General features: G+C 46.9%; 107 protein-coding genes, 4 tRNA genes, 1 other RNA gene, 6 pseudogenes and 1 other annotated feature (2 of these 119 only partly in view). Of the genes and pseudogenes, 16 read left to right on the top strand and 102 right to left on the bottom strand.

Going from position 1 to position 115,343, the window contains the following annotated elements; translation table 11 throughout:
* Positions 1-1,616, bottom strand: the 5' portion of a protein-coding gene (gene acsA / locus PAV_RS16505) for an acetate--CoA ligase (protein ID WP_005548185.1). The gene continues 109 nt to the left of window position 1, outside the view; only the first 1,616 of its 1,725 coding nucleotides appear in the window; it begins with the start codon at positions 1,614-1,616; the stop codon falls past the left edge of the window.
* Between the two features lie 249 nt (positions 1,617-1,865).
* Here acsA and PAV_RS16500 point away from each other — a divergent pair, with 249 nt between their 5' ends.
* Both PAV_RS16500 and PAV_RS16495 read left to right on the top strand, forming a co-directional pair.
* Positions 1,866-2,498 (top strand): GNAT family N-acetyltransferase, encoded by a 633-nt coding sequence (locus PAV_RS16500; protein WP_005548183.1) that lies wholly within the window; start codon positions 1,866-1,868, stop codon positions 2,496-2,498.
* A 25-nt stretch (positions 2,499-2,523) separates the two neighbouring features.
* On the top strand, positions 2,524-3,699 hold the full coding sequence (locus PAV_RS16495; protein ID WP_005548181.1) for an acetoin utilization protein AcuC: 1,176 nt from the start codon (positions 2,524-2,526) through the stop codon (positions 3,697-3,699).
* A 100-nt stretch (positions 3,700-3,799) separates the two neighbouring features.
* Here PAV_RS16495 and PAV_RS16490 read toward each other — a convergent pair whose 3' ends face one another.
* The 4 genes from PAV_RS16490 to PAV_RS16475 all read right to left on the bottom strand — a co-directional run bounded on the left by PAV_RS16490 (position 3,800) and on the right by PAV_RS16475 (position 6,651).
* The gene (locus PAV_RS16490) at positions 3,800-4,519 is read right to left on the bottom strand and encodes a 5'-methylthioadenosine/adenosylhomocysteine nucleosidase (RefSeq protein WP_005548179.1); all 720 of its coding nucleotides are present in this window, start codon (positions 4,517-4,519) and stop codon (positions 3,800-3,802) included.
* Between the two features lie 118 nt (positions 4,520-4,637).
* Positions 4,638-5,642: a catabolite control protein A gene (ccpA, locus tag PAV_RS16485; RefSeq protein WP_005548177.1), complete on the bottom strand. Its 1,005-nt coding sequence runs from the start codon at positions 5,640-5,642 to the stop codon at positions 4,638-4,640.
* Between the two features lie 123 nt (positions 5,643-5,765).
* Positions 5,766-6,101, bottom strand: coding sequence for a bacillithiol system redox-active protein YtxJ (gene ytxJ, locus PAV_RS16480; RefSeq protein ID WP_005548175.1), 336 nt, complete (start codon positions 6,099-6,101; stop codon positions 5,766-5,768).
* An 88-nt stretch (positions 6,102-6,189) separates the two neighbouring features.
* Positions 6,190-6,651, bottom strand: a complete 462-nt coding sequence (locus tag PAV_RS16475) for a hypothetical protein (RefSeq protein WP_005548173.1) — start codon at positions 6,649-6,651, stop codon at positions 6,190-6,192.
* 472 nt (positions 6,652-7,123) lie between these two features.
* On the opposite strand from PAV_RS16475, the gene PAV_RS16470 reads away from it, so the two are divergent.
* Positions 7,124-7,648, top strand: a complete 525-nt coding sequence (locus tag PAV_RS16470; RefSeq protein ID WP_005548171.1) for a type 1 glutamine amidotransferase domain-containing protein — start codon at positions 7,124-7,126, stop codon at positions 7,646-7,648.
* 90 nt (positions 7,649-7,738) lie between these two features.
* Here PAV_RS16470 and ptsP read toward each other — a convergent pair whose 3' ends face one another.
* The 4 genes from ptsP to aroA all read right to left on the bottom strand — a co-directional run bounded on the left by ptsP (position 7,739) and on the right by aroA (position 13,311).
* Entirely contained in the window at positions 7,739-9,463 is a 1,725-nt protein-coding gene (gene ptsP, locus PAV_RS16465; protein WP_005548169.1) for a phosphoenolpyruvate--protein phosphotransferase, read from the bottom strand.
* A complete protein-coding gene (locus PAV_RS16460; protein ID WP_005548168.1) occupies positions 9,460-11,340 on the bottom strand; it encodes a glucose PTS transporter subunit IIA in 1,881 nt (626 codons plus the stop codon). Before PAV_RS16460 ends, ptsP begins: the two co-directional genes overlap by 4 nt.
* A gap of 166 nt (positions 11,341-11,506) precedes the next feature.
* Complete coding sequence (locus PAV_RS16455; protein ID WP_005548166.1) at positions 11,507-11,950, bottom strand: CoA-binding protein; 444 nt, start codon at positions 11,948-11,950, stop codon at positions 11,507-11,509.
* 59 nt (positions 11,951-12,009) lie between these two features.
* Positions 12,010-13,311, bottom strand: coding sequence for a 3-phosphoshikimate 1-carboxyvinyltransferase (aroA, locus tag PAV_RS16450; RefSeq protein ID WP_005548164.1), 1,302 nt, complete (start codon positions 13,309-13,311; stop codon positions 12,010-12,012).
* Between the two features lie 81 nt (positions 13,312-13,392).
* On the opposite strand from aroA, the gene PAV_RS16445 reads away from it, so the two are divergent.
* Positions 13,393-13,710, top strand: coding sequence for a rhodanese-like domain-containing protein (locus PAV_RS16445; protein ID WP_005548162.1), 318 nt, complete (start codon positions 13,393-13,395; stop codon positions 13,708-13,710).
* 36 nt (positions 13,711-13,746) lie between these two features.
* Here PAV_RS16445 and PAV_RS16440 read toward each other — a convergent pair whose 3' ends face one another.
* Positions 13,747-14,259 carry a shikimate kinase gene (locus PAV_RS16440; protein WP_005548160.1) on the bottom strand — a complete coding sequence of 171 codons (513 nt, stop codon included), beginning with the start codon at positions 14,257-14,259 and terminating at the stop codon, positions 13,747-13,749.
* Positions 14,260-14,486: 227 nt separating this feature from the next.
* Here PAV_RS16440 and PAV_RS16435 point away from each other — a divergent pair, with 227 nt between their 5' ends.
* On the top strand, positions 14,487-14,804 hold the full coding sequence (locus PAV_RS16435) for a hypothetical protein (RefSeq protein ID WP_005548157.1): 318 nt from the start codon (positions 14,487-14,489) through the stop codon (positions 14,802-14,804).
* Between the two features lie 70 nt (positions 14,805-14,874).
* Here PAV_RS16435 and gndA read toward each other — a convergent pair whose 3' ends face one another.
* Positions 14,875-16,284 carry an NADP-dependent phosphogluconate dehydrogenase gene (gene gndA, locus PAV_RS16430; protein ID WP_005548155.1) on the bottom strand — a complete coding sequence of 470 codons (1,410 nt, stop codon included), beginning with the start codon at positions 16,282-16,284 and terminating at the stop codon, positions 14,875-14,877.
* A 148-nt stretch (positions 16,285-16,432) separates the two neighbouring features.
* Positions 16,433-17,029 (bottom strand): hypothetical protein, encoded by a 597-nt coding sequence (locus PAV_RS16425; protein WP_005548153.1) that lies wholly within the window; start codon positions 17,027-17,029, stop codon positions 16,433-16,435.
* Positions 17,030-17,320: 291 nt separating this feature from the next.
* On the opposite strand from PAV_RS16425, the gene PAV_RS16420 reads away from it, so the two are divergent.
* Positions 17,321-17,950: a YktB family protein gene (locus tag PAV_RS16420; RefSeq protein WP_005548152.1), complete on the top strand. Its 630-nt coding sequence runs from the start codon at positions 17,321-17,323 to the stop codon at positions 17,948-17,950.
* An 85-nt stretch (positions 17,951-18,035) separates the two neighbouring features.
* Here the strand turns inward: PAV_RS16420 and PAV_RS16415 are convergent, their stop codons facing one another.
* Positions 18,036-19,214: a tetracycline resistance MFS efflux pump gene (locus tag PAV_RS16415; RefSeq protein ID WP_005548150.1), complete on the bottom strand. Its 1,179-nt coding sequence runs from the start codon at positions 19,212-19,214 to the stop codon at positions 18,036-18,038.
* 207 nt (positions 19,215-19,421) lie between these two features.
* On the opposite strand from PAV_RS16415, the pseudogene PAV_RS16410 reads away from it, so the two are divergent.
* Positions 19,422-20,896, top strand: a pseudogene (locus PAV_RS16410) (aminotransferase class I/II-fold pyridoxal phosphate-dependent enzyme).
* 59 nt (positions 20,897-20,955) lie between these two features.
* Here the strand turns inward: PAV_RS16410 and PAV_RS16405 are convergent.
* Positions 20,956-21,243 carry a DUF3055 domain-containing protein gene (locus PAV_RS16405; RefSeq protein ID WP_005548148.1) on the bottom strand — a complete coding sequence of 96 codons (288 nt, stop codon included), beginning with the start codon at positions 21,241-21,243 and terminating at the stop codon, positions 20,956-20,958.
* Positions 21,244-21,444: 201 nt separating this feature from the next.
* Between PAV_RS16405 and PAV_RS16400 the strand changes: the two genes are divergently transcribed.
* On the top strand, positions 21,445-21,855 hold the full coding sequence (locus tag PAV_RS16400; protein ID WP_005548146.1) for a DUF1885 family protein: 411 nt from the start codon (positions 21,445-21,447) through the stop codon (positions 21,853-21,855).
* 109 nt (positions 21,856-21,964) lie between these two features.
* On the opposite strand, the gene PAV_RS16395 is transcribed toward PAV_RS16400, so the two are convergent.
* The 4 genes from PAV_RS16395 to PAV_RS33510 all read right to left on the bottom strand — a co-directional run bounded on the left by PAV_RS16395 (position 21,965) and on the right by PAV_RS33510 (position 24,111).
* Positions 21,965-22,270 carry a DUF1292 domain-containing protein gene (locus tag PAV_RS16395; RefSeq protein WP_005548145.1) on the bottom strand — a complete coding sequence of 102 codons (306 nt, stop codon included), beginning with the start codon at positions 22,268-22,270 and terminating at the stop codon, positions 21,965-21,967.
* Between the two features lie 120 nt (positions 22,271-22,390).
* Complete coding sequence (locus PAV_RS16390) at positions 22,391-22,978, bottom strand: stalk domain-containing protein (RefSeq protein WP_005548143.1); 588 nt, start codon at positions 22,976-22,978, stop codon at positions 22,391-22,393.
* Positions 22,979-23,207: 229 nt separating this feature from the next.
* Complete coding sequence (locus tag PAV_RS16385) at positions 23,208-23,753, bottom strand: N-acetylmuramoyl-L-alanine amidase (protein WP_005548141.1); 546 nt, start codon at positions 23,751-23,753, stop codon at positions 23,208-23,210.
* 136 nt (positions 23,754-23,889) lie between these two features.
* Positions 23,890-24,111 carry a hypothetical protein gene (locus PAV_RS33510; protein ID WP_372515480.1) on the bottom strand — a complete coding sequence of 74 codons (222 nt, stop codon included), beginning with the start codon at positions 24,109-24,111 and terminating at the stop codon, positions 23,890-23,892.
* Positions 24,112-24,257: 146 nt separating this feature from the next.
* On the opposite strand from PAV_RS33510, the gene PAV_RS16380 reads away from it, so the two are divergent.
* Positions 24,258-24,995, top strand: a complete 738-nt coding sequence (locus PAV_RS16380) for an MBL fold metallo-hydrolase (RefSeq protein WP_005548139.1) — start codon at positions 24,258-24,260, stop codon at positions 24,993-24,995.
* A gap of 68 nt (positions 24,996-25,063) precedes the next feature.
* On the opposite strand, the gene PAV_RS16375 is transcribed toward PAV_RS16380, so the two are convergent.
* A complete protein-coding gene (locus tag PAV_RS16375) occupies positions 25,064-25,297 on the bottom strand; it encodes a DUF3892 domain-containing protein (protein ID WP_005548137.1) in 234 nt (77 codons plus the stop codon).
* Between the two features lie 102 nt (positions 25,298-25,399).
* Positions 25,400-25,846 (bottom strand): GNAT family N-acetyltransferase, encoded by a 447-nt coding sequence (locus tag PAV_RS16370; RefSeq protein ID WP_005548135.1) that lies wholly within the window; start codon positions 25,844-25,846, stop codon positions 25,400-25,402.
* A gap of 225 nt (positions 25,847-26,071) precedes the next feature.
* Between PAV_RS16370 and PAV_RS16365 the strand changes: the two genes are divergently transcribed.
* Positions 26,072-27,226, top strand: a complete 1,155-nt coding sequence (locus PAV_RS16365; RefSeq protein ID WP_005543483.1) for an IS4 family transposase — start codon at positions 26,072-26,074, stop codon at positions 27,224-27,226.
* 251 nt (positions 27,227-27,477) lie between these two features.
* Positions 27,478-27,648 carry a hypothetical protein gene (locus PAV_RS34725; RefSeq protein ID WP_005548133.1) on the top strand — a complete coding sequence of 57 codons (171 nt, stop codon included), beginning with the start codon at positions 27,478-27,480 and terminating at the stop codon, positions 27,646-27,648.
* Positions 27,649-27,746: 98 nt separating this feature from the next.
* Here the strand turns inward: PAV_RS34725 and PAV_RS16360 are convergent, their stop codons facing one another.
* From PAV_RS16360 to lspA, 23 genes are all read right to left on the bottom strand, one after another.
* Positions 27,747-27,941, bottom strand: a complete 195-nt coding sequence (locus tag PAV_RS16360) for a hypothetical protein (RefSeq protein ID WP_005548130.1) — start codon at positions 27,939-27,941, stop codon at positions 27,747-27,749.
* Between the two features lie 81 nt (positions 27,942-28,022).
* A complete protein-coding gene (locus PAV_RS34720) occupies positions 28,023-28,196 on the bottom strand; it encodes a hypothetical protein (RefSeq protein ID WP_005548128.1) in 174 nt (57 codons plus the stop codon).
* 348 nt (positions 28,197-28,544) lie between these two features.
* Positions 28,545-28,620, bottom strand: a tRNA-Val gene (locus tag PAV_RS16355).
* A 151-nt stretch (positions 28,621-28,771) separates the two neighbouring features.
* On the bottom strand, positions 28,772-29,443 hold the full coding sequence (locus PAV_RS16350; protein WP_187698589.1) for a uracil-DNA glycosylase: 672 nt from the start codon (positions 29,441-29,443) through the stop codon (positions 28,772-28,774).
* Positions 29,444-29,603: 160 nt separating this feature from the next.
* Positions 29,604-29,692: transfer RNA gene (locus tag PAV_RS16345), tRNA-Leu, on the bottom strand.
* A 711-nt stretch (positions 29,693-30,403) separates the two neighbouring features.
* Positions 30,404-30,480 (bottom strand) — tRNA-Ile (locus PAV_RS16340).
* 24 nt (positions 30,481-30,504) lie between these two features.
* Positions 30,505-30,581: transfer RNA gene (locus tag PAV_RS16335), tRNA-Met, on the bottom strand.
* Between the two features lie 111 nt (positions 30,582-30,692).
* A complete protein-coding gene (locus PAV_RS35320; RefSeq protein WP_167549035.1) occupies positions 30,693-30,857 on the bottom strand; it encodes a hypothetical protein in 165 nt (54 codons plus the stop codon).
* A gap of 125 nt (positions 30,858-30,982) precedes the next feature.
* Positions 30,983-32,410 (bottom strand): ABC transporter substrate-binding protein, encoded by a 1,428-nt coding sequence (locus PAV_RS16330; RefSeq protein ID WP_005548124.1) that lies wholly within the window; start codon positions 32,408-32,410, stop codon positions 30,983-30,985.
* A gap of 48 nt (positions 32,411-32,458) precedes the next feature.
* Positions 32,459-33,331 (bottom strand): ABC transporter ATP-binding protein, encoded by an 873-nt coding sequence (locus tag PAV_RS16325; RefSeq protein WP_005548123.1) that lies wholly within the window; start codon positions 33,329-33,331, stop codon positions 32,459-32,461.
* A 3-nt stretch (positions 33,332-33,334) separates the two neighbouring features.
* Positions 33,335-36,196, bottom strand: coding sequence for an ABC transporter permease (locus PAV_RS16320; RefSeq protein ID WP_005548121.1), 2,862 nt, complete (start codon positions 36,194-36,196; stop codon positions 33,335-33,337).
* The gene (locus PAV_RS16315; protein ID WP_005548118.1) at positions 36,196-37,308 is read right to left on the bottom strand and encodes an efflux RND transporter periplasmic adaptor subunit; all 1,113 of its coding nucleotides are present in this window, start codon (positions 37,306-37,308) and stop codon (positions 36,196-36,198) included. The genes PAV_RS16320 and PAV_RS16315 overlap by 1 nt, the downstream gene beginning before the upstream one ends.
* Positions 37,271-38,005, bottom strand: a complete 735-nt coding sequence (locus PAV_RS16310; RefSeq protein ID WP_081505759.1) for an ABC transporter ATP-binding protein — start codon at positions 38,003-38,005, stop codon at positions 37,271-37,273. The genes PAV_RS16315 and PAV_RS16310 overlap by 38 nt, the downstream gene beginning before the upstream one ends.
* Before the next feature lie 361 nt (positions 38,006-38,366).
* Positions 38,367-39,005 (bottom strand): orotate phosphoribosyltransferase, encoded by a 639-nt coding sequence (gene pyrE / locus PAV_RS16300; protein ID WP_005548113.1) that lies wholly within the window; start codon positions 39,003-39,005, stop codon positions 38,367-38,369.
* A complete protein-coding gene (gene pyrF, locus PAV_RS16295) occupies positions 39,005-39,745 on the bottom strand; it encodes an orotidine-5'-phosphate decarboxylase (RefSeq protein WP_005548111.1) in 741 nt (246 codons plus the stop codon). Before pyrF ends, pyrE begins: the two co-directional genes overlap by 1 nt.
* 183 nt (positions 39,746-39,928) lie before the next feature.
* A complete protein-coding gene (gene carB / locus PAV_RS16290; protein ID WP_005548109.1) occupies positions 39,929-43,147 on the bottom strand; it encodes a carbamoyl-phosphate synthase large subunit in 3,219 nt (1,072 codons plus the stop codon).
* Between the two features lies 1 nt (position 43,148).
* Positions 43,149-44,279 (bottom strand): carbamoyl phosphate synthase small subunit, encoded by a 1,131-nt coding sequence (locus tag PAV_RS16285; RefSeq protein WP_005548108.1) that lies wholly within the window; start codon positions 44,277-44,279, stop codon positions 43,149-43,151.
* Between the two features lie 81 nt (positions 44,280-44,360).
* Complete coding sequence (locus PAV_RS16280; protein WP_005548106.1) at positions 44,361-45,635, bottom strand: dihydroorotase; 1,275 nt, start codon at positions 45,633-45,635, stop codon at positions 44,361-44,363.
* 97 nt (positions 45,636-45,732) lie between these two features.
* Positions 45,733-46,641 (bottom strand): aspartate carbamoyltransferase catalytic subunit, encoded by a 909-nt coding sequence (locus PAV_RS16275; RefSeq protein ID WP_005548104.1) that lies wholly within the window; start codon positions 46,639-46,641, stop codon positions 45,733-45,735.
* Positions 46,642-46,646: 5 nt separating this feature from the next.
* On the bottom strand, positions 46,647-47,189 hold the full coding sequence (gene pyrR, locus PAV_RS16270; RefSeq protein WP_005548102.1) for a bifunctional pyr operon transcriptional regulator/uracil phosphoribosyltransferase PyrR: 543 nt from the start codon (positions 47,187-47,189) through the stop codon (positions 46,647-46,649).
* Positions 47,190-47,547: 358 nt separating this feature from the next.
* The gene (locus PAV_RS16260; RefSeq protein WP_005548098.1) at positions 47,548-48,801 is read right to left on the bottom strand and encodes an LL-diaminopimelate aminotransferase; all 1,254 of its coding nucleotides are present in this window, start codon (positions 48,799-48,801) and stop codon (positions 47,548-47,550) included.
* Between the two features lie 183 nt (positions 48,802-48,984).
* Positions 48,985-49,890, bottom strand: a complete 906-nt coding sequence (locus PAV_RS16255; protein WP_051135142.1) for an RluA family pseudouridine synthase — start codon at positions 49,888-49,890, stop codon at positions 48,985-48,987.
* A gap of 83 nt (positions 49,891-49,973) precedes the next feature.
* Positions 49,974-50,480, bottom strand: coding sequence for a signal peptidase II (gene lspA, locus PAV_RS16250; RefSeq protein WP_005548094.1), 507 nt, complete (start codon positions 50,478-50,480; stop codon positions 49,974-49,976).
* 180 nt (positions 50,481-50,660) lie between these two features.
* Here lspA and PAV_RS16245 point away from each other — a divergent pair, with 180 nt between their 5' ends.
* Entirely contained in the window at positions 50,661-51,407 is a 747-nt protein-coding gene (locus tag PAV_RS16245) for a TraR/DksA C4-type zinc finger protein (protein WP_005548093.1), read from the top strand.
* Here PAV_RS16245 and PAV_RS16240 read toward each other — a convergent pair.
* The 35 genes and pseudogenes from PAV_RS16240 to PAV_RS16070 all read right to left on the bottom strand — a co-directional run bounded on the left by PAV_RS16240 (position 51,401) and on the right by PAV_RS16070 (position 88,670).
* Positions 51,401-51,688, bottom strand: a complete 288-nt coding sequence (locus tag PAV_RS16240) for a DUF5665 domain-containing protein (protein ID WP_005548091.1) — start codon at positions 51,686-51,688, stop codon at positions 51,401-51,403. The genes PAV_RS16245 and PAV_RS16240 overlap by 7 nt on opposite strands.
* Positions 51,685-51,867, bottom strand: a complete 183-nt coding sequence (locus PAV_RS37305) for a hypothetical protein (protein WP_005548090.1) — start codon at positions 51,865-51,867, stop codon at positions 51,685-51,687. The genes PAV_RS16240 and PAV_RS37305 overlap by 4 nt, the downstream gene beginning before the upstream one ends.
* A gap of 175 nt (positions 51,868-52,042) precedes the next feature.
* Positions 52,043-55,135 (bottom strand): isoleucine--tRNA ligase, encoded by a 3,093-nt coding sequence (ileS, locus tag PAV_RS16230; protein ID WP_040736086.1) that lies wholly within the window; start codon positions 55,133-55,135, stop codon positions 52,043-52,045.
* A 53-nt stretch (positions 55,136-55,188) separates the two neighbouring features.
* Positions 55,189-55,493 (bottom strand) — a binding site (T-box leader).
* Between the two features lie 63 nt (positions 55,494-55,556).
* Positions 55,557-56,048, bottom strand: coding sequence for a DivIVA domain-containing protein (locus PAV_RS16225; RefSeq protein ID WP_005548085.1), 492 nt, complete (start codon positions 56,046-56,048; stop codon positions 55,557-55,559).
* Positions 56,049-56,133: 85 nt separating this feature from the next.
* Positions 56,134-56,925: a YlmH family RNA-binding protein gene (locus tag PAV_RS16220; protein ID WP_005548083.1), complete on the bottom strand. Its 792-nt coding sequence runs from the start codon at positions 56,923-56,925 to the stop codon at positions 56,134-56,136.
* A gap of 19 nt (positions 56,926-56,944) precedes the next feature.
* A complete protein-coding gene (locus PAV_RS16215; RefSeq protein WP_005548081.1) occupies positions 56,945-57,217 on the bottom strand; it encodes a YggT family protein in 273 nt (90 codons plus the stop codon).
* Positions 57,218-57,219: 2 nt separating this feature from the next.
* On the bottom strand, positions 57,220-57,672 hold the full coding sequence (locus PAV_RS16210; protein ID WP_005548079.1) for a cell division protein SepF: 453 nt from the start codon (positions 57,670-57,672) through the stop codon (positions 57,220-57,222).
* Positions 57,672-58,001, bottom strand: a pseudogene (locus PAV_RS16205) (alanine racemase); the annotation flags it as partial. The pseudogene PAV_RS16205 and the gene PAV_RS16210, both read right to left, overlap by 1 nt.
* 53 nt (positions 58,002-58,054) lie before the next feature.
* Entirely contained in the window at positions 58,055-58,906 is an 852-nt protein-coding gene (pgeF, locus tag PAV_RS16200) for a peptidoglycan editing factor PgeF (RefSeq protein WP_040736009.1), read from the bottom strand.
* Positions 58,907-58,955: 49 nt separating this feature from the next.
* Positions 58,956-59,243: a YlmC/YmxH family sporulation protein gene (locus tag PAV_RS16195; protein ID WP_040736008.1), complete on the bottom strand. Its 288-nt coding sequence runs from the start codon at positions 59,241-59,243 to the stop codon at positions 58,956-58,958.
* A 138-nt stretch (positions 59,244-59,381) separates the two neighbouring features.
* A complete protein-coding gene (gene sigG / locus PAV_RS16190) occupies positions 59,382-60,164 on the bottom strand; it encodes an RNA polymerase sporulation sigma factor SigG (protein ID WP_005548072.1) in 783 nt (260 codons plus the stop codon).
* Between the two features lie 131 nt (positions 60,165-60,295).
* Positions 60,296-61,017, bottom strand: a pseudogene (gene sigE, locus PAV_RS16185) (RNA polymerase sporulation sigma factor SigE).
* A gap of 98 nt (positions 61,018-61,115) precedes the next feature.
* A complete protein-coding gene (gene spoIIGA, locus PAV_RS16180; RefSeq protein ID WP_005548069.1) occupies positions 61,116-62,108 on the bottom strand; it encodes a sigma-E processing peptidase SpoIIGA in 993 nt (330 codons plus the stop codon).
* A 239-nt stretch (positions 62,109-62,347) separates the two neighbouring features.
* A complete protein-coding gene (ftsZ, locus tag PAV_RS16175) occupies positions 62,348-63,475 on the bottom strand; it encodes a cell division protein FtsZ (RefSeq protein WP_005548067.1) in 1,128 nt (375 codons plus the stop codon).
* 52 nt (positions 63,476-63,527) lie between these two features.
* Positions 63,528-64,772 carry a cell division protein FtsA gene (ftsA, locus tag PAV_RS16170; RefSeq protein WP_005548065.1) on the bottom strand — a complete coding sequence of 415 codons (1,245 nt, stop codon included), beginning with the start codon at positions 64,770-64,772 and terminating at the stop codon, positions 63,528-63,530.
* Positions 64,773-65,051: 279 nt separating this feature from the next.
* Positions 65,052-65,984, bottom strand: a complete 933-nt coding sequence (locus PAV_RS16165) for a cell division protein FtsQ/DivIB (RefSeq protein ID WP_238555841.1) — start codon at positions 65,982-65,984, stop codon at positions 65,052-65,054.
* 112 nt (positions 65,985-66,096) lie between these two features.
* Positions 66,097-67,380, bottom strand: coding sequence for a UDP-N-acetylglucosamine 1-carboxyvinyltransferase (gene murA / locus PAV_RS16160; protein WP_005548061.1), 1,284 nt, complete (start codon positions 67,378-67,380; stop codon positions 66,097-66,099).
* 30 nt (positions 67,381-67,410) lie between these two features.
* On the bottom strand, positions 67,411-67,575 hold the full coding sequence (locus PAV_RS37665; protein WP_081505758.1) for a hypothetical protein: 165 nt from the start codon (positions 67,573-67,575) through the stop codon (positions 67,411-67,413).
* 710 nt (positions 67,576-68,285) lie between these two features.
* Positions 68,286-69,392: an undecaprenyldiphospho-muramoylpentapeptide beta-N-acetylglucosaminyltransferase gene (gene murG / locus PAV_RS16150; RefSeq protein ID WP_005548058.1), complete on the bottom strand. Its 1,107-nt coding sequence runs from the start codon at positions 69,390-69,392 to the stop codon at positions 68,286-68,288.
* A gap of 5 nt (positions 69,393-69,397) precedes the next feature.
* Positions 69,398-70,495, bottom strand: a complete 1,098-nt coding sequence (gene spoVE, locus PAV_RS16145) for a stage V sporulation protein E (protein WP_005548056.1) — start codon at positions 70,493-70,495, stop codon at positions 69,398-69,400.
* A gap of 47 nt (positions 70,496-70,542) precedes the next feature.
* Entirely contained in the window at positions 70,543-71,961 is a 1,419-nt protein-coding gene (gene murD / locus PAV_RS16140; RefSeq protein ID WP_005548054.1) for a UDP-N-acetylmuramoyl-L-alanine--D-glutamate ligase, read from the bottom strand.
* Positions 71,962-71,964: 3 nt separating this feature from the next.
* Positions 71,965-72,927, bottom strand: a complete 963-nt coding sequence (gene mraY / locus PAV_RS16135; protein ID WP_005548053.1) for a phospho-N-acetylmuramoyl-pentapeptide-transferase — start codon at positions 72,925-72,927, stop codon at positions 71,965-71,967.
* Positions 72,928-72,954: 27 nt separating this feature from the next.
* Entirely contained in the window at positions 72,955-74,361 is a 1,407-nt protein-coding gene (locus PAV_RS16130; RefSeq protein WP_005548052.1) for a UDP-N-acetylmuramoyl-tripeptide--D-alanyl-D-alanine ligase, read from the bottom strand.
* Positions 74,358-75,845: a UDP-N-acetylmuramoyl-L-alanyl-D-glutamate--2,6-diaminopimelate ligase gene (locus PAV_RS16125; protein ID WP_262867022.1), complete on the bottom strand. Its 1,488-nt coding sequence runs from the start codon at positions 75,843-75,845 to the stop codon at positions 74,358-74,360. The genes PAV_RS16130 and PAV_RS16125 overlap by 4 nt, the downstream gene beginning before the upstream one ends.
* Before the next feature lie 12 nt (positions 75,846-75,857).
* Positions 75,858-77,786, bottom strand: coding sequence for a stage V sporulation protein D (locus PAV_RS16120; protein WP_005548050.1), 1,929 nt, complete (start codon positions 77,784-77,786; stop codon positions 75,858-75,860).
* Positions 77,787-77,907: 121 nt separating this feature from the next.
* Entirely contained in the window at positions 77,908-80,094 is a 2,187-nt protein-coding gene (locus PAV_RS16115; protein WP_005548049.1) for a penicillin-binding transpeptidase domain-containing protein, read from the bottom strand.
* A gap of 13 nt (positions 80,095-80,107) precedes the next feature.
* Positions 80,108-80,497: a cell division protein FtsL gene (gene ftsL2 / locus PAV_RS16110; RefSeq protein WP_005548048.1), complete on the bottom strand. Its 390-nt coding sequence runs from the start codon at positions 80,495-80,497 to the stop codon at positions 80,108-80,110.
* Positions 80,498-80,511: 14 nt separating this feature from the next.
* Positions 80,512-81,465 carry a 16S rRNA (cytosine(1402)-N(4))-methyltransferase RsmH gene (rsmH, locus tag PAV_RS16105; protein ID WP_005548047.1) on the bottom strand — a complete coding sequence of 318 codons (954 nt, stop codon included), beginning with the start codon at positions 81,463-81,465 and terminating at the stop codon, positions 80,512-80,514.
* A 64-nt stretch (positions 81,466-81,529) separates the two neighbouring features.
* A pseudogene (gene mraZ / locus PAV_RS16100) lies at positions 81,530-81,960 on the bottom strand (division/cell wall cluster transcriptional repressor MraZ).
* A gap of 239 nt (positions 81,961-82,199) precedes the next feature.
* Positions 82,200-83,108, bottom strand: a complete 909-nt coding sequence (locus PAV_RS16095; RefSeq protein WP_005548045.1) for a DUF4349 domain-containing protein — start codon at positions 83,106-83,108, stop codon at positions 82,200-82,202.
* 186 nt (positions 83,109-83,294) lie between these two features.
* The gene (locus PAV_RS16090) at positions 83,295-84,587 is read right to left on the bottom strand and encodes an adenosylhomocysteinase (RefSeq protein WP_005548044.1); all 1,293 of its coding nucleotides are present in this window, start codon (positions 84,585-84,587) and stop codon (positions 83,295-83,297) included.
* Between the two features lie 91 nt (positions 84,588-84,678).
* The gene (gene bshC, locus PAV_RS16085; RefSeq protein WP_005548043.1) at positions 84,679-86,310 is read right to left on the bottom strand and encodes a bacillithiol biosynthesis cysteine-adding enzyme BshC; all 1,632 of its coding nucleotides are present in this window, start codon (positions 86,308-86,310) and stop codon (positions 84,679-84,681) included.
* A gap of 233 nt (positions 86,311-86,543) precedes the next feature.
* Complete coding sequence (locus PAV_RS16080) at positions 86,544-86,870, bottom strand: DUF3397 domain-containing protein (RefSeq protein WP_005548042.1); 327 nt, start codon at positions 86,868-86,870, stop codon at positions 86,544-86,546.
* A gap of 47 nt (positions 86,871-86,917) precedes the next feature.
* Entirely contained in the window at positions 86,918-87,907 is a 990-nt protein-coding gene (locus tag PAV_RS16075; protein WP_005548041.1) for a ketopantoate reductase family protein, read from the bottom strand.
* A 118-nt stretch (positions 87,908-88,025) separates the two neighbouring features.
* On the bottom strand, positions 88,026-88,670 hold the full coding sequence (locus PAV_RS16070; RefSeq protein WP_005548040.1) for an RsfA family transcriptional regulator: 645 nt from the start codon (positions 88,668-88,670) through the stop codon (positions 88,026-88,028).
* A gap of 336 nt (positions 88,671-89,006) precedes the next feature.
* Here PAV_RS16070 and PAV_RS16065 point away from each other — a divergent pair, with 336 nt between their 5' ends.
* Entirely contained in the window at positions 89,007-89,243 is a 237-nt protein-coding gene (locus tag PAV_RS16065) for a DUF2626 domain-containing protein (RefSeq protein ID WP_005548039.1), read from the top strand.
* Positions 89,244-89,375: 132 nt separating this feature from the next.
* Here PAV_RS16065 and PAV_RS16060 read toward each other — a convergent pair whose 3' ends face one another.
* Positions 89,376-90,497: a class I SAM-dependent methyltransferase gene (locus PAV_RS16060; protein WP_005548037.1), complete on the bottom strand. Its 1,122-nt coding sequence runs from the start codon at positions 90,495-90,497 to the stop codon at positions 89,376-89,378.
* 162 nt (positions 90,498-90,659) lie between these two features.
* Here PAV_RS16060 and PAV_RS16055 point away from each other — a divergent pair, with 162 nt between their 5' ends.
* Entirely contained in the window at positions 90,660-91,772 is a 1,113-nt protein-coding gene (locus PAV_RS16055; protein WP_005548036.1) for a hypothetical protein, read from the top strand.
* Between the two features lie 68 nt (positions 91,773-91,840).
* On the opposite strand, the gene PAV_RS16050 is transcribed toward PAV_RS16055, so the two are convergent.
* Positions 91,841-93,220, bottom strand: a complete 1,380-nt coding sequence (locus tag PAV_RS16050; RefSeq protein ID WP_005548035.1) for an extracellular solute-binding protein — start codon at positions 93,218-93,220, stop codon at positions 91,841-91,843.
* Between the two features lie 136 nt (positions 93,221-93,356).
* Positions 93,357-94,691, bottom strand: coding sequence for a PhoH family protein (locus PAV_RS16045; RefSeq protein WP_005548034.1), 1,335 nt, complete (start codon positions 94,689-94,691; stop codon positions 93,357-93,359).
* Positions 94,692-94,846: 155 nt separating this feature from the next.
* On the opposite strand from PAV_RS16045, the gene PAV_RS16040 reads away from it, so the two are divergent.
* The gene (locus PAV_RS16040) at positions 94,847-95,380 is read left to right on the top strand and encodes a YhcN/YlaJ family sporulation lipoprotein (RefSeq protein ID WP_005548033.1); all 534 of its coding nucleotides are present in this window, start codon (positions 94,847-94,849) and stop codon (positions 95,378-95,380) included.
* Between the two features lie 296 nt (positions 95,381-95,676).
* On the opposite strand, the gene PAV_RS16035 is transcribed toward PAV_RS16040, so the two are convergent.
* From PAV_RS16035 to PAV_RS35315, 12 genes and pseudogenes are all read right to left on the bottom strand, one after another.
* Positions 95,677-96,822 carry an LCP family protein gene (locus PAV_RS16035; RefSeq protein WP_005548031.1) on the bottom strand — a complete coding sequence of 382 codons (1,146 nt, stop codon included), beginning with the start codon at positions 96,820-96,822 and terminating at the stop codon, positions 95,677-95,679.
* Positions 96,823-96,834: 12 nt separating this feature from the next.
* Positions 96,835-97,113, bottom strand: coding sequence for a hypothetical protein (locus PAV_RS16030; protein WP_005548030.1), 279 nt, complete (start codon positions 97,111-97,113; stop codon positions 96,835-96,837).
* A gap of 59 nt (positions 97,114-97,172) precedes the next feature.
* Entirely contained in the window at positions 97,173-97,457 is a 285-nt protein-coding gene (locus PAV_RS16025) for a YlaH-like family protein (RefSeq protein ID WP_005548028.1), read from the bottom strand.
* 40 nt (positions 97,458-97,497) lie between these two features.
* Positions 97,498-99,344, bottom strand: a pseudogene (gene typA / locus PAV_RS16020) (translational GTPase TypA).
* 166 nt (positions 99,345-99,510) lie between these two features.
* Complete coding sequence (locus PAV_RS16015) at positions 99,511-99,999, bottom strand: hypothetical protein (protein WP_005548024.1); 489 nt, start codon at positions 99,997-99,999, stop codon at positions 99,511-99,513.
* A gap of 255 nt (positions 100,000-100,254) precedes the next feature.
* A complete protein-coding gene (locus tag PAV_RS16010) occupies positions 100,255-100,914 on the bottom strand; it encodes a TerC family protein (protein WP_005548023.1) in 660 nt (219 codons plus the stop codon).
* A 93-nt stretch (positions 100,915-101,007) separates the two neighbouring features.
* The gene (thiI, locus tag PAV_RS16005) at positions 101,008-102,321 is read right to left on the bottom strand and encodes a tRNA uracil 4-sulfurtransferase ThiI (protein ID WP_005548021.1); all 1,314 of its coding nucleotides are present in this window, start codon (positions 102,319-102,321) and stop codon (positions 101,008-101,010) included.
* A gap of 46 nt (positions 102,322-102,367) precedes the next feature.
* Entirely contained in the window at positions 102,368-103,534 is a 1,167-nt protein-coding gene (locus tag PAV_RS16000; RefSeq protein WP_005548019.1) for a cysteine desulfurase family protein, read from the bottom strand.
* 238 nt (positions 103,535-103,772) lie between these two features.
* Positions 103,773-104,141, bottom strand: a complete 369-nt coding sequence (locus PAV_RS32445) for a hypothetical protein (protein ID WP_005548018.1) — start codon at positions 104,139-104,141, stop codon at positions 103,773-103,775.
* A 30-nt stretch (positions 104,142-104,171) separates the two neighbouring features.
* Complete coding sequence (locus PAV_RS15990; RefSeq protein ID WP_005548016.1) at positions 104,172-104,384, bottom strand: DUF1540 domain-containing protein; 213 nt, start codon at positions 104,382-104,384, stop codon at positions 104,172-104,174.
* 155 nt (positions 104,385-104,539) lie between these two features.
* Positions 104,540-105,040: a YpuI family protein gene (locus tag PAV_RS15985; protein WP_005548015.1), complete on the bottom strand. Its 501-nt coding sequence runs from the start codon at positions 105,038-105,040 to the stop codon at positions 104,540-104,542.
* A gap of 174 nt (positions 105,041-105,214) precedes the next feature.
* A complete protein-coding gene (locus PAV_RS35315) occupies positions 105,215-105,361 on the bottom strand; it encodes a hypothetical protein (RefSeq protein ID WP_167549032.1) in 147 nt (48 codons plus the stop codon).
* A 205-nt stretch (positions 105,362-105,566) separates the two neighbouring features.
* Between PAV_RS35315 and PAV_RS15980 the strand changes: the two genes are divergently transcribed.
* Positions 105,567-107,255 (top strand): S8 family peptidase, encoded by a 1,689-nt coding sequence (locus PAV_RS15980; RefSeq protein WP_005548011.1) that lies wholly within the window; start codon positions 105,567-105,569, stop codon positions 107,253-107,255.
* 215 nt (positions 107,256-107,470) lie between these two features.
* On the opposite strand, the gene rnpB is transcribed toward PAV_RS15980, so the two are convergent.
* The 9 genes and pseudogenes from rnpB to glyS form a co-directional block, all read right to left on the bottom strand.
* An RNA gene (gene rnpB / locus PAV_RS32455) (RNase P RNA component class A) lies at positions 107,471-107,868 on the bottom strand.
* Positions 107,869-107,922: 54 nt separating this feature from the next.
* On the bottom strand, positions 107,923-109,038 hold the full coding sequence (locus PAV_RS15975; RefSeq protein ID WP_005548009.1) for a Nif3-like dinuclear metal center hexameric protein: 1,116 nt from the start codon (positions 109,036-109,038) through the stop codon (positions 107,923-107,925).
* Positions 109,014-109,787, bottom strand: coding sequence for a tRNA (adenine(22)-N(1))-methyltransferase (locus PAV_RS15970; RefSeq protein WP_040736004.1), 774 nt, complete (start codon positions 109,785-109,787; stop codon positions 109,014-109,016). Before PAV_RS15970 ends, PAV_RS15975 begins: the two co-directional genes overlap by 25 nt.
* Positions 109,735-110,193 (bottom strand): hypothetical protein, encoded by a 459-nt coding sequence (locus PAV_RS15965; protein ID WP_157266883.1) that lies wholly within the window; start codon positions 110,191-110,193, stop codon positions 109,735-109,737. The genes PAV_RS15970 and PAV_RS15965 overlap by 53 nt, the downstream gene beginning before the upstream one ends.
* 170 nt (positions 110,194-110,363) lie before the next feature.
* A complete protein-coding gene (locus tag PAV_RS15960) occupies positions 110,364-110,687 on the bottom strand; it encodes a hypothetical protein (RefSeq protein ID WP_040736002.1) in 324 nt (107 codons plus the stop codon).
* Positions 110,688-110,743: 56 nt separating this feature from the next.
* Positions 110,744-111,874 carry an RNA polymerase sigma factor RpoD gene (gene rpoD, locus PAV_RS15955; RefSeq protein WP_005548004.1) on the bottom strand — a complete coding sequence of 377 codons (1,131 nt, stop codon included), beginning with the start codon at positions 111,872-111,874 and terminating at the stop codon, positions 110,744-110,746.
* A gap of 35 nt (positions 111,875-111,909) precedes the next feature.
* Positions 111,910-113,756 (bottom strand): annotated as a pseudogene (dnaG, locus tag PAV_RS15950) (DNA primase).
* A 39-nt stretch (positions 113,757-113,795) separates the two neighbouring features.
* Positions 113,796-114,287, bottom strand: a complete 492-nt coding sequence (locus PAV_RS15945) for a YaiI/YqxD family protein (protein WP_005547998.1) — start codon at positions 114,285-114,287, stop codon at positions 113,796-113,798.
* A gap of 230 nt (positions 114,288-114,517) precedes the next feature.
* A protein-coding gene (glyS, locus tag PAV_RS15940) for a glycine--tRNA ligase subunit beta (protein WP_005547996.1) crosses the window boundary here: on the bottom strand, positions 114,518-115,343 show its end. 1,244 nt of this gene lie beyond the right edge of the window; 826 of the gene's 2,070 nt are visible here — the last part of the coding sequence; its start codon lies off the right edge, out of view; its stop codon occupies positions 114,518-114,520.

Raw genomic sequence — 115,343 nt, 5'->3', positions numbered from 1 at the left:
TCAATCTCCCTAGGCGATGCATGTGCGGACAGCCCTTCCTTGACGAACTTCGCAATATCCGCTTTTAACTCTTCGGACGGCGTATAGCCCTCGCGCAAAGAAATAAATGCCTTAATAATTTCGCCACGCATTGGATCAGGCTTCCCGATTACGCCTGCTTCCGCGACTGCCGGATGCTCGACAAGCTTGCTCTCTACCTCGAAGGGGCCAACTCGTTCGCCCGATGTATTAATAACATCGTCAATTCGGCCTTGGAACCAGAAGTAGCCCTCATCATCCATGTAGGCAGAATCACCCGATACATACCATCCTGTAAGGCGGAAGTATTCTTCATACTTAGCCGGATTGTTCCATACCTTTCGCATCATCGACGGCCATGGTGTACGAATGGCCAGGTTCCCCATTCGAAATGGAGGAAGCTCATTGCCTTGATCATCAATAATCGCGGCTTCAATACCTGGGACAGGACGTCCCATGGAGCCAGGCTTGATGGCCATTGCCGGATAGTTGCAAATCAACTGTCCACCCGTTTCCGTCATCCACCATGTATCATGAATCCGATGATTGTAAACTTTCATTCCCCAACGAACAACCTCCGGATTAAGCGGTTCGCCTACAGACAGGATATGACGTAAGCTTGATAAGTTAAAGCTCGAAATTACATCATCCCCGGCACCCATCAGCATACGGAATGCGGTCGGAGCACTGTACCATACGGATACTTTATATTTCTCAATGGTTGAGTACCAGTCCTGCGGACTGAACCGTCCGCCACGAACCACGTTCGTCGCTCCGTTCAGCCACGGTGCGAATATCCCGTATGACGTTCCAGTAACCCAACCTGGATCTGCTGTACACCAATAAATGTCGTCTTCCTTTAAATCCAATACAACATTTCCGGTATGATAATGCTGAATCATTGCGTTTTGTACGTGATATACGCCCTTAGGCTTGCCTGTCGAGCCGGATGTATAGTGAATAATGAGCCCGTCTTCCCGCTGCAGCCATTCCACTTCGGCTTCTTCGGAGGCGGTAGACATTTCCGCGTGGAAATCAACAATTCCATCCTCAACCTCTATTTCGTCACCTACAAGAATCACATGCTTCAAGGCAGGCAGCTCAGAACGGGGCACACGATGAACGAGCGCTGGAGTTGTCACAATCGCTACTGCCGCGCTGTCCTCTAACCGATCCTTAACCGCAGTCTCCATAAACGCTTCGAATAGTGGACCGACAACAGCCCCAATCTTCAGCGAGCCAAGTAAGCTGATATACAGTTCAGGTGTGCGCGGCATGAAAATGAAGATGCGTTCTCCCTTTTGAATTCCGAGGTCGCGCAGCACGTTCGCGAACTGATTCGTCTTGCGGCTCAACTCAGTATAGGTATACGCTTCATCACGAACAGCATCACTGTAATAGAGCGCCACCTTATCTCCGCGACCATTCGCAACATGCCGATCAATCGCCTCGTAAGCCATATTTACTTTTCCAGTCTCATACCAAGAAAATTGCTTCTCTACCTCTTCCCACCTGAAATCGGCCGACCATTTTCCATAGTCACTCATGTTTGGATTGCTTGCAATCGCAGCAATAATTTCTCCCTGCACGTTACCCATATTGTTCCATCCTCCTATGTCTTTTACATCATTATTCATGCTCCACGAATCACAAATTCGTGTAATAAATCGCTTTCATGAAGAAATGCACTAAAGGACGATGATGCAGTTCGTGGTGTCAAGGGAAAAATCATGAACTTTAAGGCAAAATCATTATAGCATACGATTTGTTTTTCGCCTATTCTTTCCTTTTCAAATCATTCTATTTTTGCTATAACGGAATGGAAGAGATGAAAGGAGCTGCTTGGTGTGGAACATCCGAAGAGATACTACGCTCATATTATTCCTCATACGGAACGAGTTGTTGTTGTCGAAGGCCCCGTACGTTCCGATATTCTTCGCACCTTGACTATGCACACCGATTTGAAGGCGTTTCGCCGGCCAACTGATCAACACCAAGCGCTTGTGGAGATCGCAGATTTACCCGAAGGACGCATTATTATTGCGAGAGAAGGCTCTACTATCGTCGGTTACGTCACCTTCCATTATCCCGATGAGCTGGAGCGCTGGTCAGATGGACAAATGGATGATTTAATTGAGCTTGGCGCCATTGAGGTCGCCAAGGATTACCGCTCACTTGGTTTGGGCAGAAGCATGATTTCGACAGCGTTTGAAGATGAACAGATGGAGCGCTATATTGTATTTACGACTGAATATTATTGGCATTGGGATTTGGATGGCACCCGAATGAACGTATGGGACTATCGGAAGATGATGGAGAAGTTGATGGAATCCGTAGGCATGATCTGGTATGCGACAGATGATCCTGAAATTTGTTCCCACCCTGCCAACTGCCTTATGGTTCGTATCGGCAAGAACGTTCCATTATCGTCAGAGGAGCAGTTCGACCGCGTCCGATTCCGTCAGCGGTTCATGTATTAGTATTGTTAGGAGAGGGATGTTGGACATGTCAGGTAAGGCACTATACTTCATGCATGAGGAAGCCCTCCGCTATCGCTTTAATGCCGATCACCCATTCGATCAGCAGCGGCTTGCTATGACGCATGATCTGCTAGAATACGCTAAAGCCATAGATGAAGGCGCTATCACACGTCTTCAGACGGAAGCCGCAGATATCGAACGTTTGCTGCCTCTCATTCATCGCGCCGACTATATCGAAGCTGTAAAGAAGCTTAGCGAACCGAATCCAACTGCCGAGTGGGCCGTTAAAGCAGCACAATACGGCTTGCATACGGAAGACACTCCTTACTTTCCAGGGATGCATACAGCGGCTTGCGCGATAGTTGCCGGTTCCATTGCTGCTTGTGAGGCGGTCATGTCTGGAAGATCTGAACACGCTCTGCATTTGGGCGGTGGACTTCATCATGCCTTTGGCGATAAAGGTGCAGGCTTCTGCGTATATAATGATGCTGCGGTCGCAATCGCCTGGCTTCGGCATACGTACTGTGCAAGAGTGCTGTATATCGACACAGATGTCCACCATGGAGATGGTGTACAGTGGTGCTTTTATACGGATCCAGATGTATTTACTTACTCCATTCACGAGACTGGGAAGTTTCTGTTCCCGGGTACAGGATTCGTGCATGAACGCGGCGGTGGAGAGGGTTTTGGCGCTTGCGTCAATGTACCGCTGGAACCGTATACGGAGGATGACTCGTGGCTGGAATGCTTCACAGAGACCGTACAATGTGCAGCAGCAGCATTCAAGCCGGACATTATAATTAGCCAGCATGGCTGTGATGCTCATGCAATGGATCCGTTGTCTCACTTGCATTGCAGCACGCGTATCTATAGTGAGATCCCGCGCATTATCCACCGTCTTGCACATCAATACGCCAATGGCAAATGGGTCGCCATTGGCGGAGGTGGCTATGATATATGGCGGGTCGTGCCGCGCGCTTGGAGCATGCTATGGCTGGAAATGAGCGAGCATCCGCTTGCACGTACATTAACGAACCACCCACAGCAGCTATTGCCGGAACAATGGTTGACGAAGTGGTCGCAGAAGTCCCCCGTACCCCTCCCCCACACTTGGCATGATGATACATCTACTTGGGCGCCGATGCCAAGACGAAGTATTATTCAAGACCGCAATGCAAGGGCTAAGGAGCTTGCAATGTAATATATTCGTTAGAATGAACAGCGGCGCAAGCAGATCCTAAGTGTAGGTCGCTTGCGCCGCTGTGCTGCCTATCATATTCATTACTTATTAACTAACGTAATTAGTTCTGTAATCCTTGCAGCATGCTGTCCACAATTTGGTGGGAGCGATGTGAGGCTTCCACCGTGAATTCAGAAAAGTTAACATGAGCTGACCCATCCGCCTTATCCGACATGGAGCGAATAACGACATACGGAATCTCATTGATGAAGCATGCTTGTGCCACTGCGGCACCTTCCATCTCTGTGCAAACTGATCCAGTGAATGTTTCATACAGCTTTCGAACTTTGTCTCGATCTGCGACAAATTGATCGCCTGACAGCACGACTCCTTTGCGATATCGGCCTGGTACGAGTCGTTCACACGCCCGTTCTGCCAATTCGATAAGACCTGCATCAGCCATAAACTGTGAGATCTCTTGGAACGGGATTACGCCTGGAGCAAACCCAAGTGCGGTTACATCCATATCATGATGCATGCAGGACGTCGAGATGACGATGTCCCCGATGTTCAGTTCTGGGTGCACTGCACCTGCTACGCCTGTGAAAATCACCTTCGTTACATGAAAACGGTCGATCAGCACCTGCGTAGTTACTGCAGCATTTACTTTCCCTACTCCAGACTTGCAAATAACGATGTTTATACCGTGGAGTGAGCCCTTGTAATAACGGAGTCCCGCGACATCCACTTGTTCTACCGGTTGAGCTGCCTGAAGCAACAATTCGATTTCCTCATCCATTGCCCCAATTACACCAATAACCGATCCATGCGCATTCGTCATCGAAACCAGCCTCCTGTACGTATATCTACTTCATAACCATACAAAAGACCCCACATACATGGGGCCTTACGTATATATCTAACCGTATTCTTATGGATTCACACGCAGCAACCGAACCTTACACTTCACTTACAGACAAGCGAAGAATCGTTTCGTGCGGCAAAATTACACGTGAATGTTCTACATTTTCCTTCTTCATCAGCTTCGTCAGCAAGCGCATCGCTACCGCACCAATGTCATACATTGGCTGAGCTACCGTCGTCAATTGCGGACGAACCATCGATGCCATGCGGATATTATCAACACTGATGACAGAGAAGTCATCTGGCACCTTCAAGCCAGCATCTTGAATGCAGTGTATTGCGCCGATAGCCATCTCATCCGTTGCAGCAAAGATTGCCGTCGGACGCTTCTTCAAGCCGAGGAAGTACTTCATCGCTTCTACGCCGGACTCATAGCGGTAGTTGCCAATTCTAACCAAGTCTTCCTTGTATTCGACGCCCGCGCCTTCCAATGCACGCTTATATCCTTGAAAACGGGCAAAGCCGTTTGCTGGATCTTGAAGTGTGCCGCTGATCATCGCAATGTCACGATGCCCATGTCGGATAAGTGTATTCACAGCATCAAAGGCTGCTGCCTCGTGATCGATATCGACCGACGGGATAATCCCATGCTCGTCTGTTGTTGCACACAGCACAATCGGCACCGAAGCAGTACGGAATGCTTGAACATGATCCTCCGTAACAACTCCGCCCATAAACAACAGTCCGTCCACCTGCTTCTCCAGCAGCGTATTAATAACCCGAATTTCTTTCTCCTTCTTCTTGTCCGCATTGCACAAAATGATATTGTAATGATACATATTGGCAATATCCTCAATACCGCGCGCTACTTCGGCAAAGATAGAATTCGAAATATCAGGAATGACAACCCCAACGGTTGTCGTCTTCTTACTCGCAAGTCCGCGTGCAACCGCATTCGGGCGATAACCTAAACGTTCAATCGCTTCGTATACTTTCTTACGCGTTTGCGGCTTCACGTTCGGGTTGTTGTTGACAACCCGGGAAACGGTGGCCATCGAGACGCCCGCTTCTCTTGCTACATCATAAATAGTTACCGTCACGATCCTTCTCTCCAATTAACGATAAATTTGTTGCGACCATTGATATTATGTTAATGATACGCTATTTTCAGAAAATTCGCAATGTCACGAGCAAATCCGCTACCATTTGTCATTATTTACCGTTCATTGCGTAAGGATGCTTTCTAAGTTGTCATATCGTATAGCATGATGCGATTCGTTCCATGCAGGCTCCCCATCACGCAATACGATGACCTGCGGGGATTCATGCTTAATGCCCAGCTTATCCGCACATGCAAGTGAGACGTCACGATTTTCGACGACCAGAATTCGGCCAATTGCAATTCCTTGCGATTCGAACTCCTCTGCCACCTTGCTCATTTCCTCATCCGCATGTGAGCTAATCGGACAACGCGTACTGTGCTTGAAAAGAACTACGGTTTGCTGCTTCGACCGTTCTATAAACGCTTCAAGTTCTTCCATCGTAGTCACTGCTTCCATTCTTACTGCCTCCTATACTTCGATTCGTTTTGCTTACATGTATAAGAATATCGATCATAATTCTTATGATGATCTATGAAAATGCTCTTTAGCTTATTTTAACCCGATATGACTCAAAACTAAAACCGGAAATCTGTTTTAATCTGCATTGCAGCTCTTTCATCCATAGTGTGTCATTGCACGTCCGTGCAAATAGATACAAGTCGAGCAATTGATTGACCCGTTCTGCAATGCGGCATTCCAACCGTGACAGCATATCATCGCATTGCTCCTCATCCAGCAAGGAGACGATAACGCTGGCCAGCTCATTCTGCTCATCAAAAGATACATGCAAAGGAGCATTTTCCAATGCCTGCGGGTTCTCAGCGATCATATCCATGCGATTGTGTATGAGAGCTATGACATCCTTTTTAATAAAGGAAAGCAGTTCCGAGCGCCCGCAATTCATACAAGTGGCAACCGGTACACGATGGATGTGAATCGTTCGTGCATGTACAACTGTGCGGACGGTTATATCCATGTATTGATCACAAATGCATCTTGTATACATATCATTCACCCCTGAACATACAACGTTGGTATTCCTACCATTTCTATAGATGATACTGAAGATGATACTGATGATTTCTTGCGGCCAATTGCTGCAGACGACTACATTTCAATTTTGGGTTATCCTAATATTCGAATATTCGACTAAGCCTTACAATCTCCTTCCGTGCACATATATGTATTTTTTTACACTTTTAGCAATTTACCTAGCGCTGCTGAGCGATTTGCAATGAGATTTCTCACCTTACGCATGCAATTTGTGCGGGCGCTGTGTACTTTTTCACGGACAATGTGGTTAAATAAATGTGGTGTATCGTACACGATTCCCTGTTGTCTATGATCGTAGGTCATATTGGAATAAGAGACAATGGACATTGTATGGGAAAACCCCCAATTCTCTGAGAGTTCTGCAAAAAATAGGCGGAATTCAAAGAAATGCTCTGCTATATCCATACGAAGGAGGGACAACATTCATGCGTTTAAGTGGCAAGCGAATTGTTGCATTTGTAGATGAAGAATTTGAAGATTTGGAACTGTGGTATCCGGTTCACCGCGTCCGTGAAGAAGGCGCCGAAGTACATCTGGTAGGTCTGGAACGCGGCAAAACCTATATCGGTAAATATGGTGTTCCTGCAACCTCAGACTATGCTTATGCTGACATTGATACATCTCAGTACGATGGCGTGCTCGTTCCTGGCGGATGGGCGCCGGATAAGATCCGCCGCTACGCTGATGCGCTCCGCATCGTGAAGGAAATGAATGCTGATGGCAAACCTGTTGGACAAATCTGTCATGCTGGCTGGGTACTCATTTCCGCTAAGATTTTGAATGGCCGTACGGTGACTTCTACTCCGGGAATTCGTGACGACATGGAAAATGCAGGTGCTAAATGGCTAGATGAGGAGGTTGTTGTAGACGGCAATCTCGTATCTGCGCGCAGACCGCCTGATCTGCCTGCATACGGCAAAGCTTTTTGCGATAAATTAGCCGAAGTATAATTACCTGCTCCATAGGAAAAAGGCATGCCCTCGTTTGAATACCAGGGCATGCCTTTTTGTACGGTGTTTCTCTGTTTCTCCTTAATATCCTTATGAACGCTGCTGCTCGAGCAAGATCTCAATTTCTTCCTTTGTTCCCGATTCGAACACACTTTGCGCGATACGTTTGCACTGCTCCACTGTTGAGCGTCGAACTGCCGCCTTCACACGCGGAATGGAACGAGAAGACATGCTTAATTTATTCACACCAAGCGCAAGCCAAATGGGCACCGCCCGTGGATCTCCAGCCATCTCGCCGCATACGCCAACCATGATCCCTGCTTGCTTCGCCGCCTGAACGGTATAACGTATCAAGCGAAGGACCGCAGGATGGAATGGATCATACATATGTGCAATTTGCTCATTCATCCGATCTACTGCAAGCGTATACTGAACCAAATCATTCGTTCCGATACTAAAGAAATCGACTTCCTTCGCAAGCTGATCGGCGATCATAGCTGCGGCTGGAACTTCTATCATAATGCCTACTGGAAGCTCTTCATTGAAGGGAAGGCCTTCTTCACGCAGCTCGGCCTTGGCATCCTCCAGAATGGACTTAGCTGCCTGCACCTCATTCACGGATGTAATCATCGGGAACATCACCATAATCGGGCCATGAGCGCTTGCACGCAAGATGGCTCGCAGTTGTGTCTTGAATAGATCCTGCCGATCGAGACAAATCCGAATTGCCCGATAACCGAGGAACGGATTATCCTCCTCAGGCAAGTTCAAATAGTCCATCGGCTTGTCGCCGCCGACATCTAATGTGCGAATAATAACCGATTTTTCCTTGCAATGTTCCGCCGCTTCCAGATACACCGTGAACTGTTCAGCTTCTGAAGGGGGATAGGAGCGATCCATATACATGAACTCCGTCCGGAATAGCCCAACACCTTCCGCCCCATTTTGATCGGCAATATTCAGTTCGCGCGTAGAGCTGATGTTCGCTCCCAACTGAACATTGAAATCATCGAGTGTAACGGCTGGTAAGGATACGATCTTCTGAAGCTCGTCAGCTTCCTGTACATATGCATCTCGCCGAACTTCATAGCAGGATATCACATCCAGCGGTGGAGCAATATGCACAATGCCATACTCACCATCAACAATAACCGTATCCCCTGTCTGGATCGGCTTCGATATTTTTCCTTCCAGTCCGAGTACAAGTGGAATGCCCAGCGCTCGAGCCATAATGGCCGAATGTGATGTTTTCCCTCCCTGTAGCATGACAATCCCCAATACATTTTTGGGATTCAAATGCACCAACTGTGACGGAGACAGCTCCTTCGCAACAAGGATATACGGCTGTGCGTCCGTCGGAAGCGTTATTTCCGGAGCTCCTAGCAAATGCTTGAGCAGTCGGTTACCTACATCCTTGATATCCAATGCCCGCTCCTTCATATACTCATCATCGAGTAGGTCGAACATCGTTACAAAATGGTCGATCGCTTCCTTTACCGCAACTTCAGCTGCCTTATACTGACGCTGAATGAGTCCTTGAATTTCATTCATGAAGATCGGATCATCCAAAATAGCCAGATGAGCGTCAAAAATACATGACTCTTCACTGCCGACCATTTCTTTAATTTCACTCTTAATAAATTCGATTTCGTGCTTCGAGGAACGGATTCCGTCATACAATCGTTCGAATTCACGCGCTAAGTCGGCTGGATCCATTTTCTCCTCAGGAACATCCCACTCCCAAGTCGGCAATACAAATGCTTTGCCTATGGCAATGCCTGCGGATGCACCGATACCTTGGACTTTCTGCGTCATCGGCTTGCACCTCCAACCGCGTGTTCATGCATGATGACTGACATGACTGAAGTCTGCCCCTTCCGTACAGGCGCAAATGGCGCTATGCTCCATGATGCTACTGCGTCTGAGTTCGTAATTACCATCGGTGTTGCAAGTGATTTACAGCGTTTTTTCACTTCAGGCAAATCAAATTTAATGAGCAGCTGTCCCGGTTTCACTTCATCACCTTCCTGTACTACTGCTTGAAAACCGGCGCCATTCAATGATGACGTCTCTATTCCAATATGTAACAATACTTCTAACCCCTCAGGCGTTTCAATGCCGATCGCATGCATCGTCGGGTAAATATGACGAATATGTCCGCGTACAGGCGATACGAGCTCTCCTTTATCCGGATAAAAAGCTACGCCCTGACCTACAAGCTTCTGAGCAAATATCTTATCCGGCACTTCTTCGATCGGAATCATCCGTCCATGCACAGGAGCAACAAGCCAGATCTGGTTCGGATCCCGCTGCAGACGCTTTGCCATTTCGTCCTTGATTAACTCCGAGTACGTGCCAAATACAACTTGAATATGACCGCCTCCAAGACGAATGACCCCTGCTGCTCCAAGTACGCGAAGCGCGTGACGGTCTACCAGCTTATCATTTTTGACTCTTAACCGCAGTCTCGTAATGCAGGCTTGCAAATCAATGATGTTATCTTTACCTCCAAGCGCGCGAATAATTAGCGGCACCCTAGGGAGCAAATCTCCCGCCATATCATCAAGCAAGGAGCCATCGACCCTGCCTGGCGTCGGGATTTGAAACCGCTGAATCGCATAGCGGAACACCACATAATAGATGAATCCAAATGCGATGCCAATCGGGATAATCCACAGCCCCTTCGTCGATTGATGGAAATTGACCACATAGTCAATTGCCCCGGCGGAGAAAGAAAACCCATGTCTAACACCAATCTCAGCAGTCAGCCACATTGCAGCTCCGGTCAACAAGGCATGGACAACAAATAGATAAGGCGCTGCGAACAAAAAGGCGAATTCAATCGGCTCGGTAATCCCCGTCAACAGGGACACACAGGCAGCCGTAAAATAGGTTTTGCGCACCTTCGGGCGTAAATCTTCCCGTGATTCATGTACAATAGCCAATGCAACGGCCGGTAGTGCGAACATCATAATCGGATACATGCCTGCCATATAAATACCTGCACTCGGATCCCCTGCGAAAAACCGCGGTAAATCCCCTGTAAAGGACATCCCTTCGCTATTCGTAAAGGTGCCAATTTGGAACCAGTACACATTATTGAGAAGATGATGCAGTCCAAATGCGACTAACACACGATGCATGACTCCATACAAAAACACCCCGAATCCGCCCATGGCAAGCAGTTCTTGGCCAAGAAACATGACGCCCTGCTGCAAAAACGGCGAGCAAAGCTTCATAAACCAAGAAAGCAAAATCGAAGCAAATATCGTAATGGCAATCACAAATCTCGGACCACCAAAGAACTGCAAATATTCTGGCATCTTTATATTTTTGAACCGTTCATGCAAAAAGCCTGCCATGACCCCAAATAAAATGCCATTCAGAATCGTCGGTTCGAATGAAGCTTGCCATTGAACAAGCAGTTGTTTGAAGATAAACATACCAAGCAGGGACGATAGTGCAGCTACACCAGCATTATTAGATAGTCCAAGTGCAACCCCAACTGCAAAAATGTAAGGAAGTACGGAAAATACGGTCTTCCCCGTTAATTCAAATAATATCGCAATATCCGACAGGCCTGCGCTGTGAAGCAAATTGCCAATGGCAATAGCAAGCGCAGCAGCGGGCAGTGCGATTAGCGGCTGCATGAGCGCACGCGATAATTGCTGCAATCGCCCTAATTGATTCAATGCACATCCTCCCTTCTACCAAGAATGGTAAGGGCATCACGCTTTGTTGTCAAAGCATTTTACAGCCGCATTCCTATCTCGCAGCACTCGTAAATAATATGGCGCGAAAAACCGGGCCCCTTCATCGCAGCAGCAACTCGGAATGCCCGGTCTTCGTCTTTTCACGTTATGAGGACGCAGACTCTCCCTTGCCCTGCGGAAGCAAAATCGAGTCTAGCACCTTAATGCACAAATCCATGACAACAGTCATTCCATGCTCCTCTGCAATTGCAGCTGCCTCTTCACTGACAACACCCTGCTGCATCCAAATTGCCCCAGCATTCACAGCCGCAGCTTCACGTGCAATGTCTGCGCAGAATTCACTGCGTCGAAACACATTGACGATATCAATATGATCCGGTACATCGCGAAGCGAAGCATAGCAAGGCTCGCCAAGTATGCGATCCGCTTTCGGATTAACAGGTATGATGCGATATCCCTTGCGCTGCATCGCCTCTGCCACCATATAGGATACGCGAGTCGGATCGTCAGATAGTCCGACAACTGCAATGTTCGTGCTGCTAAGGAGCAGCTCCTTAATTGCCTCTTGCGATGGATGCTGATAGCTCATTATTACACAACCCCCTTAAATTTGGCAGTAAGCTGCCGGATTATCGTACATTACGCGTTCTATTCTACCCATTCCACTTGTGCGCCAAGTGCACGCAGATGATCGAAGTATTGCGGATACGACTTGGCAACATGGTGAGCATCTTTAATGCGGATTTGCTGCTCTGCACGCAAGCCGACTACCGTTAATGCCATAATAACACGATGATCATAATGAGCGTTAATTTCTACACCGCCTGTCACGCCTTCTGGGCGTCCATGAACGATAATTTCTGCTTGACGCTCCTCGACATCCGCACCTGCTTTGCGGAGCTCTGTTACATAATCAGTAATTCGATCACATTCCTTGTAGCGCAAATTCTCCACATTGTAGAAACGTGAAGTGCCTTCCGCGAACACAGCAGCAGCTACCATAGCTAGAACTGCATCTGTTGCAACGTCACCGTCAACTTCAACGGCCTTCAGCCTGCGATTTCCTTGAACTCGCACAACGGAATGCTCATGCTCAAGTGGAACCTCCATCATGCGCAGCACGTCGACAATCGCTCGCTCTCCTTGCTTGCTGTCCTCTGTTAATCCGCGAATGATAACGTCAGAATCAACGACTGCCGCTGCAGCGAGAACCGCTGCAGAGCCCGGATAGTCGCCTTGAACGGTATATGTCTTTGCTTCATATTGTTGATTGCCGGCTATCTTGAAATACATTAGATCTTTTCTTGCTTCGATTCGAATTCCTGCTTCCGCAAGCACCTCAAGCGTTTGCCCAACAACTACCTTCGATTTCAAATCATCCATTACTTCAATCTCACTGTCTTCCTCAAGTAACGGTGCCAGGAACAGCAGCGAGCTTAAAAATTGCGAGCTTACATTGCCCGATACCTTAATCTTTCCTCCACGAGGCTTCCCGCCTCGAATCGTAATGGGTAGCTTGCCTTCCCGGTGATCAATGCCCACGCCCATTTGTTCAAGCGCAGTTATTAGATCATTATGAGGACGCTTGCCTAACGAATCTGGATACGTATTTACAAAATTGACTTCTTCCAGCAGAGAGGCTGTCCCCATCAAGAAGCGTAGTACAGCACCCGCATTTCCCACATTCAATTCGTGTGAGGGATTGCTCAATGTCGGTTTTTTTCCGAAGCCAATAATGACAATCTTCTCTTCATCCTCTACCAGCTGTGCACCTAAATCATGGAGGCAGCGCCGCATCGCATCGCTGTCTTCACTGTGAGCAGGATAATAAATCGTGCTCGTGCCCTCCGCTAATGCAGCTGCAAGAAGGTAGCGAGTTGTGTAGTTTTTCGAAGAGAGTGCTTGAATATCCCCTTGCAGTTTCGGTGTTGATCGAACGATTACGTCCATGCGCTTCCACTCCTTTATCTTTCAACGTATAATAACTCTTATCTCGAATGAATTCTAGATAAGAAAGGATGCCTATTTGACATGAAACCAATTGCTCAAATTGATGTGGCTGTCTTAAAACAACGCCTAGAACGCGGCGAAGCGCTAAATTTAATAGATGTGCGGGAAGAAGAGGAAGTAGCTTACGGGATGATTCCCGGCGCTAAACATATCCCCATGAACGAAATTCCCGATCGCCTTGATGAAGTTGAGCGGACGGATGAAATTATTTTCATTTGCCGCAGCGGATATCGCAGTGAACGAGTTTGCGAATATTTGCAGCATATCGGCATTGAAGGGTGTGTCAACATGGAAGGCGGCATGCTCGCCTGGAGTCAGTTAGAACACAAGTCTGTATAATCTGGAACGATGGTCGGCCCCTCATGCTAGGGGCTCTTACTTGCAGCTTCCATCCGCCAGCTTACAAATGCGAGCAGCCAATTGCACAGCGGTCTCATTATCGGTAGCTATGGTTGTATGTGCAAAGTCATACAGCCCCTCGCGCTGCTGTATCAGCTTGGATACACGTTCTTCCATGTCTCCCTGAAGCAGCGGGCGATTGCGGTCTCGCTTCACACGCGCCAAAATGGCCTCCTTGCTTGCAGCCAAATGAACGATATAGCCTCCGTCTCGCATTAACTCGCGATTGTGCTCACGAAGGACGATCCCGCCGCCAGTAGCAATTACATGCCGTGTTGAATGGTTCAGCATATCAGCTAAGGCCTGACTTTCTCGTTCTCGAAAATAAGCTTCTCCATCCGTAGCGAAGATTTCTGGGATCGAGCGGCCCTCACGTGCGACCACAGCAGCATCTAAATCTGCAAAACTGCATCCTAGCTGTCTAGCCACTTCTTGACCGACTGTCGATTTCCCGGTGCCCATGAATCCGATTAAAATAATATGCTGCATGATTTCAAGCCTCATTTCTTAATAAGTCAAGCCGCTCTGCATGAAGCATTTCAGCTGTTGGCTTGACGGTAAACTTCCCATATGATATCACACGTTTCTTTTATTCGACAATGCCGATAGGTATAAAATGAAGAAGTTCAACGTAAAGATGAATAATAGCCCTGCTGCATTGTCTATTTTATTAGGAAACCGGATAATGCCACTTTTTATGTAGGAGTGAATAAGGCATGCCAAATTTGCCTATCCCAGAACCGCACCCATCCAAATCAGCTATTCAGCGCCCCATATCCGTTCGTTTGTCTCGGATTTTGGATCCGAATCACCCACTGTGCAGGGAAGACATCGTCTGGGCGCTGGATGTGATGAAGCAGCAGCTCACAGATCATCCGGACAAATGGGCTATGCTTGCATCAGATCAGCTCGTGCGTCGCTTTCATAGTTATGCCGAAATCTCCTCCCTGCTCGTGCACAGCAGCAGCTACGGACAGGAATCTGATCGCATACGCAAATACTTGACCATTCTCGTATCCGGATTATATGAGTAGCAACCGATGAATATCCTTATGCAAAAATAACGCCGAGTCCTCCGCGGGCTCGGCGTTATTTTGATTTCTATTAAGACATCCAGTTGTAGTGGAATGTTCCTTCTTTGTCTACGCGTTTGAATGTATGCGCTCCGAAGTAATCACGCTGTGCTTGCAGCAAGTTCGCTGGCAAGCGCTCCGTGCGATAACTGTCAAAATATGCAAGTGCACTTGCGAATCCTGGAACAGGAACACCATACGCAACCGCTGTGCTAATGACTTCGCGCCATGCATCTTGATACGTCTCCACAATATTTTGGAAGTAAGGATCAAGCAGCAGGTTCTTCAGCTCTGGATCGCGGTCATAAGCTTCTTTAATGTTTTGCAAGAAGCGAGAACGGATAATGCAGCCGCCGCGGAAGATCATTGCGATCTCGCCGTAACGAAGGTTCCAGCCGAATTCTTCGGATGCCGCACGCATTTGTGCGAAGCCCTGTGCGTAGGATACGATCTTGGACGCGTACAAAGCCTTGCGGATGCTCTCGATGAAAGCTGCCTTGTCTCCAGTGAATGCAGCAGTCTTCGGCCCTTTTAACACTTTGCTTGCAACGACGCGCTCGTCCTTCAATGCGGATAAGAAACGGGAGAATACAGATTCTGTAATCATGGATAATGGAACGCCCAGGTCAAGCGCGCTTTGGCTTGTCCATTTGCCAGTACCTTTTTGACCAGCAGAGTCGAGGATAACATCAACCATCGGCTTGCCTGTTTCCTCATCGTATTTGGAGAAGATGTCCGTTGTAATTTCAATCAGGTAGCTGTCAAGCTCGCCCTTGTTCCACTCACCGAAGATGGAGTGAAGCTCTTCAGTACTTACACCAAGCACATTCGTAAGCAAATGATAAGCTTCACAGATCAATTGCATGTCGCCGTACTCAATACCGTTATGAACCATTTTCACATAATGGCCTGCACCATCTGGCCCGATATATGTGCAGCAAGGATCTCCATTTACCTTCGCGGAAATGCTTGTCAAAATCGGCTCTACTATGCGATATGCACTCTCTTGGCCGCCAGGCATAATCGCAGGCCCCTTCAATGCGCCCTCTTCACCGCCGGATACGCCAGTCCCGATGAAGCGGAAGCCCTTCTCTTCCAAGTACTTGCTGCGACGCTGCGTATCAGGGAAGTGAGCGTTACCGCCATCGATAATGATATCGCCTTGATCCAAATGCGGGATCAACTGCTCGATTGTTGCATCTGTAGCTTGTCCGGCTTGTACCATAATCAATATTTTACGAGGTGTCTCAAGCGACTGCACGAACTCCTCAATTGAATATGTACCTGTCAGATTCTTGCCTTCCGCCTCGGCAATGAGTGCATCTGTTTTCTCGCGGGAACGGTTGTATACCGATACTTTGAAGCCGCGGCTCTCGATGTTGAGCGCCAAGTTCTTACCCATTACGGCAAGGCCAATGACACCAATTTGATTGTTAGCCATTTGGTTGTTCCACCCTTTATCCATAAATTTATATATTTTGCATTACGCTTATTGTACAGCACAGCAAAACACCCTGCAACCATCTCGCCCCTAGCAGTTCATCCATACATTTTGGCGGATGGGAGGGTGATCAAAGCATGAAAATCACTTACCATTCAAGCTGAATCATTTCTGAGCGCAACTCGTTCAGCTTTTCTTTACAGCTCTCAATTACAGCTATTTTTTGCTCATTCATCGCTTCGAACAACTCGGCGAGCGCATAATCCATTTCAAGCCGAATTACCCGCATGCGCTGCTCTGCCCGATTGGATAAAAACGCCTGCATCATCTCCTCCGTTGTCACTATAGGGCGCTTCTGATAGAGCACACGCTGCTTAGGTCCAATAACCTCAACCAGCCGTATTCGCTCCCCGAACAAAATATTTTCGATAAAGATCTGTCTATCTTTGAACCGTTTGACGACCGCATGCCCGCGTGAATCGCCGATCAGTTTTTCCATGAAGTCAGCCAGCTTCTCATCCCGAATCGTATAGTCGCCGACAATTTTGTAGCGCTGCTCCACACGTTGGAACCGAAGTTTGACCAACTTCCTGCCTGTTCGGATAGATACGATGAATAGCGATTCATTTTCACTCCAATACAAGGAATAACCTTCTTGTATGAGATCACGGATGAGGTTCTGGATTTGCCGACGGTCAAAGCGTAGCTCCAAGTTGCAATACTCCACCTCGTCGCTGCGATTCACGGCAATCCCTCCTTACCTTCTCGTATACTCCATCATATGATTCATCAACTTGGATTATTGACTCGATTTCCGAACAAGAGGCTTGTTCCATCAAAATATAATAATTATAATTTGATAAACATTCTCAATGAGATGTGATATACTGAAATAGCGACTATTTACTATGAAAATGAAAAATGCAAGTATGTTATTTTGAACGAGTCCTGAGTGTAGATGTAGTAAGTTTAACTATTTCAGTTGGACTTACATCAATAATGCATAGATCACAACTTGGTAGAAAGGAAGAGATGCATGTCTTTTACTGGATTTTATCCTTCAGACTTTGAAACTTTTACGATCGAGGGGCTGGATGCTCGGATGGAGGCGATCCGCGAACGTATTCAACCCAAATTCCGTGCTATAGGCGAACAACTCATTAGCGATGTAGCTATGCATAGCGGAACTGAAATGTTCCTCCATATCGCGAAGCATGCACGCCGTACAGTCAATCCCCCAAAGGATACGTGGCTTGCCATTGGGCCAAGCAAGCGTGGATACAAGTCCCTGCCCCATTTCCAAGTTGGCCTGTTCGACGATCACCTTTTCATTTGGCTGGCTTTCATCTATGAAGTGGCGAACAAGCGTAATATTGCACAAACGATGCTCGATCACCAAAAAAAGCTGAGAAGCATCATTCCGGATGATTATGTATTGTCTATGGATCATATGAAGAAAGATGCCTTACGTATCGGTGAGTTAAATGACGCGGATATGACGGACAAGCTTACCCGCTTCCGGGATGTGAAATCAGCAGAATGGCTGGTTGGACGCCACATTGCGATGAATGATCCGCTGCTGCAAAATGGTGAGGCATTTATGGAGCTTGCCCGGCAGACGATCACAACACTAATGCCGCTATATCGGATGGCTGTCGAAGCTTAACGAGTGTAACAAGCGGAACAAAAAAATCTGCGTTCTCCCCTTGCCTGAGCAGAGGTTGAACACAGATTTTTTTGCAAATGTATTCCTATGCAGTTGTGCTCGCCGCTGTTTGCTTCCGATCCAGCAGTGCAAAACGAACAAGCAGCCAAATTGCAGCAATGCACAATACAGCTCCAATTATGTATGGCAGATTAATATTCCACCCGAACAGAGCCGTAGCCAGCAGCGGCCCCGTAATGCGTCCAAAGCTGTCCATAGATGAATTCAAACCTGAAGCAACCCCTTGGCTTACCGTCGTCTTCTGTGTAATCAACGAGGTAACACACGGGCGAATCAGGGCATTGCCGATCCCGAATACACATAAATAAATCGTCGCGTCGACAACACTTGAGGACAGCAACAGCAGCAAGAATCCCGCAGCTGATATGATCAAGCCTACGGCAATTGCCTTCTTCTCTCCTCCACTCTTAATGTAGCGTCTTACAACGCCGCCCTGAATAAGAGCTCCCGAAAGTCCGCAGAAGAAAAACATATATCCAATCTGCTCCTCTGTAATTCCGGGAATTCGTACCGCTTCAAAGTAGAGCAGCGTTGATTCTAGACCTGCCAACGTGAAGGTTACAAAGAAAGATAATACATACAAATACTTCATGCGGCCTGTAAAGGCGGTCCAGCGTGAAGGAGCTGATTCGTGGCTCGCCTTGCGCTTCTCAGGAGTGAGCGACTCCTTGAGCAATAGAAAGCCCAATACACATGTGATAAATGTCAATGCTGAAGCTGCAAAGAAAGGCGTATTATAACCATATCTGCTTAAAATACCGCCAAAGGCTGGTCCAAAAGTAAAGCCCAAGCCAATCGACATTCCGACGAATGCCATGCCCTTCGTTCGTTGTTCGGGCGTCGTGATGTCAGCGACATAAGCAACGATTACTGAAGCCACTGCACCGGAGAAGACCCCTCCCAGAGCACGGGATACATACATCATCCAAAGCTCACCATCTGCTAATCCGAACAGCAAGTAGCTAATGCTGAAACCAAGAGTCCCGATAAGAATGATCGGACGCCGGCCTACTTTCTCCGACAGCGCCCCCCATATTGGTGATACCACGAACGCAATCAGTGAATAAATCGCGAGCATTAGCCCCAAATGAAATTCATTGGCGCCCGCATTCGTTATCATTCGCGGCAGAACCGGTATTACAATTCCAAATCCAATGAACACCATCATCAGCATGAACATGACGACGGACATTTTCTTTTTCATGACACTTCCCTCCGATATGTACATCCTATCACACCATACCCTGAAACGAAAATGAATAAACTGCGAATCCTCGTTCTCTATATCACTTCGAACAGCAGGAAAAACATCTTGCATTCCGGGGCGTTTTTGTTAAACTTAACTTTGTTTGCGCAGGACACACCATGCGCAGCTCAGTAGATTGCCAACATGAAAGGTTGTGATACGGCGATGAACCATCATCGGACGCCCTTATTTACCGCACTTACGGAGCATGCCTCCCATAATCCGGTGCAGTTCCACATTCCAGGTCATAAGAAAGGCGTAGGAACAGACGCAGAATTCCGAAGTTTTATCGGAGATAACGCGCTCTCTATAGATCTGATTAATATTGCTCCGCTTGATGACTTGCACCAACCTACGAGCGTCATCGCCGAGGCGCAGCAGCTCGCTGCTGACGCATTTGGTGCCGATTATACGTTTTTCAGCGTACAAGGCACAAGCAGTGCAATCATGACGATGATTATGTCGGTATGTTCTCCGGGAGACAAGATTCTTGTTCCGCGAAATATCCATAAATCCGTCATGTCCGCCATTATTTTGCCGGAGCGAAGCCTGTATTCGTCTCACCAGCACGGGATGCGAATCTCGGAATCGATCATGGCATCACAACCAGCTCAGTGCGCAGAGCTTTGGAGAAGCATCCGGATACAAAAGCGGTGCTTGTCATCAATCCAACATACTTCGGTATTTGCGCAGATTTGAAAGAAATCGTCGATTTGGCACATTCCTACGATATTCCTGTACTTGTTGACGAGGCACACGGCGTTCTTATTCATTTCCATGAAAAGCTGCCGATGTCTGCGATGCAAGCCGGTGCTGATATGGCTGCAACAAGTGTGCATAAGCTTGGCGGTTCCATTACGCAGAGCTCTGTGCTTAATGTGAATACCAAAAATGGACTCGTTAATCCTCAGCGTGTACAAACGATATTCAGCATGCTGACTACGACATCCACTTCATATATATTGCTGGCTTCTCTCGATACATCACGCCGCAACTTGGCCCTGAATGGTCATGATATGGCGGAAACTGCGATTGAACTGGCCCAGTTTGCTCGTCAGCAAATTAACGAAATTCCTAGCCTCTATTGCTTTGGCGAAGAGATTTTAGGTGGAGAGGCTACTTACAGCTACGATCCAACTAAACTAACGATACATGTCCGTCATCTAGGAATTACTGGTTATGAAACAGAGAACTGGCTCCGCGATCATTACAATATTGAGGTCGAGCTTAGCGATATGTACAATATTTTGTGTCTCGTAACTCCGGGTGACTCCAGAGAGACGATTGACACGCTGCTTCGAGCTTTGCGTGAATTATCTGAGCTTCATCATGAGCGGAATGAAGTTCAGGAGCTTGTTGTGAAAATACCGGAGATCCCGCAGTTGTCTCTCATTCCACGAGATGCCTTCTATGCGGATACAGAGGTTATTCCATTCAAGCAATCTGCAGGTCGAATCATTGCTGAATTTATATACGTATACCCGCCAGGCATTCCGATCTTGCTGCCAGGCGAAGTCATATCGCAAGAGAACATCGATTATATCCGCGATCACGTCGACATCGGGCTCCCTGTCAAAGGGCCTGAGGACCGCAATATTGAATTCGTCAAGGTTATACGCGAGGAACGCGCAATATTTTAAGCATAATACAGGGTGCCCCATGATGTTGGGGCACCCTGTATTATTATTCCCTCTACCAGTTAGTATTGATCCTGAACCTCAAGTGAAGGTATTCGCGTACGCAGCAGCTGAGCCGCCTCATACGCTGCCTCCTTATGCGGCAAATCAAACTTCGCTTGCAGAATTTCTGAACGCAAATCGTCAGCGCATAATAAGGTTGAACGTCCTGTTTGCATGCATACGACTAATGTCTTACCATAAAAATGATCGGAATAAATGAGTGCGAAATCAAAGCGAATCTGTTCTGTGGCCCAACCGACAAAGGTTACATTTGCTTGCTCCGTTACTTCATACAAATCGTCAAACATCGCACACCTCCTCGGGATATCCTATTCCAAGAACACCAACCAATTAATGGTTTTACGTTCAAGTATAACATACCCATTTAGACACGAACAAGAATCAAACTCCACTTTCCATGTAAATATTGCCATCCGGATCAATCAGATGGTATGATGAAAGCGATTCGTGCTACAAGCAGAAGATGTCCGAAGGGGAGGATAGATTCGATGAGTCAAAGCGCATTCATTACATTTGTTGATGGTTCGGAGGTTGCATCCGTAACATTAGATGAATTAAAGAGCCAGCTTCTTCATTATCGGGAGCAAACCCAATTAACTGGAGAACAATTAAACTGGGATTATGCCGAGGCTGCCTTTCCATATACAATTGAGACAAAGCCCGACCAAGAGCAGGAATGGTTTTATTTAAAAGGTTCGGATCCATTATATCGGCACATCGTGTTCGGTGTAGGAGAAAATGAGGATTCCAGGCACTATGTACAAATGGTGCTGCCTGATGGTGCCACTCACGGAGACAAAGCCAAGGGAAATGAGTTATGTAAATACTTGGCCAAAAAGTGGAAAGCTGAGCTTACACTATTCAATGGAAGGATTATGCATTATAATCCGCGCAAATAAGAACATGCAATGTATTTATTTACGTACGCAATACGCAGCATATACAGAACAAGCTCCAGAGATCTCCGGAGCTTGTTCTGTGACGTATATATTGGTGGAGCGAGAATAATTACTCTCCTTGCTCAGCAACCAATTCATTGTATGCTTGCTGTACGCGTTCCCATTCAGCATCATCTTCGATAGGAAGCATTGCCATTTCTTCGCCTTGCTCTTCCAGACGTACGATGATTCCGTCCGCTTCTGGATCGTTTCGTTGGAGAAGAAGTGCATATAGCTGCTCGTCGACGTTGAACGTTTCGACCATTGCCATGTCGATTTCGTTGCCGTCTTCGTCTACCATTGTAATAATCAATTCATGATCGTGGTCGTGATCATGATCGTGTCCACATCCGCAGTCATGGTTATGTTCGCTCATGAGTAAATCTCCTTTATGTTCAGGTAGTGGTCATACTCACGTATCGTACCACTTTCTGCGAATGAGGTCAACGAAGGCCTAATCGCCTCAGTATGTATATCTAACCAGAAGCTTTCAGCCTTAGTTTGGCAAAACGGCTGGCAGCTTTTTCTGAGATATAAGTGTAAAATCACCATTCTTTTGTCTTAAATAGCAGGAGATCATGTAATCGCCCTTCGCCTTAAAGTCATACTTATGTTCATCGGTAGTGAACCAAAAGTTATCTTCTTTGTTTGGAACGTCCGCTTCCTGAATCATCGTTGTTTTCCCTTTGGGATCCGTTATCGTAATTTTAATCTTATCGACTGCCGATTGCAGACTATCAATTTGGACAAATACCTTAAAGGAATTTTTTCCGGTTTCAATTTTGCCAAATGTCTTATTGTCTTTAAACAGCATCAAATCCACATTAGGCTTATCTATGACTACCTTCTTATTTGCATCATCCCAGAATATGAATGCCTGAAGCGCTTCTGATAGTTGACGGACAGACAAATAAGCACGTCCATCTATCATATACCCGCCTTCACTCACGGAATTTCCATTTAGAACAACATCAATTTTCTCAGCCGCTGAAGCGGCTTGCGTAATATCTGTTTGTGCCGATGCATAAGCTCCGCCTACAATGGAACCAAGCAGTACGAAAGCTGCAAGTCTCTTGCCTTTCATCTCGTTACCCCCAAATTGCTTTGTTGTAAAGTTATACTCCAATCATACAGCAGAGTTGCGCTGGCTTCGTAAATAACCTTTCCTTCTTTGCAGCAGCAATGTATGAATGCCTTATAGAACCAGTTGTATTGTCCCTAACCTTGATCTTTGCTTTACATGCCCTTTCTTGTCGAACAATAAATGATACGCATTCTCCTAAGCTCATTATTGGTGATTTCAGCCGAAATCCTCAAGCCTGCCCGTCATGCCGCATATCCTCATATAACCGCCTCCAAGGAAAGTTTGGGCCTGGACAGTTGGCTTTTCTTCTTCCGTCTATCTGAAAATGTCCCAATACATGTTCATAATCTAATGGAATCCAATGTCCCCATTGCTCCATGACATATTGCTGAATATATCGATGCAGATTAAGGCTTGCCAAATATTGCTCCTCGGTAAGAAGCCCGTTCATCCCCTCATGTTCAATTGATACTGCATATAAATTGGGATTGATTCCTTTATCACGTACAATATAGGCAGGAGCAAGCGCTATTCGCTCTCCTTCTAGTCCTTGGGAGAATGCCATGCGTTCTAAACCTACATATTGGTAAATTAAACCGTTTTTGGAGACGATAAAATGAGCGGAAGATATTTTGTTATCCGGACATGTATACCAAGCATCCAGACGAGATATGCTCTGGGCAGAAATATGATTCACAATAATCTGGGGAATTTCACCCTTGCGATCACTTGAATTGGTATACTCATTCCCTCTCCATACAATATTCAGCTGCATCGCAATACCTCCTATTTGTTCAACAGGTACGAATATAGGCCAGCCGCATAACTTTAGAGCCATTATGACCCGGGAAATGATTTTTCCGAACCTACACAGCACAACTCCCGGCACATGACTTCCTGTAAACGAACAACTAACCGCTTATTTGGGAGCGAGTTAACACACAAGGAACACCACTGCCAACTGCACCTGACTGAGACATTCGCTCAATGTATTCCATACCACGTGCACACGGGGTTTTGCATACTTCACACCGATCTGAGGTTACTAATTTCATCGTGTACTCTTCTTGGCCCAACTGCACTGTCGTCTTCTTTTTGCCTTTACCCTTCGTCATGCCGATCACCCGCTTCATGTGCAATTCACGTGACTTGCTACTTACCAACTGAACGCTGATTATTGCATGTTATGCAGGATTTCACACCCTTGCTTGTGCATTTATCCCAGTCATGGTACAGTATAGGCGTAATTTAAGCCTTGTCAGCCAATAGGAGGATAAATATGAACCTTCGCATTCAAATGTTAGGGACAGGCAGTGCATTTGCCAAATCATACTTTAATAACAACGGATTACTCTACGCAGATGAATTCACACTGCTCATCGACTGTGGATTTACTGCACCAATGGCGCTTCACCAACTGAACAAATCGTTCTCCGACATCGATGGTATTCTCATTTCTCACATTCATGCTGATCATGTTGGAGGATTAGAGGAATTCGCCTTCCAAATGAAATTCAAATATGGTCGCAAGCCTAGCTTGTTTATTGCTGCACCGCTCGTGACTGTATTGTGGGAACATACATTACGTGGAGGACTAACCCAAGAAGGAATAACATGCTTGGAGGACGTATTCGACGTATATGCAATTGAGCCTCAGCAGCCATATAAGATTGCTGATGGTCTCATTGTTGAACTGATTGAAACTCCACATATCGAAGGCAAACATAGTTATTCCCTGCTGTTCAATCATACCTTCTTCTATAGTGCTGATATGCAGTTCCAGCCTGAGCTGCTATATAAATTGGTTGAATCACGCGGAGTAACCACTATCTATCACGATTGCCAATTAACAGGCAAGGGGGAAGTACATACGACGCTGACCGAGCTCTTGACGCTGCCTGAATCAATGCAAAGCCGCATTTCCCTAATGCATTATGGGGATGATCGACCCGAATACGAGGGGAAAACTGGTGCTATGTCATTTGTGAATCAGCACCTACTGTATACAATCGAGTAAAATGCCAAAAGAGCACTTTACAGCGACCTATTTAGGTGCTGAAAGTGCTCTTTTACATAACGTGCTTGTTATTCGAAGGACGGCAAATTATCCAAATTGTTACTAGGGTCGCCGTCGGCATCTCCACGAATATAAGTGCCGCCGTCCCTTCCCTTAAATGCATTCACACCTGCAATTTCTCCATTTTGAACGGCTTGGAGAGCTTGCTCATAATTCAATATCCGACCTGCGCTCGTTTGGAACGCCGTCAAATCGCCATCTCCATTTTTTTGAACAGCTACAAATGATTCGCGTTGTGACATTGAACATCCTCCTATCTACGGGCATCAAACTACCTTCAGATGCGATTATAGGTAGGATATCCAAAAAACTCAAAATGATGAGCCGAATTCAACCTACACCATCTATAACAGCTTTTTCTCCATCCGGACATGAGGAATGCCTGCATCTAAGAATGGCTCCTCTGATACCGTTTCATAGCCCAAAGAGTAATAAAACCCTTCCGCTTGGCATTGACCGTCCAATACACATTTCTCAACACCGTGTTTTCGTGCGATTTGTTCCAAGCCCACCATTAAGACTCGTCCAATTCCTTTTCCGCGAAACGGCTTTCTTACTGCAATGCGTTGCATTTTAGCAGTGAATTCATCCAAAAGCTTCACACGTCCTGTCGCAGCATACTGCCCATCCGACATCAGCAGAACGTGAAAGGCTGGAGCTCCCAAGATGTCGTATTCGTCACATTCTTCTTCTTCAGGTACATGTTGCTCAGCCACGAATACCTCTTTACGTATAGAAATACATTCATCCAATTGCTCCTGCGTCCTAACTTCAATGATTTCTGCAGCCACTCCCGCTCACCTCCGAATGAAATGTGCAGCAGCAAATGTATAGTCTCTGAGCTACTGCAAACGAATTTATATTATACCAATAGCGTTGCATTAAATTTCAGACCTAATTACAAATTCTAAATTGTACTAAAAATGTTAAATTATCGACGTCCATTCAAAGAAAAAATCTCCATAATTAGGGGAGCAGGTAGTCCTGTCCAAATCCCTAATCATAGGAGATCGTACATGGACAAGGATACACTACTTTCATCATTTGGTAAATGGGTCGCACCACTAAATGCACAAATCATTTCAGATTGGACGGATAAAACCGGCGAAGATAAGTACGTTAAAAAGCTGCATTCACTGGCCTATCTCTTGATCTTTATGGATGCACAGCTGCAGCAGCGAGACTGTTTACGAACTATCGTTACTGAATTGCAGTGTAACGAAGCGTTCCAGAAAGAACTTGGAATTACGTCCATAAGCACCTCACAGCTATCAAGGAAAAACAACAAGCTTTCCAGTGAGGTTTTGCAAAGCATATTTGCGGATCTGGTCTTGAAAATCAGCGAGCACAGCCGTCCTGCTTCAGGGCGAATCGGCACAGTAAAATTGCTAGATTCCACGACGATGAGCCTATGTTTAAGTAAATACAAATGGGCAACGTACCGAAAAACAAAATCCGGTGTCAAACTTCATTTGCGAGTAACCTTTTGCGATCCGGACACGGTTTATCCAGAAAAGGCAGTGCTTACACCTGCGAAGCCTGCGGATCGTACTCAAATGGATGCTCTTATTGATGAAACCGGAGCCACCTATGTGTTCGATCGCGGCTATGTCGATTACAAGAAGTATGATCATTACTGCAGGGAAGGCATTTTTTTCGTAACTCGTTTGAAGAACAACGCGGTCGTGGAGACGCTCTCCGAATTTCCAGTAGCCGAAAACTCCTTGATCCATCGGGATCAAATGGTTCGAATCGGTAAAGGAAAGAAACAGATGGAAGAGGCATTGCGACTTGTAGAAACGACCGATTTAAAGGGTAAGCTGATCCGCATCATTAGCAATCGCTTTGATTTAACAGCAGAAGAGATCAGTGAGCTGTATCGCAATCGTTGGAAGATAGAAACATTCTTCCGTTGGGTTAAACAGCATCTGAAGCTGACGCGTTTCTATGGAGAGCAAGAGAACGCGGTATGGAATCAGATCCTCATTTGTTTGATCGCATATAGCCTTCAGCTCTTGATGAAAATGGAGCTTGGTACAACGAAGAGCTTATTAGATCTACATCGACTACTTATCTCAATGCTGTATCAGCCCTGGGAAACGTTCAGAGAAGCTGTTTTTCGGAAGCCTGCTCGCACTTCCAAAGGTCGGCAGAAAGTCGTAAAGACCTAAGATTCAGGAAAATAGTTCCTTGAAATGATAGATATTACCAAATGGGCGCGGCTACTTGCTTTCATAGAACCCTTAACTTTTTGGCTTATATGAAAGCAAGAAAACTGTAAATTATTTTATCTGCAACAATATCTTTCCTTTAATATTTGCAGTGGGATTCTTTTATGCAACGCTATTGATATTATACAAAAAAATCATTTTCATGTATAGTTGCAGTAACGGATACGCTTACATTGGTAAGGAGGTACAAGATGGATCCGATTATTGCTACTGTCATCGCTGTTGTCATCATGGTTATCGGCATGGTTCTCTTACTGCTCTACGTGACGAAGAAGGCCTATGCACGCAAATGGGATGCATACGATCCTATGGACGACGCACAAAAGCAATCCAATCATTCCACAACAAGCTCTGACTCATAAAGAATTATACTATATGCTATGAACAGAAGCAGCCCCGGTCGAATCTTATAGATTCGGAAACCGGGGCTGTCAGTTACAACCTTATGTATGGCTACACTTTAAGGATCATACACTTCCTCCATAATCGGCTTGCCATACACATCCTCATAGATAGGAATCGTCCTCTCTGTAGGCTCTAGCAGAGGGTTAGAGCGACTTGCATCGACCACGCTCAACCTTACCCCAATAAGCAAGACGCCAATGATGACCCCTGTCAACATTACCACGCCCAATAAGGCCCATGGTCTTCGCATGATGAATCCCCCGCTTACATCTCATAACTTTACGTATAGCCCCTATTTTCACCGTAAAGTTATCTCCTTAAACATTTCAATTCATCGGTTTATGATTTCATTTCCATTGCTGCCGTCTTCTTCAACTGAGCGCAGCCATACGAATTGCTCATCATGCCTCGTACTATCAAATATGAGCAGACGAGACAAAAACCAGCAAACAACAGCAACCAAACCAAATACCGCTGTCAGCCATACAAATAGTTCAGCTCCCATTTTCAACCCTCCGCTTGTCCTCATTATTAACTTGGAATATCAGTTATACCTTCACTATATGAACTTCTCTGTTACTTTAGTTCTCGATAACACGAACAGACAATAAAAAAGCAACTATCATTACTTACGAATGATGGTTGCTTGATAACTTCGAGAGAAGTCTACATACTGACACAAACTGATAACCACTAAGGCAATCCTGAAATAACAATGCCGCAGCGATTTTTTACCAATTCGCTCTATTTTAGCAAATCTTATTACAGGATTATGTTTGAGAGAAAAGCGTATTGTTTCACTTCGCAAACAAAATAAACCCCCTTGCTTCCAAGGGGGTGGATTAAAATTGTATGGTGATCTGTAGTGGGCTCGAACCACTGACCCCCACCCTGTCAAGATGGTGCTCTCCCAGCTGAGCTAACAGATCATGTCAACAACAATCTTAATATAACATCAATATATTACCATGTCAATTGAGTTAGATCATTTTTCACTTCAACGGCGGACATGTGAACCCCCCTCATTCATATGCCTCTTGTGCTGGCATGACAGCAGTTCACATATCTGCCTATCTTCATTTATATATTAGGTATTTGCCAGTCGATTTCCTGTTCGCCCCATTCACGCAGCTTATTATTAATCTTCGAATATGGCTTGCTTCCAAAGAAGCCTCGGTGCGCTGAGAGTGGACTTGGATGCGGAGCTTGTACAATATAATGCTTCGACTGATCAATCATACTCGTTTTCGCTTGAGCATGACTTCCCCACAGCACGAATATGATTGGGCGCTCTCTTTCATTCAACAGCTCAATAATACGATCCGTGAATTTCTCCCACCCCTTGCCGCGGTGCGAGGCTGCTTGTCCTTGCGCTACAGTCAGCACTGTGTTCAGCATCAGTATGCCCTGATTCGCCCAATGAAGCAAGCTTCCGTTGTTCGGAATTGTCAGGCCTACATCGTCAGCTCCTTCTTTGAACATATTTTGTAGAGATGGCGGCAGCTTAACCCCTGGTTGAACAGAGAAGCTTAATCCATGTGCCTGTCCTGGCCCATGATAAGGATCTTGGCCCACGATAACGATCTTCGTATTTTCATAGGAAGTGGCATTCAACGCTGAAAATATGAGATCATATGGCGGATAAATGACGGCACGCTCGTATTCTTGGCGAAGCCAGCCCCATAGCTGCTTAAAATAGGGCTTTCTTACTTCATCATGCAGCAACGCTGCCCAATCATTCTGTACATGCATCCCCAATGTATTCCCTCCCAAGTTTGTACCAAGTTGTTTATGATAGTTTAGCATTTGAAACTCTTAGCATGCGGCATATGTGAAAACATAAGAATATAAAGCAAAAAACTCCTTACTTGTTCAAGGTCTGAACAGGAAAGGAGTTCTAATCATCAATACGTGGTGCCGAGGACGGGGGTCGAACCCGTACGATGGTCACCCATCGCAGGATTTTAAGTCCTGTGCGTCTGCCAATTCCGCCACCCCGGCACATTTTCCACATCGCAATGTGGTTCAAATATGCGGTCATTGCGCTTCACAAGCTGCTCTTCTACTTCCGATTCAGATTGTTATATATCGCAACCGACAAGATATAATATATCATACGCCTTGTTATGATGTCAACAATAAATTTAACGATGTAAATGTTCGCAAATGAGCAATAGCAACTTCATTATTTTTTCAACAGCAATCGTGTTCATATCTTACGCTACCCATTAATTTCATAGGAATCTTTCGCTTGTATAGTATAACGGAACATTTAGCATCCAGGGGAATTATGGGCTGTGAAACGACGATTATACCTGTCAGCGATGAGATTATCCAAGATAATAATCATACTCGGATCTAGGAATGAGCAGATGCCTATCCTTCAGATATGGACATCCAAATGATTAGTTCCATCATTGCATCAATTATCCGGCATGAGAGCAAGCATTATTATTATGATTACCATATATACAATTACCAAAAAAGAAAAAGCTTCGCTCTAAAAAGTTCTGGACGCCTACGACGCACTGACCAAAGATGAACAGCGTAATCAAGCAGAAGTCTGCCCGCAGATCCCCTGCTGACAGGCATCTTCATTTCTTATGCTTATCTCTCTGCAAATAAAAAACACCTATCTCATTTCTGTTAAGCAATTGCTTAATCATTATGATGAAAGATGCGTCTTAGTACTACTATGTATGAAATTATAATTGGTGGGCCCTGAGGGACTCGAACCCCCGACCAATCGGTTATGAGCCGACCGCTCTAACCAACTGAGCTAAGGGCCCTCACCATTGCAATTTCATGAAGTTTGGTTGCGGGGGCAGGATTTGAACCTACGACCTTCGGGTTATGAGCCCGACGAGCTACCAGACTGCTCCACCCCGCGATATGTTGCGACAACTGAACTTCTTCAGCAGCGACAAGTATTACTATACAATAGGTGCACGTGTTCAGTCAAGAGGAAAATAAAAAAGATTAAAATTATTATACATGATGGTCAGCGAAGAAACCTTACCCCATACTTCCCTCTTCTCGATCGAAATACTTCAATCTCTTTCAATACATCATAGCCATAAATCCATGCATCATGTTCGAGACGCTGCTGCATGCAGCGCGCTTGAAACTTAGAATCAAACAATTTGCCCCAATATACCCAATGCACATGAACACCCCTTTGTTCCAACTTTCAACACACTTTTGTCTCTTCTACTATTCCCATTTATACAAAAAAGAATCGGCGATCTCCCATTGACTGGAATATGCCGATTCTTCCTTTATCCTGCTCTCTTAATCGTGATATACGTTGCCAGGAGGGGTTCCTCCACCGTTCTTCGCCTGGAGGAGAAGCTGATTTCCTTTCGTCTCCCATTCCTTCAAGGCTTCAGATACAGATTTCTTCTTATCAATCACTTGCTTCATCAGTTCAGAGGCAATTTGATTAATCTGCCACAAGTTTCCGTCTCCCATGAGCTTATCCATATCTGTCTTTGTTGGAGGTACCGGCTTCGTTTTATAGAATGCGCTAATATTTATATTCGTACCGTCCTTTGGCTTGATGTATTGCTGACGGGACACCATTTCCCAACTGCTGCGGGAACGAAGCTTCGCCCAGTCTTCACTATTAATGAATTTGATAAATTCCCATGCATCATCTGGGTTGGCTGCTTTTTGGTTGATAGAAAAAATATTATATAACTGCGAGCCGCCAGATACGCCTGGAGCTTCGGGATGTGAAGGCAGCGTCACGACATCCCAATCAAACTTCTTGAAGCCTTTGATTTTATCTGCATTCTTCATGGCATCAGCCAATTCGGTATTAATGTAATTGTAATCGCTAATAGCCATTGCAACCTTGCCTGACAAGAAGTTATCGTGGCTGAATGGATTTTCATTCTCTGGTGCTTGACCTGTCATTTCATTATTGCTGTTGCCCGTTGGAATGGTTTTTTTGATGGCCAGATCACTCACCGTTGTCCATACTTTCTCCCACTGCGGTGTATTTACCGTCATCTTCTCTCCCTTGTCATCGAACATACGGAGATTAAGTGGGGATACATAGTAGTTCAACATGTCGTCGAACACGTCAGATCCGTTGTAACGGTTGAAGCTGAAGCCGTATTTCCGATCTGCTCCATCGCCCTTCGAAAGGTTAGCAGCAAGTGTAAACACTTGATCCCATGTCATATTATCAGTTGGAGGAGCAATGCCTGCATCACTGAACATTTTTTTGTTGAAGAACAGCGCGCTGGATGAGAAAGTAGGTGAAAGACCATATAAATTGTTGTCTCCCATCGTCTTCAGTCCGTCGATTACCGTCGGAACAAAATCGGACAAATCAATTTTATCTTTCTGTACGAGAGGATCGAGCTGCTTCAGCATTCCTTCTTCAACAAGCTTGCGGAACTGGAATGAATCCGTCACAACAATATCAACCGGGTTAGCGGAATTTAACAGCTTCTTCATGGCTTCATAGCGGTCAGGCTGTTTCTTCGGATCGCCTGAGTTATCATACCGCATATCCGATCCGTCAATGGCTGGAACAAGCTCAATGCGGATTCCTTTATGTGTAATCTCAAATGTATCGGTCCATTGCTGACGGAAATAGGTATCATCATATCCGCCGTACTGCATGCCAATACGCAATACTCGCTCTTGTCCTGGTACAACCTCATCCTTATTCGTACATGCAGCCAACATTGGAATAATCATCGTCATTGCCAATGTAACCGTTAATAATTTACGTACCCAGTTTTTTTCATCTGGTTACTCCTCCAATTCCTTAGGTGTGCGGATAATAATTTTATCTCCGTCTAATTCCATCGATGCTTTGTCATGAATATCGAGAGCTTCCAAATACTCCTTCGGCACTTGCAATCGGCCGACACGATCGACTACCACATAGGCCTCATGGTGATCCTGAAGCCCGAATCCTTCCTCACCTCCAGCGGCCAAATTCGGATTACGCTTGATGAATTCTGTGCTGGTTAAGCCATCACGTATCGCAACAACACGATCCACCTTCCCCGCAAGCGATAGGTCATGGGTAACGATTACGACTGTGACTCCTAATTCCGTGCTCATCCGCCGGAAAATATTCATGATCATATCCGAGGTCTGCGTATCCACAGATCCGGTTGGTTCGTCAGCAAGCAGCATCTGCGGACGGTTCGCAAGCGATATCGCAATTGCAACACGCTGCTGCTCGCCGCCGGACAACTGATGAAGCTTATTATTCATTCGATGACTGAGGCCAACCCATTCCAGCAGTTCCTTCGCATATTTGCGATCCATTTTGCCAGCCAGCATCATTGGCACTTCTACATTTTCCAGTGCAGTAAGGTAAGGCAGCAGGTTGCGAGCATTGTTCTGCCAGATAAATCCAACTGTGTCCCGCTTATACTCGACAAGCTCTTTATCTGTTATTTTGAGCAAATCCCACTTGCCAACCTGAACGGATCCGGCAGATGGACGATCCAGTCCGCCGAGAATGTTCAGAAGCGTTGATTTACCACTGCCGCTGTTGCCGATAATCGCCATCAGCTCACCTTGCTTTACTGATAAGTTCAATCCCTGTAGTGCAACTACTTCAATGTCATCTGTTTTGAAGATTTTGACTAGCCCTTCACAATGTATCATCGATTAACGCTCCTCTCCCATCTTCACGGCTTGATGGACGCGTAGACGACGAATATGCATAAATAACAGCGTCGCGCCAGTAAAGATCATCACGCCAACGACGATGTACAGCTGAATCGTATCTCGTGATTCAAATACAATCCGGAATGGCGGAACCTGCATCTTCGAACTTTCTGCTGTTTGCAGGAATGGCAGGAATAAGCGGCTCGCCAGCTTGCCAAGCAAAATACCGAACACGATGGACAGCCCCGCCGTAAATAGCTGTTCCAACAGAAGCATACCGGTCAGCTGTCTGCGCGACAAGCCCATTGCCCGTAAAATACCGAACTGGAGCACACGTCTCGTCAAGTTAAAGAACCAGAACAACAAATATCCAATTAAGGAGATGATGACGGAAATCAAGAAGCCCATACTCAGAATGCCAAATACTCCGCCTCTCGTCGGGTGCTTGCTCTGAGTCGCAAGCTCGCTTCGTACATCCGTCACACTGAAGATTTCAATGCCCTTCTTCTGCAATTCCGTTATAACTGGCCCTAGCTGTGCTTTGTCCTTCATTTTCAACCAAACTTCGTATGGTGTTATTGGCACTTGATCATAAATATAATCTAAGTTCGCAATAAAGAACGGCTTCTCATCGGGATACATACTTGGCCAATAAGGCAATACCCCAACAATTACGAATTCAACCATCTGCTCGCCAAATCCGATAGAGATGGTGTCGCCTTCCTTCAATTGATATTGCTTCGCTACATTGCTCGGTATAATAACAGCAGATTCCGTATATTTTCCGAGTGCATCCAAATAACGGAACGGATGGGTTGGGAACAAATCCTTGCGGAACCAAGCAACTTTGGAGAAGTCGACATTGTCGATCCCCATAATTTCACCTTGACCGATGGAGCGTCCGGAAATAATGACATTCCCCTTCGTTTTCAATACGCGTGCTGCCGCCTCAACACCCGGCATTTTTCGGAATAACTCAAACGGTGGCTCTGTATATATGGTCTTTCCTGCTTTAGGTGGCTGGTTGCCACCGCCTTGCCCTGGGTTGCCGCCTCCACCGCCGCCGTTATTCCCTTTGCCATTATTCTTATCCCGAATGATTTCCTGCTCAGAGTCCCATACAGTTTGCATAACGACATCCGTACCATACTTATACAAGGTGCGCTCTGTCGAGTTAATGTCGATGGTACGGGCAGCAGAGGCATTATATACCCCTAAGCCGAGTGTAAGAATAAGCAGAATCATCAGCGGATAATACGTCTTGGCAGAACGAGACAGCTGTGTCAGCGTCAAATACAGCGGAACTGGCAGCAGCTTCCCGCCAACCCACTGTACGATTTTAAGAATAAGCGGGAACAGACGCAAAAAGAACAGGCCGCATGCAAAAATAGCAAGTGCTGGTACAAAGAAGAGGAACGGCTGTACCTGCAATTGATCAGAGCTTATTCCAGATTGGAATGTCAGCAGCTGCCTTTCATTCAGCATGTAATAGCCATACCCAACCAAGGCCAGCAGCAGTACATCGAGGAACCAGCGCTGCCACACAGGCTTGCGGTCTGATCGTGCCATCTTCTGCTTCAAATTCACGATAGAAGAACGAGCGAAGACAACTGCTGGAATAATACTAGCGAACAAGGCAATGATTACTGCTACTGCACCGAAAATCACAGCATCTGTAGTAAATCCTACTGGAATGGACTTCCGATTTACGAACTCCAGGAAGCCGTTCGCCGAGCCAATTGACTTCGCCATGAACCAGCCGAATATCGGGGCCAGTGCCAAGGCCAGTAATCCCAGAATGATTCCTTCCAATAAATAAAGCCAAATAATTTGCCTCGTACTTGCTCCGCGGCTTCGCAGCACCGCAATATCGCTCTGCTGCTTCTCCAAGGATTGACTCGCATTCATCGCAATATAATAGAATACCATCGCGATCATGGGCGCAGCTAACGTAAACAGCATCATTTGCAGCTGCACACTTTGACTGCGGAACTCATTCAATACTTTTGCGAAGGAAATCTCTACTTGCGTCCCCTTCAACTTCTGGTACAAATCAATATTAAGGCGATCCAGCATAGAGCTCAGTGAAGATAGCTGACTTGTCTTCACCTCTCGCAAATCGAACGCATAATACCAGCTGGATACGGAAATCGGCAGCTTCTTCTGCTCCATCAATTGATCGAAGGTTGCCGGTGTGACGAGCAACGAGTTCATCATTCCTTCCAAGCCTTGGAACCAATAAGCACTCGCTTCATCCTTCGGCTTGAATGTGCCTACCAGCTTTACCTTCAACACGGTATCCGTGCCACTGACCGGATATTCAAGCTCGTCGCCGATATGGAGATCATTGCGATACATGGCTTCTTCCATCATAACTACCTGCAAAGCCCCATTCTGCTCGCCATCTCCATATTCCTTGCCGAGTGTCCATTCTACTCGATCGTTCAAATCTGTCAAAGAGCCTAATGTCATCGTCCGAACACGGCTGGCATCTACCTTGCTCGGATCAACGGGATAGACCTCTGTTCCTCGGAGTGAACGCGCGTTCACAAAGATTTGGGCTGGAAACCCAACCTGCGCCTTCACATCCTCACGTATGTATCGATCAACTTCCTTTAAGTCCTTTGGATCCGTTTTGGTTCCGCCTGTTGCTTGGTATTTGATTGACAATGAGCCGGCAGGCATGGATTCACTATTGTCCTGAAGTGTCTTAGATACGACCCGCTTCAGCGCGCCATCAGCATACATGGGAATACTGACTGTAAAAGATACAGCCACAATGAGTCCTAGCAATGTGCTGAGTGTCAGCCAGCGAGTATTCCACATTTTCCGGTATAGAAACCGCAACAAAGGAATGCCCATTAGCGACCCACTACTTTCTGTCCAGGCTCAAGTCCTTTTTTAATCTCAACTCTTGTAGCATCCTGCTCGCCTATCTCAACGTCAACCTCGCGCTTACCATTCTCATCAACGACCTGTACATAGGTTCTAGCACCAAGTGTTCGCAGCGCAGATGGCGGAATATAGACAACATTACTGCGTTTTTTCGTAATTATAGTAGCGCCAAGCATGGAGCCGCGGTTCACTGTTGAAGGAAGCTTATCTGATAGCGACACGGTTACATATTTATCAATGCGATCCTGTTCAGGCATGTTGCCTTCGCCAGGAATGTTGTTATTCCCGTTGTCCTTGTCCGATGTAGGAGCAGGCAGCGCCTTAACCTTTCCTTTTATGATTTTGCCTGTCGAATTTATGCTTAATTCAACCTCCATGCCAGGGGAAATTTTCTTCAAATCATCCTTCGGTACATCCACAGTCACAACGAGTCGAGATGTATTGGCGATGGTTGCGACAGGATCATATTTTTTTGTCATTTTCCCTTTCTTCGCAGCGACATTAACGACCGTTCCAGCAAATGGAGCTGTAACCGACCCTTTGGCAATATCGTTTTCAACTTCGGCAATCTTTTCAAGGGCCTCTTCGTATGCATTTTGCTCATCTTCGTACTGAATTGGATCCATCTCATCCTTCTGGCGTAGCGTTTCCTTCATCTTCACTTCCAGCTTGCGAAGTTCTCTCCGCTTTGCACGCAGATCCCTTTGCATTTCCTCAACATCAAGCACTGCCAGTACCTGACCAGCCTTAACGTTGTCTCCGTTCTTGACCAGTACATCCTTAATTGGCTTATTGTCCAAGGTGAAGAAGAACGTCTCTTCCTGTTCCGACATTACTTTGCCTGTAGTCTTGACATCAGAAATCCATTCACCCTTCATAACTTCATATTCTGGCTTTTTCGATATTGCTGGCGGCGTAATTGTCGGCAGCGTCTCTTCCTGTTCTTCATCAGGAAGCAAAGAACATGCGGATGTAAGCATCATAACCCCGCACATAAGGATTAGCGCCGATCGACGCCATTTCTTCCTTTTATCTGCACCATTACGAGATGAATTTTCCGTCGACCATTTCATAAACATGATCAGCTACCTCCAAAATTGTAGGATCGTGGGTTGTCATGCAGATTGCGATCTGTTCAGAGCGTATAATTTGCCGGAATACTCCCATGACCTGCGCACCCATCTGTGAATCAAGCTCTGCTGTAGGCTCATCCGCGAGCAGCAGCAGCGGCTTATGTGCAATCGATTTTGCAATCGCAACGCGCTGCTGCTCACCGCCGGACATTTCGAACGGGCGGTGCTTCATTCGTTTTCCAAGACCAACCAATTCCAAGCAATGCTGAACGCGTTCCTTCCATAAATGACGAGGAATGTTCGCCATACGAAGAGACAGTTCCACATTCTCATACGCAGATAACAATGGCATTAAAGCAAAAGCCTGAAATATGAAGCCGATATCATTGCGCCGCGTATAGGTACGCTTGTTGTCGCTCCAAGAAGAGAGCTCCTCTCCTCGGAAGTAAATCTCGCCTTTTGTAGGCAAATCCAGACCTCCGAGCATATTAAGCAGGGTCGTTTTTCCTGAACCGGATCGACCCTTCAGCATAACCAATTGCCCTGGATGTACTTCCATATTTATGCCTTTCAGGACATGCAGCTTTTGACTGCCCACTTGGAAGGATCGTTCCACATCGCGAACTTCGAGGATAGGTTCATCTGCAGCGACAGGAACCGCGCGCGCAGGCCATTCAGAAGATGTTTTTTGTCGTCTATGTATTTCGCCTCATTATTCGCAACATTCTCGTCCTGCTTATGCACTTCGAGATCTGGGGTTGCCTCATTAGCCTCGACCTGGTCTGTCTGCTTCCGTTTGCGAAGCCATTTCATCCTTATATCTGCCCCTTTCTCGGACATGACGTCAAACTCTCCTCAAGTATAAACGAAAGTTTTGCGTGAAAAGTTACAATGTTCTTAACCGTTTTTCTGCAAAAAAGATAAAATTTTTGATTCCTTTTATAAGCGCATTTTGACGATTTATGGATGCTGCTCTAAAAAAAGAAACCTTCTCACTTGGGATGGAAAGGTCTCTAAGAAATGCTGTCTTATATGCTAACAATGATATCAAACTCGTTATCTTTCTAGTTTCCCCATGTTGTTGGATCATGGCGCCATGCTTGCAGCACATCCATATCCGCGGGCTCAATAACACCTTGCTCAAGCGCTGTTTGAATAAGAGCCGAATAATTTGACAGCGTCTGCAGCGGAATTCCCGCTTTTGCGAAGGCCGATGTTGCTTTTTCCAGTTGATAGCTGAAGATAGCCAATACCGCCAAAGGTTCAGCTCCCGCTTCCTTTACTGCAAGCGCCGCCTTCAAAGAACTGCCGCCAGTGGAAATCAAGTCCTCAATGACAACAACCTTTTGACCAGGTCGGATGATCCCTTCAATTTGATTTTGCTTTCCATGACCTTTTGCTTTGTCGCGGATGTAAGCCATTGGCAAGCCAAGCTTGTCTGCCACCCATGCAGCATGGGGAATGCCTGCTGTAGCTGTACCTGCGATGACTTCTGCATCAGGAGCATATTGTTTCACCAAGGAAGCAAAGCCTTCTGCAATGGCGTTTCGAATCTCCGGATAGGACATCGTTAAGCGATTGTCGCAGTAAATCGGGGATTTAATGCCGGATGTCCACGTAAAAGGCTCATTCGGACGAAGCGCTACCGCTTGGATAGTTAACAGATGCTGTGCAATTGTGCGTTCCAGGTTCGTTGTAGTCATTAGTTTAATAGCTCCTTTATAATAGATAGAATTGCTTCGCGCGAATTCGGCGCGGCCGTAATTGGGCGACCGACCACAATATAATCCGTTCCTTGTTCAAATGCTTGTCCAGGCGTCATGACACGGGATTGATCTCCCATTGCACTGCCAGCCGGGCGAATCCCCGGCGTAATCGTTTGGAAATCTTCGCCGCAGGCTGCCTTAATCGCCGTTACCTCCTGAGGGGATGCTACAACCCCATCAAGCCCTGCTTGCTTTGTCAACTTCGCATAGCGAACAACCGTGTCGGCTACATTTCCAGCAATACCAATCTCCTCATTCATGACCTTATCGTTGGTGCTCGTCAATTGTGTAACCGCGATGACAACCGGACGCTTCAGCTCCGGATATTCAGCCAGCGCTGCCTCAACACCTTCAACAGCAGCCGACATCATAGTGGCTCCGCCTCCGGCATGGACATTGAACATATCGACGCCTAGCTTCGTAATACTGTTCGCTCCACCCTTGACCGTGTTCGGGATATCATGCATTTTCACATCGAGAAACACTTTATATCCATTATCCTTCAGTTCGCGAACAAACGCTGGGCCAGCCGCATAGAACAGCTGCATACCTACCTTCATATAACAAGGGATTCCTTGCAGCTGCTGCAGCAGTTCTTTTGCTGCGTCTGCATTCGGATAATCCAGTGCGACCATAATTTTGCCCGCCGCTTGTGCCTCGCTCCATCGCTTGTTCATCTTGACACCTCTTCGCATTTATTTCGTACTTTGGCTCCATGTTTCGTCCACTGCCTATTCATACTCCGAGGAGGCCTTGCGGCCTCCTCGAATTTGCTTCTATTGTGAGACGATACTCGTCTATTTCTTCGATGATTTCTTCGATGATTTCTTCGATGATTTCTTCGATGATTTCTTCGATGATTACTTCTGAACAACCGGCATTGCGCGGGATGAGAAGTTGATTTGCTCCAGCATGCCCAGCAGTGCGCGTACAGTATCTAGCGATGTCATGCAGACTACGCCGTTCTCTACTGCTTCGCGGCGAATGCGGAAGCCATCGCGTTCTGGTGTTTTACCCTTCGTCAAGGTGTTGACAACAAAGTGCGCTTCTCCTCCGCGGATGAGATCCAGGATGTTAGGCGAGCCTTCTGTCAGCTTCTTCACATGGGTAACGCTCAAGCCTGCATTTTCAAGTGCAACCGCTGTTCCGCCTGTTGCGATAATTTTGTAGCCAAGGCTTGCGAATCCGCGCATTAACTCTACCGCTTCTTCCTTGTCCTTGTCTGCTACCGTGCAGATGATGGCACCAGTCGAAGGAATTTTCATTCCGGAGCCGATGAGGCCTTTGTACAATGCCTTTGCATATTGCTTGTCGCGACCCATTACTTCTCCTGTTGATTTCATCTCAGGGCCAAGTGTCGGTTCAACTCGGCGCAGCTTCGCGAACGAGAACACCGGAACCTTAACCGATACATGATCATCTTCTGGCCACAAGCCCTCTTGATAACCAAGGTCATTCAGCTTCGCACCCAAGATAAGCTTTGTTGCAACATTCGCCATTGGAACGTTTGTAACTTTACTTAGGAATGGAACCGTACGCGAGGAGCGAGGATTCACTTCGATAACATATACTTGGTCGTTGAAGATAACGAACTGGATGTTAATCAAACCGACCGTCTTCAGTTCCTTCGCGATGCGAATCGTAACATCGACGATTTGCCGCTTCAGCTCTTCCGACAGATGCTGCGGCGGGTATACCGCAATCGAGTCGCCGGAGTGTACCCCTGCGCGCTCAACATGCTCCATAATACCCGGGATAAGCACTGTCTCGCCGTCGCAAATTGCATCGACTTCTACTTCCTTGCCGAGCATGTAGCGGTCAATCAGAACCGGATGCTCCGGATTGATTTTCACTGCTTGCTCCATATATGTGAGCAGCTCTTGATCGGAGTACACGATTTCCATCGCGCGTCCGCCAAGGACATATGATGGACGAACGAGCACCGGGTAGCCAAGAGTTTGTGCCGTTCCTACTGCCTCATCGACAGATGTAACCGTGCTGCCTTGCGGCTGTGCAATATGCAGGCGCGATAGCAAGGCTTCGAATTTCTTACGGTCTTCTGCTTCATCAATGCTTTCCAGACTCGAACCGAGAATTTTCACACCCGCAGCAGCAAGTGGCGCTGCAAGGTTAATCGCTGTTTGTCCACCGAACTGGACGATAACCCCTACCGGCTTCTCTTGCTCGATAACATTCATAACGTCTTCGAAGAAGAGCGGCTCGAAGTACAAGCGATCCGATGTATTGAAGTCTGTCGATACGGTTTCAGGGTTGTTATTGATGATTACTGCTTCATATCCTGCATCTTGAATTGCCCATACTGCATGTACAGTCGAGTAATCGAACTCGATACCTTGACCGATACGGATTGGACCGGAGCCGAGCACGACGATTTTTTCTTTATTGGACTCTATTACTTCATTTTCTACTTCATATGTGGAGTAGTAGTACGGTGTAGTCGCTTCGAATTCAGCGGCACATGTATCTACCATTTTATATACAGGCTTCAAGCCTTGCTGTTCCCGATATTCACGAACCTCTGCTTCCTTCGTGCAAGCTCCGCCTGGCTGGCCTTCGCTGCGCAGCTCAGCAATCGCGCGGTCTGTGAAACCCATGCGCTTCGCTTCGTACAATGTTTGCTCAGACAAAGTTTCTTCTCCGCGAATACGACCTTCGAACTTGACCATGCCCTCCAGCTTGTCAAGGAACCACCAGTCGATTTTCGTCAAATCCTGGAGCTGCTGCAGTGTGTAGCCGCGGCGGAACGCTTCTGCCAACAAGAACATGCGCTCATCATCTGGTGTTTTTAGACGATATTCCAGCGTTTCCTTATCCAGCTCTTCTGTACCTTTCAACTTCAAGCGATGCACGCCGATTTCTAGGGAACGGATTGCCTTGTGTATGGATTCTTCAAAGGTACGCCCAATTGCCATGACTTCGCCAGTTGCTTTCATTTGCGTACCGAGCTTGCGGTTCGCTTGTGTGAATTTATCGAACGGCCAGCGCGGAATCTTCGATACGATGTAATCGAGCGTAGGTTCAAAGCATGCGTATGTTTGACCCGTAACTGGGTTCACGATTTCGTCGAGTGTGTAGCCAACTGCGATTTTCGCCGCCATCTTCGCAATCGGATAACCTGTTGCTTTCGAAGCGAGCGCAGAAGAACGGCTGACACGAGGGTTTACCTCAATGACATAGTATTGATAACTGTGTGGATCCAGCGCGAACTGAACGTTACATCCACCCTCAATGTTGAGCGCACGGATGATTTTAAGTGATGCGGAGCGCAGCATTTGATACTCGCGATCCGACAGCGTTTGGCTTGGTGCAACTACGATACTGTCACCTGTATGGACGCCTACTGGGTCGAAGTTTTCCATGTTGCAGACCACGATGCAGTTGTCATTCGCGTCACGCATAACCTCGTACTCGACTTCCTTCATGCCAGCGATGCTCTTTTCAATCAAGCATTGTCCAATTGGACTGTAGCGGATGCCTGATGCTACTGTATCGCGCAGTTCCTCTTCGTTCGCGCAAATACCGCCACCCGTTCCGCCGAGCGTATAAGCAGGACGGACAATAATTGGGTATCCAATCGTGTTCGCGAAGTCAACCGCTTCCTGTACCGAATTGACGATAACACTCTCTGGCACTGGCTGCTCCAATTCGCGCATCAGGTCGCGGAACAAGTCGCGGTCTTCTGCACGCTCAATGGAATCAAGCTGTGTACCGAGAAGCTTGACGTTCTCTTGCTCAAGCACGCCGGCACGAGCAAGCTCCATTGCCATGTTCAAGCCTGTTTGCCCGCCCAAGGTTGGAAGCAACCCATCTGGGCGCTCTTGCCGAATGATTTGAGTAACGAATTCTAGTGTAATTGGCTCGATGTATACCTTATCTGCCATATTCGTGTCTGTCATAATCGTAGCAGGGTTGCTGTTAATGAGAACGACTTCCATGCCTTCTTCTTTCAAGGCTTCACATGCTTGTGTTCCTGCATAGTCGAACTCAGCTGCCTGACCGATAACAATCGGGCCTGATCCGATAACAAGGATTTTCTTGAGGTCTTTATTTTTCGGCATTTTATAGTTCCCCTTTCAGCTGTGCTACGAGTTCCGCTTGTCTCGGAACCTTAGGTTGATTGCGTTTATGCTCACGAATCATATCGATGAATTGGTCGAACAAGTAGCTGCTATCATGCGGACCAGGAGCTGCTTCTGGATGATATTGCACCGAGAAGGCCGGGTATTTCACATGCGCAAGTCCTTCAATCGTTTTATCGTTATTGTTGATATGCGTGACCTTCAACTCCGTGCCTTGCACCGAGTCTTCCAGAACCGTATATCCATGGTTTTGAGAAGTAATATAGCAGCGATTCGTTGCAAGCTCCTTAACCGGATGGTTGCCGCCGCGATGGCCAAATTTCAGCTTGCCTGTGTCTGCTCCGCAAGCGAGCGCGAACAATTGGTGTCCTAAGCAGATGCCGAAGATTGGGTACTCTCCAAGAAGCTCTTGTAGCATCTTTACAGCATGAGGGACATCCTTCGGATCCCCAGGGCCGTTGGACAATTGAATCCCGTCTGGACGCAGGCGACGAATTTCCTCTGCTGTTGTATCATGAGGAACGACAACTACATCGCATCCGCGCTTCGTCAATTCGCGCACAATACCGCTTTTCGCACCAAAGTCGACGAGAACGATTCGTTCTTTATCACCAGGGCTGGAGAAGAGCTGCTTTGTCGAAGTACGTGCTACCTGATCCCGCATCAACTCACTGACTCCGAGCATTTCCTTCAACTCTTCAATAGATTGGCTGCCTGTTGTCAGCAACCCCTTCATCGTACCGAAGTGACGAAGCTTGCGAGTCAACATGCGTGTATCAATGCCGCTGATTCCTACGATGCTGTACTCTTTCAGCAGTCGGTCTACTGAATATTCAGCGCGCCAGTTACTAGGCACTTCTTCATGTCTGCGCACGACGAACCCGTTCACATAAGGGCGAATCGATTCGAAATCATCGCGCGTAATGCCGTAGTTACCAATTAGCGGATAAGTCATCGTTACAATCTGTCCACAGTAAGATGGGTCGGACAATACCTCTTGGTATCCTGTAATCCCTGTATTAAATACAACCTCGCCTACAGACTCACCATCTGCTCCGAACCCTGTTCCTGTAAAGAGGGTACCATCTTCCAACAACAATCTTGCTTGCATGTTCGTCACTCCTCGCTCTCCATCTTATGCACTTCCCGTTGCTTGTCTTCATCTATCTATATTTTGTTACTCGTAATCTCGTTAGTTGCTCCATACGAGACGGCCATCGACGAATGTCTTCATCGGCCATCCCTTTAGGCTCCAGCCGGTAAATGGTGTATTGCGTCCCTTTGTTAAGAACTCATCCGGGTTAACCTGACGTTCAGTATCCAAATCAATAACGGTAAGGTCAGCTGGCGCACCTTCCTCAATACGCCCGGTATTCAAACCAAACGTTCTTGCCGGGTCGCTCGTCATTCGATTGACAAGCAAGGACAGCGGCCACTTTCCAGTCGCTACAAATTTCGTATAGAGAAGCGGGAATGCTGTTTCCAATCCGACAATTCCGAATGGAGCAAGCTCCATTCCTTTTGCCTTCTCTTCTTCGGTGTGCGGCGCATGGTCTGTGACGATGATATCGATTGTGCCATCCACCAGAGCTTCAATGCAGGCCTCAACATCTCGAGGCGAGCGCAGCGGAGGGTTCATCTTCCAATTCGCATCCATACCCGGAATATCTTCATCCGAGAGCAGCAGGTGGTGTGGACATACCTCGGCAGTTACCTTTACACCAATTTGCTTCGCTTGGCGGATAAGCCGTATCGACTGCTCCGTGCTGACATGGCATATGTGGTAATGAACTCCTGTTGCTTCTGCCAGAAGCACATCTCGACCTACATGAATCGCTTCAGATTCATTCGGAATTCCTTTCAATCCATGCTTGCGGGCGAAAACCCCATCCGTTACTGCTGCGCCTTTAACAAGGGAGTCGTCTTCACAATGTGCGATCACCGGCATATCCAGCTCTTTGGCCCAGTTCATCGCATCCTTCATCATTCGTGCATTTTGTACGCCGACCCCATCATCAGTGAAGCCAATAACTCCAGCGTTTTTCAAGGTTACAAAGTCTGTGAGTTCTCTTCCAAGCTCATTTTTCGTAATCGAGCCGTAAGGCAACACCTTAACCGAACCTTCCTGCTCTGCTTTATCGAGAATAAGCTGCACCGTTTCCGGCGTATCGGTTACTGGCCGCGTATTCGGCATGCATGCGATTGTTGTAAATCCGCCCTTCGCTGCGGAGCGAGTACCTGTTGCAATCGTTTCTTTATGTTCAAAGCCAGGCTCTCTCAAATGGACGTGCATATCGATGAAGCCTGCCGATACGAATTTGCCTTCAACATCTTGCACATCTGCGTCCGTAGGAACAGCTTCCTCGAGATTCGTGATTTTACGGATGATTCCGTCTTCCATCCAGATGTTAACGTCCACCAATTCGCCTTCGGTATTTAATATCTTTGCATTTTTCAACACGATCATCGGTTTCTCTCTCCTTACGATGCCATTTTGAAGCGTTACTCCGCTTAGTATGCTTGTTCTATCTATTGAAAGAAATTGTTTATGATTGGTTTACACTTTATACTAATGCTCTTTCCAATACGGCCATTCGCACCGGAACGCCGTTAGCCATCTGCTCGAAAATTCGTGCCGATTCAGCCTCGACAACCTCGTCGTCAATTTCTACATTGCGGTTGACTGGCGCCGGGTGCATAATAATCGCATGTTTCTTCATCTGTGCGACGCGTTCAAGTGTTAAGCCGTACTCTGCCCGGTACGCCTCAGTTGAGTGCATAACTTCCGATTCGTGGCGCTCAAGTTGTACGCGGAGCATCATCACAACGTCGGCTTGAAGAGCCTCACCCATCGTGACATACGGTGCATCCAAATCATGTGCGCGCATGTTGTCTGGTGCACAGAAGCTTACGTTCGCTCCGAACTTGCGCAGCGCGTATAGATTTGAACGTGCTACCCGGCTGTGCTCTATGTCTCCGACAATCGCGACATGTAAGCCATCCAGCTGTCCGAAATGCTTGCGCATCGTGTACAGGTCGAGCAGCGCTTGTGTTGGATGCTCGTTATTGCCGTCCCCTGCGTTTATAAGCGGCATCTTGACACGCTCCGCAATTTGTTCCAAGAGCCCAATCGGCTTCAAGCGGATAACACCTGCATCCATGCCCATCGATTCTAGCGTTCGAACCGTATCGTAGATGGATTCTCCCTTTTCGACACTCGATGCTGATGTTGAGAAGTTGATAACCTCAGCGCCAAGGCGCTTCTCGGCTACTTCGAACGAACAGCGGGTGCGCGTGCTGTTCTCAAAAAACATGTTGGCTACAAATTTATCCTTCAACACATTCTGAACTTTGACATGCTGTTCATCCCAATGTGCGGCACGATTCAGAATCGATTCGATTTCGAATCTGCTTAACGACTTTAAGCCGAGCAGACTGCGGTCTTTTACCGATCGTTCCATCTGAATTGACATTGTTGTTACCCCCTGTGGTGTACGATTTTCACTTCATCGACGCCGTCTAATTCCTTCAAGGCGACTTCAATTTCTTCCGTGCGCGAAGTCGGTACATTTTTGCCAACATAATCAGGTCGTATCGGCAGCTCGCGATGTCCCCGGTCTGCCAGTACCGCCAGTTGAATCATTTGCGGTCTTCCCTGATCCATGAGCGCATCCATTGCCGCACGAATCGTCCGGCCAGTGTAGAGCACATCGTCGCACAGGATAATTTTCTTATCCTGTATTGGAAATGGATCGCTAATGTCAGCCGTCTCCCGTTCATCGCGCTTGTTGTCATCTCGGTATCTCGTGATATCAAGCTCTCCAACAGGAATTGTCTCATTTTCGATCAGTTGGATTCGCTCCGCGATTCGCCTTGCGAAGAATATCCCTCTTGTCCGTATTCCGACAAGTACACAGTTGTCAATGCCTTTATTTCGCTCCAGAATCTCGTGTGCGATCCTTGTCAGTGCCCGCCGTATTGCAGCTTCATCCATAATAACGTTGAACTCGGTATTGCTCATTTCTTCATTGTCTCCTTCCGTATTTCAGCCCTTATATAAGTTAGGGCAAGACTGTATATCGATAGTGTGTGCAGATACAAAAAAACTCCTTGCCCGGAGGCAAGGAGTTGTGTGCATTCACGATATGCGCGGAAAGAATCCGCATGAAGATAGAGCGCAGAACGAAGAAGCTGTTCGCGTTCCATCATAGCTCTCGGCCTCTGACGGATACACTTCTTCCTTCCGCTCTTCACGTGTTCTTTCTCGTAAACGAGCGTTACCTTGCCAGCCTCTCGGGACTGATTTAAAGGTCTTATTTGATTAACTGGATTATCCCACTTCTCACGTTACATGTCAAGTTATTACTTGCAAACAAATACTAGAAAATATATTCTACATCCATCAGTCGACGCTTCAGTTCATTCATAACCCGCTTTTCTTCCGCTTCGCCTTGTGCTTGGAACGTTACAGAAAAACGAATAAAACGGCCTGCATCATCCCATGGGACGGTAGAGATCAATTTCTCTCGGATCAAATATTGGGAGAAATCCTCTGCTGTATGGAATTCCGGCCCGCCTTGCACCGCTTTAGGAGCCTCAACATACAAGAAGAAGGAGCCTTGTGGTTTAACAGCATGGAAGCCTGCCTCATTCAGTGCGGCAACAAGCAAATCATGACGGCGGGAATACTTGGCCCCAATTGCTTCTGTAATCTCTGGATGAGCAAGCCCGTACGCAGCAGCCTTTTGGATCGCGATGAATTGACCGGAATCATTATTATCTTTAACATCTCCGAATGCCTTCACAATCAGCGGATTACCAACAATGAATCCAATGCGCCATCCTGTCATATTGTACGACTTGGACAGGGAATGGAGCTCTACGCCTACATCTTTGGCACCCGGTACGCTCAAGAAACTAAGCGGCTTATTGCCGTCATATGTCAATGCCGCATAAGGAGCGTCATGAACGATAATAACCTGATGCTGCTTCGCCCAAGCAATGGCTTTCGTGAAAAACTCAACTGTCGCCACAGCGCCAGTTGGGTTGTTTGGATAATTCAAATATAAGAGCTTCGCTCGCTTGCATACCTCTTCCGGAATCGCATCCAAATTAGGCAGGAAATGATTGTCCGCGGTTAACGGAATGTTGTAAACCTCTCCACCCAGATATTTCGTATGTGTTCCCATTACTGGATAGCCAGGAACCGTCATGATCGTAATATCTCCTGGATTAATAAAGCAAGAAGGAAGCATGGCTAATGCAGGCTTCGTTCCGATAGAGTGAAGTATCTCTGTATCTGGATCAATTCCCTCAACATGGAACACTTCCTGCAAATATTTTGCAGCAGCGTGCTTGAATTCCGAGATACCATTATCTGCGTAGCCGCGATTTTCGGGCTTGGCTGCTTCTTCAGCCAATGTAGCTACGATTCCCGCATCTGCCATCTCATCCGGCTCGCCAACACCCATATCAATTAGTTCAACGTCAGGGTATTGCAATTTGGCAGCAATCTTGGCCCGTTTGATTTTCTCAAACTTATAAATATTTGTATCCTTTCCATAATTGGATCCGCCAATCCGGTCTGCAAATGTATGCTGAATATATGTGTTTTGATAGTATTTTGTCGTCATCCTATACAGCTCCTTCTTTTGCATCAATCTTATATCGGTTATGATGCCACTGTAATAACTATGTTCGATTTTGACGACAAAAGGAATGAATGATCTTCAATACTATTTGCACTTTTTTCACACATATATCAATAAAGGAACCGTATTTTAACCTAAAACCATGGTTTAATTTGCATAATATGATTATCTATTACGAATCGAGTGTAGCAGACTCTCCATATCCTCAGGGATCGGAGCATGGAATTCCAAGGTTTCCCCACTCGTTGGATGTACGAAGCCAAGCGTCATCGCATGCAAGGCCTGCCCATTCATTGTCAATCCACGAGTCCCCCGGCTATACATCGGATCGCCTACTAATGGGTGACCAATAAACTTCATATGCACACGTATTTGATGCGTACGCCCGGTTTCCAATTGCAATTCAACAAGCGTTGCATCTCCAAACCGTTCCAATACTTTAAAATGGGTCACTGCATGCTTGCTATTATTCTCTGTTACGGTATACATCTTGCGGTCGTGGGTATCCCGTCCAATTGGCGCATCAACCGTTCCTTGATCATGGGGCACATTTCCGTGCACAAGTGCAACATATTTACGCATAACTGAGTGTTCTTTTAGCTGCTCTGCCAAATGAACATGTGCGCGATCATGCTTGGCTGCCATTAATAAGCCCGAGGTATCCTTATCAATTCGATGGACAATTCCTGGTCGAAGCTCACCGTTAATGCCGGACAAATCACGGCAATGATGCATCAATGCATTGACGACGGTACCTGAAGTATGCCCTGGCGCTGGGTGGACAACCATTCCGCGCGGCTTATTAATGACAATAACGTCCTTGTCTTCATAATACACATCAAGAGGGATATCCTCAGCGATAATGTCAGCTGAGGCTGGCTCCGGCATCGTTAATGTAATGACATCAGCCACAGCCACCTTGTAATTCGATTTTACAGGCTGACCATTGACGAGTACATGCTCATCACGAATCCAGAGCTGTACTTGTGATCGAGAGACATCCTCTTCAATGGATTCGGTAATGAATTTATCAATCCGATCCTTCGCATGAGCAGGTTCTACCCTCCATATGTATGGCTCACGCCCTTCATCCCCCGTTTGTGGTTGTACGTTTTTTCATCTGTCATTGCTTATGTTCCTTTCTCTTCCTATCCCTATGCTTGATTCGTTGTGTTGTCATTATGTTCCGCAGATGAATCGGAATGATTCTCGCGCTTCACCGTAACGAGAGCGTCTAGTAGAACCAACCCGACACCAATACAAATCCCCATGTCTGCAACATTGAAGATCGGGAATGTATAGGAACCAAAGTTAAATTGGAGAAAATCAACAACTTCACCCGTAAGCAAACGATCGATAAAGTTGCCAATTGCACCACCCAAAATAAGGCTTAATCCAAGCGGTAGTATGATCCCGCTCTGATGTCTAATTTTTTGCATATACCATACAAGTCCGATTACAACCACTATCGTAATGACAATGAAGAACCAGCGCTGATTTTCCAAAATACTGAAGGCCGCTCCTGTATTGCGATGGGACGTGATCAAGAAGAAATTGCCTATTACTGGAATTTTCTCACCCAACTGCAAGTTCGTAGCAATCATCCATTTGCTTACTTGATCAATCAGCAATACGATAAAGGCGATAATATAGTACCACACGTGCCACAGTCACCTCATTTTAATTTTAATTATGTTATTCAATTGAAGCTTTGCTCATTGTATCACAGGAACCTAACCCAAACCAATCCATTGCCTACGCCATTTACCACGCAGGAACCCTCTCCAATTTGCACATGCTAGTTGTAAGTTACGCCAATGCGAAAGGAGCGTCCCGCACTGATGTCTCAACTTTCAACTGAGCAAATAAACAGCTTACAGCAGCAATTGCTGCAATCCAAGGCTCAAATCGAGCGGCGTCTGCATCGAGGAGATCATTATGGCTTGTCCAACTCACTCCGTGAAAATACAGGGGAGTTGTCCACATTGGATAATCACCCAGGCGACGTTGGCACTGAAATGTTCGAACGCGGCAAGGACATTGCATTGAACGAGCATGATGAGATCCTGCTGGATCGCATCGACACAGCCTTATCGCGCATGAAGAAAGGGCAATATGGCAAATGCGTTGTGTGTGGCAAGGACATCCCATACGAACGTTTGGAGGCCGTCCCTTCCACGATGTATTGCGTTGAACATTGTCCTGAACAAATGATATCCCAGAACCGCCCGATTGAAGAAGAATTCTTAACTCCTCCATTCGGACGAACAAGCCTTGACGAAGATACACAAAACGGATTTGACGGCGAGGACGCCTGGCAAATCGTTGAGTCATGGGGAACTTCTAATACGCCTGCCATGCACGAAGAGCGCGAAGTCGATGATTATGGCAACTTATATATTGAAGCATCTGAAGAGCTCGACGGGTGTGTAGAAGCATATGAAAGCTTCGTTGCTACAGACTTGACTGGCCGCCATGTTTCCATTGTTCGCAATCGACAATATCGTCAGTATATGAATAACCATGAGGGTGCTGGCCTGTTCGAGCCTGATCGCGATTACGATTCAGATCTCGATGAAAATCAATAAAATTTGGTGTCGAGCTGATGTTGAACGATACGCACAATGTCAGCAATAAAATCACCGATAATAGGCAAGTTGAGTGCTCCTAGATATTGCAAGATGTAAACAATGATAGCTGTAAATATCGTAAATCCGATAGCAATTCCAACACCGCGTGCTGCGCCGCCCATCAGATTGATCCAGATCAGCTTGCGCGGGTTAAACAATAATTCATTATATTCAGCAATTCTTGACTTCTCCATCGATTGTGCAATTTGCAGCGTATAATCATGAATGCTCTTCATCATTTTTTTGCATCTTCTGTATCTTGCGAAGCGGCAGCGGCAGATAAACGCGGCTCTGCTGGGGTCTCTGAATCCGCCACTTCTCGCTCGCTAACGCTGGTATTATCGTTCTTGACTTGAATCGGATCATGTCTATGCTCGGTACGATAATCCTTCGAATGTTTCGAATCATGTGCTTTCATTGACAATTTCCTCCTCTTCTAAAGCCGATATGCTGCATCCCCTTATATCACAAAAAGAGCGTGACCGAACAGATGGAATACCCATCTGCGGTCAACGCTCTCCCCTCTTCATTCTCGTTCGCGATTCAGACCATTATAGATTCTCCCGAACTGGAGGGATCTATACGCTGTACAATTAAGCAATTGCCACGCGGATCGTCTTTTGTCCCAAATCAACTGATTCCATACCGTCTTGAGAGCCGAATGACAAGTTCGCAACGAGCACGTTGTCGCGCAATGTTGATTCGAACGCTTGAATCGCAGCCTGCAATTCCGCATCCACATCCAATACGATATTTACCCGCTTCTCAATTGGCAAATCAAGCTTTTTGCGCAAGTCTTGGATACCGCGAACCACTTCACGAACCCAACCCTCTTGCTCCAGTTCCGGTGTAATTTCCGTATTCAATGCGACTGTAATTTGGTAACCAGACGCTGACGCAAAGCCGGATTTTGCTTGCTTCTCGATCAGAAGCTCTTCGCGTGTTACCTCGAAGCTCTCGCCTTCTTGATTCGTGAAGTTCCACATACCCGATTCCACGATGCGGCGTGTTTCTTCTGGAGTCATCGCTTTCAGTGCACCTTGCAGAACTCCGACATTTTTGCCGTATTTCTTGCCCGCTACTTTAAGATTCAGCTTCAATGTAAAATCAACGAATCCAGAGTCGCTTGTTTCCAAACGAATATCCTTCACATTGATTTCTTCTTTAATGACCTCATCATAGCTCGCAAGATGGAACTCGCGATCCATGGATACGATCAGCTCAGACAACGGCTGACGAGTCTTGATTCCTGTTTCATTGCGAACATTGCGAGCCAGCTCTACGATTTCACGAGCTGTTTCCATATCGCGTTCCAATTCTGCATCGATCAATCCTTGATCAGCGACAGGGTAGCTCGCCAAATGTACGCTCTCGCTTGTGCCGCCGAGGTTCATGTAGATGTCTTCTGCAATCATCGGTGCATAAGGCGCGATGAGCTTAGACAGTGTGAGCAGAACACGACGAAGCGTTTGGTATGCGGACAATTTGTCCTCTGTCATTTCACTGCCCCAGAAACGGTCACGTGAACGACGGATATACCAGTTGCTTAATTCATCGATGTAGGACTCAATCGCTTTTGCAGGATTCAAGAAGTCATTCGCTTGCAGTCCTTTGCTTACACTAGCGATCAGCGTGTGCAGGCGTGACAAAATCCAACGATCGAGCTTATTGTTCGATTGACGTTCTTTATAGGCACTTGGATCGTATTGATCGATCGAAGCATAAAGAGCATAGAAGGCGTGTGTGTTTACAAGCGTATCAATCACTTTAGATTTTGCTTCTGCTACGATTTGCTTCGAGAAGCGCTTCGAGTTCCACGGCGCACTATCAGACAGTAATGCCCAGCGGAATGCGTCCGTACCGTACTCATTGATAATATCCCATGGGTCGATAACATTGCCCTTTGATTTGGACATCTTCTGTCCGTTTTCATCGAGTACGTGACCCGTTGAAATAACAGCCTTGTATGGCGCTACACCCTTGTACAACGTTGATACGGCGAGCAAGCTGAAGAACCAGCCGCGAGTTTGGTCAATCCCTTCACAGATAATATCTGCCGGGAACTGCTCTTCGAACTTCTTCTCATCTCCGAATGGATGATGATGCTGTGCAAATGGCATCGAGCCGCTATCGAACCATACGTCAATTACTTCAGATGTACGTTCCATTACACCGTGTTCACAATGCGGACAATGCAGCTTAACCTCATCCACATATGGCTTATGCAGCTCTAGGTTCTCATCAACTGGAGACGTTGCACGGTTGCGCAAGTCCTGATGGCTCTCAGGCGCATACTCACTCTTACATGTTCCGCACACCCACACGTTGAGCGGCGTGCCCCAGTAACGGTTACGACTGATGTTCCAATCAACCAAGTCTTCCAAGAAGTTGCCGAAGCGGCCTTCTCGAATATGACCAGGGTACCATTCGACCTTGCTGTTATTTGCTATTAATTGATCTTTAACCGCTGTTGTCTGAATGAACCACGATTCTGTCGCATAGTAAAGAAGCGGTGTTTTACAGCGCCAGCAGAATGGATAGCTGTGCTCGTATTTTTCTTTGGAGTATAATGTTCCATTCTCAGAAAGCTTCTTCACGATGTCGATATCGCAATCCTTGACGAAGCGCCCTGCAAAATCAATAACCTCATCGTTATAGCGGCCTTGTGTATTTACGACGTTGATGAAGCTGATTCCGTTCTCACGGCAGCTCTTATAGTCGTCCTCACCATGAGCCGGAGCCATATGAACGATACCCGTACCGCTGGAATCTGTTACGAAATCAGCAGCGACAATGACATGTCCCTTCTCAGGCACAACATATGGAAATGGAGCAGCATACGTCTTGCCAATAAACTCAGAGCCCTTATGCTCAGACAAGATTGTGTACTCGCCCTGCATCACATCTTCAACTAGATTCTTCGCGACGATATATACACCGTCTTCTTGCTGAACGCGCACATATTCCATATTTGGATTCATGGCAAGCGCGGCATGTGCCGGCAATGTCCAAGGTGTTGTTGTCCAAGCAAGCACATATTCGCCATTATCATGCAGTTTGAATTTAACAGTTGCAGACAGATCCTTAACCGTTTCATAGCCTTGTGCTACTTCATGCGAACTGAGTGTAGTTTGGCAGCAGGGGCAGTATGGACTTACGCGATGACCACGGTACAGCAATCCTTTTTTATGAATCGTGGAAAGGATGTGCCATACACTTTCAATATAGTTGTTATCGAGCGTGATATACGGATCGTCAAGATTGGTCCAATAGCCGATTGCTTCGGTTAATTCACGCCATTGCTTTTCATACTCAAATACGCTCGCTTTACATTTTTTAACGAACGCTTCAACTCCATAGTTCTCAATTTCCTGCTTGCCAGAAATACCAAGCTGCTTTTCTACGCCAAGCTCTACCGGCAGGCCGTGTGTATCCCAACCCGCTTTGCGGACAACACGATAGCCGGACATCGTTTTGTAGCGGCAAATAAAGTCTTTAATAACACGCCCGAGAACGTGTCCAATATGCGGCTTTCCGTTCGCTGTAGGCGGTCCTTCATAAAATACGAAATTAGGTTTGCCTGCGCGCTGCTCAATGGATTTTGCAAATGTATCTTCCGCGTTCCACTTCGCCAGTACACGCAGCTCCCGTTCCCGGGCGCGTTCTTTGACATCAACTTTTCTCACAGTGATACTTCCTTTCTTCGATACGTATTGAGAAAACAAAAAACCTCCTCCCAAAAAGGGACGAGGTTCTGCTCGCGTTACCACCCTTGTTCCATACCAATCATTAGCATGATATTAGCACGGCACCTTCGTTCTTGCATGCCTATGCACACAAGCCCCAGATAACGGAGGGGATCCGGACATGCTTACAGTTTAAGCAAAAATGAGATGTATAAGCTTCGTTATTACATCCATCGGCTGCATTCAGCATATCTTCTCTGGGATGATGTCTCGACACGATTCGTTCGTCGGTTCTCACCTGCTCCGACTCTCTGAAGAACGGATGGGCGTGTCAGCGCGTTCCCGTCATTGAATATCACGTTATTAATAATACATATTTATATCGTGTTTTGCGATAATTGTCAATCAGGAGCATACTTGACTAATACAATTCCTTAACTTCCTTCACTTCTTCACGCTCAAGCGCATCCCAGCCATCCTGATTGAGCAGTTCCATCTGAGCTTCAACCAGTGTACGGAAGCGCGCACGATATATAGAGGATTGTTTTTTGAGTTCCTCAACTTCCAACGCGATCTTACGAGACTTTGCAAGGGCATCGTTGACGATACGATCTGCATTTTTCTCCGCTTCCTTGACTATCAGCTGTGCTTCCTTCTTCGCATTATTCTTCACTTCATCCGCAGCTTCTTGTGCAACGATGATCGTTTTGCTTAAGGTTTCCTCAAGATTCGCGAAGTGGTCAAGCTTGTCCTGCAAGGCATTGGCATGGTTTTGCAATTCCTTGTTCTCGCGAATAAGCGCTTCATAATCTTTAATTACTTGATCGAGGAACTCATTTACATCGTCCTCATCATAACCGCGCAGCTTGCGGCTAAATTCCTTGTTATGTATGTCTAATGGTGTCAATGGCATCGTGTGCACCTCCTCAAAATTACAAAGCATGCGGAAAATTGTTATGTTGAACATACGCAACTGAATCGTACAGCCCGGAGTATGCTCAACGAGTATAAGTACCTACCGAAATGCGCATGCGGCCTTTTTTCGATACGCCCTCAATGTCTATTACCTTGAACCGTCCAAACCCTTGCAGGGAAACAACATCTCCAGCATGAAGCTGAGTAGATGGATTCTCTTCCACCTTCCAATTCACCTTGCAGCGCCCTGCCTTAATGGGCGTTACGATCTTCGTTCTGCTGAGTCTGAATACATCACTAGCGATGCCGTCCAGCCGAAGGGACGCCACACTTAGAGTCATCATCTTCAACTCTGCATGGGTGGCTTGAAGTTCCGACAAAGGAACAATGTCTGTTAGAACATTGACGCGATGTACCTGCCGCAGATGTGTATCCAAAAAAGCCCCAATTTCTTCTGTTATGACAATGTGACAGCGATCATCACTAACGTGAATATCGCCAATTTTGTCCCTCTTTATGCCAAGACCAAGCACAGCTCCCAAAAAATCACCATGCTCAAGCTGCTCCCAATTGCGGTCAAGAGAGGTGATTTGAAGGATATGCATCCCCATTTCTTCTCCTTCTGCATATACGTAGTCGGGAGCGATAAGCGCACGCTTGCGCTCTGCATGCTCGTGCCCGCCATCCAAGCGCAGCTGAACATCGGCATTCCGATTGACAAGTGTTGTCAAAATAAAGGCTTGTCTCGGATCCAAAAAGTCAGTACGACGGATCTCGTGAAGCTGTGCTGCACGTTCCACCCATTCAGAAGCACGATCAACAAACACACGCTCATCAGGGTGAAAATGCGAATAGATATGTTCATTTGCTGTCATCTTCGGCACTCACCTATTACTAAATGAAATACTGTAGTACAGCAAGAACGCCTCTGTACACGAATTCAAGCGTAAATAAAGCCACGATCGGAGAGATGTCCAGCATCCCACCAATTGGAGGGATAATGCGGCGGAATGGGGCCAAGTACGGCTCAACAATCTTGCCCAGAATCTCCCCGATTGAGCTCTCTCGTACATTAGGCACCCAAGACATCAAAATATAAACAATAATTAGCCATCTGTATATGTTGAACAGGTAATACACATATTCAGCAATCTGATACTCCAACAAGGTCACCTCGTTTGCATGTAATCGTAATCGTCTTGAAGAATTTCTGTAATGGAACCTTGAATTTCAACCTGCTCGGGGGTACACACAAATATATTTCCACCAACTTTGGATATATTCCCACTTAACGCATAGACAGTACCGCTCAAGAAATCGATAATTCGAAAGGCTTGATCCTTTCGAACTCTTTGCAGATTCACGATAACCGAGCGCCGTGAACGCAAGTGATCTGCAATTTCTTGTGCCTCGTCATAGGAACGCGGCTCATACAGCACCATCTTGGAAGACTTCTGTGAGTGTATGCTTACTACATTAGTGGATTTAGAGGATCTGCGCTGATCGAATGACGGTGCTTCCACTTCTTGATCATGCATATCCGTTACTACCTTCTCGCGCTCAATGATTTCTTCTTCTTCCTGAAGCCCTAGAAAATTCATAAATCGGTTCATTACACCCATTACGTTTCCCCTTCCTTCCCAACTAGGACGAATCCAAGTCTCAGCCGTGTCGCCCTCTCTTCCATAGCGACCTCAAAATCATTGGACATCCCCATCGATAAGTGCGGCAATGATATGGACAACGATGATTCCAATTCGTCTCGCAACTTACAATTTGCGGACTCGGGTCTCGTTTGTTCCGGTTCAGCTTCGTATGGAGCCATCGTCATAAGTCCAATTGGCCCAATATGAGGAAACGCGCGCAATTGCTCTACAAATGCTGCGGCTTGTTCCGGTTCGAATCCATACTTGGATTCTTCACCCGAGATATTCATCTGAATGAAGCAGCGACTAGGATGCACTACAGCTTCTTTCTCGATGCCGGGTCGTCATTCAATTATCCCTACTTCCAGCCTATCCAACTCATCATACGACCTGTAGTTCCTCCCTCCATACGGTGGGAATAAAACATATCGATATTACACCCAGTGCACAGTGTAGTACATTCGATATTTGCTGCCAAAATTCCTGCTTCAATCAACAAATGTCGATTCAATTCACGTAAATCAAGCATAGCATGCCCAGCTGATGTCGGACGAATAACGACATCCTGCACGCGCTCTGCTTGTTGGCAGCCTTCGAATACACGCCGTACCTCGGCAATTACGCGCTCGTCCACCTCATAGCAGCAGGAACCAATCGATGGCCCAATTGCTGCTTGAATATGCTCAAGACGGCAGCCATACTGCTCCTGCATCTTATGTACCGTTGCAGCACCAATATTGCTGACAGTTCCTTTCCAACCTGCATGCGCAAGACCGATGACACGCTGAACGGGATCCAGGAACATCAATGGAACACAATCGGCATAAAAAGAAGCTAATAGAACTCCCGTAACATCAGTAACCAAAGAATCCGTATTTTGAATCGCATCAGTACGATTCATTCTTCCTTTTCCTCGTTCATTTTGCGTAACGACATGAACATGACTCCCATGCACCTGCTCACCACATGTCCATGCTTCAAACGGCATGCCGCATGCTTCTGCGACAAGCTTGCGATTGTGGATGACATCTGCTTCATTATCGAGCACATGCAGCGCACAGTTCAAAGAGTCGAAATGCTCGCTGCTCACGCCGCCATTTCTTGTTGTAAATCCAGCTGTCAACTCCGGATAGGAATCTGTCCATTTCTTCAATTCCAGCAGAACAGGCCCCTCTGAAGTCTTAGACTTCTGCAATTGAAATGGTTCCATGACGATAATCACCTCACCGTACAGTTTACCACAAACCATATGGCGAAGCCTATTGTTTCTGCACAAAGGAAGCACTGTCATATTCTTCAGTTCGTGCTGGCTTCATTTCCTCCATTTTCACCAGAACAACATCAGCACCAATCTTGACGATATTCCGCCACGGGATAATCAATTCACTCCCACCACCAAACAGCCCCATAAATTTACTGTAATTTGGCACAACGATGGATTCAATTCTTCCCTGCTTCATATCAAGCTCTACATCACTTACTTGACCTAGTTTCTTACCGTCTATTATGTTGATTACATCCTTCGTTTGAAAATCAGAAATTTTCATCGCAATCACCATTCTACAAGGAATTTGACCGTAGCCAGCGTACATACCTTAGTATATGAGTCCACTTGCCAAAATGCCCTGTCAGATGCAAAAAAAGCCGCCGCTTGACCGCGGACGGCTTATTTTACCAATCAAATATTACGTGCGTACGTGCTTCTGCATCTGATTGATCGCTGACTTCTCCAGTCTTGATACTTGTGCCTGAGAGATGCCAATCTCGTCTGCAACTTCCATTTGGGTTTTGCCTTCGAAAAAACGCATCGATAAAATCATCTTCTCACGTTCGTTCAACTTTCGCATCGCTTCCCGCAGCACAATTTCCTCGATCCAGGATACGTCCTTATTTTTCTCATCGCTAATTTGATCCATGACATAGATCGGGTCACCTCCATCATGGTAAATTGGCTCGAACAAAGATACCGGATCCTGTATCGCGTCCAGTGCGAACACAACATCCTCCTTCGGAACATTCAGTGCTTCCGAAATTTCATGTATCGTCGGTTCCCGTGAGTTCTGATTCGTCAACGAATCGCGAACTTGCAATGCCTTATAGGCGATGTCCCGCAAGCTTCTAGACACTCGGATCGGGTTATTGTCACGCAGGTATCTGCGAATTTCTCCGATAATCATAGGCACCGCATATGTAGAGAATTTAACATTCTGACCAAGATCGAAGTTATCGATCGCCTTCATCAGTCCAATACAGCCAACTTGGAACAAGTCATCAACGAATTCGCCTCGGTTGTTAAATCGCTGGATCACACTCAATACGAGCCGCAAATTACCATTTACCAGCTTCTCTCGAGCCGATAGCTCGTTTCGTTCCTGTAATGACACGAACAACTCCCTCATTTCGGCGTTCGTGAGGACGGGCAACTTCGATGTATCGACACCGCAAATTTCGACTTTGTTTCGGGTCATTCGTGATTACCTCCCAGGGATGAAACATTAATGTACATTATCTCCCCGGGGTTCTTTTTTATTCCTGCACTCCCAGCACCCGATTCGTTCCGATCAAGCCGTATTCCGCATCCGTCCAAGCTTTGAAACGTTTACACCATCTTATTAAATTCTTTGCGCAAACGCTTAATAATCCGCTTCTCAAGACGTGATATATATGACTGCGAGATGCCAAGCATATCCGCAACATCCTTCTGCGTTTTTTCCTCTCCATCCGTCAGGCCAAAGCGCAATTCCATAATCATTCGTTCACGCTCGCTAAGCTTATCCAATGCTTTATGCAGCAGTTTACGGTCAACCTGCTCTTCAATATTTTTATAGATCGTATCATTCTCTGTACCGAGTACATCTGACAGCAGCAGTTCATTGCCGTCCCAGTCGATATTCAGCGGCTCGTCAAAGGATACTTCTGTTCTTGTTTTGCTGTTACGCCGCAAATACATCAAAATTTCGTTCTCAATACAGCGAGAGGCGTAAGTCGCGAGCTTAATCTTTTTTCCGGATCAAATGTATTCACAGCCTTAATTAGACCAATTGCTCCGATCGACACCAGATCTTCAATATGAATGCCTGTATTTTCAAATTTGCGCGCTATGTAAACGACGAGGCGCAAATTACGTTCAATTAGCATCGCACGTACTGCCGCTTCCCCAGTCGACAGCCGTGACAGCAGATACTCCTCTTCCTCACGTGTTAACGGGGGAGGAAGTGCCTCGCTGCCTCCAATATAATAAATCTCATCCCGCTTCAGTCCGAGCCAGAACAACAGCCGATAATATTGAAGCTGCATCATCAGTTTCCATTGCAAACGCATCGCCAATCCTCCTAAAACATAGTGATGACAGGGTCGTTCGTATCAGGTACTTCGGTACAATCGGTAGTAGTATAGCAGTTCATTCTCCAGCGGCCGCCTTACGAAGCACGATGAGAAGAGTCCGGCATAGAATGATAGCTTGCTTCTTCTCTACCTGAATCTTGCATCAAATCTGGATGTACGATAGCTTGGAAGGCTCCATCATGAGACAATGTCCCCATGTCCAGCCCAATAATCACTTTTTTGCTTACATAAGTCTCGCTCTCCGTCCGGATTCGAATCGAATCTGGACGCAAGCCGATCATCCACTGCATATCACGATTCACACCGCGATAAGGGATGAGCCGCAGGCGGGATTCATCCAAAATCGCACCAGCTTCTCCTGTTCCTGTCCAAGACTGCAGCATATCAAATGGCTGTTCAGATCGAAGCCTGTTCAACCACTCTGCTGGGAAAATGCCTTCCCACAATCTCGCTTCCGTCACAACAACAGGCGCCCCTCCTAATGGATCTCGCAGATGATTCCCCGTATCTACAAGCCCTGTACATTGGCGAATTGTATCGCCGATATAAATATCCAATTGCACCAGTTGCTTCACTACCTGCTGCTGCCGAGCGCTGTGACGCCATACGAGACGGAACAACGCATAAGAAGCTGGTAGTGCAACAATGAGAAAGCCTATCCCTGCCTGAAAGGAAGTACGGTGAGCAGCAATCCATTGTGATGCCTGATGGGACAAAGACCAAGCACGTGCATCCTGCAGCAAAAACTGCAGGCCGAACGCTCCTCCCGCAATGACAAAGGCCGAAAAATAAAAGACACCAACATTTTTAAGAAAATATCCGGCATTATGAAATCCAAACGCCAAGATGATCATAAGTATAGATAAAAGTAATTTACCAACGTACGTATACAGTATCGGATAGGCGGGAATGAAAAGAACCGCTGCATACACGGTACCTAACCCTGCAGCAGCAGCGAGGCGCCAACGCAAAAATTGTATGCCGCGAATTCTCGCTGTCATGCGGAGCAGCGTCCAATCCAATACCAGATTAAGGCCGAATAGAAGATCGGCATAGATGACGGTCAATGCGCTTCCCTCCTTCTTCAGCCGCCAACTATTGGGAAGTTATTAATTAGTATAAAGAGTGCTGTATTCGAAGTCTGTCTAATGATGGGTGTGGAATGACACTTTTTTTGTCGATCATTCCGATCTACGTTCGAGATTCTATTTCTGTGGAGGCAAGCTATCCTGATAGAATGCTGTGGGAAATGCAAAAAAGCGTCTGCCTATGTAAATCGGCAAACGCTTTATAGCAAAAATTCTTATTATTCGTTGTTTGAATTACGAGGGCGGTTACGCAAAAACGTCGGAATATCCAGCTGATCGGAAGATGGCTGGTTGCCGAACGGACGAACCGTTGACGAAGAGCGAGATTCCTGAGATTCGCCAGAACCAGTTGGATTAGCAGTTGGGCGACGTCCTGGCAATGCCTGAGCCGGCTTATTCTCGAATCCTGTTGCGATAACCGTAACCTTGATATCATCCTTCATATTTTCATCAATGATTGCACCGAAGATCATGTTCACTTCCATATCGGAAGCCTCTGTTACGATCTCAGCCGCCTCATTGACTTCATACAAGGACAGGTTAGCTCCGCCTGTAATATTCATAATGACACCACGCGCGCCATCAATGGACGTTTCGAGCAATGGGCTCATAATCGCCTTGCGAGCAGCCTCAGCAGCACGGTTTTCACCGTTAGCTACACCAATACCCATCAACGCAGAGCCACGCTCTGTCATAATCGTCTTCACATCAGCGAAGTCCAAGTTGATCAGACCTGGTACAGCAATCAAGTCAGAGATACCTTGAACGGCTTGACGAAGTACATTATCGACCTCGCGGAATGCTTCCAGCATCGGTGTTTTCTTGTCTACGATTTCTAGCAAGCGGTCATTTGGTATAACGATAAGCGTATCTACCTTTTCCTTCAATGCTTCGATACCGATTTCTGCTTGTGCAAAACGTTTGCGGCCTTCGAATGTAAATGGACGAGTAACGACACCTACCGTCAATGCGCCGCATTCCTTTGCAATTTCAGCAATAACTGGTGCCGCACCAGTACCCGTACCGCCGCCCATACCGGCTGTAACGAATACCATATCTGCGCCTTTCAGCGTATTGCTGATCAATTCGCGAGATTCTTCTGCAGCTTTCTTTCCTACTTCCGGATTTGCACCTGCACCAAGACCACGTGTCAGCTTATCGCCAATTTGCAACTTATGCTCGGACTTTGCAAAGTGAAGTGCTTGTGCATCCGTATTTACCGTAATAAATTCAACGCCCTTAACGCCATTATCAATCATTCGGTTGACTGCGTTGCTACCGCCACCACCGACACCAATAACTTTAATTTGGGCCAACTGTTCCATCTCAAATTCAAATTCCAACATGAGTCCTCCATCTCCCCTTCATTGTGCACCGATGGCCTGAAGTCAACTATTATTAAATGAATTCACTAAACATATTTTTTAACCGTTCAATGAAACTAGGTTTGTTTGATGATTCCATTGGAGTTGGCTTCCGGGTTGCCGCTTTCTTAGCGCCACCTGCACTGCGTGGACGAACGGAGCGCAACACATGATGCAATACCCCAACACCGCTTACGAACCCTGGATCGCGAACACCAATAAAATCAGGTACCGCTATGCGTACCGAAGTCTGCAATGCAGCTTGAGCTGAATTGAGGACTCCAGGCATAGAGACAGTCCCTCCAGACAAAATATACCCACCTGGCAATTCCGTGAAGCCAAGTCGCTTCACTTCATTCTTGACAAGATGGAATATTTCTTCCATACGCGGTTCAATGATGTTGGCAAGGAATACTTGATTGAATTCCTTCTCCACATTGCTGCCAATACGCGTCACTTTAAACACATGATCCTCTAATGCATCCTCAATCCATGCACAGCCGAATTTCAGCTTAACCTTCTCTGCATGGTCGGACATTGTACGAAGACCGTATGCGATATCGTTCGTGACAAAGTCCCCACCGATAGGCAGTGTAGATGTAGCTGCAAGCGTTCCATCTTGGAACACTGCAATTGTCGTCGCGCCTGCGCCGACATCTACGAGCACGGAGCCCATCATCTTCTCATCTTTAGACAATGCCAGCTGCCCACCGGCAAGCGACATTAATATTAAATCCTTGACGTGCAGACCAGCCTTCTCTACACAACGCAATAAGTTATGTACGGCCGTCTTTGCGCCGGTTATAATCGTGGCATCGACTTCCAAGCGAACGCCTATCATGCCTCGAGGATCATGAATATCCTCCAGTCCATCAACAACATATTGCTTTGCAACCACGTCGATGATTTCACGTTCTGGTGGCAAAGCAATAACTTCTGCTGCCTTGAGCACACGCTCAATATCCTCTTCGCCAATCTCACGGTCTTCATTCGATACCGCGACAACTCCATGGCTGGATTGCAAGCCGATATGATTGCCTGATATGCCTACGTACACTTCCGTAATTTCAATGCCGACCATTCGCTCCGCATGCTCTACCGCATTACGAATTGACTGGACAGTCTGATCAATATCTACAATCGCACCTTTGCGAATACCTTCTGAGTCAGCAGATCCAACGCCGATGATTTGCAGCGTTCCGTTGTTAATTTCCCCGATGATAGCGCGCACTTTGGATGTACCGATGTCCAAACTCACAATGATGTCATTGCTGCTCAACCCGTGGCACCTCCTACTTCCCAATCAATTGGTATGTTTGTATCCCCGGACACTTTGTATGTATTCAACAAAGTTTAGTCATTCCCTCTTTTTTCTACAAATTTTTTGAAGACAAATTCCTTCCATATAAGCGGATATCGCCTTCTTTCTTAAAAACGTGAAGAAAAAAGAAGGAGAGAACGGAAATACCCATAAGTTTTATTCTAGCATTTTTTCCGTTTATTGAGTAGAGTTTTTTTCTCTCTCCATATTTTGCTCATTCATGGAGGAACCGCTGTCTTACTCGGTTTCCGAGTCCGTGTCCAGCCCTTTTTCAGGTTCCTTTATATCATTCTCTGCGCCCGCTCCTTTTTCCTGCTCAGATCCATTTTCTTTCTGATTTGCATCTTGTGAATCGGCGCTTCCCTGATTTTGCTCTGAACCGTCAACTTTATCCTTGCCTTCTTGAGTTCCTTCAAGTGCTTCTATATCATTCGGCAAGCTTGAATAAGGGATATAAGAGTCAGCCTTCAGCATCGTAATCCGCCCGGGAGATTGGGATTCCACAACACCACTTAAGTATGCAATCTTATCTGGCAATAGAGGGACTGTTGTCACCACTTCGAATCCTGAACGCGTGTACATCTTAATCCGGTCAGGATAAGAAGGCGATGGATAATAGCGGATTTCCGAAATATCCGCCAGCAACCCTCTAGGAGTAGCCGCTAGCGCCTTGCTCAGCTCTGCTTTGAGAACCGCTTGTCCTTGCCACTGCGTAAGTACCGGCTTCTCTAGCACGAGTTTCTGCTTATCCTTCAGTGAAATTACAGAACCGTTCTCCAGACAGGCTTGAATACTCCCATCTTCTGTGAGTTCATACGCAACCGGAGCATATTCTTGAATGTATACCTCAATCACGCCCGGGAACTGCTTTTCTACTTGAACCGATTTTACAAATGGGAACTGTGTCTTAATTCGATCTTCTACAGCGCTTGCACTAGTTCCAAAATACGGTTCTCCTGGTTTGACACCACTGCTGCTGCTTAATTGTTCTTGATTTACAAGGTGATTCCCAATCCAGCGAACTTCCTTTATTTTACTAATGGATGATCTGAAGAACAGGACAACGAGCAGCACGATGAGAAGGAAGAGAAGAAGCCATTTCACTCTGCCGCCCATCCGTTTCTTCCTCACCGGCTTATCGGGCAGCGAAGGTATCGTTCTCAATGACACTGGATTCATCCCCTTCTATCAATACACATTTCATAGTAACTAGAAACATTAAAACAAGAATTATTACAGTCCCCTACCGTATGATGAAGGGGACTGCGTATAAATTATTGCATTATCCGTTAGCAATATCAAGCTTAGGCACGGACAGGATGCGATCAATCTTCGCACCGAGCTTGGTAAACATATGCTCGATACAATCATATCCGCGATCAATGTGATGAACATTCTCTACGACGGTACGACCGCTAGCAGCAAGCCCCGCAATAACAAGTGCTGCACCGGCACGTAAATCGGTTGCTTCAACAGTCGAGCCGTACAGTTCAGGCACACCTTTAATAAAGGCATTACTTAGATCGACCCGTATATCTGCTCCCATCCTAGCGAGTTCTTCTACATGACGGAAACGCCCTTCGAACACCGTTTCTTTCATCACGCTTACTCCATCAGCCAGTGACAGCAATACCATAAGCTGAGATTGCAAATCTGTTGGAAACGCTGGATATGGCGAAGTCACTATTCTCTCTACAGCCTTAGCTCTTCCAAAGCTGGTAACATTGATTATACCATCACTCGTTGCTATCTGAACACCAGCACGCCGCAGGATATGGATGAGGGAGGTTAGATGACTCGCATGCGCATTTGTAAGCGTCACAGCCCCTCGAGTAGCTGCGGCAGCAATCATCAGCGTGCCTGCCACAATCCGATCAGGCATCACCTCATATTGGCTGCTGTTCAGTTCAGTAACGCCTTCTACCACAATCGTGTCTGTACCTGCTCCCGATACCTGCGCCCCCATACTGTTGAGGAAATGCTGCAAGTCAACGATTTCCGGCTCCCTTGCTGCATTCGTAATAATGGTGGTTCCTTCTGCCAGCACAGCAGCCATCATTACATTTTCCGTAGCTCCTACACTTGGAAAGTCTAAGTGGATGTCCGTCCCTACCAACCGATCTGCGCGGCAAGTGATTCGATTGCCGCAATGCTCCAGCTCTGCTCCTAGTGACTGCAATCCACGAAGATGCAAATCGATCTTTCTTTCCCCAATCGCACATCCACCAGGCTGGTAAATGTGAACCTCCTTGAACCTTGCAAGCAGCGGCCCCATCAAAAAAATAGAGGAACGCATCTGACGCATCAAATCCTCCGGTATATGCGAGGAATGGGAGCCTGACGCATCAATTGTAACTGTACCTCCATCTTGAATTGTCCTGCAGCCTAAACTTCGCATAATGCGCTGCATTACTTCGATGTCTAACAATTGTGGAACATTCTCTAGCCTAACGACGCTATCGGTTAGAATCGAGGCTGCCATAATTGGTAAAGCGGCATTTTTAGCTCCTTGGATACGAATCGTACCAGATAGAGGTCTTCCACCCTCAATCACCAATTTGTCCAATGTGTCACCTCCGAGATTACCGCTTACCCACTACTCGATTTTCGGCACCAACCCTACCTGGTATATCCCCTGAGTCACCTGTTGAATGCACGCTATAAGGGCAAGCACGTCTGACGCTGTTGCTTGACCGGTGTTAACAATGAAATTGGCATGTTGTGTGGACATTCTTGTAATACCTACTCCATTCCCTTTCATTCAGCCTCTTCTTTCATAAACATATTAAATATTAGGCTGATTGCGGAACATGCTGCCTGCAAGCGGAGATATAAGCAGCAGGGTAGGCAGCCAGCATTTTTTATTCGGAGCCAGCAAGGCCTTGATTTCCCCCATTCTCTATGCTTACGCGCAGAACGTTGTCTCCTAGACAATGTTCTCATTTTATGCAGCACAGAGTGCCGATAGGCTAACTGCATAGGTTCCGCCATATACGCCATAAAACTTACCAATTTCCCTGTCCCCAGTACAATCTCAGCAGAATCATTTATTCGTGACACATCCGACCCGTGCGTGCCTGCACTCTTGGATCGGCATTTTGTCCGTCCAGGAATGCATCAGCATATTCTAGCCCCGACAGCCCCAAGTTGCTTGTGGTTATCTCCGTTTTTGACAGTTGATAACCGTACCAGCAGTGCAATTGCTTTACACGTGAACATGTTGAAAACATGTATATCTCGACTGCCATGAGCCACCAATGGCTTATGCATTAGCTGATTTCACAAGCCGCTCAATCTTAATGAGTGTACGACGAGGCAGCGGTCTGGGGGAAACTGTCACGATGTATAGAGTATATTATGTCAGGTTGAAACGTTGTGTGACAGGAGCCCATTCCCGATTCTTCTTACTATATGGACGAATACCCAAATTACACACCATTTTATCTGCAGGTATAAAAAAATCGGGCAAAGTCACTTGCCCGATAATCGTTGTAATTCAGCTACTACTCTTGCAGCAGCGTCTGGCTGGCCGAATAACTTGGCAGCGTCAGACATGCTTCTGCGCTTTTTCTCATCTGTCATCATTGTCTTAATATGACGGAACAAGGCTTCTGTTGATAGTTCCTTCTCCGTAATCATAATGGCGGCGCCTGCATCCTGCAAGGAACGAGCATTTGCTTCCTGATGATTGTTCGTCACATTTGGCGATGGTATTAATATGGAAGGAATGCCGAGAGCGGTCATTTCCGCAAGTGAAGAAGCTCCTGCCCGACTGACAGCGAGTGTCGTCGCTGCAAGTACCTCTGGCATGTTGCTAATGTACGGAAGTACATGCAAATGATTGCGAACTGAATCACTTGTTTGCAGCACAGCCTTCCGTGTATTTTCATAGTAGTTCTGCCCTGTTACATATACAAAATGCACATCCGGCAATTGCTTCAACAAGGGAGCCATTCCGATCATCGCATCATTTAATGCCTTTGCCCCGCGGCTTCCGCCTACGATCAGCACAATCCGACTATCACTTGGCAAGCCAAGTGTGGCGAATCCGCGAGCTTTCTCCGCTTCCATCACTGCCGTCGCACGAGGGTTGCCACAGTAGACAACGTTTTTCGCTTTTTTGAAATACGGAGCCGATTGCTCAAAGCTAACCGCGACAGTACTTGTATAACGACTCAAAAATGTATTCGTCAAGCCGGGTATGACATTCTGCTCATGAATGACAGTCGGGATCCCAAGCTTGGCCGCAGCGTATACCACTGGACCGCATACATAACCACCCGTTCCGACGACCACATCCGGCTTGAATTCCTTCAGCATTTCCTTGGCCTTGCTTACACCTCGGATAAAACGCATAATGGTTTTGAAGTTTTCAAGAGACAGCTTGCGGCGGAAACCTGTAATCTCAATCGCCCGAAAATCCAAGCCCTCTTCTGGAACGAGACGGCTTTCCAACCCCTTCTCAGTTCCAATATATAAAAAAGCGCTGCCGGGAAACTGCTTCTCGCATTCCCTTGCAATGGCGATTGCCGGGTAAATATGTCCACCTGTACCGCCACCGCTTAGCACGACGCGCATGACCTTCACCTCGCATAACGTGATATATTAAGTAGAATTCCTAGTGCGGTCAGCATTAAGGTCAGAGATGAGCCTCCATAACTGATTAACGGCAGTGTGATGCCCGTAACAGGCATGAGTCCGATTACGACACCGATATTGATAATGACTTGAACAGCTACAATGCCAACAATTCCTGCCGCCAGCAGACTGCCGAATTTATCTGGTGCTGTCAAGGCAGTTCGCATCCCACGCCACACTAAGATTAAAAATAGAATCAATACCGTAACCGCTCCTAAAAAACCAAGCTCTTCTGCCAATATGGAAAAGATAAAGTCGGTTTGCGGTTCGGGTACATAGCTGTATTTTTGGCGGCTTGCCCCCAGTCCAAGTCCCATTAACCCTCCAGGGCCTATAGCGAACAAGGACTGAATGGATTGATAGCCTGCCCCCCTCGGATCCTGCCAAGGATCGAGAAAGGCGGTAATCCGCAGCAGCCGATAAGGTGCCGCTAGGACGAGTCCAACAAAGCCAGCAATGCCAACCATAGCAAGTGACATCAAGTGCTTAATCTGTGCCCCTGCCACAAAAATAACGAGCAGCACTGCACCGACCATGACCGTCCCTGTACCAAGATCCGGCTGCATCATGATGAGCCCAAACGCTGTGCCCATAATCGCGAGCGGCGGCAGCAGCCCCTTCGTAAAGTCCGTAATGCGCACTTGATCCTCAGAGAGCATTTTAGCCATAAACAAAATCATGCCTAGCTTCATGAATTCGGAGGGCTGTATACCAAATGAGCCGATACCAAGCCAGCTTCGCGCTCCCCCCCGCACATTGCCGATACCAGGAATAAGAACAATGATAAGCAAGGCGAAGCAAATGAGAAGACCTACCTTGGCATAACGCTTCCATACGCGGTAGTCCGTATTCATCGTAATGAACATGGCAGCAATCCCCAGCAGAGCAAACAGCAATTGACGCTTAACGAAATAGAACGAGTCTCCGTATTCCCGGAAGGCGAGAACAGCACCGGCGCTGTATACCATAATCATGCCGATCGATAGCAGGGACAGTACCGAGACGATTAGCCACAAATCGGGCGCAGTGCGTGCTTTGACCATGCGGTACACCTCTATTAGGACAATGTAGGGGCTTGAACACCCCCCTACTACAGACTATGCACCGCCGCTTTAAACATTCGTCCCCGATCTTCATATGACGGGAACATGTCCCAGCTCGCACAAGCTGGCGACAACAGAACGATATCACCTGGCTTCGCATAAGAGCGCGCCATTTCGACAGCTTCTTTTACAGCGTCGGCTGCATGATCTACATTGTCGACGACTGCTATATCCGTTAAACCTGCCTTCTCAGCAACATTTTTCATAATGTGGCGTGTTTGTCCCATCGCAACAACAGCCTTCACTCGTTCTCCCATGATCGGAACCAGCTCATGGAAATCAAGACCGCGGTCAAGACCGCCAGCAATAAGGATAATATTGCGTTCGAAGGCCTCAAGCGCCATCAGCGTTGCTTTTGTATTCGTCGCTTTGGAATTGTTGTAATATTTCACGCCATGCTGCTCGGATACGAACTCCAAACGATGTTCAACCCCTTGGAACGAACGGAGAGACTCGACCAAGGCAGATGGTTCAGCACCCACGGCAATCGAAATTGCACACGCAGCCAGGGCGTTATCCACGTTGAATCTTCCCGGGATCCCCAATTCCATAACAGATATAATCGGGAATACACGGCCCGTGCCGTCTGCATACACGATCTTCCGTTCTTCTTCCTCCGCCTCAACCTCGTAAGAAGGCTCTACGAACACACCACGCTCTACACGCTTCATCGATGATACCCACCACTGATCTGCTTGAATATGAGACGATAGGGTACGGCAAGTCTCGTCATCTGCATTCAGCACTGCAATATCTCCGCTTCCCATATTCGCGAACAGGCGAGCTTTCGAAGCAACGTAGTCCTCCATTGTGCCATGGTAATCGAGGTGCGTTTCCGCAATATTAAGCAGGCAGGCGACACGAGGGCGGAAAGCGCTTGTCCCCTTCAACTGGAAGCTGCTTAGCTCAACAACCAGCGTATTATCCTCACTCGCTTCCTGGGCCGCCTGACAAAGCGGGGTACCTATATTTCCTGCTACGATTGGCTTCATCCCAGCGGACTCCAGCATATTTCCAACCCACGTTGTCGTTGTCGTCTTTCCATTGCTTCCCGTAATTCCGATAATCGGTGCCGGGCTGAGCTGATACGCAACCTCTACTTCAGTCACTACCTCGATGCCCAGTTCAATAGCTCGAGCAACGGGAGGCGCTGTATACGGAATCCCCGGATTCTTGACCACAAGAGCTACCTGCTTATCGATTAAATCATCTGGATGATGTCCGCATACAACACAAATGCCCAAAGCTTCTAATACCGAAGCTTCGGGGCACTTGTCGCGATCCTTCTTATCATTGACGGTGACGATAGCACCGAACTTGTGGAACAATTGTGCTGCGCTGACGCCGCTCTTGGCTAAGCCAAGTACGACGACGCGCTTTCCTTGATATGTTGCTGGGTGATTCATTCGTTACATCCCCTTGTTGATCCATAATCCAAGTCCAGCTAATACGATACCCGCAAGCCAGAACGTGATAACAACCCGCCATTCCGACCATCCGCACAATTCAAAGTGATGATGAATCGGACTCATCTTGAACACACGCTTGCCGCGTGTTTTGAAGGATACGACCTGAATAATAACCGACAGCATTTCAATGACGAATACACCGCCGATAATAATGATGAGCAGCTCTGTTTTTGTCAGAATTGCAACTGCAGCAATCGCTCCCCCAATACCGAGTGAACCTGTATCGCCCATGAACACCTTAGCTGGATGCGCATTGAAGACGAGAAAACCGAGCACTGCACCGACCATAGCTGCTGCACTAACAGCTGCCGAGATTTCCGATGCTTGCATTGCGATAACCGCAAATGCCGAGAATGCAATCGCACTTGTACCGGCAAGCAAGCCATCCAGGCCATCCGTAAAGTTCACCGCATTACTCACGGCAAGCATCATCAATACGATGAACGGATAGTAAAACCATCCAAAATCAAGACCAAAAGATGTCCCTGGTATCGAGATTACCGTACTATGACCGGACTGCCACAGCAGAACACAGATTAAACCCGAACAGACTAGCTGTCCAAGCAGCTTCTGCTTCGCAGTCAAGCCAAGAGAACGTTTAAAAATAATTTTGATGTAATCATCTAAAAATCCAATTAAGCCAAATCCAAGTGTTGCGATAAGCAGCACATAGAAATCGGTATCCATCACCGAAAATTTAAGGAAAGAAAGGGCAAACGCAAGTAAAATAATTGCGCCACCCATTGTTGGAGTTCCTGCTTTTTTCAAATGAGCCTTCGGACCATCATCACGAACCTGCTGACCAAACTTCAGCCTACGAAGAAGCGGTATCGTTAACGGGCCCAATATGACGGCTAGGAGAAAAGATACACCGATTGTCATTAACATCAACTTGAAGTCCAATCCTTACACCTCCCGTTACACAACCAGTTAATGTTGGACACTAGTCCATTCATTAACAACTTCTTCTAGTTTCATTCCTCTAGATGCCTTCACTAGCACGGTATCCCCTGAGCGAACATGCTGCAGCAGGCAAGCCTTCAATTTAGCCTTTTCATCAAATGAATAAACGGATTCCTTCGCCAAATGTTGCAGGGCGCCCGCCGCAATTTCACGACCCAGTCTGCCGTATGTAAGCAGAAGGTCAAGGCTTCCCGGTTGAATCGACGTTCCGACTTCATAATGGAGCTCCGCTTCATCAGGCCCCAGCTCTAGCATATCGCCAAGAATAGCAATCCGTTTGCCCCCATGCAGTTCAGCAAGCACATCCAGTGCCGCCTTCGTTGCAGTTGGACTAGCATTATAGGCATCATTTAATAATACCCATCCGCCGGGCGTAATCGTCCGTTCAAATCGCATACCGCTTATTTGTGCGTTACCAAGACCTTGCGCAATCTGCTCGTCAGTAAGACCGAACAAGCGGCCTATTGCAACAGCAGCCAACGCGTTAATGACATTGTGCTTGCCTAAGAGCGGAAGCTCGACAGCCATCGCCTTCTGACTGTCAGATGCCGCAACCGTGAATGTCGTCCCCGCCTCATGAAGATCGATATGCTCTGGCCGAACATCACACTGCATACCTGCACCGAAGCGAATCACTGACATATTCTTAGGCCGCTTCGTTGCTTCTTCCGAAAGTGCCATGTCAACAAGTGGTTCGTCTCCATGACAGATGAGCACTCCATTTTCTCGTAATCCGCTAATAATTTCTAGCTTAGCACGTGCAATCTCTTCACGGGAACCAAGCTGAAGCAAATGCGCTTCCCCAATGTTCGTAATAACTGCCGCATCAGGCTGAGCGATGGAAGATAGAAGTTCAATTTCGCCTCTTCCGCTCATTCCCATTTCGAGAACTGCAATTTCCGTATCTTTCGGCATGGACAATATCGTTAACGGAAGGCCAATATGATTATTGAAATTGCCATCCGTCTTGTGAACACGATAACGTTCCGCAAGAACAGAAGCAATCATATCCTTCGTAGTCGTCTTGCCATTGCTACCTGTAATAGCTACTACCTTTACCTGCTGCTGGGCCAAATAAGCTTGTGCCAGCCGCTGAAGCGCCTCTAATGTGTTGTCCACCATGATGAGCGGATATCCCTGCGGTGCATCATCATGATTGGATTCCCACATCGCAGCTGCTGCCCCATCCTTCAAGGCTTGATCCGCATACAGATGTCCATCGAACCGTTCTCCTTGAAGCGGCACGAACAATACACTTGACTCGATCTTGCGTGAGTTCGTGCTAATTCCTTTCACCGTGCGGTCTCCATAGGAGGGGTCGGAAAGCGTCCCTCCACATAAGTCCGCTACTTCTCGTAACGTCGTTTCAATCACTGAACTATACCCCTTATCGCTTCTTTGGCCACCAAACGGTCATCGAAGTCAAATGTTTCCTTGCCGATGATTTGATACGTTTCATGGCCTTTCCCCGCAATCAATACTACATCGTGCGGGCTTGCCATTTCAATAGCTTTCGTAATGGCAGCGCGGCGATCAACGATGCATTCGTAACGGCTCGGATCCAATTTCACTTCATGAAGCCCTTCTACAATGTCCTTAATGATGAGATCCGGGTCTTCTGTGCGCGGGTTATCGGAAGTAACAATAGAGTAATCAGCATATCGCGCAGAAATTTTGCCCATTAGCGGGCGTTTCGTACGATCGCGGTCACCACCGCAGCCAAATACACTGATAACACGGCCTTCGGCAAACTCTTTAACTGTCTGCAGCACATTTTCTAGTCCATCAGGCGTATGCGCATAATCCACAATTACTGCGAAAGATTGCCCAGCTTCAACTGCTTCTACACGTCCATCAACACCTGGTACGCTTTGCAGGCTGTCGCGAATGGCTTCGAGCTCGATACCTTCAATGAGGCCTACAGCAATTGCAGCCAATGCATTATACACATTGAATTTACCAACCATACGCAGCTGGATGTCCAACGATCCCTTAAATGTATGCACGGTGAAGCTCGTTCCTTTTGCCGTAATCCGAATATTCTCTGCACGAACATCCGCTTGTTCAAACATACCGTATTTAATTGTCTCAGCAGTTGTAATGCTGGCAAAATATTCAGACGACGGATCATCTCCATTGAGCACCGCGTAAGAGCGTTCTGCCTCTACATCTGAAAAGGTATTGCCAAGTCGTGAGAATAGCAGTCCTTTTGCTTCGCGATAAGCTTCCATCGTCTCATGATAGTCCAAATGATCTTGCGTCAAATTCGTAAAAACAGCTGTACGGAAGCGGCAGCCTTGCACACGTCCTTGTACGAGCGCATGTGAAGATACCTCCATTGCTACAGAATCCACACCCTCGTTCACCATATCATGAAGCGACTTCTGCAGCTCGAAAGCATTTGGAGTTGTACGAGACATCGGAAATACCTTGCCTGCATATCGCATTTGAATCGTCCCAATGACACCTGCTTTGCGCTTGGCATCATTCAAGATTTTTTCAATCAAATACGTCGTCGTCGTTTTGCCGTTCGTTCCTGTAATCCCGATCAGGTTCAAAGCACGGCTAGGCGAGCCATAGAACGCGTCGGATAATACAGCAAGTGCATGTCTAGCACTCTTGACGATCAGCTGAGGAACCTGCAAATCTAATTCACGTTCCACGACAAGTGCAGCTGCGCCAGCTTGAACCGCTTGCTCTGCGTAACGATGGCCGTCTTCAGCCGTCCCTGAAATACAGAAAAACAGATCGCCTTGCTTCACATCGCGAGAATCCATAGCAAGTCCTGTTACTACAGTGTGTTCATTTCCCTTGCACTTCGCTGTCAGCATTCGCGAGCAGGCTTCAGCCAATTGCATCTGTTGCATTAATTATTCCTCCGTCTCTTCTCCCATGTAAATTCGGATCGTAGAACCTCGATCTACACGGGTTCCCGGTTTGGGCGCCTGATGAATAACAGTGTTACCCGTACCGGATTTCGCTAATTGAAAATTCATATTCATATCTTCGTAGATATCAGTCAGCGTCTTCCCTACTAAGTTCGGGACGACAACAATCGGCGTTTCATCGAATCGGTATTTGCGCGCAACTTGATCCTTACGCGGCTCAACTCCCATGTAATGAAGCGAGTCCTCCATAATTCTCTTTACAATTGGCGCGGCAACCAGACCACCGAATTGAATACCTTGCGGGTTATCGACAGCCGTATAGACCACAATCTTCGGATCATCAGCAGGGGCAAAGCCGACAAAGGATACAATATGTTCATTCGGTGAATATCTGCCATTGATAACTTTTTGAGCAGTACCCGTTTTTCCGCCAACACGATATCCGTCAATGAATGCATTTCTCCCTGTACCCTGTGCAACCACATGTTCGAGGGCGTCACGCACTTTGCTGGACGTTTCGGGGCTAATGACTTTTTTGACCAGCTCTGGCTTAATCTCATCCACAACCATCCCAGTTTCCGGCTGGATAAAAGACTTAGCCACATGAGGCTTGAACAGCTTCCCTCCGTTAATAGCTGCCGATACAGCAGTAATTTGCTGGATTGGTGTAACGGATACCCCTTGTCCGAACGCAGTAGTCGCAAGCTCTACTGGACCTACCCGGCTCAGTTTGAACAAAATGCCGCTTGCTTCGCCACTCAAATCAATGCCTGTCTTCTGCCCGAAACCAAAGTTGCGTATGTAATCGAACAGCGTCTCCTTGCCAAGCCGATTTCCAAGAGCAACGAATCCTGGGTTACAAGAGTTTTGCACAACCTCCAAAAAGGTCTGACTGCCATGTCCCCCGCGTTTCCAGCAGCGCAGCTTGGCTCCGCCGACTTCAACACGTCCTGGGTCGAAAAAATGCTCGTTGTATAAATCGACCTTCCCCTCCTCCAAGGCAGCCGCAAGCGTAATAATCTTGAACGTAGAACCCGGCTCGTACGTCATCCAAATTGGCAGGTTACGATTATATACATCAGGCGGGAAGTCTTTGTATTGGGCCGGATCGTAGCTCGGGCGGCTCGCCATTGCCAATATTTCACCATTATTCGGATCCATAGCAATTGCGAGTGCCTGATTCGGCTTTAATTCATCCATCGCACGATCAAGTTCCCGCTCCATAATTGTCTGTATCTGCTTGTCGATCGTCAATTGCAAATTTAATCCATCTCGGGGCACAACGTACTTTTCTGACGAATTCGGCATCTGCTTGCCGCTTGCATCAGACAAATAGGCAATGTTGCCGCGCAAGCCTGTTAAAGCAGAATCATACCTCTGCTCAATACCTGTTAATCCTTGATTGTCAATACCCGTAAATCCAAGAATGTGAGCTGCCAAATCGCCATAAGGATAATATCTTTTATTATCCTCTGCCACTACAATCCCCGGCAAGTTTAGATCGCGCACTTTTTCCGCTGTTTCAAGCGATATTTTACGACCGCCGCCCTTAATCTGCTTAACAGACTGCCCTTTCGCAATCATGCGCTCTACATCTTCCGTTTTCATCCCCAGAAGAGGGGCAATCTGTGCAGCAGTACCCTTTTGATCTTCAATTTGCACAGGAATAGCCCATATCGTTGGAGAACTGATATTGTAGGCGATCCTCTCGCCTTTGCGATCCAGTATCTCACCGCGCTTTTGGAAGATAGGAATCTCTCTTCTCCACGAATCTTCTGCAAGATCCGCCAAATCCTTGCCCTCCCACAGTTGTACATATGCCAAGCGGACAACGAGCGCGATAAATCCAATCGATATGAGCACCATTCCAACAATTAACCTTTTACGGATCGTCACCCCTGTAACCTTCATACATACCCTCCCTCGTCCGACATCGGTTCATAACCAACCTATTCGGGACAACCAGAGGATAGAACAAGCTCTCCATGAGGATAATCCATAAGACTTCTTTTCTCTTTTTTCACCTCACACCCTACGGATGTTTTGGCTCTAATTTAATATGAACGATACGTGTTCCGTTCTCATTTGCTTCTTTTTGTTCCGTTACATACCCTTCACCATCTACACGCACTTCCCAGCCAAGCATGGAGGTGATTTCCATAACATCGCGCAGTGATTTGCCCTTAAAGTTCGGCAGCGGCAGCTTGTTAGGCTCGTCGGTAAGCAAATATATCCGTTGACCAATCGCCAAAGGTTCGCCCGGAGCCGGATATTGACGTTTCACCTTGTCTCCTGCGCCTACTGTCTCGAACACGATCCCTTGCTCAGCCAGCCGCTGCTTGGCATCATATGGCTTCAAGCCCTGCACGTCTGGCGCCTTAACCGTTATTGGAGCCCCCGTCTTCTTCTCGTTGCCTTTTTCTTGCCCATCGATCGAGGAAGGAACCCCCATATAACGAAGCGACTGTGTTACGATCTTCTTAAACATGAGCGGCGCTACAAAGCCGCCACCCTCCCAATAGTCCTGCGGATCGTCCACTACCACCAGCAGTGCAATACGCGGATCCTCGACAGGTGCGAAGCCGACAAAGGATACAACAGCACGCGTATTGGCATATTCACCATTGATGACCTTTAAGGCCGTACCTGTCTTGCCGGCAACGCGATATCCTTCCATATAAGCATTTTTACCTGTACCAATCTGTTGATCCGCCACAACCTGTTCTAAGTATTCACTTACCTTTTTGGCAATGCCTGGTTCGATTACCTCACGCACTACCTCCGGCTTGCGCTCAGTCACTTCACCCGTAACGGGATCATGAATTTTCCGAACAATGTGCGGCTTCATAAGCTTCCCGCCATTCGCTACAGCCGCAACCGCCATAATTTGCTGGATCGGCGTTACTTGAACCTTACCATGTCCATAAGATGCTGCAGCAACGTCAGCCGGATATTCAAATCGGATAAGACCATTGTTCTCTCCCGGAAGCTCGATGCCTGTCGGTTTACCAAAGCCAAACTTCTCGATGTACGCCTTTAGGCGCTCTTCCTTTAGCTGCTCAAATCCCAGTTTAACAAAGGCAACGTTACTGGAGCGCTTCAAGCCTTCCAAGTACGTAATTCTTCCCCATCCATCCCGATTAACGTCATGGATGAGGCGTCCTCCCGCATAGATCCGGCCAGAGGCAAATGTCGCATTCGGATCAAAGATGCCTTCTTGAACAGCCGCAGCAAGTGTCACGATCTTGAACGTTGATCCCGGCTCGTAACGTGACTGTACTGCGTGATTGTAAAATGCCGCAATATCCTTGGCATTCCAATACTGATTTGGATTGAAATCCGGCATATTCGCAAGCCCCAATATATCGCCAGTCTTCGGATCTGCCGCAATGACCGTCATACTATGAGGAGAATATTTATTGTATACCTCTCGCATCGCATCTTGAATATATTGCTGTATTGTCCGATCGATTGTGAGGTAGATGTTCTCACCATCCTTGGATGGCTTGTATACTTCTGAAGCTTTTGGGAGTTTATTGCCCATCCTATCCTTCTCGTATTGGAGCATCCCTGCCACCCCACGCAGTTGCTCATCATACAGCTTCTCAATCCCGCCAACGGGATTGCCTTGCTTGTCCGTATAGCCAAGCACATGTGAAGCCAATGACTCTTTCGCGTAGAAGCGCTTCACCTCAGGCAAGAGATAGAGTCCGACATCCCTTAGCTCGGTCTCCTTCTTTAGTTCGTCCGTAAATTCTCGCAGCTTCTGTGCTGTCTCATCACTAACCTTCCAGCCCTCACTGCGAACTTCGACTTGGGTATAGAATTCGTCTTTGTCTTTCTTCTTTCTGCGAACTAGCTCATATAATTCACTCTCGGGCTTTTTCAGCACCGTGCTCAGCTTCTCTACGATAAGCCGCTCAATGTCAATATTCTTCTCAACTAACTTCGTAGAGGTGCGCAGTTCTTGAATGACCTTAGGGCCGACCGCTACTGTATATGCGGGCGCATCGATAGCAAGCACTTCACCATTCATGTCATAGATCGTGCCTCGGACTGGATTAATCTCTTGCTTTACAGACCATGACTGCTTGGCCTCCGCCATCCAGAAAGGCTGATTAATTACCTGATACCAAAACAGTCTCCCAATTATGACAATAAAAAAGAGGGTGAATAAGCCCCCGATCGTCAACGTGCGCAACTTAATTCGTTTGACCATCTTCATCCCTCGTTTAGTCGTTTCCTACTTGTTGTTTGTAAACTTCAATTTCAGCCCGAGTTTCAGGGAATCGCAAACCATTCTTTCTTGCTTCCCCCTCGATCCGCTTCCAATCGGACAGCTTCTCTTTCTCCACCGTTAGCTCTGACACTTCATTCGTCAGTGCAACTGTAGCCCGCTTCGTTTCTTGAACCTTGAGATTCAGATTGTAAATATTGGCATATCCGCTAATTAAGAACAACGCAATCGCTGCGCAAAAAATAATTGTGCCCAAATAAAGCAGTTTCTCTCGAGTAGGTAGAGTAGACTTACGGGTTACCTTTTTCTTCGTTTGTCGATATCGAGGCTTCTGTTGTGTCTGTCTCTCTGGACGCATTGCCAGGTTGCCGCGCACATAGGCCATTTATCTGCTCCCCCTCATCCCAATTTTTGAGCAACACGCAACTTAGCCGAACGCGACCGTGGGTTGTCTACTAACTCGTTATCACTCGGAGCAATCGGTTTGCGATTTACTAATGACAATACGCTCTTGTGGCCACATGCGCACATTGGCAAGTCAGGCGGACAAGTGCATCTGCCAACGTACTCATTCATGATTTGCTTGCAAATACGATCCTCTAGTGAATGGAATGTAATCACTGCCACTCTTCCTTCTGGCTTCAGACAGCGAACCGCTTGATGCAGCGCATCCTCAAAAGCGCCAAGCTCATCATTAACGGCAATTCGCAGCGCTTGAAAACTCCGTTTGGCTGGATGCCCCCCGGTCCGTCTTGCAGCAGCAGGAATTCCTGCCTTCACCAGTTCAGCGAGTTCTCCTGTTGTTTGGATGGGCTGCTTAGCACGAGCTGCTCCAATCTCTTTTGCGATACGCCTCGAAAACTTTTCTTCCCCGTATTGGAAAAGTATTTTCGCAATCTCCGCCTCCGACCAACTGTTGACAATATCGTAAGCTGTCAATTCTCCATTCTGATCCATCCGCATGTCTAGTGGCGCATCGTGGTTATAGCTGAATCCCCGCTCCCCCTCATCAAGCTGAGGTGATGATACACCCAAGTCGAATAAGATTCCATCAACTTGCGGATTCCCGTCAACCTGCGGCACACCAGCTTGAATCAAGGCTTCTTCCAAGTGGCGGAAGTTTGTTTTGACTAGTGTTACTCGATCCATATAAGGTGCGAGCCTAACTTTAGCATTATCCAGCGCCCAATCATCCTGATCCAGCGCAATCAGTCTTCCGGCAGTTGACAGCTGTGAAGCAATTCGTTCACTGTGTCCCGCTCCTCCTAGCGTACAGTCGACATAAATGCCGTCAGGACGTACTCGCAAGCCTTGTACCGATTCTTCTTTCAATACGGTAATATGATGAAACAACGCAATACCTCCTACTTTCGGTTCCCATCTAGCTGCGATGCGTTATGATAGTCCTGATGTTCACCTAAAAATTAAAATCAACTAGTGTTTCCGCAATTTCATTAAACGCGGATTCCGACTTCTCTACATATTGTTCCCAAGCATCCTTGCTCCAAATCTCTACCCGATTCTGAACACCAATAACCATGCATTCTTTTTCCAAATGAGCGTATCCTCGCAAATGAGACGGAATCGTGATGCGGCCTTGCTTATCCCACTCACATTCGCTCGCCCCTGAAAAAAGAAACGGGTAAAGGCTCTAGCATCAGCTTTCATCATGGGGAGCGCCTTTAACTTCTGTTCAAGAGCTTCCCATTCATTCATAGGGTAGACGAAGAGACATTGATCCAACCCTCGAGTCAATATAAATGTGGTTCCTAAGGAGTCACGCAGCTTGGCAGGAATGATAAGACGGCCTTTGTCATCGATGCTATGTTGATACTCGCCCATAAACATCAGCCACCACTCCTCCCCCTAAATCCACCACAGCGCCCCACTTTCCACCACAACGATTGTATACTTCGCCATAAAAGAAAAAACTCCTGCTAAAAAGCAGGATTTTATCTGAATCATACCCATATAAATTTTGGATATGCTTCCATAATGAATGATTAGGAAATACGGGCTCGCAGTTGATTAATGCTTCTCTGTATCCTTGTCAGCCGGATCTGTCTGTGTACGAGTTGTCACTATAGTTAATACAGGAGAAATCCCGCGTTTTCCCTTTTTCTTTTTACAATGAACCAAATCGGGATACCAATAATTAAGAATGCACATGCAAACGGAAGGAATGCAATAAGAATGAGCACAATGTACTTAGTGAATTTTATAAGTGCTTCCCAGCTGGCTACAATCGTATTCACCACCTGTGTTCCAAATGCATCCTCCAGCGCTTGGCTTGGCTTGGCCTTCAGACGCTGGAACATATCTAATGAAATTGTGGACATCGCAACATTATTATCATAATATCTCATTTTCCCTACAATTTGCTCGATTTCGGTTTGAACATTCCCCAGCTCGGTGGAAAAACGGAGCAAATCATCCGATTTCGTTGCCTTCTCCATGAAGGAGATCAGCCGTGCCTCCACCGTACGCCGTGCCTTGAGCCGCGCCTGCAAGTCAACGTATTCCTCCGTAACATCATTGGCCGAATATTGGCGAGTATAGGCAATGGACTCCCACTTGCCCAGTTCATCAATGAACGATTGGAATCCAAGAGCAGGAACCTTAATCACATAGTTGCCGCCTCGCATACTGTCTGTTTCCTGATCGGAAAATTGCAGCACATAGCCATGAGATTGCTTGATAAACCTATTTAGCTTATCCTTCACTGCTCCATAATCCGCTACCTCCATATGAAGCTGTGCCTCATAAATAAGCTTACGCTCAGGCTGAAACTTTACCTGTGGCCCTCCGCCTCCCTTCATAGGCTGCTCAACCACAGCTGCAGCATCTTTGCTTTCCTGATGCGTCAATGCATCTGCGGAACTATCCCCCTTGGATTCGATCCTTTGACTGTTTGATGCCGAACTGCAACCCCCTAGAAGCAGCATCAGAATCAAAACCCACATTGCAAATTGCCATTCCCAACTTTTTTTGACCATCCATATGTCCCCCTCTATTTATCTCGGCATGGATATTCTGGATGTAATTGCTTCACTTCCCATACTATAACAGCAGACGTATTTCCATTGGAAATGTTGCAAATAAATATACGAATATAACAAAAGCCGCCACTAGCATATTGCTAATGGCGGCTTACGGTTCTATGGGATAGAACTATCATCTCATTAATGCTCTTGCCAGCTTTCCAAGTAAGATCTCTGCTCACTTGTGAGTGTGTCTACTGAAATTCCAAGCGACTCCAGCTTGAAGCGGGCTACTTGCTCATCAAGCTCGTAAGGCACATTGACGACTTTTTTCCCGATGGATTGGTACTGCTCGTTTATATATTTCAAGGACATTGCCTGAAGTGCAAATGTCATATCCATAATTTCAGCCGGATGTCCATCCCCTGCTGCCAAGTTCACGAGCCGTCCCTCAGCAAGCAGGTAAATACTGCGGCCATCCTTAAGTTTATACTCTTCAATGTTCTTGCGAACTGTGCGCACAGATACAGAACGGGCTTCGAGCTCAGGCTTATTTACTTCAACATCAAAGTGTCCTGCATTTGAAAGGATGGCTCCATCCTTCATAACATCATAGTGCTCGCCACGAATGCAATCACGATTGCCCGTTACCGTTACGAAGATATCACCCACACGAGCAGCCTCGCTCATCGGCAGCACGGTAAATCCATCCATGTATGCCTCCACGCCTTTGATCGCATCTACTTCTGTCACCACGACATTCGCACCGAGCCCTTTGGCACGCATGGCAACCCCTTTGCCGCACCATCCGTAACCGACAACAATTACCGTCTTGCCAGCAACGACGAGGTTCGTCGTACGATTAATGCCATCCCACACTGATTGTCCTGTTCCGTATCGGTTGTCGAACAAATATTTGCAATATGCATCATTAACAGCAACCATAGGGAATTGCAGTGTACCGTCCTTTTCCATCGCCTTTAAGCGAAGAATGCCTGTTGTCGTTTCCTCAGCTCCACCTCTCACCTGATCGCGCAAATCAGGGCGTTCAGCGTGCAGAATGGATATCAAATCGCCGCCATCGTCGATAATTAAGTCCGGCTTCGTTTCTAACGTACGTATGAGCAGCTGCTTGTATTCCTCAGGCTCTGGATTGTACTTGGCATACACCGTGATGCCGTCTTCTACAAGCGCAGCGCACACGTCATCTTGCGTTGATAACGGGTTGCTTCCGGTAATCGTCACTTCAGCCCCACCAGCTTGAACAACTTTCGCCAAATAGGCCGTCTTAGCCTCCAAATGAAGCGATATCGCTACTTTCAGCCCCTTAAATGGCTGTTCTGTTTCAAATTGCTCCCTAATGCGATTAAGCACAGGCATATGGGCTTGAACCCATTCAATTTTCAAATGGCCTTCGGGTGCTAATGCAATATCTCGGATGATACTGTTGTTTGCCGCATTTGTACTACTTGTTTGCGTATTACTCATGGACATTTCATCCTCTCTCATTTGGATTAAGAAGCATTTATGATCCAGTTTCAAAAACAGGATACCGGTCACTACCTAACTATACACTTCTTACAACTTATGACAATAGTGCAATGCGATGTTCCCCTCTCCACACGACAGGAGCCTCCATCAGCATCGTAAACCAGTCCTCCCCGTATCGGCAGGCATATCCTAGCATGTTCAGCACACGCTCCTGAGGCTTTTCAAGCGGATGAAGGGAGACATGCAGCCGTTCCCACTGACGCAATCCAGATTCATGCTGCTTCGCCATTGCGTCCTTCGCTCTGTGATGCAGGAAATCAATCTGTTCAAGAACCTTGTTATGATTTGTAGCCCCAAGTTTTCCAAGCGCAGGAAGCGAAGCGACAAGCTCCTGCAGCAGTTCCGTATACCTGCTGTCCACCTCCGAACGCAGCGTCTCAAACCGTTCATCCAGATGAAGCGCATCTTGGGACTGCAGCCATGCAGATCTTTTCTCTTCATAACGATATACAACGTCTTCGACTGTCAGCTCATACTTATCCAACAGCTTATTAAGTGTGCCCTCAATACATGTAAAGCCCATTCGAGGCCATATGATAGGCATACGCATACCCAGCTCCCTAAATGCCTGTTTGATCTGTGCCCAGTAAGCAATTTCTCCTGGTCCAAGCACAGTTGCAAGAACTGGGAATAGATAATCCTGCATAAGCGGTCTAGTCAATACATTATTGCTTAGCGACTGAGGAGAATGTTGTGCAATGTCCAGCAGTTGCTCTTGCGTGAGTGATATGCCTTGGCGATGATTGACGAACTGCCCGTTCTCCTTTTGCAGTAAATGGCGTTCTCCATCTCGAATGACAAATACATTTGCGCTATGTGCAGAACGTACTGCTTGTGGCGTATAGCCGTAAGAAGCGAGCAGCCGCTCACTCGTGTCGTATGCTTCTTCCAATCGGTCATTCTGCTGTATGATTTTCTCAAACATCGGTGCCTCAATTGAACGCAAGCCCTCATCCGCTGAGTCAACGAGCACAAGCCCGTATTTACCAAACAGGCGGCCGATTGTTGCTGCGAAGGAATCAGATAGCGTGGCGCAGGAAGAAATCGATTCACGCAGATGTTCAAGCATTCCTGGTGTAAATTCCGTCTTCGGCAAAACGTGCTCGAGCTCAGCAAGCACCGCCTCCCATGCCGTTGAATCCAGTCTTACATGGCTGACTGGTGCACGTTGTTCATCTGGCTTCTCGATCCGTATGCGCTGAACGGATGGCTCCGCGGTTACCACATAGGTATGATCGACCTCATCAAAATCGTGATCCTCCCCAGCAATCCAAAAGACAGGAACAACTGGTCTCGACAATTTCAACTCTGCTTCCTGAGCCATTCGAATTATGGAGATTGCCTTGTACAGAACGAGAAGCGGTCCAGTGAATAGACCTCCCTGCTGTCCGCCTACGACGACCAGCGCCCGCTCATCCTTCAGCTTCTCTATGGAATTGCGTACTGCTTGACTGTTATTGAATCGCTCATTATACAGAGCAAGTACTTCTGTCAAGCGTGTACGATCAGCTCTTAATTGCTCTGAGCGCTCCACCCACTCTGCTCTCTTTTCCCAATCTAAATCTGGATGGTACTCATAGAACGTCTCAACGATGGATGGATCCCGCTCCATGTACTGTACGGCCAGCGGTTGCTGAACCGGAATTGATAATATTGGCCAATTCAAAGATAGCCGCCTCCCTTTTTGCTTCGTCTCGATTGTACACAATGCGGCTTCTGAACGTCAAAACAAAGATTATGTATTCGTACCCTCGTGCACACCTTTCATTTTATCATAGCAGCACACCTTATGTTTCGCACACGAGTCCTATCAATGATCTAGCTTTATGTATAGCTTATCCTACATGCTTGCGGAATAAATAATGATGCCAAGGAGCAGCAGGAATACATACAGGACGCCTAACAAAAAAATGAAATCCGCCATATGATGCGAAACATCTTTTTCGGTTCCAATTTGCCATATTTCTGCTGCTGCAATCCGCCAATCAATCCTGCAGCGATTAGGAAAAAGAACAGTATCCAGTAAAAGCCTGCTTTCGATACGAACAATGTATTATATAGACCACCCACCGAAGCAATAAGGAACACCGTTGTTACATCCATCGCCAGTTTGAAAGCTCTCTTCTTCGGCCTCAATATCCTTCTACCAATAAGCCAAGTAATGATGAACGGGAAAAAGGGGAGTATAGAAAGCACAACAAATCCGTCATACATCAGCTGAAACATATTCGGGTAGACTCACTCCTCTCACTAAGAGATCCGCGCAGAAAATGTTAGTCACAACTTGCCAAAATAAGACGATACATCATACGATGCAGCGGCACAGCGACCTCATATTGCTCAGCCATACGGATGAGGGCGCCCGTAATGGCTTCTATTTCTGTTTCTCGTCCCGCTTCTACATCCTGAAGCATGGATGACGAATTAGACGATGTCATGCGGCATACTTGGACGACACGATTCCAATCTTTCTCCTCATCGACATCAATATGAGCAGCTCGGTATACGGCGACGGCCTCAAGGAACAGATCTTTCATGAATGACAGCCTATCTTCTTGAGCCAGAAGCTGTCCGTTCTTGATGCGCAGCAATGCCGTTAATGGATTGATAATGACATTGACAAGCAATTTTTGATAAACCATACCTTCGATGTTGTTCGACAAAAACGCCTGAAATCCTGCATTTTCTAGCAATTTCTTTGTTGACAAACATAAAGAAGTTGCTAAATCCGTCTTATTTGGACAAATTGAATAGGCATTCCATATTCCAATCGAAGTCTGACCGCTACCGGTACGAATAACCTTATTGCTGCTTACGCGCTTGGCTGCTTCTGTCGTAACAGCCCATAACAATTGCTCCCGTGGCCAAATGCTGCTCAACACCTCCATGTGACCAACCCCATTTTGATAACAGACCAGGGAAGCCGTCTTTTCTCTTGGGATACGATCTAAATAGCCGAGGAAATCAGAATCAATATGCGTCTGCTTCACAAACAGCCATATGCAGCTTGATTTCATACCTGTCTGTTCAAGTACTTCACCAGCTTCCTCCAATGGATAAGCCCGTACAGGGTGAATATGAGCCACTCTGCCATCCTGCCCCTCAAAATAAATACCTTGATTGCGAATAAGCAATGCTTGTTCCTCCGTGCGTGTCCACAATCGCACCTCTACATTGTTTCCATCTATTGAAGGGGAATTTGATAACAGCATTGCCACATGAAGCAGTCCCAGTGAACCTCCGCCAATAATATCGATAACCATATATAGCACCTTCCTTGTGAACAAGTATCTATCTGTTATATCAAACTGAAATCAAAAAGACAAAAAGCGCAAAGAGTGAGCCATGCTCTCTCTTCACGCTTTTTCCATTCGGCCTGTATTATTCAATTCGCTCCAGATTGCCGTTGGCATCCATCCGAAAGCGAGTCTTCGAGTCGTCCTCATCTTCGCTTAAAATCGCTAATCTGCGAGCACGATCCATAATTTGAATAAGCGCCTTATAATCGTCATTAACCGTGCGGTAATCCGTCTGCACCGCATTCACCTGCTTGGAGAGATACTCGTTTTCTTCCCGCAGACGACGATACTGCTCTTCCTTATCTTGCAACTCTTTCTCCGTATGCTTCAATTGACGTGACAGCTCTTGATAATTGTTACGCCATTGCCGCAAGAAGCGGATAACCATATCCATGGAAAGCGATTCTTCGGTAATGAGCTCTGGCTTAAGGCCAATTTCTTCACCATCAGCTAAAGCAATAGAAGCCACTTGTGCGCCAATTGGCTGCTTTTTCATATAGTTGCGTTTTTGGCGTTGTGCTTTTGCAAGTTGGATAGCAGCTTCATATTTTTTGCGGACACAGCTATTCCAGCGGAACCCGCAGGCAGCAGACGTGCGGCCAATCTTTTCCCCTACTTCCTCAAAGGCAGCTAGCTGGGTGCTACCTTCGCGGATATGTCTTAACGTTACTTCTGCCAAAATCAAATCATCATCCGCTGTCCACGCATCTTGTCTAATTGCAGTCATGCGATACCCTCCTAACGACACTCATTCAATTCGGTTGTATACAGCACCCACGCCATCCGCATGTAAGCAGGCGACGAAGGATGATCAGTCGGTAATCAACCGCTTATTCCATCTCTATGCCCATGGTAGAGTTCATAGAATCTATCGGATACTAAAATGTATATCCATTTTTTCTATGAATCATACGTTTACCTGTCCATGCACTAGATCACAATTAGGCTAAGATTCTGAAAAAGTTCGCTAATCCATCAAGATTGGCAGTTTACACCAGAAGAGTGGAACGCTATAATGTCAATAGTAAATGTTGGGCCGATCGTAACGAGAGGGGGATGAATCGTGGCACGGATGTATCGCGTACTCGGCTTCTGGACATTGGTAATCGGTCTGATGGCGTTCGCAGGAGACATGATTGAAATGGCATTGCTGTTCTTCATGCAGACCGCTTTCTTTGTGTTGCTGGGTTACTTGAAATTGTCCGAACGTACATATACAATGCTGTTTTGGGCATACATGGTCGTATGCTTCAGCGGCTTTTCGTATTGGAGCGTCTTCATTATGAAAAACCCATACTAACAGCACCATTGACATCGTTGCGGACGGCTAATGAGATGACAGAATAGAACGATACAGCAAGAAGCGTCAGGAGATCCCATATCTCCTGACGCTTCTTCATGTTTTGACTCCTTGTGATTCCTTAATGGATTATTATTTTGATTCGGATCCACAGGACAACAAGAGCACATGGAATCGTTCGCTCATCTGATCGCTGAGCAGCAATTGTCGAATAGCGCGATTGCGGCGTGCTTCCGCACTGAATGGATCCGGGTTGGTGTGCTGCTGCAGTTCATTCAACAAGCCTTGTTCCAACAAAAATGACTTCTGTGTCATATAGCCGAGTATCGATGCATTGACTTGCTTGGCAACACGCTGGCAAATATCAAAATCAACCATCGATGTAATATCCTGCTCTCCGATGTGAATCCAAGGATTGTCATGAGCCTGGTGACGGTGGTAGCACATCAGCGTTCCCTCCATCCGATGTGCTGCAGTCAACTCATTCGTTCCATCCCCATAGTCAATAAATACGAATTCCGCTTCCTCCACCTGACTCAGAATAGAGGTCATCCAAGCAGACATTGCAATCCCCGCATCGAATATTTGCCGATCCACAAGTTGAATATGATGCTGCTCAAGCCATAAAAGGGTCTCTTCCGTCGCAGGCAGCCAAAGCGGCATGAATTGCTGCTTCTCCGCATCCCACACTACATAGCACTGCTCATATATACCATCATGATGCCGAATACGCTCGACCGGAAACGCATCGAGCAATTCATTTGCGATGACGAATAGACGCCGCTGAGGTGACTCTTGTTCGAATCCCTGCTCATCCCACCATGTAATCGGAATTCGCTCTCCTCCGAGCATTTCCGCCGCCAGGCGTTGATGATGCGGACTCCTCTCTACGATAACATGCTCATAACCTTCAAAGCGATCATGCTTAAAGCGCTGACTCATTTGCAGTGCAAGACGCCCCGTACCTGCCCCCCATTCCACCAGCGTTATGGAATCAGATCTCCAACCACGCTCCTTCGAACGCCGCTTAACATACACAGCAAGCATTTCCGCCATGATCGAGCCGATATTCGAGCTTGTATAGAAATCACCCTCGCGTCCAATCTTCGTTCGTTCGGACATATAATAACCTTCCGTTGAATGGTATAGACAGGTACCCATAAACTGCGAGAATGGAATGCAGTTGCTATCGGATTGTTCAATTTGGTTAATTAAGTATTGAATGAGGATGGGATTCGGCTGATAATGAGACATACAGTCCTTCCTTTCTATTTATGCAGGTTCAATAGAAACATTAAAAACATTTTGGATAAGCTTTTATAGTTATCCTTCAACTACACAACACTCGTTCAGGTCATGTCCAACCCGATCCGAACATACGATAATGTTGTGCAACTCAATGAAGGAGGTCGCCTCATGACTATAACGAAACGCGCATGGCGCTCGCTCATTGGGGTTATGATATCGATGCAGCTCATCGCGATCGTTCCGTGTGCGACAGATGCAGAGCCAGCTTCACCAGTACAATGGAGCATTCAGCCAACAGCAGAAGAACTGCAACTGCTTCAACAGAGCCTATCCGTCACCGAACTGGACAAGGACATCGATCGCATAACCATCCAGGAAGCAGCAACAGCCAAAGAGCGCACGCGCACAGAGGACGAGCTTCAAGCCCGCGAAACCACCTTGGAACAGAAGCGCGAACAAGCTGGACGTGTATTTCGCGCTTACTATATTGGCGAACGCGACATGATGCTGCAAGCCGTTCTCTCAGCTAACCGGCTTCAAGATATGTTTCGGTTATTCGAATACTTTCAGCTGCTCTTCCAATCTGATCAGGACATCATAAATGCTTACAAAGAACAAATACAAGGCTTACGCCAGACACGTGACAAGCATCTACGGCTGGAGCGTGAGCTCTCAACCGTTCGCGCACAGCTCATCGAGCAGCGCGATCGGCTCAAAAAGCTGCAGCAAAAGCTGGATTCTGACATTGCAGCCAGCAGTAACCCGAAAGCAATGAATGCACTTATTCAAGAATTTACAGCCTATTGGCAGAACGTCGGCCTTTATGAGGTTCGCCATTATTTTCAGGCACTGGCAAGCGCGATGAATAAGCTGCCCGATTTTGTCAAAAACAGCGGGGGCCTAACCATTGAAGGTACTAATTATACGATCACGATCAAGGAAGAACAACTCAATCAGTTCCTCAGAGAGCAAGATCCGATGTTCGAAACCTTTGCATTCCATTTCAAGAAGGGCATTATCGCCGCTGAAGGCACACGTTCTGGCATGACCGTTCGTATTGAAGGCCATTATACAATTGAATCAGAACCGGAAAATCGTATATTGTTCCATGTAGATCACATGCAGTTCAATGGACTTGAGCTGCCTGACACCACTCGTAAAGAACTAGAACAAAAATTCGATCTAGGCTTCTATCCAAAGCAACTCGTATCCTTCATTGAAGCAAAGGAAGTAACAATCGATGACAAAAGCCTTACCGTCAAGCTGTCGCTCAGCTGGTAAGGCTAATTCTCCTGCACTACTTGTCGATCAGCAGAGATCACATCTACAGTACGCTCATTTGCTTAAGTCTATCTGCTGATCGAAGCAGGATTATTCCATCCCTGCTGCAGCTGCTCATTAGTGGCTGCTCCCATCAGCCAAAGCTCCGCCGTTCCAATCCAGCCTCGAATCGGATCTATAGCATTGAACAGCGCTGCCGCATAATTGGCTTGAGGTAAGAACATGTCAGGGAGCCAGCGCCGAATATCTCCCCGGCGATCTATGTATGCTTGTTCATGAACTGGCAATACAGACAAGGTGTCATACCATTCCCGCTGAACAGCAAGACTTGTCATATATGCTATCCACTGCCTTGCCTCCGCTTCATGCTGCGAACTAGATGCAATGATATAGCTTCTGCTCGCCACCCATTGACCAACGGGTAGGTGAACGTCTCCTGGCGCTTCAATTGCTAACGGCTCACTGACCTCTGCCACCGCTTCAGAATAAGGTACGATTGCAAAGGCTACTTTCCCTGAACGCAATAAGTTCCACGTTTCTGACTTGTTGGCTTTCGCTTCCCACGGAACAAAATGAGAGCGATACGATTCCAGCTCTATCAACTGTTGATTCCACTTCAGTCCAGTAGATGCCCCATTATCGCCATCAACTCCCTTAGCATACCAATCGGAGCGCATTAATGGAGTCTGATTCACTTCGGGCCATATTAAGCCCAGTCGTCGGATTAGCGATAAGAATGCCTCCCTATCCCCACTATGCCACGCGAACCAAGCTTGAGGCATTTCTAACCTAGCTGCCGCCCTATCCGTCTCAGAAACCTCTTGCCGCTGGCTCGGAATAGAATCTTGAAGAGAGGTTGGATCGAGCATCTTTTTCCACCCCTCCCAACTTTCAGGCAAGGAGCCATTCATCCTCCCAGCCATTAACGCTTTGTTCCATACCAGCACATAAGGTTCAATTTGGGCAGGTACTCCCCACGTATACCCATTCCATTTTAACTGATTCATCAGCCAAGCTAGAGACGTGAAACCGGCATTTGATGATTGATCAATCGGCTGCAGCCAGCCCTTCTTGGCAAAGCTCAATACGGAAGCACTATCTGTCAGCATAATGTCCGCACTGTCTTCCTGTTTTAGCTGGCTAAACCATTCAGCACCCGTTAATGGATTTTCTGCATTAACAAGCTCCACATAAATGCCGTTATTGTCAATGAAGGACTGGTTGAGCTGCCGGAGCTGAATAAATGATATCGAAGGAAGGTTCACCAATACCTTTAACTGCTTCCAAGTTGACGGGTTCTTCTTCGCCTTAGGAGGGCGATTGGCCACTTCATTCGTCGAAGGCTGCGACGGTTCAAATATTTGATCACTTATATGAAATTGGGACAACAAGAGTAACGAAACGAAAATCATAATTACTGCAACTAGCAGCTTTTTCAAATTCGGCACTCATTCTCCTCCCCACTAACATAATTTTTCTTTTCCAACACCCCTATTGTAGCACCGAACATACGAGCTGTCCGTAACAGAATGCATGATTAGGCGAAAAAATAAGCCTCCGGATACTACCCAGAGGCTTTACTGCTTACAGAAGATCTGCGGCAAGCTGTGCAAGGCGGGATCGTTCTCCCTTTTCCAATGTGACATGGCCGCTAACACTTTCCGTTTTAAATCGTTCTACCAAATAGGTTAAGCCATTGCTTGCCGAATCTAAGTACGGATGGTCGATCTGTGCCGGATCCCCCATCAGTACAATTTTACTTCCCTCACCAACCCGGGATACAATCGTTTTCACCTCATGTTTGGACAAATTTTGGGCTTCATCAATAATAATGAACTGCCCAGGGATAGAGCGTCCACGAATATAGGTGAGTGCTTCAACCTGAATATTGCCCATGCCGAGCAATATTTTCTCAATATCTCCTGCCTTCTTTGTGTCGAACAAAAATTCCAAGTTATCATAAATCGGCTGCATCCAAGGACGAAGCTTCTCTTCCTTCTCCCCGGGCAAGTAACCAATGTCTTTCCCCATTGGCACTACTGGTCTTGCAATAAGAAGCTTTTTGTATTTGCGTTCATCCTCCACCTTCATGAGACCGGCAGCAAGAGCAAGCAGCGTCTTGCCTGTACCCGCCTTCCCGGCCATGGTCACAAGGGGAATGTCATCATTCAGCAACAGCTCCAGGGCCATGCGCTGCTGCGCATTACGAGCCGTTATCCCCCATACAGGGTCATTACTGAGAAAGAGCGGTTCAAGCTTCTTAGCATCTGTGCTTACCTTGAGCAAAGCCGATTTGCTCGTACCCATATTATCTTTTAAGATGACGAATTCATGCGGATGGAAGGACATGTTGACATTCAAGCTGCGGAGCGGGAGATGGCGGAAAGAATAAAATTCATCGATGACACCGGGATGAACAAATAAAGTTACACAACCGTTGTAGAGTTCATCTCCTGATTGTACGGTGCGGTCTGACATATAGTCTTCGGTATGAAGTCCCAACACATCTGCCTTGATCCGAACAAGCACGTCCTTGCTTACCAAAATAACTATTGATGGGTTAGTGTGCTGCTCCTGCTCTAAATGATAATTCAACGCTACTGCCAAAATCCGATTGTCATTGGATACTTCCCCAAACATCTCCTGTACTTTCACAAAGCTGCGATGATTCAACTCTACCTTCAAAGTTCCACCGTTGTGCAGTTTGACCCCCGAATGAAGATGTCCAACATCACGAAGCCCGTCTAACAGTCGAGAAACGGTGCGGGCATTGCGCCCGATTTCATCTGCATTGCGCTTCTTCGAGTCAATCTCTTCCAATACAACTGCCGGGATAATCACTTCATTGTTGCCAAATGCAAATAATGCGTTCGGATCATGCAGCAGCACATTTGTATCCAGTACGAAAATTTTACCCATAGGATCTCCCTTTCGTTCGCATGCCTGTACCAGCAACACCGGCGAGCAGCAGCGCTCGGCGTTACATAAAAAATGCAGGCACCGCTCACACTATAGTCAGTACACATGCCGCACTACTTATTTGACCAACGAACAAAGAAAGGAACGATGAATTCATGCGTTTGTTGCTAATTGCCATGCTTGTCATCGGTCTCATCTCCGGATGCGGCAACGCGAATAAGCACGCTGCAGCTAATAACCCTTCCAATCAGGTGAAAGCGAAATCGACTCCTAACGGAAAGCCGGCCATTCATGATCGAGCAGCCGTTCGTGAACACTTGACTTCACTTGCAAAGAAGGTACCAGGCGTTCGCGGCGTTAACTGCGTTGTATTCGGCAATACTGCAATTGTAGGTATTGATGTAGATGCGAACTTGGAGCGTTCTCGGGTCGGAACCGTCAAGTATTCCGTTGCAGAAGTTCTTAGCAAAGATAAATATGGCGCTCATGCACTCGTGACCGCAGATGTCGACCTGAATCAACGCCTTCATGAAATGGCGGCTGATATTCAGCAAGGCCACCCTATTTCAGGCTTTACTGAAGAGCTTGCTGACATTATGGGCCGCATTGTGCCGCAAACGCCAAGCGATGTTCGGCACATCGAACCGTCCCGCAATACGGATCAGCCAAAAATGAAAAAGCACATGTAATCAATGAAGTGCGATACCGGACAAGCATATTGACGCACGAAAAGCCTAGTGGGATTCCACTAGGCTTTTCGTATGAAGACATCGTCGTATACATGATCCAGCGTAATAGCTGCGAATGGGCATTTGGCCGTGCCGATGCCTGCTTGATTGGATAAAACCCTTGAACCAAATTATGTTGCAATGGGGGATACCCTTCATCAACGCTTCGGACATCGTACAGACCTCCTCCACACCATAATTGCAGCTACACTCTATTATATTAAAAGACGCTTCAAAAATTGCATACCCTTATCCACTTAGGAGCCGGGTTTGGTTGTATTCGTAAGCTGTGAATCCGCTCCGGCTTCTCCAGACAAGGTTGACTTCAATGGTTTGCCGGCAAGCACATCCTTAATTGCTTGCTTGCCCTCTTCCAACTTCACCGTGTCCGGATAGATGTACGGACTAATCCAATTTCCATCTACAGAAATATAATGGATGTTATCCCGGTCTATTCCCAAATACGTAGAAATCGAGCTGCGAATTTGGCTAGGTGTCATATCAATTTTAAAGTTATCGGCCATCGCATCAATAACGCCCGTTACCTTCGTCAAGCCGCCAAGCGACTGCAAATTGCCGACGATTTCCTTCAGTACTGCATTTTGTCGCACGTTGCGATCCGCATCTGTAGTACCCTTCGTCATCGGACGACAATTCGATTTGCGGTAGCGAACAAAATCCAGCGCATTTTTGCCGTTAAGCGTTTGTTGGCCTGTCTTCAGGTTGATATGCGTTCCATCCGCATTATCGTTATAGCACATGTTCTGATCTACATTCACGTTGACGCCGCCGACTGCATCGACGACATCCGAGAAGCCTTGGAAGTTGATTACCGCGGCATAGTCAATCGGAACGCCCATATACTTGCCAAGCATGAGCTTCATTTCATCTTCTGGCGTTGGGCTATCCAGCTTGCCTTGTTCCTTCAATGTGAAGAACTTCGGATAATAGTGATTCAATTTGTCCGGATGATACCCTGGGAGTTCAAAATACGTATCGCGCGGCAAAGAAACAAGCACCGCTTCCTGTGTATCCGGATGCATTGCGCCAACCATGACAACATCAGTACGGCGTCCAGGAAGCTCTGGTCGATAGTCGATGCCGAGCAAGATGAAGGAAAAGGGCTCCTTGTTCGGCGAAAGAGTATCTTGCACCGTAGTGCTGCCGCCGCCCTGATTACCAGCAGTAGAAATATCGTTCAACTTGTTGTTCGCATACCAAGCAAAATATCCGACAATGAATATAACGACAACAGCTGCGATAAGCGCGGTGATAAGGGTCACCTTCAACCATTTTGGCATTCCTCGCTTGTTCGAGGACGTCTTCCTTTCGGGCGACTTCCTCTCAGGCGACTTCCGCCGTTTCTGCTTCGTTCTAGGTGGCAATGGTGTCGATGAATTCATATCTTACCTCACTTACTCATTATATTTCGGATTCGCTTCGATGTCCTGCCACAATCGTTCTGCTTCTTCGCGGTCGAATAATTCCGTACTCATTTCTTCTTCCCGCCAATACGTAATGACATATCGCTCATCCGATCCATCCAAGCAAGCCTTGAAGGAAGTCAACTGATGATCTTCCTTCAAGATTGTTTCAAAAAATTGTACCGTCTCCTTCGCTGCCCCATCATCCGGGCGCTGCTCAGACACAATGTGAATTTGCAGCCAATTGAATAATGCAACTTGCAGCTTCATCATCCGGCCTTCTCTCCCCTTTGCGTGTCGGTGATGGTCTTACGATGACGCACAATACATTAATTCTTTGAATCTGTCGCCTTTTTGCGGCGAGCTTCCATAAAGTAGCGAATTCGCACCATGAACATCAATGCAACCGCAACAAACAAGCATTGAATGATAGGCAGCTTGTCTATTTGGAAAATGAGAAGAATGAATGCACCCAGTCCCATCAGCAAATAGATAAGAACCTCCTTCAAGATCGGAAGCTTTTGAACACGAAATACTTTATTGAACACATACACGATTAACAGATAAATAAGCGCATAACTTACAAAGGGATGGGTAGCCAACCATTCCTGCATCGTAAACGCTCACTCCTTTGCCAAAGTTGTCCAAATCCCATTATACATGGGATTCGGATACTTTGCGCGTCTTTTCTGCGCGTTCACGTTCGCTTTTGTTCAGTATTTTTTGCGCAGCCGTACTGAAGACGGTGTAATTTCGCAATACTCATCATCATTCAAATACTCTAAAGCTTGTTCCAAAGAGAATAGAACCGGCGTTTTCATCTTGACAGTATCGTCCTTCGTTGCGGAGCGAACGTTCGTCAACGCCTTCTCTTTACAAATATTTACGACGATATCGTTGTCGCGGTTATGCTCACCGACGATCATACCTTCGTAAATTTCCGTACCTGGGTTTACGAACAACGTACCGCGATCTTCAACGGACATAATGCCGTACAGTGTAGAGGATCCTGTTTCTGTCGATACGAGAACGCCTTGGTGGCGTCCGCCAACTTGGCCGCCAACATATGGGCCATAGCTGTCAAACGCGTGGTTCATGATGCCGTATCCGCGTGTAAGAGTCAAGAAGTACGTGCTGTATCCGATAAGTCCACGGGCAGGGATTAAGAACTCCAAACGCACTTGGCCATTGCCATGGTTAATCATGTTGACCATTTCTGCTTTTCTCGTTCCCAAGCTTTCCATTACCGGACCTGTAGCTTCTTCTGGAATGTCGATCAAGAGACGCTCAATCGGCTCCATTTTCTTGCCGTCTATGACTTTGATGATAACCTCAGGCTTCGATACTTGCAGCTCGTATCCTTCCCGACGCATGTTCTCGATCAGGATACTAAGGTGCAATTCACCACGACCCGATACGATAAATGCATCCGGGCTGTCTGTTTCTTCAACACGAAGACTGACGTCTGTCTCCAGCTCCTTCATCAAGCGCTCGCGCAGCTTACGTGATGTAACCCATTTACCTTCACGTCCTGCAAATGGGCTGTTGTTCACGAGGAATGTCATTTGCAGAGTAGGCTCGTCAATATGAAGAACCGGAAGTGCTTCTGGATTCGCCGGATCTGCAATCGTCTCACCAATGTTAATATCTTTAATGCCGGCAATGGCAATGATATCGCCCGCTCCAGCTTCTTCTTGCTCAACACGCTTCAAGCCTTGGAAACCGAATAGTTTCTCGATGCGAGCCTGCTTCGTCTTCCCTTCACGGTTAATAACCGCTACAGATTGACCTTGACGGATCGTACCACGGTTCACACGGCCAATCGCAATACGTCCCATGTACTCGTTGTAATCGAGCAAAGTAACGAGGAATTGCAATGGCTCTTCTGGATTTTCAGTTGGTGCAGGGATGTGAGAGATGATCGTCTCATACAACGCCTGCATGTTCTCTTCCTGCTTCGCAGGATCGGATTCCAAGCTCGAAGTACCGTTCAATGCTGAAGCATATACAACTGGGAAATCCAATTGATCGTCGTTCGCATCCAACTCAATGAACAGCTCAAGCACTTCGTCGATAACTTCTTCCGGACGAGCATTCGGACGGTCGATTTTGTTTACAACAACAATTGGCGTCAATTGACTCTCAAGCGCTTTGCGAAGCACGAACTTCGTTTGCGGCATGCAGCCTTCAAAAGCATCCACGACGAGCAATACGCCGTCAACCATTTTCATGATGCGTTCTACCTCACCGCCGAAGTCAGCGTGGCCTGGTGTATCTACAATGTTAATCAAATTATCTTTGTACGTAATGGCTGTATTTTTAGCCAGGATCGTAATTCCGCGTTCACGCTCCAAGTCATTGGAGTCCATTGCGCGTTCTTGAACAACTTCATGCTCACGGAATGTACCGGATTGTTGAAGCAGTTTGTCAACCAAAGTTGTTTTCCCGTGGTCAACGTGTGCGATAATTGCGATATTGCGAAGTAAGCTTCTGTCTTGCATCGTTAAATCTTTCCTTTCTGGGTGTGGAATAATACCAAAAATCCAAATCAAGCTAACCACGAATAAAGCCGCCATAAAGGGCGGCATTTATTCCTACGATAGGTCATTCTAAGCATTTGCGCTTGCTCAGAACTTTACGCTTACATGTTCGCCTGTTGTGCTGCAATTAACGGAATCGATTCCGTATTCCGCCAAAAGCGAGTCCTGCTCCGACAAGTATAAGTGCAACGGCGATCATATACGTACCGATTGCGAATACGAGCATCAGGATTAACATGGCTGCACCAACTCCACTGAACAGCAGTGCGCCTTGCCATGCTCCTCTCGGATGATAGGGATCGTATTTATAGTAGCCGTACAGCCCCACACCGATGCCAATCAGCAGCATCGGCCACAAATACCCGAACAGTCTCCAATGGATCCAGGAGCTCAGCATGAACAGGATGCCGTAAGTTGTCAGCATACCTGCTGGAACCATCATTACAGGCGGCAGGATTGCCATTCGTGCAAACACATAAAAGGCAATACCGACAAGGAACATGAGGAGCGGCCACATCGTACCGCCGATGAAAGCAAACACTCCCATTTTCCCCAGCAAAATGAATAAGCCTGCGGCCAATATAGCAATGCCAATCACTTGTTGGTTTCTAGGCATAGGTCAACCTCCATGTCCAGATTTCTGATTCGGACACGATATGACGCAATTCGCGTCGTTTTTACTTTTTCTAGTGTATATGAAAGTTCGTAAAATTACTACCTGCTCCTTGAAAAAAACACAATAGCGATAAATTCCCTTACCAAAGACTCCTGAGACTTCCATCTTCTTGACTAATTATAGAAAAAACCTGCCGGCATAAGATTCATCGGCAGGTGTCGTATCTAATCCTACGATACATGGAAAAGACTGAAATTAATAACGGATTTGACGTCGAAATGCAAATCCGAGCACCATCACAAGTGCAAGCACAATCCATGGCAACCCAAAATGAAGCTTATTCCACATTGCAGGCAGCCACAGCGCCAAGCGTTCATCCGAGGCGATCATTTCACCTGCTGTATATCCAAGAATGCCAGCGCCCGCATACAAAAGCAGAGGCAATTTCTGAAGCCACGTACTAATGAAACCGCTGCCCCATACAATAATCGGGATGCTCAGTGCAATGCCGATTGCGACAAATGCCATATTGCCCTTAGCTACCGCTGCAATTGCAAGCACATTATCGAGACTCATGACTACATCAGCTAACAGAATAATTCGCACTGCAGCCCATAAGGAATGTGCTTCGCTCTGCCTTGGATCTATATGCTCTTGCTCAGCAAGAAGCTGGACAGCAATGACGAAGAGCATGACTCCCCCTGCTGCCTTCAATAACGGAATATTCATTAACCATAATGCCGCCACTGTCAGCAATACCCGAAGAATGACCGCTCCTGCTGCGCCCCACCATATGGCTTGCTGCTGTTCATGCTTAGGCAAGCGTCTGCTTGTCATCGCAATGACAACCGCATTGTCTCCACTCAGCACCAAGTTAATCAACATAATCTCGGCTAACAACCAGAACGATTCCACAGCCCGTCCCTCCCCTGTAGTTAGGTCTATGACAGAGGAGGCCAAGCTATTCCGTTAATTGAAAGCCTGGTGCTGGACAATTCAAATCAACGATTAGAACCAATCGCCTGTAGCAGGTGCTGCCTGCTCACCAGATTCATTTGCCTTCTTCACAACCGAAGCAGGCTCATTCGAGCTTACTGCCTTGTCTTTGTCCTTGCCTGACAATACGATTGCATCGTCCGGGGTTCCCCCTGCCTTCAGCAAGATCGCTTCTGTGCCTTCTACAGCGGCTTTAATCAGATCATCCAGCTCTGGAATAGAGCGTTCCGCATGCTCAACAATATTCAAATTCGGATTGGTAGCCGGAGATTTCGGCACGAATAGCGTGCAGCAATCTTCATAGGGAAGAATGGACAACTCATAAGTCCCGATATATTCCGCTTCGCGGATAATTTTATCTTTATCAACCGTAACCAATGGGCGAAGCAATGGCAAATCAGTTGCGCGTCCAATGACATTCATGCTTCCGAGCGTCTGGCTTGCTACTTGACCCAAGCTATCCCCAGTTACAATCGCCAATGCATTGCGCTGCTCTGCAATTTGTGTGGCAATTCGCAGCATCGCACGGCGCATTAGCGTAATGAGCAGATTATCGTGTCCGCTCTGATGCAGCCGGGTTTGGATATCTGTAAATGGAACCATGTGCACCCGCATCCGTCCTGCATAATTGGCCAACACCTGCGCAAGATCAAGCACCTTCCGCTGTGCGCGCTCACTCGTGAACGGATAGCTGTGGAAATGTATTGCATCCAGTTGCAGACCTTTGCGCAAAGCTTCATAACCAGCAACCGGGCTGTCAATGCCTCCAGATAGAAGCAGAACCCCGCGGCCATTCGAAGCAAGCGGGAATCCTCCTGCACCTTGAACGACCTCACTATATACATAGGTCCACTCTTCTCTCACTTCAACGCGCAGGTCAATGGCCGGCTTGCGCACATCTACCTTCAGCTGTTCAAATTCTCGCAGCACAGGAGCACTTACCAGGTGATTCATTTCCTGGCTGCCGTGCGGGAACCCTTTCCATGCTCGCTTCGCAGACACCTTAAATGTCGTCCCCTCAGCCGGATCCATTTCCCGCATTAATTGAACCGCCGTTTCAATGATAGGCTCCAGCTCAGAAAGAGTACGCTTAACCGGACTAATAGATACGATTCCGAATACGTGCTTGAGAACCTGAATAACTTCATTCAAGGGCTCTCCATTCAACTCTACGTATAATCTGCCATATTCTTTAATTACTTTTGCCTTTGGAAAAGGACTAAGCACCGCATTCACGTGCTGGTAGGCTGCCTTTTCGAATTTACTGCGGTTCTTGCCTTTAATTGTGATTTCTCCGTAGCGGAGAAGAATCATATCGTAATCCATAATAGTTTCGATCCTGCCTTTCGCTTGCTTGTAATCCATTTATCTATTATCGCTGCACAAGAGGCTGCAATTGTTCCGTCATTTCCTTAAAGCTTTTCACCAAGCGATCAATTTCCATCTCTGTATTGCTCGCATCAAGACTGATGCGAATACCGCTTGAGGCACGCTTTGAGTCATGCGTCATCGCGAGAAGAACACGGCTCGGTTTGTGCAGCTTCGATGAGCATGCCGATTGGGTAGATACAATAATTCCTTTTTGTTCGAGTGCATGCACCACGACTTCTGATTTCATACCTGGGAAAGATATATTAATGATATGAGGCGCGCTGTATGGGTCAGCAGGACTGTTTACAACCAGCGGCTTCAACTGAGACAAATGCTCAAGTGCAGATTGGCGCAGGCGCGTCAGCTTATTATATCGCTCAGCTTGCCCCTCAACTGCAAGCCTAACCGCCTTGGCAAGACCAACAATAGCAGGTACATTTTCTGTTCCCGGACGAAGCTCTCCCTCTTGAGCGCCACCATACATAAGGGGCTGCAACATAATATGCTTACGTTTAACAAGCACGCCAGCTCCCCGCGGCCCTTGAATTTTGTGACCAGACAGACTATACAAGTCTACACCCCATTCAGCAAGTCGGACCGGAACCTTTCCTAAGCCCTGCACCCCGTCCACATGAAAGGTTACCTTGGGATAGCGGCGAAGAATTTGCCCAATTTCACCGACAGGCTGAATTGCCCCCATTTCATTGTTGACGTGCATAATGCTAACCAATACCGTATGAGGCCGGATGGCTGCTTCGACATCTTCAGGACGGACTCGGCCATTTGTATCCACAGGAAGATATGTTACCTCAACCCCCTCCTGTTCCAATTGTTGAACACATTTATATACCGAAGCATGCTCAATTTCAGATACGATTATATGGACAGGCTTGCCCGCAGCTTGGTGAGTCTTCGCAATCCCGAATATGGCGAGATTGTTGCTTTCTGTTGCTCCTGAAGTGAACAGAATCTCTTCGGGCTCTACCTGCAAGGCACGTGCTACAACCTCTCGCGCACGACGCAACAGCTGTTCAGCCTGTCCCCCAGCACCATGGATGGATGAAGGGTTGGCATACACTTGCTCCATGACCTCCGCAACCGTCCGGATCACATCCGGATGGGGAAGAGTAGATGCACAGTGATCGAAATACAACTGAGTTGTGCTCATCACATTCCCTCCTCGTGACAACAAAAAAGATCAAAATTGGAACAGGACGCAACCAACCCCGCTTCCCTTCCGCTGTTGATCTCAATTACGAAATAAGATGTTACTTATTTTACACGTTTCGTCATAAAAGCACCATCCCTTTTCCCTTGATCACTCTGACCAGCAAGGATTTGGTTCGTGCTTCATATAGAAAAAGCCTGATCCGGGACAAATGACCGGTTCAAGCTTGATGATAACACTATGATGACATCGCTATAAATTGGACTAAGATAGCCAATAATCCAGCAACTGCCGCAAATATTCCAGATGAACGGCTTCCCTGCAAATAGGCTAGCACGCCTAGAGCAGCACCTCCAACCCCCATAGGGAGCGGAAACAAAAAGAAGGCGCAAATGGAGAAGATTACGGCCAGCATGCCAATTCCCGACCAATGGTCGATCTTAGAATGCTGGGTCGCGAAGCGAAGGGTATCCGAGAAGGTAGCCGCTTCCTCCCCAAACTCAACATCTTGCTGCTGTTGCTGCTGCTTTTCTGCATTGCTCACGGCATGTTTCCTAACCCGATGCCGCTTCAAACGGCGTGATTGACGCGCTTTGTTAGTTGACATCACACCACACTCCTAGCTCCCTGTACGAGATCATTTCGGCTCGAACGTCTGGCAGCATGTGGAAGAAGACTTAGCTGCTTTATCCTTATGATCTTCAATGAACGTTTCGTCAGCAAATTCTGAATTCGCCTTCACATTGGCATGAGCATCAATGTCAATCATAATCTCCGAAGCTTGACAGCGGAAATCCCCCCAAAATTTACAGTTGGATACACTGCAGCGAACTACCGGCTTTTCACTCATTTCCATCACCTCCGTTTAACAGGATGCCCTGTTGATGATGTCATATCCTGCCCTACTCCTGCCATGTTCTAACGAAAAAGGACGCTCCGTGGCATTTACGGAACGTCCTCTTTTTTCTTATTTGGGATAAAATGCAACAAGCGAGATCAGCGGAATTACTTCGTTCCTTGCATGCGGCGCTGGGTTAAATAATCGCTTTCATAATAAGTTAGCTCATCGCGAAGCTCTTCAAAGATCTTAACGATGGACAGGACGATATCTCGTGCTGCTCTAACTGGCTTTTTCCGGAAGCGGATCGCATCCTGACCAGTGTACGCATAGCGTCCATCCTCGGAATAGCACTCATTCTTCGGGTAAAAGAAGGCATTCACGCAGTGATGGTACACTTCGTACAAGCAGCGCTCCGAAAATGCAGTATCGAAGGTTGCTCTTCTTAATGCAACGCCTAGTCTTTCATAGCTCTCCTCCGCAAATACAAGCAAATGTCTCATATCCGTCAGGAATCCTTTATAGAAGCTAACCGTCTCCTCATCTTCATTCCCTTGAACAAGCGCAGTTAGCGAATACTCATTTAAAAATGCTTCAAGCTTATCGATAGCTTCCTTCAAATTGTCCTTAGAAACCTCACATAGATGCTTTACATTGGATGCTGGCATGAAAGCTCCCCCTTACCCCATTTGTCCATTCGACATTTCAAAATATCTTGCATCCGATTTGGAATCATTTTCATTTCCCCTCCATCCTACCACAATCCGATCATGATGGGTATCATTTTCCGCCTCGCTCCGAATAAATTCGTACCCTGATTCTCAACCTATAACCAAGTCTGTTCACGTCACGATATCTCCAGCTTGCTGGGTCACGATATCACGAGGAAGGACGCGGAGATAGGAACGCTTAGAGGAGGAAAGTTGGAATGCAGCGACGATATGTAGTTGGAATAGTTGCTCTTTGTGCAGCCGTACTTGTAATTCCATTATTGTGGGCGCCTGATCGTCATCCCGAGCCGAAAGGAATGACAACTGCCGCGCACGAGGAGAGCATAAAAAACAAATTCTGCATCAGGATGTTACCCGTACAAGCCGCATGTTCGCCATTGATTCCAGACGCGATCTGGAAGATGCCCTTGCTAATTGGAGAAATGGGACTTCAGCTCAAAAACAAGAAACCGTTCAGCAATTTATGAAATCCCATCCCCATTTTGTGTATATGAAGTGGGTAGAGGGAGGTACGACTGCCTGGGAAAAGGGAAGCCTTCCAAAGGATGAGCGTTGGGAAGCGAATAAGCAGTTGTCCAGCTATGTTCGAACCGCCACAATGAACGTGATGAAGCAACAATCCTATACTTCTCCTGAAGTGCTTGTCAAAGGGAAAAGCCATATGGTCATCGGCATCGCATCTCCACAGTCACAGCACGGGATTGTAGCGATTGTGAACCAAGATGTCATTCAGACAGTGCGCAAGCATCAGCAAAAAAATCTACGGCTTGTCCCTTACCCGCCAGAATCCAAATATCGCGTAAAGTCTGTGGATTCAAATTCGATGTCAGACGTTAAGGTCAAAGACGGAGAAGATAATGCCGGCACAAGCCATTATTATGAAAACGAGATCGTCGTACGCTTTCGTTCCGACCCGGATCCCATTCAACTGCAGCGAATGATGCGGGATACGGGCTGCGCGCATCCGCGCAAGCTTGGATATACGTATGTTTTCCGTTCTCACAAGATGAGCGTGGAACAGTTAAGCTCCTATTTCAAGCAATTTAACCCGATATACAGCGAACCGCATTTCCTTTATATGACAAACGAAAAACCAGTACCCGTTCCAGCAGTGCCTTCTACTCAGGCTCGACCTAAAGCTTTAAACGACACAACACAAGGGGATGCTGGCGAGGAGCCGAATGACGCCCTGTATAAGGCCTATCAATGGAACTTGCCGAATATCCATACGAACCGGGGATGGATGACGAGCAAGGGGGCAAAAGATGTTATTGTTGCAGTTGTCGATACTGGCGTTGATGCCGGTCATCGTGATTTACAAGGCAAACTGCTGAATGGCTACAACGTCTTTGATAAAAATCAGCCTCCAAAAGATGAGGTAGGTCATGGCACACATGTTGCTGGCATAATCGGCGCTCAGGTCAATAATGGCGAGGGCATTGCCGGCATGACTTGGTACAATCCGATCTTGCCGGTCAAAGCGCTGGATAATAATGGATCAGGTACATCCTATTCCGTTGCTGAGGGCATTATTTGGGCAACCGATAACGGGGCTAAGGTTATCAATTTAAGTTTGGGCAACTATGTCGACGGCGCATTTTTGCATGATGCTGTCAAATATGCCTTTGACCGCGATGTCGTGCTTATTGCTGCTACCGGCAATGATAATACGCGACGCCCTGGATACCCTGCCGCTTATCCAGAAGTATTTGCTGTGTCAGCGACAGATGCAAATCAGAAGCGTGCCTCCTTCTCCAACTACGGCAATTATGTCGATGTTGTAGCACCAGGGGAGTCCATAGCGAGCACTTATCCGAACAATCAGTATGCGGCATTGTCTGGTACTTCAATGGCTTGTCCACATGTATCTGCACTTGCTGCACTTATTCGCTCTGTCAACCCTTCGCTCAAAAATACGGAAGTGTATGATATTATGCGGCAAAGCGTCATTGATTTAGGAACACCTGGCAAAGATATCTATTATGGCTATGGCGAGATTGATGTCGCTCAGGCACTTTCCCTTGCAGAACAAGGTACTACATCTTTGTCGCTGCTCCCGCAAAATATTGCTCGCGAGATCAAGCGTACAATTGCTCAATATGTACAGCATCCTTCTCCACCATCCTCCATGCTGCCTGCTTCTCAGCGGTAATCTATTGATGATATGCAGGCTGCCAATGCTTGAAGCCAACAAAATTGTATGCATGGCGACAAGAGACAATCAAAAACCCCCGCAGGGTATTCCTGCGGGGGTTACTTTATCCTTGTATAGAAGCTGTGCGTTAACATAAATACAAGCTATAGTTTGATACTCGAAACTTCATCCTATCCAGATCAAGTTATCGAACAAGAAAAAATGTTGCAGCTCCGGAAAGTTTGCCGTAAGCCGGGTTCTGTACTGATCGTGGTATTACGGGAGCTACCCTTCCACTACGAAGTGACAATCATCTATCTAGACCGTACATTGCTGCACGGTTCAAGCGACCAACCCAGACGCACCTCGGGCTAAGGCTGCCCTTGCGGGCATGCATCTCATTAGGTCTTGCTCCAGATGGGGTTTACCAGGAACGAAGTCACCAACGCTCCTCGTGGTCTCTTACACCACGGTTCCACCCTTGCCTGTGCTGCCGAAGCAGCCATCGGCGGTCCATTTCTGTGGCACTATCCTTCAGCTCGCGCTGACTGGACATTATCCAGCACCCTGCCCTATGGAGCCCGGACTTTCCTCTCGTGACCAAGTCACCAGCGATTGTCTGTCAAACTTTCCGTCAACATTCGTTAGTATACTAGTTTCACACAAGAAACTCAACCGTCAACTTTTACAAAAACTGAAATGGCTCGGTATTTAAGGAAGAAGCTATGAACTGTGTTGATGCACCCTTATCTGATGCCGCCTTCTGCAACCGTGCTGCGACGTCCTGTTTCATCATCTTTTCTGCATTATGCCCTGGATCGATAATAGCAAGTCCTGCTGCAAGTGCATCGTGAGCCGTATGATAATCAACATCTCCCGTTACAAGTACATCTGCCCCATGGAACAGTGCATGGTGAATATATCTAGCCCCGGAACCACCTAGAACGGCAACCTTGCGCACAGGTCGATCCAGCTCGCCAACCACACGTACATTGGATACTTCGAAGCTGGTCTTCACTTGCTCGGACAATTCACGAAGCGTTACTCCCTCTGCAAGCTTGCCCACTCTTCCCAGACCGTATTCCGTCCCTTGAATATCTACAGGATATAGATCATACGCGACTTCCTCATAAGGATGTGCCTTGAACATCGCTTGAAGCACACGGCTGCGAATCGACTTCGGTACTATTGTTTCCACGCGCACCTCTGGCACTGTTTCCAACTTGCCGGCTTGTCCGACATGCGGATTTGTGTTGTCGCCTGGCTTGAAAGTACCGAAGCCTTCACTGTTGAAGCTGCAATGACTGTAATTACCGATATGTCCTGCACCTGCATTCAATACCGCTGCACGCACGTCCTCGGCATGTGTCTGCGGCACAAATACAACCAGCTTATGAAGCTGCTCCTGGTGTAATGTTTCAAGCACGCGCACATTAGTCAGTTGAAGACGCTCTGCCATCAAATCGTTCATTCCGCCTACAGCAACATCATAATTCGTATGGGAGATATATACCGCGATATCATGCTTAATCAGTTTTTCATACAGTCGACCTGCAGGAGTATCTGTCTGCAAATGCTTCAGTGGTCGGAAAATAATCGCATGGTGTGCGATAATAAGATTTGCCTCCTGGGCAATCGCCTCTTCGACGACCTCTTCGTTCACATCAAGAGCGACGAGCACCTTGGCCACTTCCTTATTCAGTGACCCTAATTGAAGCCCAATCCGGTCGTCTGGGACTGCCAATGACTTAGGCGCAAGCTGCTCCATCCATTGAATTATCGTTGAACCTTTCGCAAACATTCGATAATCGCCTCCAATTCCGCCTTATTCTGCATGAAAACTTCACGGCGCTGCATTGCCTCTTCACTCTCAGCCTGTTCCATTGTACGCAACACACGCTCTCGTTTTCCTACTTCGCGCTTCCACTTCTCAAAGAATACTTCTGTAGGAGCTTGTGACAACAGCGGGCCGAATTGAAGCAGCCATTCCTCAGTCAACGGCAGCCCGCACGAAAGAGTACGAGCTTCGTACAGTCGAGCATTATAAGCCTCCACTGCTTCTGCGTCTGGCTGCCGCTCCGCGAGCAGCACTTCATAAATCTTGCCGTCTTCCTCTAAAATATGCTCCTTAAGCAGATTCCAGCCTTCCTTGCGAAGCCAACGGCGAACTGTATCTTCTCCTACATTCGGTTGAAGGATGAGCCGCTTAACCCCCTCCAACTTATCAGGCTGCGCTGATAAAATACTGACAATAAGACTGCCGCCCATTCCAGCAATGGAAATACAGTCTACCTCGTTAGGCTCCAAAACGGCAAGGCCATCTCCTAGCCGAACTTGAACAATATGCTCCAAGCGTGACCCCAACACTTGACGTCTTGCCGCTTCATAAGGCCCTTGATTCACTTCACCAGCAACCCCATACGAAATCTTGCCTTCCTTTGCTAAATACGATGGAAGCAGCGCATGGTCAGAACCAATATCTGCAAGCTTGCTGCCCTCAGGCACCCAATCCGCGATCCATTGTAATCGTTTGGACAGTTTGATGTTCACGTATCCACTTCACCCACTTTTTTCTAAAGTAATATCCCATGTAGAACATAATAAAAAGCTTCGTTAGCATAAATAATAAGACTTCATCGCCTGGATTTAGCTTGAGCGCAATATGTCTGCCTAACCAAGCCACCTCTGGCATATGCCAAGTGATAACAGAGGCAAGAAGCAGAGCCGCTGAAGCTGAATGAGATCGATGATGCAGTACCCAAGCCAGCCATATGAATAATAAACTCTCAGGCAGCCACAACCATTGCATATTAATCAGCGTGAGTTCGCCGCCAATGGAATCAAGGATTATCGCATAGGCAATCGCCAGCGTAAGCCAGCCAAATCCCTGTATCCCGCTTCGGCGCAGAAGCAAGCCTGTGATCAGCCACAAAAGTCCGGCTCCGATCAACCACAATGCTAAGCTCCACCATAGCATCCATTCATGTAGGATGAGTATTGCTAATGAGCCGAGTATACCGGCAGCATTGCCAAGGCATGCACATATCGCTGCTTGAAGTTTGCTTTTCTTTTCCGCATACTTTGATTTGTAAACAGCAAGCCCATAACCAAGAACGATAAAAGCGGCTACTGCCCCAATTTGCATTGGAAAGTCAAAAGCGGTAAAATAAAATCCAACAGTACAGAACAAGCCAGAAATGAAAATAACGCCATCCATTTTACGGCAGAAAGGCTGTTCAGCCAAGCTGAAACGCCTACTTCGGAAGCGGTATTTCCGGATTTTTCAGGTGCTATCGTTTCTTCTGGCAGCTGGTACAATCGAGCAAGGAACTCGCAATAACGTTCCGGCAATAGTCGATTTTCCCGCCAGCGGGCAATCTCGTGTGACATCCATTGTCGCTGCTTCTGATCCATGCGGCTTGTCACGCCTCCCGTAATTGATGCCTTCATGGCAACAAAAGACCTTCCCCACGCATACGCGCACAAGAAGGTCTCGTCGTTAGCCACTATTCAAGAAAATCTTTCAGTCGCTTGCTGCGGCTTGGATGACGCAATTTACGAAGTGCTTTCGCTTCAATTTGGCGAATCCGTTCGCGTGTGACTCCGAATACTTTACCTACCTCTTCCAAGGTACGTGTACGGCCGTCATCGAGACCAAAGCGCAAACGAAGCACATTCTCTTCACGTTCTGTCAATGTGTCAAGCACATCCTCCAGTTGCTCCTTCAACAGCTCATACGCTGCTGCATCAGCAGGTGCCAGTGCTTCTTGATCCTCAATGAAATCTCCCAAGTGAGAATCGTCTTCTTCCCCAATTGGCGTTTCCAACGATACCGGTTCCTGGGCAATCTTCATAATTTCGCGTACTTTCTCAACACTGAGTTCCATCTCAGCCGCAATTTCTTCCGGCGTTGGTTCGCGCCCAAGCTCTTGAAGCAGTTGACGGGATACACGAACCAATTTATTAATTGTCTCTACCATGTGAACCGGTATACGAATTGTGCGTGCCTGATCGGCAATCGCTCTCGTAATCGCTTGACGGATCCACCAAGTAGCATACGTACTAAATTTGTATCCTTTGCTGTGATCGAATTTCTCAACAGCCTTGATCAAACCCATATTGCCTTCTTGAATCAAATCAAGGAAGAGCATCCCACGTCCTACATAACGCTTCGCAATGCTGACCACAAGTCGCAAATTCGCTTCTGTCAAGCGCTTCTTCGCTTCTTCGTCCCCCTGCTCGATTCGCTTCGCAAGTTCGATCTCTTCTTCTGCCGACAAGAGCGGAACACGGCCGATCTCTTTTAAGTACATCCGAACCGGGTCATTAATTTTAATCCCCGGTGGCAGCGATAAGTCATCATCGAAATGGAAATCGTCGTGATCCCCACTCTCCCGATCACCACTATTGCGATTGCCCATTCCATCTTCCGTTTCATTTACCACTTCAATACCCAAATCAGATAGCTGCTCGTAGAACTCATCCATCTGCTCCGGGTCTTGATCGAACGTCGATAACTTTTCAGTAATATCTTTATAGCTAAGCGAACCGCGCTTTTTACCGAGCTCAATCAATTGATCCTTCACATGTTCTAACGCTGCTTCGGCATCTAGTCCAGTATGTTGATCATTCGCCATTTTCCGACTCCCTCCTCCCTAGAAACTTCTGCTTACTACCGCTTCAGTTGTTGCTCTAGGGCTATAATTTCTTGTGCAATTTGCGCGGCACGCAATATGTCTCCTGTACGCTCCGCCTGCACCATTTCTTCCTTTTTACGCTCAATTTCACGATGCCGAGGCACTTTCAAGATTTGACCAATATAATCGTCTAATAGGGCGGTGTCATATCGCAGCGGCACTTCGGCCATTGATATGGATGCAGCCGTCTTCTCTAGTCGGTCATCCTGCAGAGTTGCCAAATAACAACTGAAATCAGGCTCCTTGCCTTGCGCGTAATAAGCATATAGATAAGCGGCAAGAGCCGCATGATCATCTACATTGAATTGCTCGCCAAGATTCCGCTCCACATAGTTGGAAACTTCGACATCCTGGAACATCAGCGCCAGCAAGCTGCGTTCTGCATATACGTATGCTGGACGCAACACGGGCGGGGAGATAACTTGCTTATCATTCCTAACATTATTCCACCAATTGTCTTGATTATCCCCGTTTTCGTTCTTTTTTGCAGCTTTTGGCGGATATTCGCACATTCTTGCTTCAAAGAAGCGATCGCAGAATCCCCTGATAATTCAAGCAGTGAAGCAATCTCCTTCAAGTGCATCTCCCGTTCAACAGGTGATTCAACCTTCGCCACAACACGCAGCGCAGCATCTTTGAATCGTCGTTTGCCATCATCTTCTAGCAGTATATGATTTCGACGTAAAGATATAAGCTTGAATTTGGTTGGAGTAACGGCCGATGCAATGATCGCATGCCTAAACCGCTCTGCGCCATGCGCTTTGATGAATTCATCAGGATCCATTCGATCAGGCAGCATGGCAACGGCTACATGCAAGCCGCTTCCCTCTAACAATGCTATGGATTTCATTGCAGCTGCTTGTCCAGCATCATCGCCGTCATAGCATAACGTAACGCTGTCTCCGAGTTGCTTCAGCAATTGAACATGATCGGAGGTCAACGCAGTACCCATGGTAGCAACGCCATTCATCACTTGAGCTTCCCAAGCCTGTATGACATCTGCAAAACCTTCAAACAGAACAATTTCACCAGTGCGCTTAATATGCGGTCTTGCCTGATGCACATTGTACAGCAGCTTGGATTTGTTGAATAGCATCGTTTCCGGCGAGTTCAAATACTTCGGCTGACTTCCGTCAAGCACCCTTCCTGCAAATCCTACTATGCGTCCCCGGCGATCCCATATCGGGAACATGACCCGGTTACGGAAACGATCGACATACCCTTCTCCATTCGTTCTAGCCGATACGATACCGCCCTTCTCCACCAGAGCAAGGTCGAACTGCCGTTTCGTAAGAAACTTCACGATCATATCCCAATTTGGCGGTGCGTATCCAATCTGAAACTGTTCGATAAGCTTGTCGTTAAAGCCGCGTTCACGCAAATAGCGAAGCGCTTCCTGACCTTCCGTTGTGTTCATTAATATATAATGATACATTTTCGCAGTCAGCTCATGTGCTTCAATCAGCCGATCCTTCGCTTCATTCCGTGGATTGCGTTCAGCATACGAGTCGCCGCTTCCCCATGTAACAGGAATGCCCGCTAACTCGGCGAGATGCGTAATGGCTTCCGGATACGAGTATCCTTCCAGCCCCATTACAAATTGAATAGCCGTCCCGCTCTTTCCGCAACCGTAACAATGGAAAATTTGCTTCTCCGGCGTGACCGTGAACGATGGTGTCTTCTCCGAATGAAAGGGACAAAGCCCCTTCAAATATTTACCGTGCTTCGATAAATGGACATATTGTCCAACTATATCGACGATATCGTTGCGCTTTAATACTTCATCGCGAACTTCATCAGGAATCAGTCCATATCCGTTCATCGCTCAATCACCTTCATCTGAACACGTATTACTAATTCGCTATGGGCGCATTTTCTCCTGCTCACGAAGCAAAAGTTTTGTCAGTTTATGTTGGAAAATTTCGCGATCCTCTTCACTCATTGCTCGCGGGCCTTTCGTCCGTAAACCTGCTCTTCTTGCTTTGCTCGAGATGTGTCGCCTTGTCAGGTACTCATCTACATTGTCGCTTGTCAGCTCGCTGCCTCGCGGCGTAAGCACATAAGCGCCTCTTGGCAAACAGAGCGCGGCCAAACCGTAGTCGCCTGTTACCACTACGTCGCCTGACCGCGCTGTGTTGGCAATATAAATGTCCGCCGCTTGAAACGCTTGATCCACAAAAACGGTACGAATATCATAATTCATAAGCTGCCAGTCTGGAGCAAATGCAGCATAGGAAGCTACAAACAGAACTCCGGCATCCATTTCGATAGCTGCGGCAACTATTTCATTTTTTACAGGACAAGCATCGGCGTCTACTACGATTCGAAGTTTAGAAGACAATAATCTCACCATTTTCGTAAAGCGTCGGAACTTACTTTAATCGTTTCACCGTTTATATTATATACGCTGTAACGTTTAAAATTCCTGCTTCGAAATCCGGATTTCCTCTACTTTAACTCAGTTTTTGTCGAATCGATGAAAATAACGAAGGAACATGTCGAAGAGAATCCGAAGAATCCCTTCTTCATGTTCCACCTTTACTACCCTTTACTGTCTTCCTACAATCACAGTCAACCTTCTACTTAAGCCCAAACTAACTTTGAGAAATCAGCAAAACGTTGAATGTCATTTGCTATATTCGCAAGCAGCGCCAAACGATTTGCCCGTACTGCTTCGTTCTCAGCCATAACCATGACCTGTTCGAAGAACGAGTGAACTTCATCTTTCAGTTGAGACAAAACTTCGATTGCCTCAGCCGGATTTCCGCTTGCAGCTGCATAAGCTTCATGTACGTACATCCAACGCTCATAGAGCTTGCGCTCCGCATCCTGCTCGAACAATTCAGGATGGATATCATTGCTGACCGCCTTAGCAGCCAAATTGCTTACCCGGTTAAAGGATTCAACTGTCAGCTTGAATTCATCTGCCTGTACAGCGCGCATAAGAGCTTCCCCGCGAGCGACTGTCAGTTTGACATCGTCATATCCAGATGCCATCACTGCATCAACCACGTCGTAGCGAACAGACTCAGACAGTACATTTTTGACGCGCAAGCCGAAGAACTCATACAATTCTTTACGAACTTCCTCACGTTCGCGTTTCAACAATCCTGCTTGCGCATATACATCAAGCGTAATGTTGAAGATGGTATGCAGTGTCAGCGGCAGATTGCGTTCTAACAAAATTTGCACAATACCTGTCGCCTGTCTGCGCAAGCCATATGGATCCTGCGAGCCAGTCGGAATAATGCCGATTCCGAAGCAGCCTGCCAACGTATCCATTTTGTCAGCCATACTTATAATAGAGCCAACAAGTGAAACAGGAGCTGGGTCGCCTGCGAATCTAGGCTTATAGTGCTCATTAATCGCCTGCGCTACTGCTTCCGGTTCGCCTGCCTTTCGGGCGTAA

It is taken from the genome of Paenibacillus alvei DSM 29 (assembly GCF_000293805.1).
Lineage (GTDB): Bacteria > Bacillota > Bacilli > Paenibacillales > Paenibacillaceae > Paenibacillus_B > Paenibacillus_B alvei.
The sequence above is the reverse complement of the archived record's forward strand: the minus strand, read 5'-3'. Positions and strand labels throughout refer to the sequence as shown.

What these genes read in the sequence shown, in the direction of transcription:
- PAV_RS16495 (WP_005548181.1), top strand. Translation starts at nt 2,524, where the DNA reads ATGTCAGGTAAGGCACTATACTTCATGCATGAGGAAGCCCTCCGCTAT.
- PAV_RS16490 (WP_005548179.1), bottom strand. Translation starts at nt 4,519, where the DNA reads ATGACGAATGCGCATGGATCGGTTATTGGTGTAATTGGGGCAATGGAT.
- ytxJ (WP_005548175.1), bottom strand. Translation starts at nt 6,101, where the DNA reads ATGGAAGCAGTGACTACGATGGAAGAACTTGAAGCGTTTATAGAACGG.
- PAV_RS16475 (WP_005548173.1), bottom strand. Translation starts at nt 6,651, where the DNA reads ATGTATACAAGATGCATTTGTGATCAATACATGGATATAACCGTCCGC.
- PAV_RS16470 (WP_005548171.1), top strand. Translation starts at nt 7,124, where the DNA reads ATGCGTTTAAGTGGCAAGCGAATTGTTGCATTTGTAGATGAAGAATTT.
- ptsP (WP_005548169.1), bottom strand. Translation starts at nt 9,463, where the DNA reads ATGACGCAGAAAGTCCAAGGTATCGGTGCATCCGCAGGCATTGCCATA.
- PAV_RS16455 (WP_005548166.1), bottom strand. Translation starts at nt 11,950, where the DNA reads ATGAGCTATCAGCATCCATCGCAAGAGGCAATTAAGGAGCTGCTCCTT.
- aroA (WP_005548164.1), bottom strand. Translation starts at nt 13,311, where the DNA reads ATGGACGTAATCGTTCGATCAACACCGAAACTGCAAGGGGATATTCAA.
- PAV_RS16445 (WP_005548162.1), top strand. Translation starts at nt 13,393, where the DNA reads ATGAAACCAATTGCTCAAATTGATGTGGCTGTCTTAAAACAACGCCTA.
- PAV_RS16440 (WP_005548160.1), bottom strand. Translation starts at nt 14,259, where the DNA reads ATGCAGCATATTATTTTAATCGGATTCATGGGCACCGGGAAATCGACA.
- PAV_RS16435 (WP_005548157.1), top strand. Translation starts at nt 14,487, where the DNA reads ATGCCAAATTTGCCTATCCCAGAACCGCACCCATCCAAATCAGCTATT.
- gndA (WP_005548155.1), bottom strand. Translation starts at nt 16,284, where the DNA reads ATGGCTAACAATCAAATTGGTGTCATTGGCCTTGCCGTAATGGGTAAG.
- PAV_RS16420 (WP_005548152.1), top strand. Translation starts at nt 17,321, where the DNA reads ATGTCTTTTACTGGATTTTATCCTTCAGACTTTGAAACTTTTACGATC.
- PAV_RS16415 (WP_005548150.1), bottom strand. Translation starts at nt 19,214, where the DNA reads ATGAAAAAGAAAATGTCCGTCGTCATGTTCATGCTGATGATGGTGTTC.
- PAV_RS16405 (WP_005548148.1), bottom strand. Translation starts at nt 21,243, where the DNA reads ATGTTTGACGATTTGTATGAAGTAACGGAGCAAGCAAATGTAACCTTT.
- PAV_RS16400 (WP_005548146.1), top strand. Translation starts at nt 21,445, where the DNA reads ATGAGTCAAAGCGCATTCATTACATTTGTTGATGGTTCGGAGGTTGCA.
- PAV_RS16395 (WP_005548145.1), bottom strand. Translation starts at nt 22,270, where the DNA reads ATGAGCGAACATAACCATGACTGCGGATGTGGACACGATCATGATCAC.
- PAV_RS16390 (WP_005548143.1), bottom strand. Translation starts at nt 22,978, where the DNA reads ATGAAAGGCAAGAGACTTGCAGCTTTCGTACTGCTTGGTTCCATTGTA.
- PAV_RS16385 (WP_005548141.1), bottom strand. Translation starts at nt 23,753, where the DNA reads ATGCAGCTGAATATTGTATGGAGAGGGAATGAGTATACCAATTCAAGT.
- PAV_RS33510 (WP_372515480.1), bottom strand. Translation starts at nt 24,111, where the DNA reads ATGAAGCGGGTGATCGGCATGACGAAGGGTAAAGGCAAAAAGAAGACG.
- PAV_RS16380 (WP_005548139.1), top strand. Translation starts at nt 24,258, where the DNA reads ATGAACCTTCGCATTCAAATGTTAGGGACAGGCAGTGCATTTGCCAAA.
- PAV_RS16375 (WP_005548137.1), bottom strand. Translation starts at nt 25,297, where the DNA reads ATGTCACAACGCGAATCATTTGTAGCTGTTCAAAAAAATGGAGATGGC.
- PAV_RS16365 (WP_005543483.1), top strand. Translation starts at nt 26,072, where the DNA reads ATGGACAAGGATACACTACTTTCATCATTTGGTAAATGGGTCGCACCA.
- PAV_RS34725 (WP_005548133.1), top strand. Translation starts at nt 27,478, where the DNA reads ATGGATCCGATTATTGCTACTGTCATCGCTGTTGTCATCATGGTTATC.
- PAV_RS16360 (WP_005548130.1), bottom strand. Translation starts at nt 27,941, where the DNA reads ATGCGAAGACCATGGGCCTTATTGGGCGTGGTAATGTTGACAGGGGTC.
- PAV_RS34720 (WP_005548128.1), bottom strand. Translation starts at nt 28,196, where the DNA reads ATGGGAGCTGAACTATTTGTATGGCTGACAGCGGTATTTGGTTTGGTT.
- PAV_RS16350 (WP_187698589.1), bottom strand. Translation starts at nt 29,443, where the DNA reads ATGCATGTACAGAATGATTGGGCAGCGTTGCTGCATGATGAAGTAAGA.
- PAV_RS16330 (WP_005548124.1), bottom strand. Translation starts at nt 32,410, where the DNA reads ATGACGATGATTATTCCAATGTTGGCTGCATGTACGAATAAGGATGAG.
- PAV_RS16325 (WP_005548123.1), bottom strand. Translation starts at nt 33,331, where the DNA reads ATGATACATTGTGAAGGGCTAGTCAAAATCTTCAAAACAGATGACATT.
- PAV_RS16320 (WP_005548121.1), bottom strand. Translation starts at nt 36,196, where the DNA reads ATGGGCATTCCTTTGTTGCGGTTTCTATACCGGAAAATGTGGAATACT.
- PAV_RS16315 (WP_005548118.1), bottom strand. Translation starts at nt 37,308, where the DNA reads ATGTTTATGAAATGGTCGACGGAAAATTCATCTCGTAATGGTGCAGAT.
- pyrE (WP_005548113.1), bottom strand. Translation starts at nt 39,005, where the DNA reads ATGACTACAACGAACCTGGAACGCACAATTGCACAGCATCTGTTAACT.
- pyrF (WP_005548111.1), bottom strand. Translation starts at nt 39,745, where the DNA reads ATGAACAAGCGATGGAGCGAGGCACAAGCGGCGGGCAAAATTATGGTC.
- carB (WP_005548109.1), bottom strand. Translation starts at nt 43,147, where the DNA reads ATGCCGAAAAATAAAGACCTCAAGAAAATCCTTGTTATCGGATCAGGC.
- PAV_RS16285 (WP_005548108.1), bottom strand. Translation starts at nt 44,279, where the DNA reads ATGCAAGCAAGATTGTTGTTGGAAGATGGTACCCTCTTTACAGGAACA.
- PAV_RS16280 (WP_005548106.1), bottom strand. Translation starts at nt 45,635, where the DNA reads ATGATCGTGTTGAAAAATGCAAAGATATTAAATACCGAAGGCGAATTG.
- PAV_RS16275 (WP_005548104.1), bottom strand. Translation starts at nt 46,641, where the DNA reads ATGTCAATTCAGATGGAACGATCGGTAAAAGACCGCAGTCTGCTCGGC.
- pyrR (WP_005548102.1), bottom strand. Translation starts at nt 47,189, where the DNA reads ATGAGCAATACCGAGTTCAACGTTATTATGGATGAAGCTGCAATACGG.
- PAV_RS16260 (WP_005548098.1), bottom strand. Translation starts at nt 48,801, where the DNA reads ATGACGACAAAATACTATCAAAACACATATATTCAGCATACATTTGCA.
- PAV_RS16245 (WP_005548093.1), top strand. Translation starts at nt 50,661, where the DNA reads ATGTCTCAACTTTCAACTGAGCAAATAAACAGCTTACAGCAGCAATTG.
- PAV_RS16240 (WP_005548091.1), bottom strand. Translation starts at nt 51,688, where the DNA reads ATGATGAAGAGCATTCATGATTATACGCTGCAAATTGCACAATCGATG.
- PAV_RS37305 (WP_005548090.1), bottom strand. Translation starts at nt 51,867, where the DNA reads ATGAAAGCACATGATTCGAAACATTCGAAGGATTATCGTACCGAGCAT.
- PAV_RS16225 (WP_005548085.1), bottom strand. Translation starts at nt 56,048, where the DNA reads ATGCCATTGACACCATTAGACATACATAACAAGGAATTTAGCCGCAAG.
- PAV_RS16220 (WP_005548083.1), bottom strand. Translation starts at nt 56,925, where the DNA reads ATGACAGCAAATGAACATATCTATTCGCATTTTCACCCTGATGAGCGT.
- PAV_RS16210 (WP_005548079.1), bottom strand. Translation starts at nt 57,672, where the DNA reads ATGGGTGTAATGAACCGATTTATGAATTTTCTAGGGCTTCAGGAAGAA.
- pgeF (WP_040736009.1), bottom strand. Translation starts at nt 58,906, where the DNA reads ATGGAACCATTTCAATTGCAGAAGTCTAAGACTTCAGAGGGGCCTGTT.
- PAV_RS16195 (WP_040736008.1), bottom strand. Translation starts at nt 59,243, where the DNA reads ATGAAAATTTCTGATTTTCAAACGAAGGATGTAATCAACATAATAGAC.
- sigG (WP_005548072.1), bottom strand. Translation starts at nt 60,164, where the DNA reads ATGACCCGAAACAAAGTCGAAATTTGCGGTGTCGATACATCGAAGTTG.
- ftsZ (WP_005548067.1), bottom strand. Translation starts at nt 63,475, where the DNA reads ATGTTGGAATTTGAATTTGAGATGGAACAGTTGGCCCAAATTAAAGTT.
- PAV_RS37665 (WP_081505758.1), bottom strand. Translation starts at nt 67,575, where the DNA reads ATGAAAGGGAATGGAGTAGGTATTACAAGAATGTCCACACAACATGCC.
- murG (WP_005548058.1), bottom strand. Translation starts at nt 69,392, where the DNA reads ATGCGCGTCGTGCTAAGCGGTGGCGGTACAGGTGGACATATTTACCCG.
- spoVE (WP_005548056.1), bottom strand. Translation starts at nt 70,495, where the DNA reads ATGGTCAAAGCACGCACTGCGCCCGATTTGTGGCTAATCGTCTCGGTA.
- murD (WP_005548054.1), bottom strand. Translation starts at nt 71,961, where the DNA reads ATGAATCACCCAGCAACATATCAAGGAAAGCGCGTCGTCGTACTTGGC.
- PAV_RS16125 (WP_262867022.1), bottom strand. Translation starts at nt 75,845, where the DNA reads ATGCAATTGGCTGAAGCCTGCTCGCGAATGCTGACAGCGAAGTGCAAG.
- PAV_RS16120 (WP_005548050.1), bottom strand. Translation starts at nt 77,786, where the DNA reads ATGAAGGTTACAGGGGTGACGATCCGTAAAAGGTTAATTGTTGGAATG.
- PAV_RS16115 (WP_005548049.1), bottom strand. Translation starts at nt 80,094, where the DNA reads ATGGTCAAACGAATTAAGTTGCGCACGTTGACGATCGGGGGCTTATTC.
- ftsL2 (WP_005548048.1), bottom strand. Translation starts at nt 80,497, where the DNA reads ATGGCCTATGTGCGCGGCAACCTGGCAATGCGTCCAGAGAGACAGACA.
- PAV_RS16095 (WP_005548045.1), bottom strand. Translation starts at nt 83,108, where the DNA reads ATGGTCAAAAAAAGTTGGGAATGGCAATTTGCAATGTGGGTTTTGATT.
- PAV_RS16090 (WP_005548044.1), bottom strand. Translation starts at nt 84,587, where the DNA reads ATGTCCATGAGTAATACGCAAACAAGTAGTACAAATGCGGCAAACAAC.
- PAV_RS16080 (WP_005548042.1), bottom strand. Translation starts at nt 86,870, where the DNA reads ATGTTTCAGCTGATGTATGACGGATTTGTTGTGCTTTCTATACTCCCC.
- PAV_RS16075 (WP_005548041.1), bottom strand. Translation starts at nt 87,907, where the DNA reads ATGGTTATCGATATTATTGGCGGAGGTTCACTGGGACTGCTTCATGTG.
- PAV_RS16070 (WP_005548040.1), bottom strand. Translation starts at nt 88,670, where the DNA reads ATGACTGCAATTAGACAAGATGCGTGGACAGCGGATGATGATTTGATT.
- PAV_RS16060 (WP_005548037.1), bottom strand. Translation starts at nt 90,497, where the DNA reads ATGTCTCATTATCAGCCGAATCCCATCCTCATTCAATACTTAATTAAC.
- PAV_RS16055 (WP_005548036.1), top strand. Translation starts at nt 90,660, where the DNA reads ATGACTATAACGAAACGCGCATGGCGCTCGCTCATTGGGGTTATGATA.
- PAV_RS16045 (WP_005548034.1), bottom strand. Translation starts at nt 94,691, where the DNA reads ATGGGTAAAATTTTCGTACTGGATACAAATGTGCTGCTGCATGATCCG.
- PAV_RS16040 (WP_005548033.1), top strand. Translation starts at nt 94,847, where the DNA reads ATGCGTTTGTTGCTAATTGCCATGCTTGTCATCGGTCTCATCTCCGGA.
- PAV_RS16035 (WP_005548031.1), bottom strand. Translation starts at nt 96,822, where the DNA reads ATGAATTCATCGACACCATTGCCACCTAGAACGAAGCAGAAACGGCGG.
- PAV_RS16030 (WP_005548030.1), bottom strand. Translation starts at nt 97,113, where the DNA reads ATGAAGCTGCAAGTTGCATTATTCAATTGGCTGCAAATTCACATTGTG.
- PAV_RS16025 (WP_005548028.1), bottom strand. Translation starts at nt 97,457, where the DNA reads ATGCAGGAATGGTTGGCTACCCATCCCTTTGTAAGTTATGCGCTTATT.
- PAV_RS16015 (WP_005548024.1), bottom strand. Translation starts at nt 99,999, where the DNA reads ATGCCTAGAAACCAACAAGTGATTGGCATTGCTATATTGGCCGCAGGC.
- thiI (WP_005548021.1), bottom strand. Translation starts at nt 102,321, where the DNA reads ATGGATTACGATATGATTCTTCTCCGCTACGGAGAAATCACAATTAAA.
- PAV_RS16000 (WP_005548019.1), bottom strand. Translation starts at nt 103,534, where the DNA reads ATGAGCACAACTCAGTTGTATTTCGATCACTGTGCATCTACTCTTCCC.
- PAV_RS32445 (WP_005548018.1), bottom strand. Translation starts at nt 104,141, where the DNA reads ATGTCAACTAACAAAGCGCGTCAATCACGCCGTTTGAAGCGGCATCGG.
- PAV_RS15990 (WP_005548016.1), bottom strand. Translation starts at nt 104,384, where the DNA reads ATGAGTGAAAAGCCGGTAGTTCGCTGCAGTGTATCCAACTGTAAATTT.
- PAV_RS15985 (WP_005548015.1), bottom strand. Translation starts at nt 105,040, where the DNA reads ATGCCAGCATCCAATGTAAAGCATCTATGTGAGGTTTCTAAGGACAAT.
- PAV_RS35315 (WP_167549032.1), bottom strand. Translation starts at nt 105,361, where the DNA reads ATGGAATTACAAGTACGGCTGCACAAAGAGCAACTATTCCAACTACAT.
- PAV_RS15980 (WP_005548011.1), top strand. Translation starts at nt 105,567, where the DNA reads ATGAAATCCCATCCCCATTTTGTGTATATGAAGTGGGTAGAGGGAGGT.
- PAV_RS15975 (WP_005548009.1), bottom strand. Translation starts at nt 109,038, where the DNA reads ATGTTTGCGAAAGGTTCAACGATAATTCAATGGATGGAGCAGCTTGCG.
- PAV_RS15960 (WP_040736002.1), bottom strand. Translation starts at nt 110,687, where the DNA reads ATGAAGGCATCAATTACGGGAGGCGTGACAAGCCGCATGGATCAGAAG.
- rpoD (WP_005548004.1), bottom strand. Translation starts at nt 111,874, where the DNA reads ATGGCGAATGATCAACATACTGGACTAGATGCCGAAGCAGCGTTAGAA.
- PAV_RS15945 (WP_005547998.1), bottom strand. Translation starts at nt 114,287, where the DNA reads ATGGTGAGATTATTGTCTTCTAAACTTCGAATCGTAGTAGACGCCGAT.